Annotated in this window: 111 protein-coding genes and 1 pseudogene (1 of these 112 only partly in view); 45 read left to right on the forward strand and 67 right to left on the reverse strand. The window is 62.5% G+C overall.

Features of this window, described 5'->3' with window-relative positions:
- Positions 1-575: 575 nt before the first annotated feature.
- Positions 576-2,426, forward strand: a complete 1,851-nt coding sequence (gene mutL, locus NKJ81_RS20715) for a DNA mismatch repair endonuclease MutL (RefSeq protein ID WP_352541553.1) — start codon at positions 576-578, stop codon at positions 2,424-2,426.
- A 61-nt stretch (positions 2,427-2,487) separates the two neighbouring features.
- On the opposite strand, the gene NKJ81_RS20720 is transcribed toward mutL, so the two are convergent.
- Both NKJ81_RS20720 and NKJ81_RS20725 read right to left on the reverse strand, forming a co-directional pair.
- A complete protein-coding gene (locus tag NKJ81_RS20720; protein WP_352541554.1) occupies positions 2,488-2,832 on the reverse strand; it encodes a DUF2185 domain-containing protein in 345 nt (114 codons plus the stop codon).
- A 76-nt stretch (positions 2,833-2,908) separates the two neighbouring features.
- Positions 2,909-3,802 (reverse strand): DMT family transporter, encoded by an 894-nt coding sequence (locus NKJ81_RS20725; protein ID WP_352541555.1) that lies wholly within the window; start codon positions 3,800-3,802, stop codon positions 2,909-2,911.
- Positions 3,803-3,892: 90 nt separating this feature from the next.
- Between NKJ81_RS20725 and NKJ81_RS20730 the strand changes: the two genes are divergently transcribed.
- Positions 3,893-4,819, forward strand: coding sequence for a LysR family transcriptional regulator (locus NKJ81_RS20730; protein WP_352541556.1), 927 nt, complete (start codon positions 3,893-3,895; stop codon positions 4,817-4,819).
- A 118-nt stretch (positions 4,820-4,937) separates the two neighbouring features.
- Complete coding sequence (locus NKJ81_RS20735; RefSeq protein WP_031211156.1) at positions 4,938-5,171, forward strand: DUF2093 domain-containing protein; 234 nt, start codon at positions 4,938-4,940, stop codon at positions 5,169-5,171.
- Positions 5,172-5,417: 246 nt separating this feature from the next.
- Here NKJ81_RS20735 and lpxK read toward each other — a convergent pair whose 3' ends face one another.
- The 8 genes from lpxK to epmA form a co-directional block, all read right to left on the reverse strand.
- The gene (gene lpxK / locus NKJ81_RS20740; protein WP_352541557.1) at positions 5,418-6,446 is read right to left on the reverse strand and encodes a tetraacyldisaccharide 4'-kinase; all 1,029 of its coding nucleotides are present in this window, start codon (positions 6,444-6,446) and stop codon (positions 5,418-5,420) included.
- A gap of 1 nt (position 6,447) precedes the next feature.
- Complete coding sequence (waaA, locus tag NKJ81_RS20745; protein ID WP_352474386.1) at positions 6,448-7,764, reverse strand: lipid IV(A) 3-deoxy-D-manno-octulosonic acid transferase; 1,317 nt, start codon at positions 7,762-7,764, stop codon at positions 6,448-6,450.
- Positions 7,761-8,540 (reverse strand): lysophospholipid acyltransferase family protein, encoded by a 780-nt coding sequence (locus tag NKJ81_RS20750; protein WP_352541558.1) that lies wholly within the window; start codon positions 8,538-8,540, stop codon positions 7,761-7,763. The genes waaA and NKJ81_RS20750 overlap by 4 nt, the downstream gene beginning before the upstream one ends.
- A 5-nt stretch (positions 8,541-8,545) precedes the next feature.
- Positions 8,546-8,791 carry a DUF4170 domain-containing protein gene (locus tag NKJ81_RS20755; RefSeq protein WP_023674378.1) on the reverse strand — a complete coding sequence of 82 codons (246 nt, stop codon included), beginning with the start codon at positions 8,789-8,791 and terminating at the stop codon, positions 8,546-8,548.
- A gap of 74 nt (positions 8,792-8,865) precedes the next feature.
- Entirely contained in the window at positions 8,866-9,672 is an 807-nt protein-coding gene (locus NKJ81_RS20760) for a 3'(2'),5'-bisphosphate nucleotidase CysQ (protein WP_352541559.1), read from the reverse strand.
- A complete protein-coding gene (locus tag NKJ81_RS20765; RefSeq protein WP_352541560.1) occupies positions 9,659-11,002 on the reverse strand; it encodes a TldD/PmbA family protein in 1,344 nt (447 codons plus the stop codon). The genes NKJ81_RS20760 and NKJ81_RS20765 overlap by 14 nt, the downstream gene beginning before the upstream one ends.
- 253 nt (positions 11,003-11,255) lie before the next feature.
- Positions 11,256-11,945, reverse strand: a complete 690-nt coding sequence (locus NKJ81_RS20770) for a DUF8692 domain-containing protein (protein WP_352541561.1) — start codon at positions 11,943-11,945, stop codon at positions 11,256-11,258.
- A 349-nt stretch (positions 11,946-12,294) separates the two neighbouring features.
- On the reverse strand, positions 12,295-13,341 hold the full coding sequence (gene epmA / locus NKJ81_RS20775; RefSeq protein ID WP_352541562.1) for an EF-P lysine aminoacylase EpmA: 1,047 nt from the start codon (positions 13,339-13,341) through the stop codon (positions 12,295-12,297).
- A 114-nt stretch (positions 13,342-13,455) separates the two neighbouring features.
- Between epmA and efp the strand changes: the two genes are divergently transcribed.
- Positions 13,456-14,022 (forward strand): elongation factor P, encoded by a 567-nt coding sequence (gene efp, locus NKJ81_RS20780; protein WP_023674374.1) that lies wholly within the window; start codon positions 13,456-13,458, stop codon positions 14,020-14,022.
- 131 nt (positions 14,023-14,153) lie between these two features.
- Here efp and NKJ81_RS20785 read toward each other — a convergent pair whose 3' ends face one another.
- Positions 14,154-15,161, reverse strand: coding sequence for an AraC family transcriptional regulator (locus NKJ81_RS20785; RefSeq protein ID WP_023674373.1), 1,008 nt, complete (start codon positions 15,159-15,161; stop codon positions 14,154-14,156).
- 226 nt (positions 15,162-15,387) lie between these two features.
- Here NKJ81_RS20785 and NKJ81_RS20790 point away from each other — a divergent pair, with 226 nt between their 5' ends.
- The 5 genes from NKJ81_RS20790 to NKJ81_RS20810 all read left to right on the forward strand — a co-directional run bounded on the left by NKJ81_RS20790 (position 15,388) and on the right by NKJ81_RS20810 (position 20,595).
- Complete coding sequence (locus NKJ81_RS20790; protein WP_352541563.1) at positions 15,388-16,770, forward strand: FAD-binding oxidoreductase; 1,383 nt, start codon at positions 15,388-15,390, stop codon at positions 16,768-16,770.
- A gap of 661 nt (positions 16,771-17,431) precedes the next feature.
- On the forward strand, positions 17,432-17,584 hold the full coding sequence (locus NKJ81_RS20795; protein ID WP_352541564.1) for a hypothetical protein: 153 nt from the start codon (positions 17,432-17,434) through the stop codon (positions 17,582-17,584).
- A gap of 142 nt (positions 17,585-17,726) precedes the next feature.
- Positions 17,727-18,707, forward strand: coding sequence for a hypothetical protein (locus NKJ81_RS20800; RefSeq protein ID WP_023674370.1), 981 nt, complete (start codon positions 17,727-17,729; stop codon positions 18,705-18,707).
- A complete protein-coding gene (locus tag NKJ81_RS20805) occupies positions 18,707-19,741 on the forward strand; it encodes a hypothetical protein (RefSeq protein WP_352541565.1) in 1,035 nt (344 codons plus the stop codon). Before NKJ81_RS20800 ends, NKJ81_RS20805 begins: the two co-directional genes overlap by 1 nt.
- 113 nt (positions 19,742-19,854) lie before the next feature.
- On the forward strand, positions 19,855-20,595 hold the full coding sequence (locus tag NKJ81_RS20810) for a gamma-glutamylcyclotransferase (RefSeq protein ID WP_352541566.1): 741 nt from the start codon (positions 19,855-19,857) through the stop codon (positions 20,593-20,595).
- Between the two features lie 112 nt (positions 20,596-20,707).
- On the opposite strand, the gene NKJ81_RS20815 is transcribed toward NKJ81_RS20810, so the two are convergent.
- The 5 genes from NKJ81_RS20815 to NKJ81_RS20835 form a co-directional block, all read right to left on the reverse strand.
- Positions 20,708-21,595, reverse strand: a complete 888-nt coding sequence (locus tag NKJ81_RS20815) for a class I SAM-dependent methyltransferase (RefSeq protein WP_352474404.1) — start codon at positions 21,593-21,595, stop codon at positions 20,708-20,710.
- Positions 21,596-21,783: 188 nt separating this feature from the next.
- Positions 21,784-22,290, reverse strand: a complete 507-nt coding sequence (locus tag NKJ81_RS20820; RefSeq protein ID WP_352474406.1) for a hypothetical protein — start codon at positions 22,288-22,290, stop codon at positions 21,784-21,786.
- A 14-nt stretch (positions 22,291-22,304) separates the two neighbouring features.
- Entirely contained in the window at positions 22,305-23,354 is a 1,050-nt protein-coding gene (locus NKJ81_RS20825; RefSeq protein ID WP_352541567.1) for a methyltransferase, read from the reverse strand.
- 169 nt (positions 23,355-23,523) lie between these two features.
- The gene (locus tag NKJ81_RS20830; RefSeq protein ID WP_352541568.1) at positions 23,524-26,040 is read right to left on the reverse strand and encodes a two-component system VirA-like sensor kinase; all 2,517 of its coding nucleotides are present in this window, start codon (positions 26,038-26,040) and stop codon (positions 23,524-23,526) included.
- On the reverse strand, positions 26,037-26,951 hold the full coding sequence (locus NKJ81_RS20835) for a cytochrome-c peroxidase (protein WP_352541569.1): 915 nt from the start codon (positions 26,949-26,951) through the stop codon (positions 26,037-26,039). The genes NKJ81_RS20830 and NKJ81_RS20835 overlap by 4 nt, the downstream gene beginning before the upstream one ends.
- A gap of 234 nt (positions 26,952-27,185) precedes the next feature.
- Here NKJ81_RS20835 and NKJ81_RS20840 point away from each other — a divergent pair, with 234 nt between their 5' ends.
- On the forward strand, positions 27,186-27,965 hold the full coding sequence (locus tag NKJ81_RS20840) for a response regulator (protein ID WP_352541570.1): 780 nt from the start codon (positions 27,186-27,188) through the stop codon (positions 27,963-27,965).
- An 18-nt stretch (positions 27,966-27,983) separates the two neighbouring features.
- Here NKJ81_RS20840 and NKJ81_RS20845 read toward each other — a convergent pair whose 3' ends face one another.
- The 11 genes and pseudogenes from NKJ81_RS20845 to NKJ81_RS20895 form a co-directional block, all read right to left on the reverse strand.
- Positions 27,984-29,969, reverse strand: a complete 1,986-nt coding sequence (locus NKJ81_RS20845; protein ID WP_352541571.1) for a glycoside hydrolase family 127 protein — start codon at positions 29,967-29,969, stop codon at positions 27,984-27,986.
- Between the two features lie 27 nt (positions 29,970-29,996).
- Complete coding sequence (locus NKJ81_RS20850) at positions 29,997-30,854, reverse strand: carbohydrate ABC transporter permease (protein ID WP_023674366.1); 858 nt, start codon at positions 30,852-30,854, stop codon at positions 29,997-29,999.
- Positions 30,854-31,783: a carbohydrate ABC transporter permease gene (locus NKJ81_RS20855; RefSeq protein WP_352541572.1), complete on the reverse strand. Its 930-nt coding sequence runs from the start codon at positions 31,781-31,783 to the stop codon at positions 30,854-30,856. The genes NKJ81_RS20850 and NKJ81_RS20855 overlap by 1 nt, the downstream gene beginning before the upstream one ends.
- Positions 31,784-32,155: 372 nt before the next feature.
- Positions 32,156-33,409 carry an ABC transporter substrate-binding protein gene (locus NKJ81_RS20860; RefSeq protein WP_352541573.1) on the reverse strand — a complete coding sequence of 418 codons (1,254 nt, stop codon included), beginning with the start codon at positions 33,407-33,409 and terminating at the stop codon, positions 32,156-32,158.
- Positions 33,410-33,492: 83 nt separating this feature from the next.
- Positions 33,493-34,542 (reverse strand): LacI family DNA-binding transcriptional regulator, encoded by a 1,050-nt coding sequence (locus NKJ81_RS20865; protein WP_352541574.1) that lies wholly within the window; start codon positions 34,540-34,542, stop codon positions 33,493-33,495.
- Positions 34,543-34,791: 249 nt separating this feature from the next.
- Positions 34,792-36,201, reverse strand: coding sequence for a DUF6600 domain-containing protein (locus NKJ81_RS20870; protein WP_352541575.1), 1,410 nt, complete (start codon positions 36,199-36,201; stop codon positions 34,792-34,794).
- A 188-nt stretch (positions 36,202-36,389) separates the two neighbouring features.
- A pseudogene (locus tag NKJ81_RS20875) lies at positions 36,390-36,632 on the reverse strand (LacI family DNA-binding transcriptional regulator); the annotation flags it as partial.
- A 275-nt stretch (positions 36,633-36,907) separates the two neighbouring features.
- On the reverse strand, positions 36,908-37,684 hold the full coding sequence (locus NKJ81_RS20880) for a hypothetical protein (protein ID WP_352541576.1): 777 nt from the start codon (positions 37,682-37,684) through the stop codon (positions 36,908-36,910).
- The gene (locus NKJ81_RS20885; RefSeq protein ID WP_352541577.1) at positions 37,681-39,375 is read right to left on the reverse strand and encodes an AAA family ATPase; all 1,695 of its coding nucleotides are present in this window, start codon (positions 39,373-39,375) and stop codon (positions 37,681-37,683) included. Before NKJ81_RS20885 ends, NKJ81_RS20880 begins: the two co-directional genes overlap by 4 nt.
- A 4-nt stretch (positions 39,376-39,379) precedes the next feature.
- The gene (locus tag NKJ81_RS20890) at positions 39,380-41,011 is read right to left on the reverse strand and encodes a restriction endonuclease subunit S (RefSeq protein ID WP_352541578.1); all 1,632 of its coding nucleotides are present in this window, start codon (positions 41,009-41,011) and stop codon (positions 39,380-39,382) included.
- Between the two features lie 120 nt (positions 41,012-41,131).
- On the reverse strand, positions 41,132-42,703 hold the full coding sequence (locus NKJ81_RS20895; RefSeq protein ID WP_352541579.1) for a class I SAM-dependent DNA methyltransferase: 1,572 nt from the start codon (positions 42,701-42,703) through the stop codon (positions 41,132-41,134).
- A 318-nt stretch (positions 42,704-43,021) separates the two neighbouring features.
- Here NKJ81_RS20895 and NKJ81_RS20900 point away from each other — a divergent pair, with 318 nt between their 5' ends.
- The 3 genes from NKJ81_RS20900 to NKJ81_RS20910 all read left to right on the forward strand — a co-directional run bounded on the left by NKJ81_RS20900 (position 43,022) and on the right by NKJ81_RS20910 (position 45,862).
- Positions 43,022-43,267: a dihydrofolate reductase family protein gene (locus NKJ81_RS20900; RefSeq protein WP_352541580.1), complete on the forward strand. Its 246-nt coding sequence runs from the start codon at positions 43,022-43,024 to the stop codon at positions 43,265-43,267.
- Between the two features lie 106 nt (positions 43,268-43,373).
- Positions 43,374-45,104, forward strand: coding sequence for an adenylate/guanylate cyclase domain-containing protein (locus tag NKJ81_RS20905; RefSeq protein WP_352541659.1), 1,731 nt, complete (start codon positions 43,374-43,376; stop codon positions 45,102-45,104).
- Positions 45,105-45,325: 221 nt separating this feature from the next.
- Positions 45,326-45,862 (forward strand): dihydrofolate reductase family protein, encoded by a 537-nt coding sequence (locus NKJ81_RS20910; protein ID WP_352541581.1) that lies wholly within the window; start codon positions 45,326-45,328, stop codon positions 45,860-45,862.
- Between the two features lie 167 nt (positions 45,863-46,029).
- Here the strand turns inward: NKJ81_RS20910 and NKJ81_RS20915 are convergent, their stop codons facing one another.
- From NKJ81_RS20915 to NKJ81_RS20935, 5 genes are all read right to left on the reverse strand, one after another.
- A complete protein-coding gene (locus NKJ81_RS20915) occupies positions 46,030-46,893 on the reverse strand; it encodes a patatin-like phospholipase family protein (RefSeq protein ID WP_352541582.1) in 864 nt (287 codons plus the stop codon).
- Complete coding sequence (locus NKJ81_RS20920; RefSeq protein WP_352541660.1) at positions 46,890-48,248, reverse strand: M16 family metallopeptidase; 1,359 nt, start codon at positions 48,246-48,248, stop codon at positions 46,890-46,892. The genes NKJ81_RS20915 and NKJ81_RS20920 overlap by 4 nt, the downstream gene beginning before the upstream one ends.
- Positions 48,249-48,438: 190 nt before the next feature.
- Positions 48,439-49,803 (reverse strand): M16 family metallopeptidase, encoded by a 1,365-nt coding sequence (locus NKJ81_RS20925; protein WP_352541583.1) that lies wholly within the window; start codon positions 49,801-49,803, stop codon positions 48,439-48,441.
- Positions 49,804-49,900: 97 nt separating this feature from the next.
- Complete coding sequence (gene rsmD / locus NKJ81_RS20930) at positions 49,901-50,455, reverse strand: 16S rRNA (guanine(966)-N(2))-methyltransferase RsmD (RefSeq protein WP_352541584.1); 555 nt, start codon at positions 50,453-50,455, stop codon at positions 49,901-49,903.
- The gene (locus NKJ81_RS20935) at positions 50,436-52,364 is read right to left on the reverse strand and encodes a pseudouridine synthase (protein WP_352541585.1); all 1,929 of its coding nucleotides are present in this window, start codon (positions 52,362-52,364) and stop codon (positions 50,436-50,438) included. Before NKJ81_RS20935 ends, rsmD begins: the two co-directional genes overlap by 20 nt.
- Before the next feature lie 76 nt (positions 52,365-52,440).
- On the opposite strand from NKJ81_RS20935, the gene NKJ81_RS20940 reads away from it, so the two are divergent.
- Complete coding sequence (locus tag NKJ81_RS20940; protein ID WP_352541586.1) at positions 52,441-52,893, forward strand: nucleoside deaminase; 453 nt, start codon at positions 52,441-52,443, stop codon at positions 52,891-52,893.
- Positions 52,894-52,964: 71 nt separating this feature from the next.
- On the opposite strand, the gene NKJ81_RS20945 is transcribed toward NKJ81_RS20940, so the two are convergent.
- The gene (locus NKJ81_RS20945) at positions 52,965-53,645 is read right to left on the reverse strand and encodes a hypothetical protein (RefSeq protein WP_352541587.1); all 681 of its coding nucleotides are present in this window, start codon (positions 53,643-53,645) and stop codon (positions 52,965-52,967) included.
- A 195-nt stretch (positions 53,646-53,840) separates the two neighbouring features.
- Positions 53,841-56,831 carry an isoleucine--tRNA ligase gene (ileS, locus tag NKJ81_RS20950; protein ID WP_352541588.1) on the reverse strand — a complete coding sequence of 997 codons (2,991 nt, stop codon included), beginning with the start codon at positions 56,829-56,831 and terminating at the stop codon, positions 53,841-53,843.
- Between the two features lie 42 nt (positions 56,832-56,873).
- Between ileS and NKJ81_RS20955 the strand changes: the two genes are divergently transcribed.
- From NKJ81_RS20955 to NKJ81_RS20965, 3 genes are all read left to right on the forward strand, one after another.
- Positions 56,874-57,059: a hypothetical protein gene (locus tag NKJ81_RS20955; RefSeq protein WP_352474531.1), complete on the forward strand. Its 186-nt coding sequence runs from the start codon at positions 56,874-56,876 to the stop codon at positions 57,057-57,059.
- 85 nt (positions 57,060-57,144) lie between these two features.
- Complete coding sequence (locus tag NKJ81_RS20960; protein WP_254817430.1) at positions 57,145-57,519, forward strand: Xre family toxin-antitoxin system antitoxin; 375 nt, start codon at positions 57,145-57,147, stop codon at positions 57,517-57,519.
- A 2-nt stretch (positions 57,520-57,521) separates the two neighbouring features.
- Entirely contained in the window at positions 57,522-57,956 is a 435-nt protein-coding gene (locus NKJ81_RS20965) for an RES family NAD+ phosphorylase (RefSeq protein ID WP_352541589.1), read from the forward strand.
- A gap of 16 nt (positions 57,957-57,972) precedes the next feature.
- Here NKJ81_RS20965 and NKJ81_RS20970 read toward each other — a convergent pair whose 3' ends face one another.
- The 3 genes from NKJ81_RS20970 to NKJ81_RS20980 all read right to left on the reverse strand — a co-directional run bounded on the left by NKJ81_RS20970 (position 57,973) and on the right by NKJ81_RS20980 (position 60,128).
- Positions 57,973-58,776 carry a MipA/OmpV family protein gene (locus NKJ81_RS20970; protein ID WP_352541590.1) on the reverse strand — a complete coding sequence of 268 codons (804 nt, stop codon included), beginning with the start codon at positions 58,774-58,776 and terminating at the stop codon, positions 57,973-57,975.
- Positions 58,777-58,974: 198 nt separating this feature from the next.
- Positions 58,975-59,880 (reverse strand): alpha/beta hydrolase, encoded by a 906-nt coding sequence (locus NKJ81_RS20975; RefSeq protein ID WP_352541591.1) that lies wholly within the window; start codon positions 59,878-59,880, stop codon positions 58,975-58,977.
- Positions 59,877-60,128 (reverse strand): hypothetical protein, encoded by a 252-nt coding sequence (locus NKJ81_RS20980; protein ID WP_352541592.1) that lies wholly within the window; start codon positions 60,126-60,128, stop codon positions 59,877-59,879. The genes NKJ81_RS20975 and NKJ81_RS20980 overlap by 4 nt, the downstream gene beginning before the upstream one ends.
- Positions 60,129-60,463: 335 nt before the next feature.
- Here NKJ81_RS20980 and NKJ81_RS20985 point away from each other — a divergent pair, with 335 nt between their 5' ends.
- The gene (locus NKJ81_RS20985; protein ID WP_352541593.1) at positions 60,464-61,018 is read left to right on the forward strand and encodes an HdeD family acid-resistance protein; all 555 of its coding nucleotides are present in this window, start codon (positions 60,464-60,466) and stop codon (positions 61,016-61,018) included.
- Between the two features lie 79 nt (positions 61,019-61,097).
- Here NKJ81_RS20985 and NKJ81_RS20990 read toward each other — a convergent pair whose 3' ends face one another.
- On the reverse strand, positions 61,098-62,081 hold the full coding sequence (locus NKJ81_RS20990) for a bifunctional riboflavin kinase/FAD synthetase (protein WP_352541594.1): 984 nt from the start codon (positions 62,079-62,081) through the stop codon (positions 61,098-61,100).
- A 9-nt stretch (positions 62,082-62,090) separates the two neighbouring features.
- Positions 62,091-62,951 (reverse strand): TIGR01459 family HAD-type hydrolase, encoded by an 861-nt coding sequence (locus NKJ81_RS20995; protein ID WP_352503369.1) that lies wholly within the window; start codon positions 62,949-62,951, stop codon positions 62,091-62,093.
- 338 nt (positions 62,952-63,289) lie between these two features.
- On the opposite strand from NKJ81_RS20995, the gene NKJ81_RS21000 reads away from it, so the two are divergent.
- Together NKJ81_RS21000 and NKJ81_RS21005 are read left to right on the forward strand one after the other, a co-directional pair.
- A complete protein-coding gene (locus NKJ81_RS21000) occupies positions 63,290-65,257 on the forward strand; it encodes a pilus assembly protein TadG-related protein (RefSeq protein WP_502904307.1) in 1,968 nt (655 codons plus the stop codon).
- 120 nt (positions 65,258-65,377) lie between these two features.
- The gene (locus NKJ81_RS21005; protein ID WP_352541596.1) at positions 65,378-66,010 is read left to right on the forward strand and encodes a LysE family translocator; all 633 of its coding nucleotides are present in this window, start codon (positions 65,378-65,380) and stop codon (positions 66,008-66,010) included.
- 6 nt (positions 66,011-66,016) lie between these two features.
- On the opposite strand, the gene NKJ81_RS21010 is transcribed toward NKJ81_RS21005, so the two are convergent.
- Positions 66,017-66,841 (reverse strand): DUF2189 domain-containing protein, encoded by an 825-nt coding sequence (locus NKJ81_RS21010; RefSeq protein WP_352541597.1) that lies wholly within the window; start codon positions 66,839-66,841, stop codon positions 66,017-66,019.
- 142 nt (positions 66,842-66,983) lie between these two features.
- Entirely contained in the window at positions 66,984-67,688 is a 705-nt protein-coding gene (locus NKJ81_RS21015; RefSeq protein ID WP_352541598.1) for a glutathione S-transferase family protein, read from the reverse strand.
- Between the two features lie 108 nt (positions 67,689-67,796).
- On the opposite strand from NKJ81_RS21015, the gene NKJ81_RS21020 reads away from it, so the two are divergent.
- A complete protein-coding gene (locus tag NKJ81_RS21020; RefSeq protein WP_352541599.1) occupies positions 67,797-68,162 on the forward strand; it encodes a winged helix-turn-helix transcriptional regulator in 366 nt (121 codons plus the stop codon).
- Between the two features lie 276 nt (positions 68,163-68,438).
- Here NKJ81_RS21020 and NKJ81_RS21025 read toward each other — a convergent pair whose 3' ends face one another.
- Positions 68,439-68,888 carry an SgcJ/EcaC family oxidoreductase gene (locus tag NKJ81_RS21025; RefSeq protein ID WP_352541600.1) on the reverse strand — a complete coding sequence of 150 codons (450 nt, stop codon included), beginning with the start codon at positions 68,886-68,888 and terminating at the stop codon, positions 68,439-68,441.
- A gap of 62 nt (positions 68,889-68,950) precedes the next feature.
- On the opposite strand from NKJ81_RS21025, the gene NKJ81_RS21030 reads away from it, so the two are divergent.
- Positions 68,951-69,406 carry a MarR family winged helix-turn-helix transcriptional regulator gene (locus NKJ81_RS21030; RefSeq protein WP_352541601.1) on the forward strand — a complete coding sequence of 152 codons (456 nt, stop codon included), beginning with the start codon at positions 68,951-68,953 and terminating at the stop codon, positions 69,404-69,406.
- Positions 69,407-69,641: 235 nt separating this feature from the next.
- The gene (locus NKJ81_RS21035) at positions 69,642-70,160 is read left to right on the forward strand and encodes a CAP domain-containing protein (RefSeq protein WP_352541602.1); all 519 of its coding nucleotides are present in this window, start codon (positions 69,642-69,644) and stop codon (positions 70,158-70,160) included.
- Positions 70,161-70,203: 43 nt separating this feature from the next.
- Here the strand turns inward: NKJ81_RS21035 and NKJ81_RS21040 are convergent, their stop codons facing one another.
- The 4 genes from NKJ81_RS21040 to NKJ81_RS21055 all read right to left on the reverse strand — a co-directional run bounded on the left by NKJ81_RS21040 (position 70,204) and on the right by NKJ81_RS21055 (position 76,560).
- Complete coding sequence (locus NKJ81_RS21040) at positions 70,204-72,891, reverse strand: EAL domain-containing protein (protein WP_352541603.1); 2,688 nt, start codon at positions 72,889-72,891, stop codon at positions 70,204-70,206.
- 174 nt (positions 72,892-73,065) lie between these two features.
- Positions 73,066-74,601 (reverse strand): DHA2 family efflux MFS transporter permease subunit, encoded by a 1,536-nt coding sequence (locus NKJ81_RS21045; protein ID WP_352541604.1) that lies wholly within the window; start codon positions 74,599-74,601, stop codon positions 73,066-73,068.
- 304 nt (positions 74,602-74,905) lie between these two features.
- Positions 74,906-76,084: an HlyD family secretion protein gene (locus NKJ81_RS21050; RefSeq protein ID WP_352474507.1), complete on the reverse strand. Its 1,179-nt coding sequence runs from the start codon at positions 76,082-76,084 to the stop codon at positions 74,906-74,908.
- Positions 76,081-76,560, reverse strand: a complete 480-nt coding sequence (locus NKJ81_RS21055) for a MarR family winged helix-turn-helix transcriptional regulator (protein WP_352503401.1) — start codon at positions 76,558-76,560, stop codon at positions 76,081-76,083. Before NKJ81_RS21055 ends, NKJ81_RS21050 begins: the two co-directional genes overlap by 4 nt.
- Positions 76,561-76,695: 135 nt before the next feature.
- Between NKJ81_RS21055 and NKJ81_RS21060 the strand changes: the two genes are divergently transcribed.
- A complete protein-coding gene (locus tag NKJ81_RS21060; protein ID WP_352474506.1) occupies positions 76,696-77,127 on the forward strand; it encodes a hypothetical protein in 432 nt (143 codons plus the stop codon).
- A complete protein-coding gene (locus NKJ81_RS21065) occupies positions 77,096-77,341 on the forward strand; it encodes a BBE domain-containing protein (protein WP_352474504.1) in 246 nt (81 codons plus the stop codon). Before NKJ81_RS21060 ends, NKJ81_RS21065 begins: the two co-directional genes overlap by 32 nt.
- 40 nt (positions 77,342-77,381) lie before the next feature.
- On the opposite strand, the gene NKJ81_RS21070 is transcribed toward NKJ81_RS21065, so the two are convergent.
- On the reverse strand, positions 77,382-78,317 hold the full coding sequence (locus NKJ81_RS21070; RefSeq protein ID WP_352541605.1) for a bifunctional helix-turn-helix transcriptional regulator/GNAT family N-acetyltransferase: 936 nt from the start codon (positions 78,315-78,317) through the stop codon (positions 77,382-77,384).
- Between the two features lie 217 nt (positions 78,318-78,534).
- Here NKJ81_RS21070 and groES point away from each other — a divergent pair, with 217 nt between their 5' ends.
- Positions 78,535-78,831 carry a co-chaperone GroES gene (groES, locus tag NKJ81_RS21075; RefSeq protein ID WP_006203049.1) on the forward strand — a complete coding sequence of 99 codons (297 nt, stop codon included), beginning with the start codon at positions 78,535-78,537 and terminating at the stop codon, positions 78,829-78,831.
- A 62-nt stretch (positions 78,832-78,893) separates the two neighbouring features.
- Positions 78,894-80,549: a chaperonin GroEL gene (groL, locus tag NKJ81_RS21080; protein WP_352541606.1), complete on the forward strand. Its 1,656-nt coding sequence runs from the start codon at positions 78,894-78,896 to the stop codon at positions 80,547-80,549.
- Between the two features lie 93 nt (positions 80,550-80,642).
- Here groL and NKJ81_RS21085 read toward each other — a convergent pair whose 3' ends face one another.
- The gene (locus NKJ81_RS21085) at positions 80,643-81,242 is read right to left on the reverse strand and encodes a TetR/AcrR family transcriptional regulator (protein ID WP_352541607.1); all 600 of its coding nucleotides are present in this window, start codon (positions 81,240-81,242) and stop codon (positions 80,643-80,645) included.
- Between the two features lie 98 nt (positions 81,243-81,340).
- Between NKJ81_RS21085 and NKJ81_RS21090 the strand changes: the two genes are divergently transcribed.
- Genes NKJ81_RS21090 through NKJ81_RS21100 form a run of 3 tightly spaced genes read left to right on the forward strand, consistent with a single transcriptional unit; the run spans position 81,341 to position 83,260 of the window.
- Positions 81,341-82,351, forward strand: coding sequence for a zinc-dependent alcohol dehydrogenase family protein (locus tag NKJ81_RS21090; protein ID WP_352541608.1), 1,011 nt, complete (start codon positions 81,341-81,343; stop codon positions 82,349-82,351).
- A gap of 59 nt (positions 82,352-82,410) precedes the next feature.
- Entirely contained in the window at positions 82,411-82,857 is a 447-nt protein-coding gene (locus tag NKJ81_RS21095) for an OsmC family protein (protein WP_352541661.1), read from the forward strand.
- 16 nt (positions 82,858-82,873) lie between these two features.
- Positions 82,874-83,260 carry a nuclear transport factor 2 family protein gene (locus NKJ81_RS21100; protein ID WP_352472667.1) on the forward strand — a complete coding sequence of 129 codons (387 nt, stop codon included), beginning with the start codon at positions 82,874-82,876 and terminating at the stop codon, positions 83,258-83,260.
- 26 nt (positions 83,261-83,286) lie between these two features.
- Here NKJ81_RS21100 and NKJ81_RS21105 read toward each other — a convergent pair whose 3' ends face one another.
- Both NKJ81_RS21105 and NKJ81_RS21110 read right to left on the reverse strand, forming a co-directional pair.
- A complete protein-coding gene (locus NKJ81_RS21105) occupies positions 83,287-83,898 on the reverse strand; it encodes a LysE family translocator (RefSeq protein ID WP_352472666.1) in 612 nt (203 codons plus the stop codon).
- An 86-nt stretch (positions 83,899-83,984) separates the two neighbouring features.
- Positions 83,985-84,404 carry a nuclear transport factor 2 family protein gene (locus tag NKJ81_RS21110; protein WP_352541609.1) on the reverse strand — a complete coding sequence of 140 codons (420 nt, stop codon included), beginning with the start codon at positions 84,402-84,404 and terminating at the stop codon, positions 83,985-83,987.
- 170 nt (positions 84,405-84,574) lie between these two features.
- Between NKJ81_RS21110 and NKJ81_RS21115 the strand changes: the two genes are divergently transcribed.
- Entirely contained in the window at positions 84,575-85,495 is a 921-nt protein-coding gene (locus NKJ81_RS21115; protein WP_352541610.1) for an AraC family transcriptional regulator, read from the forward strand.
- Positions 85,496-85,529: 34 nt separating this feature from the next.
- Here the strand turns inward: NKJ81_RS21115 and NKJ81_RS21120 are convergent, their stop codons facing one another.
- The 7 genes from NKJ81_RS21120 to NKJ81_RS21150 all read right to left on the reverse strand — a co-directional run bounded on the left by NKJ81_RS21120 (position 85,530) and on the right by NKJ81_RS21150 (position 89,174).
- Positions 85,530-85,871 (reverse strand): YkgJ family cysteine cluster protein, encoded by a 342-nt coding sequence (locus NKJ81_RS21120; RefSeq protein WP_352541662.1) that lies wholly within the window; start codon positions 85,869-85,871, stop codon positions 85,530-85,532.
- Between the two features lie 50 nt (positions 85,872-85,921).
- Positions 85,922-86,086: a hypothetical protein gene (locus NKJ81_RS21125; protein WP_023722752.1), complete on the reverse strand. Its 165-nt coding sequence runs from the start codon at positions 86,084-86,086 to the stop codon at positions 85,922-85,924.
- A 1-nt stretch (position 86,087) separates the two neighbouring features.
- Positions 86,088-86,495, reverse strand: coding sequence for a hypothetical protein (locus NKJ81_RS21130; protein ID WP_352472663.1), 408 nt, complete (start codon positions 86,493-86,495; stop codon positions 86,088-86,090).
- Positions 86,495-86,722, reverse strand: a complete 228-nt coding sequence (locus NKJ81_RS21135) for a hypothetical protein (protein ID WP_023677608.1) — start codon at positions 86,720-86,722, stop codon at positions 86,495-86,497. The genes NKJ81_RS21130 and NKJ81_RS21135 overlap by 1 nt, the downstream gene beginning before the upstream one ends.
- A 490-nt stretch (positions 86,723-87,212) precedes the next feature.
- Positions 87,213-87,422: a cold-shock protein gene (locus NKJ81_RS21140; protein ID WP_010915421.1), complete on the reverse strand. Its 210-nt coding sequence runs from the start codon at positions 87,420-87,422 to the stop codon at positions 87,213-87,215.
- Positions 87,423-87,853: 431 nt separating this feature from the next.
- Positions 87,854-88,645 carry an SDR family oxidoreductase gene (locus NKJ81_RS21145; protein WP_352541611.1) on the reverse strand — a complete coding sequence of 264 codons (792 nt, stop codon included), beginning with the start codon at positions 88,643-88,645 and terminating at the stop codon, positions 87,854-87,856.
- A gap of 67 nt (positions 88,646-88,712) precedes the next feature.
- Complete coding sequence (locus NKJ81_RS21150) at positions 88,713-89,174, reverse strand: RidA family protein (protein ID WP_352541612.1); 462 nt, start codon at positions 89,172-89,174, stop codon at positions 88,713-88,715.
- Between the two features lie 97 nt (positions 89,175-89,271).
- Between NKJ81_RS21150 and NKJ81_RS21155 the strand changes: the two genes are divergently transcribed.
- On the forward strand, positions 89,272-90,123 hold the full coding sequence (locus NKJ81_RS21155; protein WP_352541613.1) for a LysR family transcriptional regulator: 852 nt from the start codon (positions 89,272-89,274) through the stop codon (positions 90,121-90,123).
- An 18-nt stretch (positions 90,124-90,141) separates the two neighbouring features.
- On the opposite strand, the gene NKJ81_RS21160 is transcribed toward NKJ81_RS21155, so the two are convergent.
- Both NKJ81_RS21160 and NKJ81_RS21165 read right to left on the reverse strand, forming a co-directional pair.
- Complete coding sequence (locus tag NKJ81_RS21160; protein WP_352541614.1) at positions 90,142-90,897, reverse strand: SDR family NAD(P)-dependent oxidoreductase; 756 nt, start codon at positions 90,895-90,897, stop codon at positions 90,142-90,144.
- 77 nt (positions 90,898-90,974) lie between these two features.
- Positions 90,975-91,643: a glutathione S-transferase family protein gene (locus NKJ81_RS21165; protein ID WP_352541615.1), complete on the reverse strand. Its 669-nt coding sequence runs from the start codon at positions 91,641-91,643 to the stop codon at positions 90,975-90,977.
- A gap of 147 nt (positions 91,644-91,790) precedes the next feature.
- Between NKJ81_RS21165 and NKJ81_RS21170 the strand changes: the two genes are divergently transcribed.
- A complete protein-coding gene (locus NKJ81_RS21170) occupies positions 91,791-91,970 on the forward strand; it encodes a CsbD family protein (RefSeq protein WP_254820647.1) in 180 nt (59 codons plus the stop codon).
- Positions 91,971-92,033: 63 nt separating this feature from the next.
- On the opposite strand, the gene NKJ81_RS21175 is transcribed toward NKJ81_RS21170, so the two are convergent.
- Positions 92,034-93,164: a metallophosphoesterase gene (locus NKJ81_RS21175; RefSeq protein WP_352541616.1), complete on the reverse strand. Its 1,131-nt coding sequence runs from the start codon at positions 93,162-93,164 to the stop codon at positions 92,034-92,036.
- 119 nt (positions 93,165-93,283) lie between these two features.
- Between NKJ81_RS21175 and NKJ81_RS21180 the strand changes: the two genes are divergently transcribed.
- Complete coding sequence (locus NKJ81_RS21180) at positions 93,284-93,877, forward strand: hypothetical protein (RefSeq protein WP_352472655.1); 594 nt, start codon at positions 93,284-93,286, stop codon at positions 93,875-93,877.
- A 59-nt stretch (positions 93,878-93,936) separates the two neighbouring features.
- Here NKJ81_RS21180 and NKJ81_RS21185 read toward each other — a convergent pair whose 3' ends face one another.
- A complete protein-coding gene (locus NKJ81_RS21185) occupies positions 93,937-94,530 on the reverse strand; it encodes a TetR/AcrR family transcriptional regulator (protein WP_352472654.1) in 594 nt (197 codons plus the stop codon).
- Between the two features lie 150 nt (positions 94,531-94,680).
- Between NKJ81_RS21185 and NKJ81_RS21190 the strand changes: the two genes are divergently transcribed.
- Positions 94,681-95,475, forward strand: coding sequence for an NIPSNAP family protein (locus NKJ81_RS21190; protein WP_352541617.1), 795 nt, complete (start codon positions 94,681-94,683; stop codon positions 95,473-95,475).
- A 46-nt stretch (positions 95,476-95,521) separates the two neighbouring features.
- Here the strand turns inward: NKJ81_RS21190 and NKJ81_RS21195 are convergent, their stop codons facing one another.
- From NKJ81_RS21195 to choX, 3 genes are read right to left on the reverse strand one after another with little or no spacing between them, the layout of a single operon-like run.
- The gene (locus tag NKJ81_RS21195) at positions 95,522-96,970 is read right to left on the reverse strand and encodes an amidase (protein ID WP_352541618.1); all 1,449 of its coding nucleotides are present in this window, start codon (positions 96,968-96,970) and stop codon (positions 95,522-95,524) included.
- An 8-nt stretch (positions 96,971-96,978) separates the two neighbouring features.
- Positions 96,979-97,839 carry an alpha/beta fold hydrolase gene (locus NKJ81_RS21200; RefSeq protein ID WP_352541619.1) on the reverse strand — a complete coding sequence of 287 codons (861 nt, stop codon included), beginning with the start codon at positions 97,837-97,839 and terminating at the stop codon, positions 96,979-96,981.
- Positions 97,836-98,771: a choline ABC transporter substrate-binding protein gene (choX, locus tag NKJ81_RS21205; RefSeq protein WP_352541620.1), complete on the reverse strand. Its 936-nt coding sequence runs from the start codon at positions 98,769-98,771 to the stop codon at positions 97,836-97,838. The genes NKJ81_RS21200 and choX overlap by 4 nt, the downstream gene beginning before the upstream one ends.
- Before the next feature lie 86 nt (positions 98,772-98,857).
- Here choX and betI point away from each other — a divergent pair, with 86 nt between their 5' ends.
- From betI to NKJ81_RS21230, 5 genes are all read left to right on the forward strand, one after another.
- On the forward strand, positions 98,858-99,496 hold the full coding sequence (betI, locus tag NKJ81_RS21210) for a choline-binding transcriptional repressor BetI (protein WP_352541621.1): 639 nt from the start codon (positions 98,858-98,860) through the stop codon (positions 99,494-99,496).
- 112 nt (positions 99,497-99,608) lie between these two features.
- Positions 99,609-100,367 carry an SDR family NAD(P)-dependent oxidoreductase gene (locus NKJ81_RS21215; protein WP_352541622.1) on the forward strand — a complete coding sequence of 253 codons (759 nt, stop codon included), beginning with the start codon at positions 99,609-99,611 and terminating at the stop codon, positions 100,365-100,367.
- Positions 100,368-100,634: 267 nt separating this feature from the next.
- A complete protein-coding gene (gene fumC / locus NKJ81_RS21220; protein ID WP_352501903.1) occupies positions 100,635-102,032 on the forward strand; it encodes a class II fumarate hydratase in 1,398 nt (465 codons plus the stop codon).
- A gap of 159 nt (positions 102,033-102,191) precedes the next feature.
- Positions 102,192-102,626: a DoxX family protein gene (locus NKJ81_RS21225; RefSeq protein WP_352501902.1), complete on the forward strand. Its 435-nt coding sequence runs from the start codon at positions 102,192-102,194 to the stop codon at positions 102,624-102,626.
- A gap of 140 nt (positions 102,627-102,766) precedes the next feature.
- Positions 102,767-103,198, forward strand: a complete 432-nt coding sequence (locus NKJ81_RS21230; RefSeq protein ID WP_352472645.1) for a DoxX family protein — start codon at positions 102,767-102,769, stop codon at positions 103,196-103,198.
- Between the two features lie 245 nt (positions 103,199-103,443).
- Here NKJ81_RS21230 and ppx read toward each other — a convergent pair whose 3' ends face one another.
- Entirely contained in the window at positions 103,444-104,976 is a 1,533-nt protein-coding gene (ppx, locus tag NKJ81_RS21235) for an exopolyphosphatase (protein ID WP_352541623.1), read from the reverse strand.
- Positions 104,976-107,177 carry an RNA degradosome polyphosphate kinase gene (locus NKJ81_RS21240; protein WP_352541624.1) on the reverse strand — a complete coding sequence of 734 codons (2,202 nt, stop codon included), beginning with the start codon at positions 107,175-107,177 and terminating at the stop codon, positions 104,976-104,978. Before NKJ81_RS21240 ends, ppx begins: the two co-directional genes overlap by 1 nt.
- A gap of 149 nt (positions 107,178-107,326) precedes the next feature.
- Here NKJ81_RS21240 and NKJ81_RS21245 point away from each other — a divergent pair, with 149 nt between their 5' ends.
- Together NKJ81_RS21245 and NKJ81_RS21250 are read left to right on the forward strand one after the other, a co-directional pair.
- The gene (locus NKJ81_RS21245) at positions 107,327-107,572 is read left to right on the forward strand and encodes a zinc-finger domain-containing protein (RefSeq protein ID WP_254820632.1); all 246 of its coding nucleotides are present in this window, start codon (positions 107,327-107,329) and stop codon (positions 107,570-107,572) included.
- Positions 107,573-107,591: 19 nt separating this feature from the next.
- Positions 107,592-108,824, forward strand: coding sequence for an FAD-dependent monooxygenase (locus NKJ81_RS21250; protein ID WP_352541625.1), 1,233 nt, complete (start codon positions 107,592-107,594; stop codon positions 108,822-108,824).
- Between the two features lie 229 nt (positions 108,825-109,053).
- On the opposite strand, the gene NKJ81_RS21255 is transcribed toward NKJ81_RS21250, so the two are convergent.
- The gene (locus NKJ81_RS21255; protein ID WP_352541626.1) at positions 109,054-109,725 is read right to left on the reverse strand and encodes a TIGR02117 family protein; all 672 of its coding nucleotides are present in this window, start codon (positions 109,723-109,725) and stop codon (positions 109,054-109,056) included.
- A gap of 104 nt (positions 109,726-109,829) precedes the next feature.
- Between NKJ81_RS21255 and NKJ81_RS21260 the strand changes: the two genes are divergently transcribed.
- The 3 genes in view from NKJ81_RS21260 to NKJ81_RS21270 are tightly spaced (at most 30 nt apart) and all read left to right on the forward strand, a layout consistent with a single transcriptional unit that may run on beyond the window.
- A complete protein-coding gene (locus tag NKJ81_RS21260; protein WP_023719742.1) occupies positions 109,830-110,093 on the forward strand; it encodes a metal-sensing transcriptional repressor in 264 nt (87 codons plus the stop codon).
- Positions 110,090-111,112 (forward strand): cation diffusion facilitator family transporter, encoded by a 1,023-nt coding sequence (locus NKJ81_RS21265; protein WP_352541627.1) that lies wholly within the window; start codon positions 110,090-110,092, stop codon positions 111,110-111,112. Before NKJ81_RS21260 ends, NKJ81_RS21265 begins: the two co-directional genes overlap by 4 nt.
- A gap of 30 nt (positions 111,113-111,142) precedes the next feature.
- Positions 111,143-111,738: the 5' portion of an urease accessory protein UreH domain-containing protein gene (locus NKJ81_RS21270; protein ID WP_352541628.1), read on the forward strand. The gene runs 118 nt beyond the window's last position; the window shows 596 of its 714 coding nt (coding positions 1-596); it begins with the start codon at positions 111,143-111,145; its stop codon lies off the right edge, out of view.

The raw sequence follows: 111,738 nt of genomic DNA on the forward strand, positions 1-111,738 counted from the left end.
GTGTTAACTTCCATTGTGGACGCTCCCTCTCTTACGGTGGCTGTCAAACACCACCATTCTGGCACATCGATGCCGTCGAGGGGGCGTCCACCCCATCACTATCGCGACAGTGCCCCCGAGATCCGCATCGAGGGTGTCCGCGATCAAGCCTGCGGCGGCACCTGCGCCGCAGTGGTAGAAACACGAAACTATATGGTCAGGTTTCGAATATACAGGAGGTAAAATAGAAAAACTGTTAGCAATATCGAAATAACCGTCCAAATAGTAAACCAAATTATTCTCGCAATACGACTCTTTCGACGCTGTATCCATCGAGCGAACTTTACCATCAAGTAATCTAGGATGACGTCCAAATGTCGCCTCCAACGGCCATTCGCTTCGGATTTTGGCCTTCGCCCGACTAATTCTAATAAGTCAGTTGGGGCCAAGCCCATTCACTCAACAATATTCCTATCTCTATATCGTGGCGGGACAGCACCCCCTCTGGCGGAGCAACGGAGCAGTCTCACTGCCTTGCAACGGTCAACGCTATTCTCCCCCTCCCGCATCGACCACGAATCCGCCTATAGTGCCCCATGCCGATCCGCCAGCTTTCCGAAACGATGATCAACCAGATCGCCGCCGGCGAAGTCATCGAACGTCCGGCAAGCGTGGTCAAGGAACTGGTCGAGAACGCGCTGGATGCAGGCGCTACCAGAGTCGAGATCGTCACCGCCGGCGGCGGGCTGAACCTGATCCGCGTCAGTGACGACGGCTCGGGCATTCCGGAAAAGGAACTGGCGCTGGCGATTGCGCGCCATTGCACCTCCAAGCTCGCCGACAACATTCACGACATCCGCTCGCTCGGCTTTCGCGGCGAGGCCTTGCCCTCGATCGGCTCGGTGGCACGGCTGTCGATCCGCTCGCGCACCGCGTCCAGTGAAAACGCCGCCGAGATCGGCATCGAGGGCGGCCGCGTCTCCGCGGTCAGGCCGGCGGCGGCCAATCGCGGAACCACGGTCGAGGTGCGCGACCTGTTCTTCGCCACGCCCGCAAGGCTCAAATTCATGAAGGGCGAGCGCGCCGAAAGCTCGGCCATCGGCGACGTGGTCAAGCGCATCGCCATCGCCTTTCCCGCCGTGCGCTTCACCCTGGCCGGCCCGGACCGCTCGACGCTGGAACTGCCGGCGACCGACGACAGCCCGGAAGGCCGGCTGCGCCGGGTGGCGCAGGTGATGGGCGCCGACTTTCCGGACAATGCGATCGCCATCGACGCGACGCGGGACGGCGTGCATCTCGCCGGCCATGTCTCGGTCCCCTCCTTCACCCGCGCCAACGCGCTGCAGCAATACGCTTATGTCAACGGCCGCCCGGTGCGTGACAAACTGATCGCCGGCGCCATTCGCGGCGCCTTCGCCGACGTGCTGCCGCGCGACCGCCATGCCGTCACCGTGCTGTTCCTGGCGCTCGATCCGGCGATCGTCGACGTCAACGTCCATCCGGCCAAGGCAGACGTGCGCTTCCGCGACCCGGGGCTGGTGCGCGGGCTGATCGTCGGCGCCATTCGCGAAGCGCTGGCCAATGCCGGCATCCGCCCCGCCACCACAGGGGCCGCCGGCATGATGGCGGCGTTCCGGCCAGGCGCCGCATCCTATGCGCATGGCGGCCCGGCCAACGGTCACCGCAGCTACGAGGCCGCCTATCGGGCATCGGGCTTTGCCGGGTTCGATCCTGCCCGTTCGCCGCAGCGGCCGCTCAATATGGGCGACGGGTTCGGCGAGGACGAGCAGGCGGCCTTCGACGCCGGGCCGCTGCACAGCGCCGATGCGCGCGCCGGGCAAAACGAAGCGGCGGAAACGCTGCTCGGCACGGCGCTGGGCGCGGCGCGCGCGCAAGTGCACGAGAATTATATCGTCGCCCAGACCAGGGATTCGCTGGTCATCGTCGACCAGCACGCGGCACATGAGCGGCTGGTCTACGAGGCCTTGAAGAACGCCCTCCACTCACGCTCGGTGCCGTCGCAGATGCTGCTGTTGCCCGAGATTGTCGATCTGTCGGAAGAGGATGCCGAGCGGCTTGCCAGGCATTCCGAGACGCTGGCCCGCTTCGGCCTCGGCATCGAGCGCTTCGGCCCCGGTGCCGTCGCGGTGCGCGAGACGCCGTCGATGCTCGGCGAGACCAACGTCCAGCAGCTGGTGCGCGATCTCGCCGACGAGATCGCCGACAACGACACGGTCGACACGCTGAAGGAGCGGCTGGACAGAATAGCCGCGACCATGGCCTGCCACGGCTCGGTACGTTCCGGCCGCCTGCTCAAACCGGAAGAGATGAACGCGCTGCTGCGGCAGATGGAGGCGACGCCGGGCTCCGGCACCTGCAACCATGGCCGCCCGACCTACATCGAGCTCAAGCTGGCGGATATCGAGAGGCTATTTGGGAGGCGGTGAGAAGGTCGCTCGCGCTGGCGCTGTCTATAACTCGCTAGCAAGGCTGGTTCCACAGGCGGCTTTAATCATCATCTGGGGGTTCGAACTTCTGACGGACAAACTTCCCCTCGATTCTCAAAAACGCACTTCCACAAGGCGCCTCTAAACAAGAGGTAATGAGCGGGTCGTAATTCGCAATTGTATTGACATCGTACAACCCGGAATTGTTGGGGTCGTTGATGTATTCGTCAGATTCATCGCCTGCAAAAAAGCACCATCCGCTATCAACCGGATGATCTGGCGTTTCGCGGTAAAGATAGCCTACTTGCGCGCCATCCACGGTGATGCGGTCGGTCGCAATACAGCTGCCGTAACCAACTGCTATTGGGCGAAACGTCGAACCATCCCTGAAAAACGTCTTAGGCATTCAAAGCTCACTGGTGGCAACCGTACTTCTAGTTAAATCAGCCGCGTACGCCACCAGCAGTCAAGCACTAAAGCTCTCATCTCTTCAAATTCACCACAATGACGCCGCCCAGCGCCAGCGCCCCGCCGATTATGCCGAGCAGCGTCGGCACCTCGCCCAGCCAGAAGAAGCCGATCAGCGTCGCCATCGGCGACACCAGATAGAGGAAGGTCGAGGCACGCGCCGCGGGCAGTCGGGAAAGTGCTGTCGCCCACGCGGCATAGGCGATCAGGCTGGGTACGATGCCGAGAAAGATGACGGCGCCGAGCCCGGCGGTGTCGGCGACCGCCGCCTGCGCCAGACCGCTCGGCAGGAACGGCGACAGGCAGAGCGCGCCAAGCACCATGTTCGAGGCCGAGATCGTCAGCGGGTGATGGCGGGCAAACAGCGGCTTCTGGACGATGGTGTTGACGGCCGAGCACAGCGCCGAGCCGAGGACAAGCAGCGCACCGCTGTTGAAATGCAGCCCTTGCCCCTCGCCCATGGCGATGATCCCGATACCGGCGAAGGACAGGAATGTGCCGGCCCAGGCCAGGCCCGAGAAGCGTTCGCCGAGCAGCGCCATGGCCATGATGGCGGTGAAGATCGGGCTGACATTGATGATGAAGCCGGCCGCACCGGCCGAAACGGTCAGCTCGCCGAAATTGAGCATCACGGTGTAGAGTGCGACGAAGACGGCACCACCGAAGACAAAGCGCCAGAGTTCATCGAGCCTGGGCAGTGCCGGCCGCTTGACCGCGAGGAAGATCGCCGCCGGAACCGCGGCGATGGCAAAACGCAGCGCGCCAAGTTCCAGCGGCCCGAAGGCGGCAAGGCCGGCGCGGATCGCCGGAAAGGCGGAGGCCCAGCCGACCACCGTCAGCGCCACCGCGATGGCAGCCGTGGCATCCATGCGCTGTGTCGTATTCAACGTGCCGGTGTAAGCGCTCATCTGGGTGTCCTCGCGATCCAATGCCATGAAGTAGAGAAACGCTATTGCGGGTCGGTTGACAAACGAACAAATCGAGGATCACCTGTGACTATGGATCACAGCTTAGACCCGATGCTGCCGCTCGAAACGCTGCGCGCCTTCGACGCCGCGGCTCGGACCGGCAGCTTTTCGGCGGCGGCCGAGAAGCTCAACATCACTCACGGCGCCGTCAGCCGGCAGATCGCCAAGCTCGAGGGTTGGCTCGGGCTGAAAGTCTTCGATCGCGGCGCGCGCGGCGTCTCGCTGACCGTCGAAGGCAACCGCCTGCATCTACGCACCACCGAAGCCTTTGCCCTGATCGCCAGCAATTCGGATCGCTGGGTCGAGCCGCGCGGCACGGCGGTGGTGCGGCTGACCTCGATCCCTTCGGTCAGCGGGCTGTGGCTGATGCCGCGCATGGCGGCGCTGGAGAACCACCCGTCCAAGCTGCGTATCGTGCTCGACGTCGACATCCGCCAGGGCGATCTTGCCGACGAGGGCATCGACCTGTCGATCCGCTGCGGGCGCGGCCGCATTCCGGGCCGGATCTCGGTGCAGCTTTTCGAAGAATATGTGTTCCCGGTCGCCTCGCCGGGACTGGCCAGGGAGATCGGCCGCGGAGATCCTGCCCGGCTGCTCGAATTTCCGGTGATCAATGATTCCGACGCTTCGGCGTGGCGCGCCTGGTTTGCGGCGCAGGAGATGGACTATCGGCCGCGGCCGCACGACCGCCGTTTCGAGGACTACAACCTCGTGCTCGACGCCGCCGCGCACGGGCTCGGTATTGCGCTGGCACGTCCGCCGTTGACGGTGGACCAATTGAAATCGGGCCGCATCGTCGCCGTAGACGAGCGCAGTGCGCTAAGCCCGATATCCTACTGGCTCGACCGGCCGCTGGGGCGCCCGCGCGCCGCCGCCGCCGAGCTTGCCCGGCGCATCGCCGTCCAGGCAGGGCTGCCAGCGGAGAAGATCGAAGCGTTCCTTGAGGTAGAGAGCTAGGAGCGACGGACAAGCGCTGATCTCCCCCCTTGTGGGAGAGATCGGCCGTCATCAACGTCAAGCTTGACCTCGCCGCAATTTGTGGCGATGACATCGTCATGAATTTCGGCACCACCCCATGATGAACCGTTTCGAAGGACCCGGCGGTAAGGAAGCCCGCATCCGCTATCTCGACGGCGACTTCCAGGTGACCAGCCCCGGCGCCTTCGTGCGCTGCGCGGTGACCGGCGAGAGCATCCCGCTCGACGAGCTCAAATATTGGAGTGTCGCCAGGCAGGAACCCTATGTGAACGCCGCTGCCTCGCTGCGCCGCGAGATCGAAGCGCATCCGGAACTGCGCCGCCGACGCTAGTCCAGCGCAAATGGAAGCCGCCCCGTTGCGATCCTGCGCCCTCTGCCGCGGCGTCAGGCCGGCAACACCGAAACCTTAGAGGCTATCTTGAAATAAAAAACCCGCCTCGAGGGCGGGTCACCGGCGAATCATCACCATACCCAAACTACTAGCATAGCTGCCGGCACAAAGCAAGAACAAAATACGTTCGACCGGCGGAAAGCTGCAAATTCCAGTCCCGCATTGCCTCGGTGCTCAAGCTTCTGGTCAGCCTTTAAGCCGGCGCTGCCGCCAGGCGTCCAGCGTCTCGTCGATGATGCGTTGCGGCACATGGTCGAGCTCGAAGACGGTGTCGATCTCCAGCACATCGAGCCCGTCGAGGAATTCCGGCGGCGCCGCGCCGTGACGCAGGCGGGCAGCGTCCTTGGCGGTGGTAATGAGACCAAGCCCGGCTTTACGCGCCGTCGCCGCCAATTCGGCAAGTTCGTCCTCCCCATAGAAATGATGGTCAGGAAACGATTTGGTCAGCGCAAGCTCGCCGCCGGCCTCGCGGACAGTGTCGAAAAACCTGTCGGGATGGCCAATGCCGGCGAACGCCAGGAAACGCCTGCCGGCCAGCGTCACCTTGCTGCTCGGGGCAGTGTGCGCCTCGAAGATCGGCCTGCCGGCGCGCGCTGCCCGGCGCACGACTGTGTCGGCCGCGGTGCCCTCGCCCATCTTCAGCAAGGCGCTGGTGAAGACCAATTGGTCGACGATCTTTGCCCGCAGCGGCCCGCCGGGGATGACGCGGCCATTGCCGATGCCATGTCGCGCGTCGACGACGACGAGCGCATAGTCGATGTGGATGCGCGCGCTCTGAAAACCGTCATCCATGATCAGGAAATCGCAGCCGAGCTTCTCCAGCAGAAGCCTGGCGCCGGCGGCCCGGTTCGGCGTCACCGCGACCGGGGCGTGTTCGGCCAGAAGCAGCGGCTCGTCGCCGACATGCTTGGCGGCATCGTGGTGCGGATCGACGATATGCGGCTGCGCGAAGGAGCCGCCATGGCCACGCGACAGGAAACCCGGATTAAGCTGCATGCGCCTGGCCTGCTCGGCCAGCGCGATCGCCACCGGCGTCTTGCCGGTGCCGCCGACGGTGAAGTTGCCGACGCAGAGCACCGGCGCCTCGACCTTTTCACGCGGCGCGTGCCGCATGCGGCGACCGGCGACAAGCGCATAGACGGCGGAGAGCGGCGACAGCGCCGTGACCCGCCAGTCCGGCTCTTCCCACCAGAAGGGCGGCGCTTCCGAGGTCACGTCAGCGCCCGTTCGCGCCCTTCAGGCGCGACTTGACGACCAGCGGCTGGATATAGGGCTCGAGCGACCTGAGCGTATGCGCCAGCGCACCGCGCATCTCGTCGACCGTCGCCGCACCCGCCGCCATCATCTCATGGCGGGCCGCCTCGTTGGTCAAAAGGAAATTAACGGCGCCGGCCAGCATATCGCGGTCGCGCACCAGCTTGGCGCCGCCGCTATCGAGCAGGCGCTGATAGGCCTCGCGAAAATTCTGGACGTTGCGGCCGGCAAGCACCGCGGTCTCCAGCATGGCTGGTTCCAGCGGGTTCTGGCCGCCCTCGGAAGTCAGCGAACGGCCGACAAAGGCAATTTCCGTCAGCCTCAGATAAAGCCCCATCTCGCCGATCGTGTCGCCGAGCAGAATATCGGTGTCGGCGGTGATCCTGTCGCCCTTGCTGCGCTGCGCCAGCTTCAGGCCCATGCCGGAAATCTGGGCGGCCAGCTGCCCGGCGCGATCGGGATGGCGCGGCACGATGATCGTTAAAAGCCCGTGGTGGCGCTTGTGCAGCATGGCGTGAACTTCGGCGGCGACCGCCTCTTCGCCGTCATGGGTCGAGATCGCCGCCCAGGTCGGGCGGCCGCCGATCTGGCGTTTCAGCGCCGCCAGTGCCCGCTCGTCGGCCGGCGGCGGCGCGGTGTCGACCTTGAGATTGCCGGATACAGTGACCGGCCTGGCGCCGAGCGAAAGGAAGCGCTCGCCATCGAGGTCCGACTGGGCAACGACATGGGCGAGATTTTCGAACAATGCTTCGGCAATGTTGGCGCGCTTCTTCCAGGACTTGAAGGAGCGGTCGGACAGCCTGCCGTTGACCAGAACCTGCGGCACGCGGCGGGCGCCGAGTTCCAGGATGGTCATCGGCCAGATCTCCGATTCGGCGATGATCGCCAGGTCCGGCTGCCAATGATCGAGGAAGCGACTGACCGCCGGCTTGAGGTCGAGCGGCACATATTGGTGGATGATGCGGTCGCCCAGCCGTTCTTCGGCGACCTGCGCCGAGGTGACCGTGCCCGTGGTCAGCACGATGTTGACGCCGTAATCGAGAATGCTCTCGACCAGCGGCACGACGGCGATGGTCTCGCCGACGCTGGCTGCATGGATCCAGATCACCGGGCCTTCGGGGCGCTCGCGTCCGGCGACGCCGTAGCGTTCGCGCCGGCGAATGCGATCCTCCTTGCCTCTGGAAGTGCGCCAGGCGACATAAGGCCCGGCCAACGGGTAGGCGGCCGCCCCCGCGAAACGATATGCGGTCAGGAAGGCGCGCGCCCAGCGCACACTCATTTCGAACCGTCCACAAGGCGATAGGCCTCGGCGGTCGCAGCATTAAGCGAGGCCGTGACCTCCTGGCGCTTGCGTTCCATTTCGGCGGCGTCGGCGTTGGCCGGCACGAAGACAGGCGTGCCGACGACGATCGAGGAGCGGCCGAAGGGCAGGTTGATCGTCGTCTTGTCCCAGCTGCCCTCGATCACCTTGCGGCGGCTGGTGGCTATCGCGGCAGGCAGGATCGGCCGGCCGGACAGCCGCGCCAGAAGGACGACGCCGAGCCCCGCATCGCGCGGCGTGCCGTGGGGAATATCAGCAATCATGGCGACATTCTTGCCGGTGGCGAGCGACTTTTTGAGGGCGATGAGCGCCTTGGCCCCGCCCTTGTCGAGATGCCTTGCGCTTTCGCGCCCGCCAGAGCCGCGCACCGCCTCGATGCCGAATTTCTCGACCATCAGCGCGTTGAGCTCGGCATCGGCGCTGCGCGATACCATGGCAACCAGCGGCCGTCCCTTGGGATAGTAGGCCGGGGTCAGCAGGTGCTGGCCGTGCCAGAGCGCGATGATGCCAGGCTCGAGCTGCGCATAGGCGCCGCCGGAAAACCTGGCCGATCCGTCGACCATGCGGTTGGTCAAGCGGACAAGGCGGACGAAATACGCAAACAGCGCGGCAAGCGCATTCTTGACGAATCGCGACTGCGCCAGCGGTTCGCGGATCTTGCGCCAGAACGTCTTCGGCTTGCGACGTCTGACCGCCGACCGCGGGGCTGATCGCTTGACCGCTTCATGGTTCATCGATGTCAACCGACAGCCTTGTTTTCGGGGTCGAGGAGGCGGTGCAGGTGAACGACGAAATAGCGCATATGGGCGTTGTCGACGCTAGCTTGCGCCTTGGCCTTCCAGACGGCGTGCGCCGATTGGTAGTCCGGATAGATGCCGACAATATCGAGCGCGTCGAGATCGCGGAATTCGGTGCCGCCCAGCTTCTTGAGTTCGCCGCCGAACACCAGGTGCAAAAGCTGTTTCTTTCCGTCTTCAGCGGCCATGTCGATCCTTCACATATCGTGAGTTTGGGACAGGTCTAGACCAAAGCCGCCGACTTTGGAACTATTGATAGTGGTCAATCGTCCAGCCCGGCGATGACGCCGGCGAGCACGGCGAGGAGTTCGCCGCTGCCGGCGGCGAGCGGTCCGTGACGGATCACTTCGCCGGCATAGAGCGGCGCGCGGCCATGCCGATCGAGCAAGGCGCCGCCTGCCTCGCGCAGGATGAGATCGGCCGCGGCGATGTCCCAGTCATGCGCGTTGGCCTTGACGAAGGTGGCATCGAGCTGGCCGCCGGCGATCATCGCCAGCCGGTAGGCGAGCGAAGGAATATAGAGCACGCGCTTCAGCCGTTTGTGCCATTTCGCCGGCATCAGGTCGATCATCGGCTTCGGTCCGGCGATTTCGGCCGTTTCCGACGGCGGACGCACGCTGATGCGCCTGCCATTCAGGAACGCGCCCTCGCCCGGCAGCGCCCAATAGATTTCGCCCTTCGCCGGGCAGTCGAGCACGCCGGCAAGCGTGCGGCCGTTCTCGACCACCGCGACGCTGACGCACCATGTGGGCAGCCCTTCGAGGAAGCCGCGCGTGCCGTCGATCGGATCGACGACAAAGGTGCGGCGCGCGACGAGCCTTACCGGGTCGTCGACGGTTTCCTCCGACAGCCAGCCATAATCCGGCCGGGCCGCCAGCAAGGTCTCGCGCAGATATTTGTCGGCGGCGTGATCGGCTTCGCTGACCGGCGAGGTGCCGCCCTTCATCCACACCTGCGGATTGTTGTTGAAGTACTGCATGGCGATGAGCCCCGCCTCGCGGGCGGCATCGCGCAACAGCTGCAGGTCTTCAGTAGCGCCGGCCGAGACGGCCGGGTCAAGCTCCGGCAAGGGTCATTCCTTCGATCAAAAGCGTAGGCGCGGCAGTGCCGAAATTGCGGTCGAGATCGCTCGCCGGAACCATGTTGAGGAACATCGTCTTCAGATTGGAGGCGATGGTCACCTCGGCGACGGGATAGGCCAGCTCGCCATTTTCGATCCAGAAGCCGGAAGCGCCGCGGCTATATTCGCCCGTCACCATGTCGACGCCCTGGCCGAACACTTCGGTGACGTAGAAGCCGGTCTTGAGCGACTTGATCAGCTCTTCCGGCGTATTTTCCCCGGGCTCGATGGCGAGATTGGTCGACGACGGCGAGACCGACGAGCCGCTGCGCGAGCCGCGCCCGTTGGTAACGAGGCCGAGTTCCCGAGCCGCCGAAGTCGACAGGAACCAGTGGTTGAGCACGCCCTTGTCGACCATGAACAGTTTTTCGCCCTCGACGCCTTCGCCGTCGAACGGGCGCGAGGCCTGTCCACGGCGCCGGAGCGGCTCGTCGGTGACGGTGATTGCGGCCGAAGCCACCTTCTTGCCCATCATGTCGCGGAGAAAGCTGGTCTTGCGCGCGACCGCGGCGCCATTGATGGCACCGGCAAGGTGGCCGGCAATGCCGCGCGCCACACGCGGATCGAACACCACGTCGACAGGCCCGGTCGCCGCCTTGCGCGCGCCAATGCGGCGGACGGCGCGCTCACCGGCCTTGCGGCCGATGTCTTCCGGCAGGTCGAGATCGGAAAAATGCTGGCGCGAGGAGAATTCGTAGTCGCGCTCCATGCCGGTGCCCTCGCCGGCGATCACGCTGGTCGAGCGTGAAAAACGCGAGGCGACGTAATGGCCGACGAAGCCGTGCGAGGTGGCGAGCACCAGGCCGCCGAGCCCGGCACTGGCGCCACTGCCGGCCGAATTGGTGACGCCCTTGACGGCAAGCGCCGCCGCTTCGGCGGCAAGCGCTGCTTCCTTCAATTGATCGGCCGACACCTCGGTGGCGTCGAACAGATCGAGGTCGCGCGGCGTCTTGACCAGCAAGGCCGGGTCAGCGAGGCCTTGATAGGGATCCTCGGGGGACACCTTGGCCATGGCGACGGCACGCTCGGCCAGCATATTGGGGTCGGATGCCGCCGTTGCCGAAACGCTCGCCACGCGTTTGCCGACGAAGACGCGCAGCGAGACGTCCTCGCTCTCGGACGCCTCTGTGCCTTCGACCTTGCCGAGCCGTACCGATACACCGGTCGAACGGCCGCGTACCGCAACCGCATCGGCCGCATCGGCGCCGGCCCGTTTGGCAGCCTCGACCAAGGCCGCGACGCGGTCGGTCAGTTTCGCTGCGTCGAGCGTATCGGTCATGCGCATAATCCCGTTATTTGCGGCCGGCTACAGGGCAGCCGCTGCTGCACCATCTATTGTCCCGATGCCGCTTCTGCAATGGGAGAAGCGGACAATCAGGAGGCATCTCGCCCCAGGTCGGCGCGACCGACCCAGAGATGGTGCGTCCTTCCAGACGCACAAAGGACGGCTTAGATCCGAGGTGGCCGTGACCGAAAGCCGCGACGGCGGCACCGCTGCCGGCGACGAGTCGAAGATGCGGCGTGTGCGACCGTCAGCCTGTAGAGTTGGGATCGGCTGGATCCACCCACGGGCGGCCCAACCGTGTCACCATCGCCGCGTACCCGACGGCACCTGCCGCCCAAAGGAAGATGCCAAGCTCTTTGACAGCGTCTTCCGCGATGTCGACCGCCGAACCCGGGCTAGGAAACAGCTCTCCCAGCTGGTCGATCGCTGCTGAAATCGCGAGTAGGAAGCCTGCGGCCACAAATACGATCGAGCCGTCGAATGTCTTCCGTCGCAGCCGAAAGAACCAGAACAACCCGGCGACGGCGTAGGCAATCATCGTAACAATCTCTGGTATCGCGACAAACGGCAGCACGTCCTCATGGATCAACAACAGGTCATCGAGGCCCATGACCAAGGTAAGGCCGCCGAGAAACGTGCAATCCCATCGGTGCGTGAGCAGACCGGCAAACAGGGTCGCCGCGCCGGTGCCGATCCACAGTGAAGCACCTAGGGACGAAATCCACCCCGTATAGAAGCCGACATCCGCGGCTGCAGATGGATCTCGATAGAAGATTGTAGCGTCCAGACCAAGAGTTTGCGCGACGAACAGCGCGGCCAAGAGCATCACAACATTAATCGCCACGGCCGCAAGTATGACCAGGCGCCAGGACATTGTCCATTCGCTGCTATGTTTTGCGTTCAGCGCGTTTTTGTCTGGCATTGTGCCGAAGGCCATTCTGAGTACGACGGCCGATAGCTCCGCGGCGCCGAGAACCCCGCCAGCACTATGCCGGCCCACCATGATCGTGGCAACACACGGAACGGTTGCAGCGTCTCGCACATGACGAGGTCGTCGCGGTGCAGTTCCTGGCCAGCGCCAACCAACGCACCATGCCGCTCGAAATGTTCATCGGCTTGCGCGAAAGCTCTCCCCGGCAATAGCGCCGCCGCCACGCTGATGATGGGGCTGTCGATAATCCTCCTGGTCGTCGCCAATCTTCTGGCTCGACGGAGCCGGCGGCGGCCTGGACCGACCATCTGATCCTGGCTTTCAAGCCGGGCGAGATCGGCTTGTCCAACCTTCCTCAGGGACCAGCCACCGGCGTCCAGATCACGTCGTCGATCCTGAGCGCGCCGGTGGCGAGCATCACCAGCCGGTCGAAGCCGAGCGCCGCGCCGCTCGCCTGCGGCATGATGGCGAGCGCGGCGAGGAAATCCTCGTCGATCGGGTAGCGTTCGCCATAGACGCGCTGCTTCTCATCCATTTCGGCGGCAAAGCGCCGGCGCTGCTCGGCCGGATCGGTCAATTCGCCAAAGGCGTTGGCGAGCTCGACGCCGCAGCAATAGAGCTCGAAGCGCTCGGCGGTGCGTGGATCGTCGGCGCTCGGCCTGGCCAGTGCCGCCTCCGAGATCGGATATCCGAAAAGAATGGTAGCGCGCCCCTGCCCCAGCGCTGGCTCGATTTTTTCGACCATCACCCGGCTGAACAGGTCGGCCCAATTGTCGTCGGGCGCGGTCCGCAATCCGGCCTGGACCAGGGCGGCATGCAACCCCGCGCGGTCGGTGCTGCCATCGGCTGCAACCGTCGCCAGCAGATCGATGCCGGCATGGCGCATGAAGGCTTCGGCGACGCTCAACCGTTCCGGCCCGGCGAACGGATCGGCCTCGCGGCCGCGGAAGCTAAAACACTTCGCTGCGGCCCGTTCGGCCGCCAGCGCTACGAGCTCGGCGCAATCGCGCATCAGGCTCTCATAGGTCTCGCCGACGCGGTACCATTCGAGCATGGTGAACTCAGGATGGTGCAAGGGGCCGCGCTCGCGGTTGCGCCAGACAGCCCCGAGGCTGAAGATGCGCTCCTCGCCGGCGGCAAGCAGCTTCTTGCAGGCGAATTCCGGCGACGTGTGGAGGTAGAGCGGCTGGCGCTGCCCGTCCGGCCCGATCGCCTCGGTGGCAAAGGCCGACAGGTGCGCTTCATTGCCGGGCGAGACCTGCAGGGCCGATGTATCCACCTCGACGAAGTCGCGGCGGGCGAACCAGTCGCGCATCCCGGTGGCAATGGCATTGCGCAGGATCAGCCGCGGCCGGCGGTCGGCGTGGACATGCGGCGTCCACCACGGCGAGGCGGCGGTCATCGGCTTCAGGGGAATTGCACAGAGGGCTGGCGATTGCGGCCAAGATGCGCTAGGCCGCACGCAACGGCCTCTCCAGCCGATTTGCGCCAACAAATTTTATCAGGATGGAAACCCGTGAAGGTCATCGCCAGCTCCTTACGCAAAGGCAACGTCGTCGAAAAGGACGGCAAGCTTTATGTGATCCTCTTTGCCGAAAACATTCATCCTGGCAAGGGTACGCCGGTCACCCAGCTCGACATGCGGCGTATCTCCGACGGGGTAAAGGTTTCCGAGCGTTACCGCACCACCGAGCAGGTCGAGCGCGCCTATGTCGAGGAGCGCGAGCACACGTTCCTCTACCGTGACGGCGAAGGCTTTCACTTCATGAATCCGGAGACTTACGACCAGGTCGCGGTGCCGGAAAGCGTGGTCGGCGACATGGCGCCCTATCTGGTGGAAGGCATGCCGGTGCAGATCTCGCAATACAACAACATCGCCATCTCGCTGGTATTGCCGCAGCGCGCCACTTTCGAGGTGGTCGAGACCGAGCCGGTGACCAAGGGCCAGACGGCGTCCTCGTCCTACAAGCCGGCAACGCTGTCCAACGGCGTGCGTACCCTGGTGCCGCCACACATCAGCGCTGGCACCCGCGTGGTGGTGATGACCGCCGATGGCGCCTATGTCGAGCGCGCGAAGGATTGAGGCGCGAGGCCTGAAACGCCTCGCCGAACGCGTCGAGGCTGCCGGTCATCGTCAACCGCTTTGTGGCAGGGGCTTTCGAGCATTGGGACGCTTTACGCGGACCGAAGCGTCAACGCCCTGCCAGTTCTTTCCTATTGCACGACGCCAGCGGGCAATCTCTGAGCCTCGAGCAACGCCGACCGTCCCTTTCGCCAGGTGCCAGGTGGAATGCCGACGAACTTTTTGAAGGCGCGATTGAAGGCGGCTTCCGACTCGTAGCCGACCTCGGCACCCGCTTGCGCGATGCTCATTTCAGGGCGTTCGAGCAAGCGTCCTGCCAGTTGTAGACGCCAGCGAGCAAGATAGTGCATGGGCGAGACCTCGACATAGTGGGTAAAGCGGCTCGCAAACGCCGTGCGCGAGAGCCCTACTTCGCGGGCGAGCCGGTCCAATGTCCATTCCTCCCTGGGGCGAGCGTGGATGAGCCGGAGCGCCTCGCCGACATGTGGATCCCGTAGGCCTGACAGCCAGCCGCGCGAATCGTCGGGCAGGGTCTCGAGATGGCGGCGGATGATCTCGACAAACATCAGCTCGCTCAGCTTGGCGAGTATCGTCTCACAGCCCGCCCGCCCACTGCCACCTTCGGCCAGCGCCAGCCGAAAAAGGTCGATAACCCAGCTGCTTCCATCGGCGGGCTTGCGGGCGCACAGGATGGCCGGCAATGCGGCCAGGAGAGGATTGAAGGGACGTGCATCGCAGCCAAGATACCCGCAAATGAACCGGGTCCGCTCGTCTCCGCCGCCACCATGGATCACCGCGAACGGCAGGCTCTCGTCAATCGGCCGATAATACATCGCCATATTGGGTTCGCCACGTGCCCCGGGCGAGGAGCTCAAGACGTTCGGAACACCACCGGGGAAGACAACGACATCACCGGCGTTCACGAGCACCGGGGGCACCGAATCGTCTCCCAGCGCGGCCCAGCACGAGCCCGACATCACGGCATGAAAAGAAATGATGTGCTCTGCCTCCGGCATGACGGCGGCGGCAATGTCGGCCGTGCCCGGCGACTCGCCGACCCAGGGAGAGCTGGCGTCGACGTCGAAATAGATCGCCCCGGTGAGGCGAACGGCTCGGAGCACATCGGAAAGGACATCCATGCACTACACCTCCGGAAACGATCGGCTACTCCCTTTGACAACGAGTTTTTCCGCCAGGCATCTCGAACTATCCGGCAATATGGCCGCCCGAGCAACTATCCATCCGGTCTAATCCTACTCTGAACGATCGGGCAACAGAAATGGACGATGTGACATTTGCGGGAACAGCGGACGGGATTAGCGTTTCATCGGCCGGCCGACAGGTCCAATAACAGGGAGGAATGTCATGAACGATGAAGACATCACCAAATTCGCAGCAAGCCTGCGAGGCGAAGTCATCCGCGCCGGCGACGCCCGCTATGACGAGGCCCGCAAGCTCTACAACGGCATGATCGACAAGCGGCCGCTGATCATCGCCCGCTGTGTCGACGTCGCCGACGTAATCACAGCGGTGAATTTCGGCCGCGACAACAATTTGCTGGTTGCGGTACGTGGCGGCGGCCATAATGGACCAGGATTGGGGAGCTGCGACGACGGTCTGGTGATCGACCTGTCGGCGATGAACGGCGTGCGCGTCGATCCGGATGCCCGCACGGCGCGGGTAGGCCCGGGCTGCACTCAGGGCGACCTCGACCATGCCACCCATGCCTTTGGCCTGGCCGTACCGGCGGGCATCATCTCGACCACCGGGGTCGCCGGACTGACGCTGAGCGGCGGCCATGGCTATCTGACGCGCAAATATGGCCTGACCATCGATAATCTGGTCGAGGCCGATGTCGTGCTTGCCGACGGAAGCTTCGTCACCGCCAGCAAGGAGCGGAACCCCAACCTGTTCTGGGCGCTTCGCGGCGGCGGCGGCAATTTCGGCATCGTCACCAGCTTTGTGTTCAGGCTCCACCGGGTCAGCATGGTCTTTGCGGGGCCGATCGCATGGGATCAGCGCCACGCCCGCACCATCATGCAGCATTATCGCGAGTTCCTGCCGAACGCGCCCGAAGAACTCGGGATCTTTCTCGGGCTCAAGACCGTCCTCTCGAGCGCACCCTTCCCGGAAGAGTTTTGGGGAAAGCGGATGTGTCTGCTGATGTGCTGCTACAACGGCCCGGAGGAAAAGGGCAGAGAGGCGCTGGCCCCGCTGCTCGATGCGCTGCCCGCGCCCTGGTTCAACTGGATGGGAACGATGCCCTATCCCGCGGTGCAGAGCATGTTCGATGGGCTCTACCCGAAGGGAATGCAGTGGTACTGGCGGGGCGATTTCGTCAAGACGCTGTCCGACGAGGCGATCGACGCCCATCTCGAGCAGGCGGCGAAGACGCCGAGCGAGCTATCGCTCATGCATCTCTATCCGATCGATGGTGCGGTCCATCGCGTCGGCAAAGACGAGACACCCTGGAATTACCGTGATGCGACCTGGTCGATGGTCATCGCCGGGATCGATCCGGACCCACAGAAAGCGGGGCCGGTGACGCGCTGGACCAAGGCCTACTGGGAGGCCGTGCATCCGTTCGATCTGGGTGGCGCCTACCTGAACTTCATGATGGATGACGAGGGCGATGCAAGGCTCAAGGCGGCTTATGGCGACAACTATGAGCGCCTGGCTACGCTGAAAAAGAAATACGACCCGAACAACCTCTTCCGGGTGAACCAAAACATTCGACCGGCTGCTTGACGGCGGCTCTCGTCAGGCCGGCAAGCGTACCGGCCGGCCCAGCTAAGGCTCGGCCGGTACGATAGCTTGCCGGTCAGGACGCTCTGATCCAGACCAGCATCTCGCCGGAATCGTGGTGTCCCGGGCGAAATACGGCACGGTGACTTTTGCTGTCTCGACCGCCGGTGATTTTTCAAACGCCTCTTTCCTGTCAACAGCCGACAGCGTGACGCCGCCGGGCACGTTCGAGAGCTGACTACATTTGAAACCAGGCCAGACGACCGCCGAGTGGCGTCCAATGAGCCATGCCGGGCTGCTTTTCAGGCTACCCCGCGCTTCTGATCGTGGTGGGCCGCGTACTGTCCATGCACAAGTCCGGACCTGTTTGGCGACACCATCATTGACTGGATCGTTCGCACATGATCGACAAAATGACCCGGAAATGACCGAGATACAAAGCTTTCCTTCAGTTGTGCATCAATAAGCCGCGACAATTTTTTAGCAATCTTTAGGCAAATTCTCAGGTTTATCGACAAACAGCAGACAATTCGGCAGCAGACAATTCGGCACAACGGTCTTTACTGGATTTATGTGGATGGCAATGCATCCCTACTTGACACCGGGACAAGCTGAAGAGCTATGCTGAACATCGGTCGCAAGTTTGCGCGGAGGGAATCTGTTCATGGATTTCATCGAGAGTTGGTTTGGTATTTCCCCTGACGGCGGCGACGGATCGACCGAAGCTCTCTACATACTTGCCGTTGTCGCAATATTGGCGCTCGCATTCCACACACACATCGTGCAGTTCGCGCGCGGTTTCTTCGCGCGGAAATAGCCCGCGTACCGTTCGAGCCCAGCTTTATTCGTCTGACCAGAGTACAAACGGCACCAGTCGTCTGACACGCCAATTCACTGTTGCCGCGCGAATCCCGTTGTTATCAGAGCGTTGCCCTGCGTTAGCTTCAGAGGGGAAGTCGATGCGAGGAATAGCGGCAATCCTGCGAGCACTGTTCTCCGCCTGGATTCCGGCACTGATCGAGATGGCTCGCCGTTTCTGTCGCCGGTGGCGGCTAGGGGGTGACCGCCGGGTCGACCAGAAAGGATCCCGGGCGCATTGCGTACCGATCGATCACCCTGCTTTCTGCCGGCCTGACCCTCTGATCTACGATCAGTATTATCTGATCGGTCTTGGTCTCGCGGTCACCTGGGATAATCCCGATATCGAGCTACGCCAGGGTGGTGTGCCCGTTCCCGCCGGCAGGTTGCAGGCGGACACCGACTACGAGGTGCGGGTTCGCGTCTGGAACGCCTCCCCGGATGCCGTCGTCGTCAAGATGCCGGTCCATCTGTCCTATCTGTCGTTTGGCATCGGAACCGTGTCGAATCCGATAGCCACAAGGCCGGTCTCGGTCGGGGTGATCGGATCCGCCAGCCAGCCTGGGTTCGTCTCCTTCGACTGGCATACGCCGCGGCAAGCAGGTCACTATTGCCTGCAAGCTTTGCTCGACCCGGCCGATGACGCCAATTTCGCCAACAATCTCGGGCAAGAAAATACCGATGTCGGACTGGCCCAGTCGCCAGCAACATTTCAATTCGAGTTGCGCAACGCTACCCGTCGGCCGCATCGGTACCGGTTCACCGTCGATGCCTACACAATTCCGCCGCTCGGCCCCTGTCGCGACGACCGGCAGCCAACGGAAGAGACCGCCAAGGCGGAGCAAAAGCGCCGGTTGGCGGCACACTTGCCGTCAGCTCATCCCCTGCCGCCGGGCTGGAAGGTCGAGATTTCGCCTGACCTGCCGTCGCTGGCGCCGGGCGAACAGGTGACGATCACGGCGGTCGCTACGCCGCCGGACGGCTGGACCGGCCGGCAGGCCCTCAATCTGAATGCGTTTGACGAGGGTGACCGCGCCAGCGGCGGCGTCACCTTGACCGTCCTCAGCAGCTTGGAGCCGTGATGGCCACCGACGACAAATCCTGGACCAAGTGCACGACCGCCGACGAGGTGATTTCGGTCAACCAGTACATCAGCGCGGCGATTACCAGCGGCATATTCGCAGCCGTGATGGTCGTGGTGGTGGTCGCGATGGGCGAGCCGTGGTGCATACCGATCGCGCTGGTGGTGACTGAGATTGTGTGGATTCTCGCTTATTGCGACTGGTGGCTCAACAAACGGCTGGTTTGCCTGGGCGAGCCGGTGAGTATCGTCGGCATGGTCATCAGCATCGAGCCGCCGTCGGAAAAGACCTGGCCAGGAAGCCTGGACTCCGACTACAGCCTCAATTTGCTGCTGCCGAACAACCCGGTGGGCGTCTCCCAGGCCGTTGCCGCCGCCAGTGCCCCGTTCGGCTATCTGATGGCCGAAAACGCAATCACCTCCTCGCACGGCTTTCTGTTCACGGGGAACCCGGCGGAGGACAAGGTGACCGGAGTAAAGTCAGAGGCGCTGCATGTGGAGTTCGAAGGGGCATCGATCCATGACCTGCAGACCGTCAACATCCTCGCCCTGATCGCCGCCCTGGCAGCGCTGGCGCTATGCATGTCGGGCGTCGGCGCGGTCGTCGCCTACGTATTGGCGCTTCTCGCCTTGCTCGCTTCGCTGCTCGGCGCGGCCTTCAGCAGTTCGGACACCGCCAGTCCGAGCGATGCCGGCCTGCCGAGCATCGAGACCAACAAGGGCGACGGAACCGGAGCGACAATCCTGGGGGTGACCGGCCGGTGGGTCTATGATGCCGGACACATCCACGACAGCTTTCATGAAGGCCACAACGAACTGCATCCGGTCCAGCAGGCCCAGATTCTGGGACGGCCATGGGACGGCGACTGGCCCGACGATATCGACGAAATCGTTCGGGGCTACCAGGACGGCTACGCGCAGTCTCAGGATCCGCTCACCAAGGCGCAACAGGCCCGGCCCGGCTCCCGGTGGTCGGTCCATCCCTATGTTGACGGCTGCAACGACACCGTCCGGCCAGATCAGCCTCCGCACTAAGCCAGTCAGGCTGTTGGACACGACAGTTCGAATCCCGATACCGCGCTGGTGTACTCGGCCCTTGAGAATCCTTCAGCCTTCGGCAACATGGCGGCGAGGCTGAGAGCATGAGGATGAGCAAGGTCATTTCCGCCGCATCACGGCGTTCGCCGCGCAAGACACCGATGGCGCTGACCGAGGCGCTGGTCGCCCGCACCTTGCGTGCGGTCGAGGATGCCGGGCCGACGCCGGGCATGGTCTACATGACCGATGCCGATTACGCGCGCATTCGCGACGAGGTGCTAGCCGGCGCGCCGGGCGGGCCGGTGAAGCTGTTCGCCTATGGCTCGCTTCTGTGGAAGCCGGCCGGCGAGTTCAGGGGTGGCGAACGGGCCGTGGCGACGGGCTGGCACCGTTCGTTCTGTTTTACGGTGCAGCGCTTCAGGGGCACCGTCGAGCAGCCCGGCCTGATGATGGCGCTCGACCGCGGCGGCCAGTGTCAGGGCATGGTGTTCGAGGTCGCCGAGCCCGTGGCGGCCAATCTCGAAACGCTGCTGCGCCGCGAGATGACCATCCTGCCGGCCGTCAACGTGCCGCGCTGGCTGCAGGTCAGGACGGGCGGCGGCACGGGCCAAGCGCTTGGTTTCGTTGTCGATCCCGCCAATCCACGCTACGCCGGCAAGCTCGAAAAGCGAGCGATAGCGGCGACCCTGGCCACGGCCGTCGGCCACTGGGGTTCGGGCGCCGAATATCTGTTCGAGACCATTCGCCATCTCGACGCCTGCGGCATCCGCGACCGCAATCTCTGGCAGTTGCAGGAACTTGTGGCCGAGGAGATCGGTCGGGCGCTGCGATCGGACTTTATTCGTCCCTGAGCCAGACCAGCATCTCGTCGGGCTCCCGGGCGAAATCGATGTTGCAGGTCGACGAGATGTCCCGCGCGCTCGCCGATGGCAGCATCGAGCATCGTGTGTCCTTCCTTCGGTTCTATGCCAGTGTGTTCGCCCATGCGCCGACAAAGGGCGGCAGCATGATGCACGTCTGCTGCTCGACAGCCTCGTTGCGCAGCCGCTCGGCGAGGGTATCGACTTCCACCTCGGCGGCGGTTGCGGTACCGACTGCCTCGGCCATCGGCAACAGGCTGCGCAGCGTGCCGGCAATGTAGTCGTAGATCGGCGAGTCGGGTCCGCTGCCGGCGAGGCCGGCGGAGTTCATCCGCGGCGCCGGCAGCCCTGCGCCGGCGAACACCATGGGCAGCCTGCCACCCATGTCGACCTCGAAACCCGCGCGCTCGATCGTGTCGATGATCCAGCCGCGGCATTTGCCGAACAGCGGCGCCTCTGGAAAACTGCGGGTGAGCGGCATCGCCATTTCCTGGACGGCGACGATGCCGCCAGGCCGCAGGAAACCGGCAAGCCTGCGCAGGGTTGCGGCCGGGTCGGGCAGATACATCAGGACAAGCCTGCCGATCACCGCATCGAAGCTCCCGTCGGGCGAGAATGTATCAAGCTCGGCCGTTGTGAAACGTGTCCAGTAACACTGGCCGGATTCAGTGGCGCGCCGCTCGGCAATGTCCACAGCCTCTGCCGAGCGATCGACACCAAGCACGCTTCCCGCCGGTCCGACCAGCCTTCCGGCCAGCAAGGAGACATCGCCTACGCCGCAGCCAATGTCGAGCACGCGCATACCGGGTCCTATGCCCGCACTGCGCAGGACATGCTCAGTAAGGTCGTGAATGAGCGCTCCCTGCAGCTCCAGGCGCTTGAATTCGCTTTGCGTATAGCCCAACGCATAGGGACGCGGATCCATGGGGCTCTGATCACGGCCGGTCTTCGGCGCATGTTCGGCAAGCAGATTGTACATGTTTGACTCCATGATCGATTTATCCGGGATTTGTGACCGCTGGGCAGCCTGATGACCGCCCGGGGCCCGACCGTCACCATCGGAGATCGGTGCTACAACGTGATTTCCGGAATCGGGAATTGCGTTACGACTGAAACAGGCGCCCGTGCCTGGCGTACCACGCAAGCGGACAACACCCTGCGCCCGGCGTTCGGACGCCACTATGATTTCGGCGCCCGCGGAACGAACACGATATGCGGCGTCTTCGGCGGACGACCGGGCGGCACATAGTCCGGAACCGGCGTATCGTCTGCCGGGAGCGAAAGCACATATCGGTGGATGGCGCGCAGGTCGGGCTCGCTCATGGCACGCAGGTTGAACCATGGCATGGGCGGGCGCGTCTCGATCGTGCGCGCGAACTGTACCCAGTCGTCCTCGTCCATGGTCCGCAAAAATTGGCGAAGATTGGTCGGGTAAGTCGTACCCCACGGCCCGTTGAAGCCGAGCGAATCGCCGATCAGCCATCGATCCTGCGGAACGTTGCCGGCCTTCTCCAGGTACCCTGGCGTGTGGCAGTCGTTGCAGCCGCCGATTTTCACCAGGTATCGACCGTGCTCGATCGAAGCGGTCGCGGACGCCGCGCCGACCTCACCCTGGTTGAGCGTTGCGGCGGTGAATGCTGCGGCCAGGCCAAGGGCGGCAATTGCGATGAGAGCTCTTCGTGTCATCAGCTTCTCCGCTGCTATTTGATGCCGACGATCATCGAGTGAGGCCCGGCGAGATGCTCGCAGCGGACCTCCGCAAAGCCCGCCTCCCGCATCCAGCCCATGCCGTCGGCGCGCGTGTAGTCGAACCCGCCATTGGTGTTGACCAGCATGTTGAGGCTCATCAGCAGACCCGCAGCGTTGTGCCGTCGCTCGTCATCGATGATCTGGTCGTAGACGATGAGCACGCCTTGCTTCGGCAGCGCGGAATGGGCCTTTGCCAGCAGCGCGCGCTTCACCTCCAGGTTCCAGTCGTGCAGGATATGACCCATCACCAGCACGTCGGCGGAAGGCAGCGGCTCGGCAAGGAAGTCGCCGGGATAAAACCGAAGCCGGTCTGCAAGTGCGTGCCGCTCCACATAGGCCTCGAACACCGGCCGCATCGGCGGCAGGTCGAAACCGCCGCCGGTGAGATGCGGATGGGCGCGGCCGACCTCGACCGGAAGCCTGCCTTCGGCTGTGCCGATATCGATGAAGGTACAATAGTCCGCCCAGGGAAAATGCCGGGCGAGCGCCTCCGCCACCTGGAGGCTGCCGCCGGTCATCGCCTGCGCGAACATCTTTACCTTGTCCGGGTCCGAAAACAGCATGTCGAACAGATCTTCGCCGTCCTGGGTGCCGTTTTGCGGTTTGCCCGTCCTGAGCGCGTCGGTGAGCGAGCCCCAGTTCGCGTAAAGCAGCTGACCGGCCCTGGCGAGCATCCCGCCAACATAGGTCGACTTGTTGCGGTCAAGGTAGCGGTCAGTCACGGGCGTGTTGCAGTAGACGTTGCCCTCGCGCTCAAGCATGCGCAGCGCAACAAGCGCGTCGAAGAAATCCTGCGCTCCCCGCTCATGCAGCCCGAGCCGGTTTCTCAGCGTTTCCCCTTCGAGGGGTCCGGCCGCCAACTCCGTGAAAAGGTCAAGTTCGACGGCGCTCAGCAACGTCTTCGATGCCCAGAAGCCGAGGCCGAGTTGCATAAGGCTTTCGGGCGACAGTTCTGCGACGTCATTCGCCTGTTTCGTTACCTCGGTGATGTTTGCGTCCATAAGATTTCTCCTTCCTCAAGAGACCCATGACCTCCCAAAAAACCGGTTCCCGGTTTTTTGGGATCATGGTCTGGGCGCGGGAGGACCATCGACTGGCCCGGCTACGGGTCGATTTCAGCCAGCTGGGATTTTGGTTACGGTTGTAACGAAGAAATCCGGCCGGCCGTGATCAGCCTGAATGCAGATGGCGGGCAAGGCATTGTGCGACGGCGGCCGACAGCAGCGGCTTCTTGATGACTTCGCTTATGCCGGCCGCCGTCAGTTGGCGCGACCGCAGCTGACGGCCGTAACCGGTCATCAGCACGACCGGAAGGTCGGGCCGGATCTTGTGCAACCGGCCGGAGAATTCGATCCCTGTGATGTCGGGCATGACCTCGTCCGTCAGCACCAGGTCGAAGCGTTCCGGATCGGCGCGGAATGCGCTGAGAGCCGCGGGGCTGCGGTCGAACCCGACCGGCTCGTAGCCGAGCGCGGCGAGCATTTCCTCCGCAAGTTGCATCAGCGGCGTGTCGTCGTCGACGACGAGGATCGTCTCGCCGTTGCCATGCTTGACCGGCACCTCGGCGGCGTCGCTCTCGTCCTCGTTCTGGGTTGCTTCGGCGGCCTCGATCTGCGGAAAATAGATCTCGAAGGTCGTGCCTTCGCCGGGCTTGCTGTTCACGTCGACCGCGCCTCTGTGCGCTATGACGATGCCGTGCACCGTCGACAGGCCGAGCCCGGTGCCTTGCCCTGCCGGCTTGGTCGTGAAGAACGGCTCGAAGATACGCTCGAGCGTCGCCTGATCCATGCCGCTGCCGGTGTCCCTGACGGCAAGGCGGAGATAGCGCCCGGCAGGCAGGTTGCCGTGCGACAGCATCCGCGCCTCGACGAATTCCGTCGAGTCGAGACCGATTTCCAATGCGCCGCGGTTGTTCATCGCCTGCGCTGCGTTGGTGCCGAGGTTCATCACCACCTGCTGAAGCTCGGTCGGATCGCCCATCATCGCCGCATCCGCGGCTGCAAGACGCGTCTGCACCGAAAGCGTGGCGGGGAACGAGGCGCGCAGCAGGTCGACCGCTTCGGCAACCACGGCTTCCGCCCGCAGCGCGTGATGCTGCCGCTCGTGACGACGGCCGAAGGCGAGGATCTGCTCGGTGACGTCCTGCGCCCGCCTGCCGGCCTGCATGATCTGCTGGACGTAGCGCCGCGCGCGCGACTCCTTCAGCAGCACCGCCAGCGCCATCTCGCTGTAGCCGAGGACGGCACCGAGGATGTTGTTGAACTCGTGCGCTATGCCGCCGGCGAGCGTCCCGATCGCTTCCAGCCGTTGCGACTGATTGAGCCGCGCCTGCAGTGCCTCACGCTCGCGTTCGTTGTGCTCGCGCACGATGGCATTGGCGAAAATCTCGGCCGCGGTGCGCAGCAGTGCAATGTCGTCGTCGGCCCAATGCTTTTCGTGCGTGACGGTATCGAGAGCCAGAAAACCCAACCGCTCGCCGGCATGCCACATCGGTATGCACAGCCACGATCGAAACTGGTGCGCCTGCAGGGATGCCTTCTCCCGCCCCTCTGGAAGCTCGCCGACGCGGGGAACGTCGATACAGCCCTGCCGCTCGTGGTCGGCCAGCGTCCAGCGTGAAGCCAGCTCGATCATGTCCTTCGACAGGCGGGCCGGCCTGCTCCCGCCCGGACGGCGATAGAAGTAGCCGCCGGAAGGATCGGCGATGTGGCTGACGAAAATCTGGGCGCCGTCGAGCCCCGCATGTTCGACCAGGCGCGCGAGGCCCTTGCTGATGCCGGCGCGGATGCGGTCACGCGGCAGATTGATGAACTGCGTGGAGATCGAGGCGATCAGGCCCTCGAATTCCAGCCGCTCGCGCAGGATCCGCGCGTTGCGGCGCAGACGGGCGAACAGGTAGGCGACATAGCCGACGAGGCCCAACGCGGCGACATAAAGCAGCGTCTGGAACAGTTCGGCCCGCGCCGCGGCCCGCCCATGTGCACCGAGATAGACGTCCTGCAGCGCGCGAGCCCGCTCGCTCGTCGGCGCGGTCTGCAGGCGGGCGACGAGATCGTCGACCGCCGGAAGCCTGGTGACGATAAGCCGGCCGTGGGAGACAAGCGAGAGTACATCGCTTGCAGGCACGGCATCGACGGAGGGCCTTGCCAGCCGGTCGAGTGCGGCGGTTACTGCTTTTGCCGCATCCGGCTGGGGATCGCTGATAAACCGCGACATTGCGACCATCAGGGCTCCTATCTCGACCGCTCGAAGGCCGTCACCCTCGCTCGTGAGACGAGCGCTCATATAGTTGAAAAAGTTCAGCGAGTTCTGCAGCAGCGCGTTATCGGACTTGAACCTCTCGACGAGCGCTTCCTCGTCGCGGATCGCGGCGATGACTTCGGCGATCCGCTTGTCGATGTCCGCCCGTGTTTCGCCGCTTGCTGCATCGCGGGCAGCCGGCAGCGTCTGCGTCGCCTCATCCAGGTTCTCGATCGACCGCACAAGCGGATCGTAGCTGCGCAGCAGTCCCGCGCGTGCCCTTAAAACATCGCGTTGGAGTGCGGCGTTATAGAGGATGACGGTCCTGAGCGCATCGAGCGTGCGCTCGTGGCGCGCCGCATCGGGAGCCGTGCCCTGCACCAGGAGGTAGGTCAGGGCGATGAGCAGGCAGGCAACGATCGGCGCCAGGATGCGTAGCGACTTCATTGCTGCAGACGATCGGCTGCGCTGGTCAACGGCCGGCCGCGATACTCGCCCGTCAGTGTCCCGAGGAATTCGACGATGAGATCGGCATCGCGCTGGTCGAGCTCCCGGCCGAGTTGGTTGCGCGCCATGATCTTCACCGCGTCTGCGAGCGATGCGGTGCGGCCATCGTGAAAATACGGCGCCGTCACCGCGACGTTGCGCAGGCTGGGAACGCGGAACACATGGCGGTCGCTCTCGGCGCCGGTAACGGCGAAGCGGCCGAGATCCGCCTTGGTCAGGGTCTTCTGGCGAGCGAAGGGATCCTGGAAGATGCCGAATTTCTGAAACAGATTGCCGCCTACGTTGGCGCCCTGGTGGCAGGCGACGCAGCCATACGCTTTGAACAGTTGATAGCCGTGCTCTTCGTCGGTCGTGATGGCGTCGCGTTCGCCCTTGAGATAGCGGTCGAAACGGGCATCGGGCGTGATCAGCGACCGTTGAAAGACAACAAGCGCGTCGAGCACGCTTGTCCGGTCGGGAATGGAGCCGTAGACCCTCGCGAACCGCTGCGAATACTCAGCATTGGAGCGCAGCTTGGTCAGCAATTCCTCCCAACTCGTATTCATCAGCCTGTCATCGAGCAGGGCTGCCTCGTTCTGCTCCTCGAACGTGCGGAAATTGCCGCGCCAGTTCAGCCGAAAATCGAGCGCCGCGTTGAAGACGGTCGGCGTGTTGAAATCGAGCGGCTTGCCATCCGCCGCCACGGAACGGGCCAGACCGTCGTCGCCGCTGAAATCGAGCCTGTGACAGGAACTGCAAGCGACGACATCGCCATGCGACAGGCGGGCATCGTTGAACAGGCTCTCGCCAAGCGCGATCTTCGCCCGGTCGGAGGGGCCGCTGGCCGTGATCGGTGCAATCGGCTCGCCCATCGGCGGGGCCGGCTGATTGCTCTGGGCCAACGCAAAAGGTGCCGCTATTGCCAGGCAAAGCGGAACAAAAAGCCCCGCCCGAACCTTACCAATCTGCTGATGTGCCATCGAGCGAGCCTGTGGCAGGGTGTGCGATCACGTAGATCATCGGCGTTCACCAATAAATCGCCGAAAATCGACGTTTAAATAAAGCAACGGCTCGGTCATGAGTTCCATGCTTGCGGACGGTGCGAGATGTCAGCCGAACAAAACATTCGCCACGAACAGCAGTCGAGAGGCAGTATCGAGCAGCCAGCGGCGCCGAAGCATATCCTTGTCGTCGACGACGACCCCGAAATTCGCGATATGCTCACCAATTACCTGGAGAGCCAAAACTTCAGGGTTAGCGCGGTCGCCGACAGCCGGGCCATGTCGCGCGTCCTCAATGAAAAGCCCGTAGACCTGATGATCCTCGACATGCGGCTTGCCGACGAGGACGGGTTCGACATCATGCGGCAACTCGGCAGTCCGCCGGAAGCGCCCATCATCATCATCACCGGCCACAGGTGCGACGAGGTGGATCGCGTCGTCGGCCTGGAACTCGGCGCCGACGACTACATCACCAAGCCCTTCGGCCTCATGGAGCTGCTGGCGCGCATTCGCGCCGTGCTGCGGCGATCGCGGTCGACGCAGCCGCATCCGCGCGGCAAGAAACCCACACGCTATCGTTTTGCCGGCTGGGAGCTCGACATGCGGATGCGGCGCCTGAGGTCGGCGGCGGGCGAGGCAACGCCGCTGACCGCCGGCGAGTTCAACCTGCTGACGGCGTTCCTGAAATCGCCGCAGCAGATCCTGAGCCGCGAGCAGCTTCTCGCTGCCAGCCGCGTGCACGACGAAGAGGTGTTCGACCGCAGCATCGACGTGCAGATATTGCGGCTGCGCCGCAAGCTCGAGGTCAATCCGAGCGAGCCGAAGCTCATTGTTACGGAGCGTGGCGCCGGCTACATATTCGCGACTGCGGTCGAGGTACTTTGAGCCGCTGCCGCGCCCAGCCTACTCCGCGCTTCTCAGCCAGACCAGCATCTCGCCGGGATCGCGGTTGTCCCAGGCAAAGTACGGCACGGCGGTGATTTTCGCGCCCTCGAGCGCCGGCGGTTCGGTGCGGTAGAGCCCCTCTTCCCAGTTTTCGAAAGCCTCCTTTTTGGCAATCGCCGAAAGTGTCACAACGCCGCCCAGAAGGTTCGGCTGCTGATGCGCCTCGATGTCGGCCGTGCGCGGCAGAGCGATGCGGTGCAGCTGGCTGGAATTGTCGGTCTCCTCGACGCAATAGATCAGCGGGCCGCGCGCCAGTGCGACGCGGCCGATATCCTGCCGCACCTGCGGGTTGGCGTAGAGGCGGTCGACGGCCATTTCGAGGTCGAGCTCGACGCGGTCGCCCTTGCGCCATTCGCGGCGGATCGCGGCATAGCCGTCGCTGCTGATGGCAGCCAGATCGACATCGGCGCCGTTGACCTTGAGCGCTGCCTTGCGGCACCAGGCCGGCAGGCGCAGGTGCAAAGTGAACGCGGTCGGAGCTTCCGGTTCGACAGAGATCGAGACCGCGCCGTCCCAGGGATAATTGCTCGTTTGGGTGAGCTCTATCTGCCGGCCCGCAATATCGAAACGAGCCGTGCCGTTTCCATAGAGATGGACGGCGAGTGCGTCGTCCGACAGGCCGTAGAAATAGCTGCCGATCGAGGCGACCATGCGCCCGACATTGGGCGGGCAGCACGGGCAGCGGTGCCATTTCCAGCGGTGGTGGGCGCCGCGGCTTTCGAGCGGATTTTCGTAGAAGAACAGCGAGCCGTCGAGCGACAGGCCCGAGATCGAGCCGTTGTAGAGCGCCCGCTCCATGATGTCGGCGTAGCGCGCATTGGGACCCATGCCGAGCATGCGGCTTGCCCAGAACACCAGGCCGACCGAAGCACAGGTCTCCGCATAGGCGGTGTCGTTGGGCAGGTCGTAATCGGCGGTAAAACCCTCATTGTGCGACGACGGCCCGAGGCCGCCGGTGACGTAGAGGTTCTTGGTCATGAGGTCGTCCCACAGCCGGTCGAGCGCCACCCGCAGCGTGTCGTCGCCATATTCGGTGGCGATGTCGGCCATGCCCGAATAGAGATACATCGCCCGCACCGCATGGCCGACGACCTTGTCCTGCTCGCGCACCGGCTTGTGCGACTGGTTGTATTCGTAAGTCTTGAAATGATAGGCCTTGGGGTCGGCGCCGCGTGCGTGCGCCTCCTCGTCGAAATAATGCGGCTGCTGGCCGCGCTGATCGATGAAATATTTGGCAAGCTCCATGTATTTGCGCTCGCCCGTCACCCGTGCCAGCTTGACCAGCGCCAGCTCGATCTCCTCATGGCCGCAATAGCCCTTCTTCTTGCCGGGCTCGGGACCGAACGTCTCGGCAATGTGATCGACATAGCGGCACATGATGTCGAGCAGCTTGCGTTTTCCCGTGGCCTGGTAGTAGGCGACGGCGCCTTCGATCAGATGGCCGGCGCAATAGAGCTCGTGGCAGTCGCGCAGATTGGTCCAGCGCAGGCCGGGCTGGATGCGCTGGTACCAGCTCGAGAGATAGCCGTCGGGCTGCTGCAGCTTGCCGTACATGTCGATGACGGCATCGATCTTCTTCTCCAGCTCGTCGTTGCGGCGGCGGTAGAGCGAATAGGCGGCGGTCTCGATGGTCTTGCCCCAATCGGAGTCCCAGAACATCTGCGTCGTCACCGTCGATCCGGTGAACTCGTTGCCGGCGGTGGCCGCCTCGTCCGGCGACGGTGAGTGGAACGGAATGACGACGCCGGGCGATGGCCGGTCCGGGTCGATCTGCTCGAGCATGCGCGCCTCGACGCAGCGGTCGTAGAGGATGCCGGCGGTCTTTGAGGCGACGGCATCGACGCGGTCGCCCCAGAAGCCGCGCACATCGACCTGCGGCACCGGCAGCGGGCGGAAGGCGAGTTTCGGCTTGGCGCCCTGACTGGCGGATTGCGATGCGGTCATCAATTTACTCCGGTTCGGTTCGATTGGTCACTTCACGGCCCCTGCCATCAGGCCGCGGATGTAGAAGCGCTGCAGCAAAAGGAAGAGCACCAGGCACGGCACCATCATGACGGTGACGCCGGCCTGCACGGCGCCCCAGTCGATGGCGCCGAAGCGGCCGGACTGCAGCGCCGTCATCATGATCGGCAGCGTGAATTTCGACTGGTCTGTCATCAGCACCAGCGCCGCCAAAAACTCGTTCCAGGCGCCAAGGAAGGCGAACAGCGCGATGGTGACGATGCCCGGCCAGACCAGCGGCAGCATCACCCTCAACAGCATGGTGACGTTGTTGGCGCCGTCCATGCGCGCGGCCTCCTCGATCTCGCGCGGCACCGCGTCGAAGGCGTTGCGCATCATGAAGATCGAGAACGGCAGCTGCAGCGTGACGTAGACGCAGACCAGCCCGGTCAGCGTGTTGTGCAGGCCGATCTTGGTCAGCACCAGGAAGATCGGCGTCAGGATCGACTGGAACGGGATCATGATCGTCGACAGGATGACGACGAACAGCAGGTTCTTCAGCGGAAAACGGAAGCGCGAGAAACCGTAGCCGGCGAGCACGCTGACGATCACCGACAGCACCACGGTCATGACCGAGACGTAGATGCTGTTTTGCGCCGGCAGCCAGAGGCCGTCGCCGAAGGTGTTGAGCGTGGCGTAGTTCTCGAGCGAGATGCCGCTGGTCGGCCACGGCGGCAGCGGCGGCTGGCGCGCCTCCTGCGCCGGCTTGAAGGCCGAAAGCACCGTCCAGGCGATCGGCGCCAGGAACAGTATGGATGCGATGATGCCGGTCGAGTGCTCGGCGATCTGCATGCCGATGCGGCGTTTGCGGGTGCGAGCCTGCGCCATCAGTCGACCCCTTCCGGATTGCGCAGCAACCGCAGCTGGATCAGGCTGAGCGCCACCAGGATGACCAGCAGGACCATCGACAGTGCCGCGCCATAGCCGAGCTTGAACGACACGAAGGACTGGTTGAAGATCCAGTAGACGGCGGTCAGCGTCTGATTGCGCGGGCCGCCGCGCAGGATGATGTAGAACTGGTCGAAGGCGAGGATCGAGCCGGCGACCGACAGGATCAGCGCCAGCGCCAGCGTGCGGCGCATCAAGGGCAAGGTAATCGCCCGGAACCGCGCGAATGGCCCTGCCCCGTCGATCATCGCCGCCTCCTGCAGGTCCGGCGGGATCGACTGCAGGCCGGTCATCAGGATGATCATGGTGAAGCCCGCCACCTTCCACACGACCATGGCGATGATCGACCAGAAGGCCGGCTGGAAGGTCGCCAGCAGGTTGAATTTCTTCTCGGTCAGGCCGAGCTCGAAAGCGGCCGGGCTGAACAGGCCGGAATCGACATTGAGCAGCCACGACCACAAAAGGCTCGCCGAGGCGAAGCCGATAACCGCCGGCATGAAGAAGGACGTCCGGTAGAAGCCGGTCAGCTGCCGCGGCCTTTCGATGAACAGCGCCAGCGGAAAGGCGACGGCGAAGATCGCGATCGTCACCACCACCGTGTAGTAGCCGGTGAACTTCAGCGCGTTCCAGAAACGGGTATCGCGCAGGATCGCCCAGTAATTGTCGAGCCCGATAAAGCTATGCGTGCCCATCAGCGGCCAGTTGTGCAGCGACATCCAGGCGGTCATGCAAAGCGGCACGATGAAGAAGACGACGACAAGGGCGACGGCCGGCGCGACATAGAGCAGGCCGATCCACTGTCGGCGGCCGGCGCCGACGAGTTTGTATGCGCGCGCTGGCGCGGCGGTGGTTGCTGTGATGGTGGTCATCGCTGGCCTTCTCCTTCTCCCCTTGTGGGAGAAGGTGGATCGGCGCGAAGCGCCGAGACGGATGAGGGGTGTTGGGAGGAATGCCGTCCGAGCCAAGCTGGAGCACCCCTCATCCGTCGCCTTCGGCGACACCTTCTCCCACAAGGGGAGAAGGGGGAGCCAACGTTGCGACGGCGTACTGTGATGGTGCTCATGCCTGTTGTTCCATTGGCGGGACGTCCCCTCCCCCTCGAGGGGAGGGTCCGGCCGAAGGCCGGGGGTGGGGTCCTCTGCGAAGTGCTCCGACATCAAAAGAGCGTCGAGCACTGCCGCGATGACCCCACCCGGACCTTCGGTCCGACCTCCCCTCAAGGGGGAGGTGGAGCCGGCGCCTTACTTCTGCGGCGCCGAATCGATGATCGACTGCATGGTCTCCTGCGCGTTGGCGATGGCGCCGTCGACGTCTTCGCCGAAGAAGACCTCGTTCATCATCTGGTTCCACGGACCGTTGGCCGAGTTGATCAGGTCGTTGAACACCACCGAATAGGGCGTGCGGCCCTTGGCCATCGCTTCGGCGGCGACCTTGTAGCGCGGGTCGAGGTCTTTCAGCGCCTCATTGGCGATGTCGCCGCGCACCGGCAGGCTGCCGTATTTCGCCAAAATGGTCTGGCCCTCGAGCGAATAGGCGAAGTCGAGGAACTCCTTCACCACCGCGACCTTGGTGGTGCCCTTGGTGACGACGAAATTGTCGCCGCCGGCAAACGACGACCAGCCGCCGTCCTTGCCGGGCAGGAAGGTGATGCCGTAGTCGATATCGGGATATTGCGTGTTGAGCGCGCCGATGGCGAAGGCGCCGGACGGCGAGATGCCGATATTGCCGGTGGCGAAGGCGGCAAAGAAGTTGGAGCCGGTGTCGGTCTGCGCTCCTGAAGGCACCAGGTCCTTCTTGACCATCGAACGGTAGAGGTCGATGGCGCCGCGCATTTGCGGCGTGTCCAGCGTCGCCTTGGAGCCGTCCTCCGTCAGGATGTCGCCGCCCGAGGCCCAGATCAGCGGCGTGAAGGTGAAGATGTTGCAGCCGCCGCAATTGCCGGAGAAGTAGAAGCCCTTGATGTCGCCGCCGAGCGCATTGACCTTTTCGGCGTCGCTCTCGATCTCGGCCCAGTTGGTCGGGCCCTTTTCCGGGTCGAGCCCGGCCTGCTTGAACAGCTTCTTGTTCCAGATCAGCACTGAAGAGTCTGCCGAGAACGGCAGCCCGTAGATGCGGCCCTTATAGGTGCCGGTCTTGACATGCGCCGGCGACAGGCTGGCGAAATAAGGCAGCGATTTCGCCCAGTCGGTGATGTCTTCGAGCTGGCCGGCGGCGGCGAAGGACGGCGTGTAGATCAGGTCGAGCGACAGCGCATCGGGCGCCGTGCCGCCAGCGGCGGCAGCGCCGTATTTCGGGATGATTTCGGCGTTGGGGATGATGTCGAGCTTGATCTGGTTCTGATGCCCCTTGTTGAAGGCATCGACGATGCGCGGCATGAAGTTCGAGCCGTCGGCGCGAACCCAAATGTTGGCGGTGTCGGCGGCGGCCGAGCCGGCCGTTGCCAGCGTGCCCAAAATGCTCGCGGCGATGGCGAGCCCGGTAATGGTGGTTCTCATGCTTCTCCTCCACATGGTTTTAATTTAGCGTTTTAATTTAGCCGCGCCCCCAAGCGGGTGACTATCGACACGGCCCGTTTCGTTCAGCCGTCCGGCGGACGGCCGCATGACTGACGCACCACCAGCCGGCACGGCAGTTTTCTGATGCCCGGCTCGGCGGGTTCGCCGCCGACGAGCGAAAGCAAGGCAAGGCCGGCCTCGCGGCCAAGTGCTGAAAGGTTCATGTCGACGGAGGTCAACGGCGGGCGGGTCGCCTCGGCGACGATCTGCCAGTTGTCGAAACCGATGACGCCGACCTCGTCCGGCACGCCGATACCGCGCTCGCGCAAGGCGTCGATGACGCCGCGCGCGATCTGGTCGTTGCCGCAGAAGACGGCATCGGGTTTTTCGCCATCGCGTCCCTTGCCGTCGAACAGCGTCTTGACCGCCTCATGGCCCCAGGCCTCCGACCACGGGCCGAGCAGCGGCTCCATGACCGGCAGGCCGTTCTCGGCCAGCACCGCGCGATAGGCCTCGGCCCGCGCATGCACCACGGCAAAGCTTGCGGGACCGCTGACATGCGCGATGCGCCGCCGTCCGAGCCGGCAAAAATGCTCGACCGCCAGCCGCGCCCCGCCGGCATCATCGGAGACGAAGGCGATGGAGCCGGGATCGGGCTCGGTGAAGGCGTAGATCGCCGGAATGCCGAGATTGGCGAGATCGACCGGCAGGTGGCGGTCGATGCGCTTGCCAGTGGCGATGATGCCGTCGACGCGCTTGTCGAGCATGGCATCGACATGCAGCTGGGCAAGGCGCGGGTCGTCCTCGACATTGCACAAAAACACCGAGACGCCGGCATCGACCAGCGCGTCGGAAACGCCGGCCATCAGCGGCAGCGAAAAGCGGCCATAGGTGTCGTTGGTCAAAAGCCCGACGGTAAAGGAGCGCCGCCGCAACAGGCTCTGCGCCAGGCTGTTCGGGCGAAAGCCAAGCCGCTGCGCCGTCTCGCGAATCCGCGTACGCGTCTCGGCCGTCATCCGCCCCTGCCCGTTCAGCGCTTTCGAGGCCGTCGCGACGCTGACGCCGGCAAGGGCCGCCACCTCGCGGAGGGTGACTGGCTGCTTGACAGGCGTTGGCTGCGCATCGGACGCCATGATTTGAATATCGATCCTCCCATTGAGAAAAGCTTTTCTCTTATGGCCCCTGCGGGCGCTGAATGGTGAGGTCAGCGGTTGCGGGGCGATTTGGGAAAAGGTTTTCTCAGGGGGAGATTAGGACGAAGGACGTGGGGATGGCAAGGGGGAATGGCCTGGTTGTTCGGGCAGGCAACTGCGAATGTCTGCCCTAGGTCCACGACGGGCACCGCGATCAAATAATCGCGGTGCCGCAGTCTACCCGCAGAGCTAGCAGTTCTCAGTCTGTGGATCGCACGCCTTGTTTTTCTGTTTCTGTGGCTTGGGCTTGACCGCCTGCTCGGGCTCGGCCTGCTGCTGCTCGGCCGCTGGCTGCTCCTTGGCCTTCCGCTTCTCAGGCTTGGCAGCCTGCTCCGGCTCAGCCTGCTGCTGCTCGGCAGCGGGCTGCTTCTTGGCCTTCCGCTTCTCAGGCTTGGCCGTCTGTTCGGGCTCGGCCTGCTGCTGCTCGGCGGCGGGCTGCTTCTTGATCTTCGGCTTCTCAGGCTTGGCCGCCTGTTCCGGCTCGGCCTGCTGCTGCTCGGCGGCGGGCTGCTTCTTGGTCTTCGGCTTCTCAGACTTGGCCGTCTGTTCGGGCTCAGCCTGCTGCTGCTCGGCGGCGGGCTGCTCCTTGGCCTTCGGCTTCTCGGGCTTGGCCGCCTTGCCGGGCTCGGCCTGCTGCTGCTCGGCGGCCGGCTGCTCCTTGGCCTTCGGCTTCTCAGGCTTGGCGGTTTCTTCGGGCTTGGCCTGCTCGGTCGTTGCAGCGCCTTCGGTCGGCTTCGATTTCCGGCTAGCCTGAACCTGCTTCACCTCTTCGATGTCTTTGAGCTTAGCTGGTTTGGCCTTAGGGTCGGCTTTCACCTCGCCCTCAAAGACAGCGACCGTATCGTTTTCCAGTTTGCCGGACTTCTCGGGCGCGTCGGTCTTGCTGACCTTGACGGCAGTCACCTTCTGGTTCGTCTCCTTTTCGATCACATCGACATCAATGACTTTGTTGATCACCAAATTGTTCTGGATCGTCACGTCGCCGGCCGGTTCGGCCGCCTCGACAATGCGCACAAACTCCGGCTCATCACGAATAACGACCACAGAAATGTCCGCGGCAAGGAATTCGCGGGTGGGGACCACAACCCAGTAATAATCCGGCGTCGTGTCGAAGGTCACCTCAATTGAAATCAAATCCGGATCGCGGCGGGGCGGCAGCGGCGCCCAAATGATGTGCTCTCTGTCACGACGCCAACTCACCCATGCTGGCGCCCAGCGAGTGCCCGGAACCCAGTACCAGCCGATATCGTCGGCATAGCCCCACCGGCCGTAATGGTACGTCGCCCAGCCGAATGGCTCGTCGGACACCCAGAGCCAGCCATACTGCTCGGTATAGACCCAGTGTCCAAGCGTATACGGACGCCAATCGTCAGGCACATCAACCGGCACGAAAACGGTCGCTCCGTGATACGAGACCCAATCACCATAGGAAGACAGGTCTTCGTAGAACGTGCTGATCGAAACGGTGGTGGCAGCCCTTGCCTCGGACACAAGCGACAATGGCGCGATTGGGTTGGGAATCTCGACGACCGTGAGCAGACAGGCGGTTATACCGCCGAGCATCAGTCGCACCGCATGTTGGGCAAGGACGCGTTTCATCGTAAGCTTCCTCCGAAACAGATCGCCCTTCATCGTACAAACCCGCCGGCTGCCGGATTGTTCCACTTTGCTGACGTTACCCGCATCCGCTTGCGCAGCGGCTTGGCATCGCACGATGATATTTGGGATCAGAGTTGCTTCATGAGGGCGGTGACCGTCACAAATGCGCGCCGAAGGCGCGGCGATAGGGTGTCGTTGGTCAAAAGGCCGACGGTAAAGCTGCGTCGCCGCAACAGGCTCTGCGCCAGGCTGTTCGGGCGAAAGCCAAGCCGCTGCGCCGTCTCGCGAATCCGCGTACGCGTCTCGGCAGTCATCCGCCCCTGCCCGTTCAGCGCTTTTGAGGCGGTGGCAACGCTGACGCCGGCGATGGCCGCCACCTCACGGAGGGTGACCGGCTGCTTGGCGGGCGTTGGACGGCATGATTTGGGTATCGATCCTCCCGGTTGGGAAAAGCTTTTCTCTTGTGGGCCTGCGAGGTGCTGATTGGTGAGATCAGCGGGTGCAGGGCGGTTTGGGAAAAGGTTTTCTCAGATGGGAGATTAGGGGAAGGCGAGACGCGAAGCAATGGGTTTGCTCACCTGTTCGTTGTTCGGCGTGGCTTTCAATTCTGCTCGTAATCCCTAGTACGTGGATACGTGCACAGACAGTATCCGAAGCCGCCTTGCCAACCGCCGTTTGCGCCAAGAGCCAACATTCGCAGTAGATTTCATAGGAGTGACTCCACCCACGGCTTATCGCGATGCGTTCCTATGGCCGATCGAAAGAAGCTTGAGTACTCCTGACCGCCGGACAAGTGCTGCTCGAGATGATCAACAACTTCGGGCCGATTTCCGCCAAGATGGATGAGATCGTCAAGCAACCGCCATGCTTTCTTTCTAATTTCAGGAGTGTTGAACGCGTTAAGGCCGAGCTGCCTAATCGTGTAGTCAGCGCGCTGGAATTCCCAAGTGCCGTCTTCCACAGCGGGCTTCACTTCTCCGTCGATACCGTGAGCCAAAAGATCGCAATCTGATTCGACACATGGGTCCAGAAAACGAGGCCTCTCTGCCGCCAATGAACCTCCAGGCGTATTGCAGCGGGTAAGTTCGTCTTCTAGCGGAAACTCACTGGCCTTTCCACGAACTGTACCGCCTTGATCGCCCTCTGGCCGGTTGCAGCGCTGACACGAGAGGCGAAAATTCAGCCAGTCATATGCCATCCAATAATAGCCAGTATCTCCCGCTAATCTCCTTCCGTCGACTGTGACACCAAGCTTAGGACGAAAATGGTCCACATCTAGGGGAGCCCGCCCGCTCTTCGCTTCACAATACCAGCATTTGTCGCTACTGGCATTGGAAAGCCAACTCTTAAGGGCCCTCCAGCTGGCGTGCTTTCTGAGAAACAATGCGCGACCCTGATAGGTAATTTGTGCAGCCAGACCAGCAACTCTCTTATTCCAGCCATTAGGCAGATGAGGCGGGCCTGCAAAGATGATGACTCTCACTTCTTACTCTCCCGGAGGTCATTGAGAAGGCTCTTAACCAATGCATCAAGAGCTCTTTGCTTGTTCTCCGGTGTTACGACAGCACTTTCGAATGTTTCCCCAGCAGTGAGATCAAACCGCGCCCGAAGATATTCCTGCTCCAAGCGGTCTCGCGCGGCAAAATTGAAGTCGAGCTTCCTCAGCTTGTCACGAAGCTCCACCATCTCATCTCGCTCTTGCGCCGTGAGGCTGGTCTTCGTCGAGAGCCGATGCAGCTCGATCAAATCATCGTTTGTTGCGTTGTCCAAGCTCGATCCAAGGCCGAACATGTCGCTAGTTACGATGCCAGAAAACCCCATACCTCTGGGGTCCATTGCCGGTCCTTCTGCCAGCACAGTTCTAGATACAGGCTCGCGATGCAAAATCTGAACCTGCTCCTTCACGAGCTCTGCAATCGCTAGTGGATTATGTGTGGTCAAGACAATGTGACTGGTCTGCTGGTCGCCCGCATTCGGATCTGCGAACTTTTGAAGATAAGTTAGATAGTCAACGCACCAACGCGGATTAAGATGGGTGTCTGGCTCATCTAGAAGAAACAGGCTTTCGCTTTCGGAAGTGAAGCGCAGAAGTCCGAGTACTGTAATCAGCTGTTGCTCCCCCTCACTCAATTCTCTAAACGTAATACTACCATCGTTCTGCTTAAGCCTAATCCTGATCCGGACTTCGTCAATAAGCTGCGAAACGTGCGTACTTTCCAGATCACGGAAAAATTGTGCCGGGGTTTGGCCACCGACTAGACGACGAAGAGCGTCAACATCCTTTACGTAGAGATATTTGAAGAGCAACGTTTTGTCGTTCCAAAGGGAAGTGTGCTCTTTTCGACTGACCTCTATCGGTGCCAGAGCAATGTCATACAAGCGATTGAGGAATTCGCTGACTACGCCACGAGCATTCCAGAATCGAGAATCTCCGTCGTGATAAGGGACGTCTTTTTTACTCCAAGGTGGTTGAATCAAAACAAACAGCACAGATTCTATTCCCTCATCGGGATCGATACCAAGATGATCAAGCAAAAAAGTCCGCACGTCTTCAGACTGCTGGATGAGGAAAGCCAGCAACACAAACTGACTATGCACCGGCAAAGCATAGAACAGGCGTTTTAGCCCAGGGTCCTTGCCACCACGCAGGTCTCTGTCATAATGTTCCAGATAGGGACGAAACACCTCTTGCATACGAGGGCTTTCACCCGAATAGTAGCTAAAAACGTATCGCGGAAAATGAATCTCATCGTCTTTCAAAAAGGCGTTGAGCGTGATTTTCTTGCCGCGTCGGGCGGAGATTTCTAATTCACCTTCGACAACGGGGATTAAGGTGCCAACACCTCGTGCCTCTGCGTCGCTAGCGATGTGGATAACGAACGCCTCTTTCGTTCTATCGGGGTCTGCGTCGATTTCGATGTGCAATGTGTTTTCGCCCCTACCCATCCGGTAGTGAACAACAAACGCGAAAGCTGGTGCCTTCTTCTGCATGATCAAATCACGAAAAATAATAGCCAGAGCCTCTAGCACATTGGACTTCCCCGTGCCGTTCCAGCCAATAAGTACGGTCACCCAATGATCTTGGTCAAAGTCGATCGTGACATCTTTGAGATTCTTGAAATGATGGCTGGGACTGTCTTTGGCACTCCCAATCTTGATTCTATCCAGTCGCATGAGATCAGACTACCTTGAGTTTCAAACGGTCATGTAACTTTCGGCCGTTTTCATCAGTCACCGCCTCGACCTCAAGTCGGCCCCCCTTGTCCAGCGCGCGCAATTCGACATAGAGCGCCTCGATTGCATCCGTCTTGGCGCCCGCTCCTATGCCGCAACGCCGGAACACCTCCTGTGCAGGCAGCCAGTCCTCCGCCTTTGCTAGAACTTCTTCCAGGTTTTGGGACATGGTGACGGGAGCCTTTCTTCTTCTCGCCTTCCGAACTTGTTTAGGCACCGGAGCCTTCTCTCGTTGGGTGCGGATGCGGGCCAGGAGAACGCTGGCAGTTTCATGACTCGGGTCCTGAGGGACAAGCTCGCCGCGGAAGGCTGTGGAGAGGATGGCGGCATCGAGCTTGGGTAGCAGCTTGCTTGCCGCAGCGTGGTCGGCAGACACACGATCTAGCCAAGCGAACGCGCTGTTGATGCGACGAACTATTTCTACTGCTTCTTCGGTGGGTGGAATCGGGACTGGTAGAGCAGCCACTCTGCGCTTGCTGATCGACGCTAGATTAGTGGTTTGTGTGCCTTGGTCAATAAAGTACTGCTGTCCTTTTTCGTTAGCGTAGTGAGATACAAACTCTGGTGGCAGTGAGTTCTTTTTCAGACGAATGCGAAAGACATGGTTTTGATGGATACATTCGGCAATCTGACCATCCCAGACCCACCCTCGACCCAGCTTGTCACGATCGCCCCCTTCATTCATCAACAGATCACCCTTTTGCGGGAGCAAGCGCTCCTTCTCAGCGGGTGTGACGGCAATAGTTTTGACTTCATCCAGGTTCAGCCAACCACGCTGAACATTTGCGACGCGGAGGTACGGGACGTCAACTAGCTCGATTGCCTCGACCCGCTTCTTCCCAACCTGTATTCCACTCTGAATTTCACCGATTACGCCAAGACTTTTTACCGCCCAGCCCTCAGGAAATCCGCTCTTGATATCGCCTTGTTTGCTGGAGGTCCCACGAAAATCTTCCGTTAACTTTCCAGAGAACGCCAAATCTAAAATGCGCGCTCTATAATTCTCTAAAAGTGCCGGAATATGGTCGAGATCGGCACGGGCGCGAGCGGCGCGGGTGGCCAACCTATCAATCTTTACGACTATGCGTTCTTGCTCAGCAAGAGGTGCGACTGGGACAGCCAGTCCTGCTACCCGAGAGCCGGACAGCTCCAGGAATGTCGTGCCGCTCGCCTTTCCTTCCGCATACTCCTTAGCGCTTAGCAAGTAATAGCGAATGAACTGAGGCGAGATATCACCCTCCAGTACAAGGCTTTTGAAGCCCTGATTAGTCGAAAGCTCTTTGTCCGCGATTACGCAGTAACCAATCGGTGCACGAGAGGAGAAGAGCACCGAACCGGGGGGCATGAGACTCGCACCGCTTGATTCATAGCCGGTCTTGGAAAGATCTCTTCGCCCACGACTGATGTAGGTGCCTGTGTATCCAGCAAGATCAGCCGGCGTGATCCAAGGAATTCCGTCCTCGGCAAAATTCTCTTCGACCCTGCTGGATGGCGTTCCACCTCCGACAATCCTGGCGATTTCCCCCGCAGCCACCCAACTCCAGCTATCTGGAATAGTCCACCTTTGTTCACTCATCACCCGCACCCTCTGCGAGCGAGCGAGGACCAACCGCCAATCGTGGTCTTGCAGCACCAGTGAAGCGCCCCATCAACAAGAAAACGATTAGCAGTGGAGGAAAGCTATCAAATGCAGTCATTACTCTGCCCTAACTGACTCAGCAATTTCATCAGCTATGGCTTCTACTTCGCTAATCGCTGAGCGAAGATGACCGAGAATTGCAGCTGCAATATCTTCTGGCTCAGTTACATTATTTTCTGTATCCTCGACGTCGTCTCGCAACCAAGAAATATCCAGATTCTCGTCGCGTGCTGCTATTTGCTCACGGGTGTAGCAGCGGTAACGACCCGTTTCACCTTGGTCCCTACGAGGTGACTTTCCGCTAGGATCGTCACCGAAGCAGCTCTCAAATTCGACGAATTGCTCCACCCTTAACGAGTTTGTCTTCCCAAAACTCGGCATCTTTGCGCGCAAATCGTAGAACCACACTGCCGCAGTGCCATCACTCTCCCGCGTGAAAAACAATACATTGGTTTTTACTCCCGCACTCGCAAAAATTCCGGTTGGGAGCCTTAGAATCGTATGAAGATTGCATTTTGCCATCAAATCCCGGCGAACAAATTTCCCAACTCCATCTTCAAAAAGTACGTTGTCGGGTAATACAACTGCAGCTCGGCCTCTATCTTTGAGATTGAGGTATATATGTTGGAGAAATGCCAGCTGCTTATTGGCGTTTGGATACGGAATGTCTGTGCGAAGCGATCGCTTGCTGCCAGCCTTACTCCCAAATGGAGGATTAGCAAGAATCAAATTGGCTGGCTCAAAATCCTTCACGTCGTCAGTTAAAGCGTCTCCATAGATAATCTCAGCATCGAGCCCATTCAAAAATGTATTCATTAGACAGATGCGGCGAGTGTTTTTCTCAATTTCAGCCCCCTGGTACTTTGGCGGATTCGATAAATAAGCACTCTTCGAATTTTGCGAACGAATAAAATGGTCAGCCGATATCAAGAAACCACCACTGCCGGTCGCTGGGTCCTGTATAATCTCCCCCAAATTGGGTTTCATAATTCTGACCATAGAATTGACCAAGGCGCGAGGTGTAAAGTATTGGCCAGCGCCAGAACGAACGTCCTGCGAACTCTTCTCAATCAACCCTTCGTAGATTCGACCAATGCGATCACCGCCTAGGTCATGCCACTCGATTTTAGCAATGCCATTAATAACGGCCTTCAGGTTCTCTGCGTGAGAAAATACTGTAGTAGGAAAAGAGTATATCGCGCGGATTGTTTCACTTTCGGCACTAGTACCTAGATGCGTAAGCATCTCTTGATAGAAACCCAGCAAATTTTCGTCGGGCTTTCGTAATAGATCTTTCCAACGAAACCCATACGGAAGGAGGCGCTCGGCGCCATTCTCTTCTGCAATCTTAAGAAAAAGCAGGTACGTCAATTCGGACACATACTGATGATAGCTTATGCCATCGCCACGCAATATATGGCATAGGTTCCATATTTTCTGGACGACATTTTCGTTTTTCATGCAAACCAAGATTCCACGGTGAAGACATATCCAGAAACGATAGTGTGTGGTCGCAACCCAGTCCAGCAGATGGTTGCGCGGGCCAATTTTCTCGTGCGCACTTCGCCCCGCTTGCCGTTTGCTGTTGGCGCCCTCCGCTTCAATCGTCGTCTCGACCTTCCGCTTCATTCTTTATATCAGCCGCCTCGTTCATCAAGGCGTCGATCTCATGCGAGCGCGGCTTTCCACCGCCTAGCGCACCAGAATGTCGCGGCGGACTCAGCTTGATGGCCGTGATCGACCGCAATTGGCGCCGAGCATAAGGTCGAAGATCGACGCTGGTCCACATCGGCTAAAAAACACAAGCGCCGCTATTTTTCACGAAGCGTGTCGCAAAAGGCCCGCGCCATCTGTCCTCTGCCAGAAAGGAACCCGCCCTGCCAAAACTCATCGTCACCGAATTCATCAGCGTCGATGGCATCGCCGCGTGTTGAGAAGCTGCCGAGCGTGACCTGCAACGATGAGATGCAAAAGTTCAAGGACGACGAGCTTGCCGACAGCGGCGCCACGCTTTTGGGGCGCACGACCTATGAGATTTTTGCCGGCTCGTGGCCCAAGGAGACCGAAGATTTTGCCGATCGGTTCAACGCGCTGCCGAAATATATCGCCTCGACGAGCTTGACGCCGTGCGCATCGGGGCGTCTTCCGCGATTGATGCGATCGAGTTCGCAGCCACCTGGCGGAAGGTTCTGATCCGCCCTTTCTTGCTGCGGCGGTGGAAGACGTCTTGATCCAGCCACAAGCCCAAATTGCTGGATTTGGCAGCCCAGGAAGGATAAGGTTGGTTTTTGGTTCAGCGATGGAACAGAGACTAGCCGCAATTCTGGCTGCCGATATGGCGGGCTACAGTCGGCTAATGGAGGCCGACGAATCCGGCACGCTCGCACGTCTTCGGACCCATCGCATAGAACTGGTCGATCCCGCCATCGCGAAGAACAAGGGCCGGATCATCAAGACCACCGGAGACGGCATGCTCGTTGAGTTCCAGAGCGTGACCGATGCCGTGAAATGCGCCGTGGAAATCCAACAGCGCATGAAACGGCGCAATTCGGATGTGCCGCAAGAACGGCGCATCGAATTCAGGATCGGCATAAATCTCGGCGACATCATTTTCGATGATGAGGATATTTTCGGCGACGGCGTCAATATTGCCTCGCGCATCGAGCAACTCGCCGACGTCGGCGGTATCTGCGTGACCGCAGCGGTGGCGACCCAAATTGCCGACCGTCTCGAAATTGCCATGGAGGACCTGGGCGAGAAGACGTTAAAGAACATCAGCCGCCCGGTTCGCCTCTATCGCGTTGGGTTTGACAGTCCTGCCCTGCCAGAAGTCGAGGCAAAGCGATCCATCTCGAAACCTTCGATAGTGGTGCTGCCATTCACCAACATGAGCGGCGACCCCGAGCAGGAATTTTTCGCGGACGGACTGACCGAGGACATCATCACCGAACTGTCCCGCCACCATGAGCTGTTCGTCATCTCGCGCAATTCCAGCTTCGTCTACAAGAACCGCGCCGTGAATGTGCGCGAGGTGGCCGAGAAACTCACCGTCCAATACCTGGTGGAGGGAAGCGTCCGCAAGATCGGCGACAGGGTGCGCGTGACGGTTCAGCTCATCGACACGGCGAACGACGCTCATATTTGGGCAGACAAATATGACCGGAAGCTGGACGACATATTCGCGATTCAGGATGAGGTGACCGCGGCGATCGCAGCCACGCTGCCCGGTCGTGTCGAGGCGGCTCAGCGGGACCAGCTCGCGCGGGCGAAACCCGCAAACATGGCCGCGTATGAATGTGTGCTTGCTGCCAAGGTGCTGCATCACCGAAGCACCATTGCGGATAATGAACGCGCGCAAACCTTGATAGAAAGGGCTGTCGCGCTCGACCCCGATTATGCCCATGCCCACGCCTGGCGGGCCTGCATTCTTGGCCAGGCCTGGGTCCATAACTGGTGCGAAGACAGGGATGCCATCTGGAACAACATCATGGCGGCGCTGGACAGAGCGCTGGCGCTGGACAACAACGATGCCGATGTCCACCGCATCCTCGCGGCCGTGAACGTGAACAACAATGAGCTGACCACAGCGCGCTACCATCAAGAGCGGGCGCTGGCGCTCAATCCCAATTACGACCTCGTGGTGGTGCAGCAAGGCGAGTTATTGACGTGGCTGGGGAGGCCGGAAGAGGGAATTGAATGGATCCGCAAGGCAATGCAATTGAACCCGCACCACCCGGAGAGATTCTGGAGCCATCTGGGAAAGGCGCATTTCGCCGCGCGCCAGTATGGCGAGGCGATCGAAGCTTTCATGCATCTGTCAACCATGGACTCGGCTCAGCACGCTTTCGCCGCTGCCTGCTACGGCTGGCTCGGCGACGAAATCGCGGCCGCGGCGCATCTAGGCAAGATCAGAACGCTCGATCCCCAATTCGACCTCGATTCATTCATCGCCACCCTGCACTATGCCCAGGAGTCTGATGTGCAGCACGTCCGCGAAGGACTGCTGAAAGCCGGTATTGCCAACCTGTAGCCAGCCCGTGACTACGACCCAGATCCAATCGGCAAAAAAGACCGGCCGCCGATGCGGACCTTGTGGCATGACCGAACGACGGGCAGGTCGGAGAAGCTTTTCCCACGGTATCGGTCTTTGGAAGCGACCAGGGAAAACCCTCCCCCTGAAAAAGCGCCGCGCTAGTTGACGGCGCATGTCGCATAAGGCCCGCACGGCCGTCCCGACAGAAGGAACCCGCCATGAGAAAACTCATCATCACCGAATTCATCAGCGTCGATGGCATTGCCGAGGTCGAGAAGCTGCCGAGCGTGGCCTGGAACGATGAGATGCAGAAATTCAAGGACGACGAGCTTGCCGACAGCGGCGCCATGCTGTTGGGGCGCACGACCTATGAGATCTTTGCCGGCTCGTGGCCCAGGGAGACCGGAGATTTCGCCGACCGCTTCAACGCGCTGCCGAAATATGTCGCCTCGACCAGCTTGCAGGCGCTGGACTGGCAGCCGGCCGAGCTGCTGCAGGGCGCGTTGCCGGACGCGGTCAGAGGGCTGAAGCAAGGCAGCGGCGGCAACATCTATGTGCATGGCAGCCTCAGCGTCGCGCAGGAATTGCTGCGCCACGGCCTGGTCGACCGCATCAGGCTGCTCAGCTATCCCGGTGCCGTCGGCCAGGGCAAGCTGCTGTTCCCGCCCGGCGCGCAATTGCCGCTCGAGCTGATCTCGGCCAGGCAATTCAGCAACGGCGTGGTGGCGCTGGAGTATGCGGCTGGGAAGTCGTGATGAGCCAATCTCCCCCCTTGGGGGGGAGATGCCCGGCAGGGCAGAGGGGGGCGGTTCGACCGGGCCCGGCTCCTCTCTTGCGGCAGTGGGGTGGTTGGCGCATTACGCGAGACGACCCCCTCTGTCGCCTTCGGCGCTCCCCCTCAAGGGGGGGATTGGCAGCGCCCCTACACCGTCCGCTGCCTGCCCTCGACCGCAGCGTCTTCCCGCGCCTTCAGCGCCTTCTCGATCTCGCGCTTCAGCTCGTCCTTGATCGCCACCGTCTCTGCCATCAGCGCCTCGACCTTCATGAAATCGAGCACCCGGTATTTCGAAACGGCCGGCCGGATCAGAATGTCGGGCCGGCTCTGGTTCAGCTTGCTGGCGATGATCGACTGCATCATCAGCTGCGTGGCGCCGAACATCAGGTCGACGGAGGTCGGGAATTTGCGGCCGGCCTCGGTCGGCGCGCCGACCACGTCGACGGCGATGATGATGTCGGCGTCGAGCTCGATCAGGTCGAACGGCACGGGATTGTAGATGCCGCCGTCGATCAGCAGCCTGCCGTCGCGCATCACCGGACGGAACACCGCCGGGATCGCCGCCGAGGCGGCCAGCGCCGAATGCAGCTCGCCTTCGTCGAACACGGCGAGCTTGTGGCCATAAAAGTCCGTTGCCGTCACCTTCAGCGGTATCTTCAATTCGGCAAAGGTCTCGGGAATGGCGTCGGGCAGGAACGCCTTGAGGATGCGCTCGACATTGAACTGGCTGACCCGCAGGCCGCCCTGCATCGCCTCGGCAAAAGTGCCGGGCCGCGCCCGCCACATGCGCGTCGCCACTTCGGCGCGGCGGCCGAGGATCGAGCGCGTATAGTCGTGGATGTCCTTGCCGGTCATGCCCGAGGCCATGCCGGCGCCCATGATGGCGCCGATCGACGAGCCGGCAATTGCCGCCGGCCTTATGCCCAGCTCGTCCAGCGCCTCGATGACATGGATATGCGCCAGCCCACGCGCGCCGCCGCCGCCAAAGGCGATGCCGAAGCTAGGGCTCATCCCTTGTTGGCCGCGCCGAGCTTCGGCCCGACCACCATGACGGCCGGCTCGGCGGAGAGCAGCTTTTTCGCCACCGCTTTCACCTGGTCCAGCGTCACCGCGTTTATCAGGGCGGCGCGGCGCTGCATGTAGTCGATGCCGAGCTTGCCGAGCTGGATCTCGACCAGCGTTGAGGCGATCGCGCCGGAGGAATTCAGATTGTTTATGGCATAGGCGCCGATCATGTATTTCTTGGTCGCGGCCAGCTCGGCTTCGGTCGGCCCCTCCTCGGCCATGCGCTTGACCACGTCGCGCACCACGGCCAGCGTCTCGGCCGCCCTGTCGGCGCGGGTCGAGGTGGTGATGGACAGCGCCTCGGAATGCTGGTGGTCGACGAGGTCGGAGCTGACGCTGTAGGCCAGACCGCGCTTCTCGCGCACCTCGTCGAACAGCCGCGAGGTGAAGGTGCCGCCGCCGAGGATCTCGTTCATCAGCACCGCGGCGAAAAAATCCGGCGCATTCCGCTTCACGCCGGGATAGGCGAGTTGCAGCGAGGCCTGCGGCTGGTCGTAAACGACCTCGAGCTGCTGGCCGAGCTTCAGCTCGATGTCGGGAACGGGCGTCAGCGCCTGCTTTTCCGGCAGGCTGCCGAACACCAGGTCGAGCTTCTGCTTCAGCGTCTCGGCGTCGATGGCGCCGACCACCGCGACATGCAGGCCGTCGCGGGCGAAATTCGCCTTGTGGAAGGCGGCGAGATCGGCCGGCGTGATCGTCGCGATGCTTTGCCTGGTGCCCTGGTCGGGCCGCGCATAGGGATGCCTGCCGTAGATCGCTTCCAGCCATTTACGTTGGGCGAGCGTGTCGGGATCACGCTCGTTGGCGATGATGCCGGACAGGATTTGCGCGCGGATGCGGTCGATCGGCACCTGGTCGAAGCGCGGCTGGTTGACCGCCACGCGCAGCAGGTCGAAGGCGCCGTCGCGCTGGTCGGCCAGCATGCGCATCGAGCCGTAGATGCCGTCGCGCTGCGCCTCGAAGCTCATCTCTGCACCGACGTCGTCGAGCTTGATCTGGAAGGCCTCGCTGTCGAGGTTGCCGGCACCTTCGTCGAACAGGCCGCTCATCAGATTGGCAAGCCCTTCCTTGCCGGGCGGGTCCTGCGTCGCGCCGCCATCGAAAACGAAGCGGATAGCGACGATCGGCACCGAATAATCCTCCACCAGCCAGGCGGTGATGCCCTTCGACGAGGTCACCTCCTGGATGTTCATGGCGGCGCGAGCGGAAAGCGCCGGCAGGAGGAGAAAGACGAGGGAGAGAATGAGGGTGGCCAGAAGAGGGCCGGCGCGCCAATTGCCAAGGTCGGCGCCGCCCCTCATCGCCCTGCCGGGCACTTCTCCCCGTATAGTGACGGGGAGAAGGGGCTGGCCGCTGTCCCGGCGCTCGCTCTGCAAACGCTGAAGATTGGCGAAACCGTCGATGACGGCGCCCCTCTCCCCGTCCGTATACGGGGAGAGGATGCCGGCAGGCAGGTGAGGGGCGGCGCCGACGCTCAAACTCATCATCAAATCAATTCCCAGCCTGGGTTTGCGGCAGAAGATAGCCGGTCGTTGCGTGGTCGAGATTGAGATAGCGGGCAGCGACTTCCTTGACCTGGTCGGCGGTGACCTTGCGGATGCGGTCCGGCCATTGCTGGACGTCCTGGACGTTGCCGCCTGTGGCGAGCGTCGAGCCGTAGATGTTGGCCATGTCCTCCTGCTTGTCGCGGGCAAAGATCATCGAGCGTACGAAACGGTCCTTGGATTTTTCCAGCTCGTCGCTGGTGACGCCGTCTTTCGCGATGCGGGCGATCTCGGCGTCGACCGCGGCCTCGATGTCGGCAAGCTTGGCATCGCCGCGCGGCGCGCCGTAGACGGTGAAATTGGTGTCGTCGAGCATGGTGCCCTGGAAGAAGGCGCCGGCCTCGGCGGCGATGCCTTGCCTGACGACAAGCTCCTGGTAGAGCCGGCTGCGGTTGCCGCCGCCGAGGATTTCGGACAGCACGTCGAGCGCTTCGGCTTCGCCGGGCTTTGCCGTGTGATAGGACGGGACCACCCATTGCGTGGTGAAGCTCGGCACGCTGACACGCCCGTCGGTCAGCGTCACCGTGCGCCTGGTGTTCTGCTCCGGCTCGACCGGGCGGATGCGCGGTGGCAGATCCGGGCCGCGCGCGATCTTGCCAAAGGTCTTTTCGGCCAGCGCCTTAACCGTTTCCGGCTCGACATCGCCGGCCACCACCAGCACGGCGTTATTGGGTGTATAATATTTGTTGTAGAAAGCCATCGCGTCGGTGCGGTTCAGCTTCTCCATCTCCTGCATCCAGCCGATGACCGGAATGCGGTACGGCTGGTTCTGCCACAGCGTGGCGTCGATTTCCTCGTCGAGCACTGCCTGCGGATTGCTATCGATGCGCGAGCGGCGCTCCTCGAGGATGACGTCGCGCTCGGTTTTGATGACGTCGTCGTTGAGGATGAGATTGCGCATGCGGTCGGCCTCGAACCTCATCATCTCACCGAGCGCCTGAGGCACCACCGTCTCGTGAAAGGCGGTGTAGTCGTAGGAGGTGAAGGCGTTGTCCGAGCCGCCGATGGCGGCGACGGCACGGTCGAGCTCGCCCGCCGCATGGTTGCTGGTCGCCTTGAACATCAGATGCTCGAAGAAATGGGCAATGCCGGACTTGCCCGGCGGCTCGTCGGCGCTGCCGATCTTGTACCAGACCATATGGGTGACGATGGGGGCGCGGTGATCGGGGATGACGACGACCTCCATGCCGTTGTCGAGCAGGAAATCGGTCACCACGCCATCGTCAGGATTATTATCCGCCAGAGCCGGCGCGGCCATCACCAGAGCCAGTCCCAAGAGCGTTCCGCGCAGCCATTCAGCCTGAAATGTCATAGATGGCTCCGGTTTGTGGTGGGACGATAGGCGGGGTTGCTGGTCGAGGCAAAGCGAATTGTTCGTCATTTTGAAGGCGCCACCGTGGAAGCCGAACTCAGGCGGCCTCGATGAACCGGATGACCGTCTCGCCATAGTTGCGCTCGTCGACAACCGAAAAGCCCGGCCCTGCCTCGAACGGCGCCGCCGCCGCTTCCTCGACGACGCAGAGCGCGCCAGGGGCGAGCCAACCACCGGCCTTGGCCGAGCGCAACGCACGTTCGCCAAGGCCTTTGCCATAGGGCGGATCGGCGAAGACAAGGCCGAATGCGGCGATGGTGCCTGCCTCGCCCAAGCCCGTCGCGTCGCGGCGGAATATCTTGGTGCGGCCGGTGAGGCCGAAGGCCTCGACATTGGTGCGGATCAGGCCGCGCCCTTCGGCGGATTCTTCGATGAAGACAGCGTAGGAGGCGCCGCGCGAAAGCGCTTCGAGGCCGAGCGCGCCGGTGCCGGCGAACAGGTCGAGCACGCGCGCGCCGTCCAGTTTTTCAGGAAAGCGATGCGCCAGCACGTTGAAGACCGCCTCACGCGTGCGGTCGGTGGTCGGGCGGATGGCAAAGGTGCCGGGCGTCGCCAGCGGACGCCCGCGAAACTCACCGCCGACGATCCGCATTGCTTCCCTTCGGGCCGCCGCGCGGCCGGTCGCCACCGCCATCCGGGCGCTCGCCGCGCGGTTTGCCGAACGGCTTTGCACCGCCGCCTTGCGGCTTGCCGCCGGGCTTGCCGTAAGACGGCTTGAACGATGCCTTGCGCGTCTTGTTTTCCGCCGCCTTGGCGGCGTCTGCCTCCGCCCTGCCCTTGCCGATCGGCCGTGCGCCCGGCGCCATCCAGACATTGGCCTTGCGCTGGCCCGGCGGCTCGATCGGCCGCTGCTCGCGTTCGGATTTTTTCCCACCGAAGCCGCCACGAGGCTTGTCGCCACGGGGTTTGTCCCCGAAGTCGCTGCGTTCAGGTCTGGGGCCACGCTCGCCAAAGCTCTTTTTTGGCCCAAAGCTCCTGTCAGGGCTTGTCGACAGCTTGCCGAGCGCTTCGTCGCGGCTGCCTTCGCGCCGCTTGCGGTTCTTGATCAGGCCGCCCTCGCCGATCGGCCGGCGTTCGCCGTCGCGGGTGAATTTCGGCCGCTCGGGCTCCTCCTCGCGCTCACGCCTGACCGGCTTGTTGGAAAACGGCTTGGCGATATCGGCATCGAAATTGGCGCCGGACTCTTCGACCAGGCGCTCGCCGAGCTGGTCGCGCAGCACGCGGCCCTTGATCTCCAGCACATGGCCTTCCGGCAAATCGTCGAGCTGGAACGGCCCGTAGGAAATGCGGATCAGCCGCGTCACGTCGAGACCGAGCGCGCCCAGGATGTTCCTGACCTCGCGGTTCTTGCCTTCGCGCAGGCCGAGTGTCAGCCAGGCGTTCGAACCCTGCTCGCGGTCGAGGGTCGCTTCGATGGCGCCGTAAAAGACACCGTCGACGGCAATGCCTTCGCGCAGGCCGGCAAGCGCGCTTTCCTCGACCTTGCCGTGAACGCGCACGCGGTAGCGTCGCAACCAGCCGGTCGCCGGCAGTTCGAGCACGCGCGACAGGCCGCCATCATTGGTGAGCAGCAGCAGGCCTTCGGTGTTGATGTCGAGCCGGCCGATGGTCATCAGCCGCGGCAGCCCGGGCGGCAGCACATCGAAGACGGTCTTGCGGCCTTCGGGATCGCGGTTTGTCGTGACCACGCCGGCCGGCTTGTGGAACAGGAACAGCCTGGTGCGCTCGATCGGCGGGATCTCCATGCCGTCGAGATGGATGATGTCGTCGGGCATGACGTTGAAGGCCGGCGAGGACAACACCTTGCCATTGACCTTGACGCGGCCGGCCGCAATCAGTTCCTCGGCGTCGCGGCGCGAGGCCAGGCCGGCACGCGCCAGCCGCTTGGCAATGCGTTCGCCGGCTTCTTCCGCTGCCTCGACACGACGCGGGCGCGGCTTGAAGCCGCCTTCCGATGCCACCTGTGCCCTTTGTGCCCCTTGCGGTCGATCGCCGCCAAAATCACGCCTGGGGCGATCACCGAAGTCACGCTTGGGACGGTCGAAGCGCCTCTCGCCGCCCTCGACTTCGGCAGCTGCCGGCCGGTCGCCGCGCGCTGCGTAAGGCTTGCGCGGACCTTCGCGCTTTTCATAGGGCTTGCCCTCCGGACGCGGCCCTTTGCTGAACGGCCTGTCGCCGCCTTTGAAGTCGCGCTTCGGCCGCTCGCCTTCGGCAGTTGCTGGCCGGTCGCCGCGCGGTGCATAAGGCTTGCGTGGACCCTCGCGCTTTTCATAAGGCTTGCCTTCCGGACGCGGCCCTTTGCTGAATGGCCGGTCGCCGCCTTTGAAGTCGCGCTTCGGCCGTTCGCCTTCGGCCGCCGCCGGCCGGTCGCTGCGCGGAGCGTAAGGTTTTTTGGCGCCGAAGGACGGCTTGCCGCCCTTGCCGGGAGCGCTATCGCGACCGCGCGGCCCCGCCGGTTTCGGGCCGGCCTTGCGCGGGAATTTCTTGTTTTTGTCGTCCATGTGGCCTTTGCTCGTTTGCGCGGGTAGTAACAGGATCGCGCTCTAGTGGCGAGGAGATAATCGGAATGGAAACCGCGTGAAGCGGCAGGATTTCATGGCGCTGGCGCTTAAAGAAGCCGAAGCCGCCGCCCTGCGTGGTGAAGTGCCGGTTGGCGCGGTCGTCGTCGGCGGCGATATGGTCGTTGCGAGTGCCGGCAACCGCACCCGCGAGTTCGCCGATCCGACCGCCCATGCCGAGATGCTGGCGATCCGCGAGGCCTGCCGCAAGCTTTCCAGCGAGCGGCTCAGCGGCCACGATCTCTATGTGACGCTGGAGCCGTGCGCCATGTGCGCCGGCGCCATCTCCTTCGCCAGGCTGCGCCGCCTCTATTTCGGCGCTGCCGACGAGAAGGGCGGCGCAGTGGTCAATGGCGTTCGCTTCTTCACGTCACCGACCTGCCACCATGTGCCCGACATCTATCCGGGCATCGCCGAGAACGCTGCAGCAGCGCTGCTGAAAAACTTTTTTCGCGAGCGACGCGGACCCTGATTTTCTGGTCCGGCAGACGGTCCAAATCCAAGTCACCGAATCCAGGCGAGAAGGTCTCTAGCGCCGTCAGTCTACCAGGGCAGCCAGTCGAACATGCCGCTGCTTTTGCTCTTGGCGGCCGCCTCCTTCTTGAGGCGTCGTTCCTTCTTGTACTCGTCCTCGCCGAGGTCGCCCTGCGGCGCGGTGGCGGCGGCAGCGCGGTATTGCACCGGCGGCTCGCTCAGATATCTGCGGGTGGTCGGGTCGCCCTGTTTGCCTTCAGCCCGGCGGCGCATGATTTCCGCGGAGCGGGCCTTGTCCGAATCGGCCGGAGACCAGGCTGGCGGGTGGCTCGAGCCCGACTGCTTCAGCGCGGCCTTGACCGACGCCGGATCCGTCTGCACGTCATCGATGACCTGCGCCTGGTAGGCCGGGTCGTCCTGATGCAGGGTGGCATCGGCGCGCAGGCGGGCACGGCGCTGCTCCGGCGATTCGGGCCATTCGGCACTCGCCGTCTCGATGCTTTCCTGCGGCGGCGGCAAGACTTCCTTCTGCCCCGGCCCCGGCTTCACCAGCGTGGGGCGCGGCTTGTAGTCGATACTATCCTTGCGCTTGGGTGCGAAGGAAAAAGCCCCGGTGAGGTCGCCGGCAAGCTGCGCGCCCGCGGTCTTGTCGGTTCCGTAAGTGGGCGAGCCCATGCAGCCGGACAAAGCGAGGCCCGATACGACAAGCGGCGCCAGCAGCGCAACGCGCGCGTAAGTTCTCTCGGTCATGCCAAAAAGTCCCACTGTAGACAGCCTCTCGATTGCCGCCGGCCAAAGAAAGGTCCGGTCCCCATCGCCTATGCTCTTCCGACGGAATTCCGGCGACAATTTGTCGTCCGGAGTTTCGCGTGTTTACCTCAACCACTCGTTAAGGGCAACGCGCGGGGGCCGATCGGCCGCCCGCCGTGGCATTTGTGCACCGCCTTAAAGACGGCTCAAAGCCTTCAGCTCATGCAGAACAGCGGCGTCACGGGCCGAAACATCCGGGAATTCCGGATCTGAGCCGACATCGGCGGTGTAGCGCCAGGAGCGCGCGCACTTCACCAGGCCACGGTCCTCCGCCTTCTCGACGACCACGGCGACGCCCTTGACGTCGTCGAGGGTAAAGCTGCCCGCCGACGCCTTGCCGTGCACGATTGCCAGATCGCTGGTGATCGCCATCTCGGCCATATCGACATCGGCGATCGCCGCTTCGAGCACGGCATCGTCGAGGGTAACGACCGGCACCGCTTCCAGCGAAGAGCCGATGACCTTCTGCGCGCGGGCAATTTCCAGCGCGCCGGTGACGACACGGCGAACCTGCCGAACCTTGCGCCACTTCTCCGCCAGCGCTTCGTTCCTCCAGTCCGCCGGGATTTCCGGGAACTGGTCGAGATGCACGGAGACCGCATCCGGATGACGGTCGAGCCAAGCCTCTTCCATGGTGAAGGGCAGCATCGGCGCCAACCATTTCACCAGGCAGTCGAAGAGATGGCGCACCACCTGCACTGAAGCCTTGCGCTTCACGCTGGAAGGCGCTTCGCAGTAAAGCGCGTCCTTGCGGATGTCGAAATAGAAGGCCGACAGCTCTACCACCATGAAGTCGAGCAGCGCGCGGGTGATGCGCTTGAATTCGAACGCGTCGTAGCCCGAGCGTACGACCTCATCGAGTTCAGCGAGCCGGTGCAGCATCAGCCGCTCCAGTTCAGGCATCTTATCCAGCGGCACCTCCTCGCCATCGTCGTGGGCGAGCGTGCCCAGCATCCAGCGGATGGTGTTGCGCAGCTTGCGGTAGGCGTCGATATTGGTCTGCAGCACGTTCTTGCCGAGCCGCTGGTCTTCCCAATAATCGGTCGTCACCACCCACAGCCGCAAGATGTCGGCGCCGGACTGCCTGATGACGTCCTGCGGTACGACGGTGTTGCCGAGCGACTTCGACATTTTCCGCCCCTCCTCATCCATGGTGAAGCCATGGGTGACGACGGTGTCGTAGGGCGCCCTGCCCCTGGTGCCGCAGCTTTCGAGCAGCGAGGAGTGGAACCAGCCGCGATGCTGATCGGAGCCTTCGAGATAGACGTCGGCCGGCCATTTCAGGTCGGGCCGGTCCTCAAGCGTGAAGGCATGCGTCGAGCCTGAATCGAACCAGACATCGAGGATGTCCATGACCTGCTGCCATTTCGAGGCATCGTGATTGCCGAGGAACCGCTCCTTGGCGCCGGCGGCGAACCAGGCGTCGGCGCCTTCTTTCTCGAAGGCGTCCATGATGCGCCGGTTGACTGCCTCGTCGCGCAGCACATTGCCGTCGGCATCGGCAAAGACGGCGATCGGCACACCCCAGGCGCGCTGGCGCGACAGCACCCAGTCGGGGCGCTCCTCGATCATGGCGCGGATGCGGTTCTGGCCGGCGGCGGGCACGAAGCGGGTATCGTCGATGGCTTTCAGGGCGCGGCTGCGCAGCGTCGTGCCGTCGCCAAGTTCCTTGTCCATATAGACGAACCATTGCGGCGTGTTGCGGAAGATGATCGGCTTCTTCGAGCGCCAGGAATGCGGATAGGAGTGCTTCAGGCGGCCGCGCGCGAACAGCGCGTTGCGCTTGATCAGCTCGTCGATGACAGCCTGGTTGGCGTTGCCCTTCTTGCCATTGTCGTCGATGACGCGCGCCGCTCCACCCTCGCGGTCCGGGCCAAAGCCCGGCGCGTCCTTTGTGAAGAAGCCGGCATCGTCGACGGTGAAGGGGATCGCGGTGTCGATGCCACGCTGGCGAAGATCAGAGGCAGCATCCATCCAGGCGTCGAAGTCTTCGCGGCCATGTCCCGGCGCGGTGTGGACGAAACCGGTGCCGGCATCGTCGGTGACGTGATCGCCGGCGAGCATCGGCACGGGGAAATCGTAGCCGCCACCCAGAGCTTTGAGGGGATGCGAAAGCGTAAGGTTTTCAAGCTCTTCGGCGCCAACGCTGCGAAGCCGATTCAGAGTGACCTTGGCCTTCGCGGCAGCGTCGTCCGCAAGCTTCTCGGCAAAGATCAGCTTTTCGCCGGGCTGAGGACCAAAGGCGTTCTCGGCCGCCGTAACCTCGTAGAGACCATAGTTGATGCGCGGCGAGTAGTTGACGGCGCGGTTGCCGGGGATCGTCCACGGCGTCGTCGTCCAGATGACGACGTTGGCATCAAGCAGATCGAGCGACGTCTGCGTCAGCTTGGGATCAAGGGCTGGCTGCCCATCCTTGATGTTGATGACCTGGCGAGCGAGGCTGACGACCGGAAACTTCGCCCAGATCGTGTCCGACTCATAGTCCTGGTATTCGACCTCCGCCTCGGCCAGCGCGGTGCGCTCGACCACACTCCACATCACCGGCTTGGAGCCGCGATAGAGCTGGCCGGACATGGCGAATTTCAGCAGCTCGCCGGCGATGCGCGCCTCGGCATGGAAAGCCATCGTCGTATAGGGATTGTCGAAGTCGCCGACGACGCCGAGCCGCTGGAATTCGGAACCCTGCACCTTGATCCAGTGCGCCGCAAACTCACGGCATTCCTGCCGGAACTCGTTGACCGGCACCTCGTCCTTGTTCTTGCCCTTGGCGCGGTACTGCTCCTCGATCTTCCATTCGATCGGCAGGCCGTGGCAATCCCAGCCTGGTACATAGTTCGAGTCATAGCCGCGCATCTGGAACGAGCGGGTGATGACGTCCTTGAGGATCTTGTTCAGTGCGTGGCCGATATGGATGTTGCCATTGGCGTAGGGCGGGCCGTCGTGCAGCACGTATTTTTCGCGGCCGACTGCGTCTTCGCGCAACTTGCGGTAAAGGTCCATGTCCTGCCAGCGCTTGACCAGCAGCGGTTCCTTTTCCGGCAACCCGGCGCGCATCGGGAAATCCGTCTGCGGCAGGTAGAGCGTTTTGGAATAATCGATCGTCTCGGCGGTCTCGGTATCAGTCATTCGTCTGCCATATGCGTTGCCGGCGGCAAAAGAGCCCGGGCGTTGAACTATCATGATCTGGAAAAAGCGCGAGAGGCCGCGCGCAAGATTCCCGGCGGCTCCGGCGGCGGTCAGGCCGCCCGGAGCACCGGGCCTGTAATTCGTATCGCAGGCGCGAGAAGGCGCGAAAAGCTCGTCATGGCTGGGCTTTTAACCGAGACAGGCGATATTGAAAAGCCCGAACTCTGATGCTTCCTTGCGGAAGGTGCCAATTGCGCATACATTTGTAGGCAAATGGCAAGCAGAATGGCCTGCAGTGCCAAGGAAACAATTCATGTCGGTCGCAGCAAGGGCAATTCGCGCAACACACGACTTTTCCGTCCCTACGGACAAGATCGATCATCTGCGCAGTCTGGGTTTCAGTAGCGAAGAACTCTATCGTATCGTTGCCCCCCGCCGCACGCTGGCGCGTCGCAAGGAACATGCCGAGCCGCTTTCGCCAGCTGAATCCGACCGCGCCCTGCGCCTTGAACGCATCGCCGAGCAGGCGGATCGGGTATTCGGTAGCCATGAGAAAGCCCAGCGTTGGCTGAGAAGCGAGATCATAGCATTGGATGGTGCAAGGCCGATCGATCTCCTTGAGACAGAGACCGGCGCCCACGTCGTTTCCGAAGAGCTTATCCGTATCGACTTTGGCATGCTTGCCTGACGATGCGCATCTGGCGCATCTCCAATTTCGCGGATCTCTCGGGTCGTGGCGGAACGCTCGTTGATGGAAGATGGAACAGGCGCGGAATGCCCATCGTCTATTGCACCGACCACCCTTCGACGGCACTGCTGGAGATACTGGTGCATGCGACGCGCGAAACCGTTCCGGAAACCTACCAGCTTATCGAAATCGACGTTCCGGACGGAATAGAAATGACCGAACCGGTTATCCATGACGGCTGGGACAAGGACATGGAATCAACACGGCGACAGGGCACGGACTTTCTCTCCGCCAATCGTTACGCGCTCATGAAAATTCCTTCGATCATAATGCACAAGGCAAACAACTATCTGCTCAACCCGACCCATGACGATGCGTCACGCATTACGATTGCGGGCCTATACCATTATCCGTTCGACAGCCGTTTGATCAAATGAGCCGACGCCCGCCCGCTCACATCGAGAAATCGAAGCGATAGGTCGTCGACATGCCGATCATGAACTGATCCCTGGAGCCGCGCTCCTTGACCAGGCTGGAATCGGCGGCCGGGCCCATCAGGTGGGAATATTCGCCGAACAGACTGGCCGTCATCGGCTCGGTCACCTTCCAGGTCACCGCGCCGCCCAGGCCCGCCGACTTCACCCCGCCGCCGGGATGATATTCGCTGAGCCCCGAGGCCAGGGACTCCTCGGCATCAACGCCGTAATTGGCGTCGAAATAGTCCGATGAGGCGAACGAAACGCGCGGTCCGGCCGAAATCCTGACGTCGGGCGTCACATCGTAAAAGGCGTCGGCGGCGATGTCGGCGACAAAACCGTTATGGGCGCGAATGCCGTGCCGCAATTCGGCGCGGGCACGCAGCCAATCCAAAGGATAGAATTCGAAGAAGCCGCCAGCCTCGCCGCCCCAGCGCACCGGGTCGAGACCCTTCAATTCGTCGGCGTCACCACCGTCGCGGGAAAACAGGAACTTGCCTGTCAGGCCGGCGCGGACGCCGCCATCGTCGATCAATGCCAATGAAATATTGTCGTTGCGCGAGGTGAAGCGCGCCGCGGGACCAGCCTTGCCGAGCGAGATGATCGGCGAGGCACTGAGCAGGTACTTCTTGCCGCCCTCGAAATTCGGGGCAACCATGCCGGTGGCGCCGACCGTCAGGTACCAGTCTCCGGACAGCCAGCCGAAGGTGCCCTCGCCGGCCTTGGCAACGCCGCAGGTGCCGAGCATGAATGCGGCCAAGATCGTCGGGACAGACCGCATCGTTACTCCATACGTCGAACGCATTGGCCGATACAACCAGCCTTGACTGAAGCCATGGCGCCAGTTCGGTAAAATTTGACTTAATATCCGCAACATTGGCCGCGTTGGCCGGCCTGTTCCGCGTTGCAGTCGATTGCTTGGCGCACCAAGATTCCAGATCAAGTGCTTGGAATACGATAGCAGTTGCCTCGGCAGGGGTTACAAACATTCGCGGACAAACATGCCTGCGCTGTGAAGAGCCCGGCGACCGGCGCTCAACCCCGCATTCCAAACCGGCCAAGCGTGAATCATATGCGGCCAAATTTCGAGACCTACTTTAACGTCAGCCGCGCCAGCGGCTTCGGCGAGCCGAGTTGCGTCCGACAACAGCGTCTCGGCCGAACCGGCTTGTATCAGCATTGGGGGAAATCCGCTCAGATCGGCGAACAAAGGCGAGATCAGCGGATCGCGCCGACCAACGCCATTGGGAACATAGGCCGTTGCCAGTTCCTCCAAATACGCCCGGTGGATGATAGGGTCGATTGCGTCCTTGGTTGATAATGTCGCGCCGGACATCGAAAGGTCCGTCCAGGGCGAAACCAGCCAAAGACATTGCGGCAACGGCTCGCCTGCCGTGCGCAATATACTGACCAGGCACAGAGTGAGGTTGCCGCCCGCACTGTCTCCGCCAACCACGATGCGGTCCGACGCGATGCCTTGCCGGCTCAGAAAGCGCCATGCGGTGAGTGCGTCTTCATGTTGCGCAGGGAAAGGATGTTCCGGTGCGCGGCGATAGTCGATCGCGAGGGTGCGTATTCCCATTGCCCGACCTGCCTCGGTAACCATTCGACGATGACTTTTAAGGGAGCCGGAGCAGTAGCCACCACCGTGGAAAAAGAGCAGAACCTTATCCCTGTCACTCCCAGGCGCCAGGGACCACTCTCCCTCAAGGCCATCGAAAACCACATCCTCGCATCGGATGTCCTCCGCGACCGGCCAGACCGAACCGACTTCGTCGAGCCGCGCCCGGCGTTCGTCCCAGCGGACCGTTCGTGGTTTTGACGTCAACAGCCTGCGGACGGCGTTGATCTCTGTCAGATCGAGGTGTTCGTCCACATCGCTCACTTTGCTTCCCCAGTCTTGCCAAGCGCCGAGAAAGGCGAACAGCCAAACGTCATCGACAAGATATCGATTGCCTGCTTGCAAATATAGCGACGAACCAGCGCCACGATCATCTTGCGATCAGTCCGATCAACATCAGCGAGAAATCGTCCGACGTCCGTGCCATATTGGCGGTGCGCTGCCGTGTGAGCCAATTTTCGATTGCTCGACGATGCAAGGTTCAAAAGAGGGGGAATTCCGATGCCGGACAATTCGTATGCCGGACGCAAGGTTGTGACATGCGGATGCGGATGCGACCGGCGTTGCGCGGCGTTTGGAGGTCTGGCTCGGTATCAAAGCTCGACGTTGCGGCCGCTTTGCGGACAGGAGCTATTCTCCAACTAAACCTCGGCGTGGCCACGGTTTGGCCTGAGGGCGCAAGCCCACGTTTCACGGAAATAAACTCGCAGCGGCTGCTCTTGCCAAAAGCAGGCGTACCGCCCGAGCCTGGGTGTGACCCTCACTGCCTGCTCGCTTTACGAGAAGGCACATCGGCGTTACCTTCAAAGCCGACAAAAAAGGCCAAGTAGTCTTGAGGGAGAGGGCGATGACACTGCACGGCGATGCCTTGAAAGATGCGATCAGCCAGACGCGGGCGAAATGGGGATGGTTCGTCGCGCTCGGGGTGCTGCTGCTTGTCTTCGGCGGCATTGCCTTCGGCAATCTGTTCATCGCAACCGTCGCCTCGGTCTTTGTCGTGGGCTGGCTGATGCTGATGGCCGGCATTGTCGAGATCATCCATGCCTTCGGTGTGAAGACATGGGGCCGCTTCTTCTATTGGCTGCTCAGCGGCCTCCTCTACGCCGTCGCCGGCGTCTTCGCGTTCGACAATCCGGTCCTCGCCTCGACGGTGCTGACCTTCCTCCTGGCGGTCGCGCTTCTTGCCTCAGGCGTGCTCAGGGCCTGGGTCGGCTACAGCCACCGGCCACAGCCCGGCTGGGGCTGGGTGGTCGCGGCCGGCGTCATCAGCGCGCTGGCGGGACTGGTCATCGCCATGGGCTGGCCGGTCAACAGCGTGTGGGTGCTGGGCCTGTTCCTGGCCGTCGACCTGATCTTCCAGGGTTGGAGCTTCATCGCTCTTGGCTTGGCGCTGAAGAGATAAATTCTGGTTGAGCATGATCTTAATCGGAAAACCGGTTCCCACTTTTTTGCTTCGCTGACCTTCGGTTCGGGACCATGCTCTAAAAAGCTATGGCCGCGTCCAGCCCGGAAAGCGGCCTGACGCCGGCGAGCAGTGCCTTCGCCTCGGCCTCGTCACGCTTCATCTGGGCGACCAGCGCGTCAAGCCCGTCGAATCTCACCTCCGAGCGCAGGTAGCCGAAGAAGGACACGGCACAAATCTCGCCGTAGAGGTCGCCGGAAAAGTCGAAGACGAAGGTCTCCAGCAATGGCGCGCCATTGTCGTCGACCGTCGGCCGGCGGCCGAAGCTGGCGACGCCATCGTGAAGCGAACCGTCGGCGCGGCGGAAGCGGACGGCATAAATCCCTTCCTTGAGGGTGGCTTCCGGCGAAAGCCTCATGTTTGCGGTCGGAAAGCCGAGTGTCCGGCCGAGCTGCTGGCCGCCGATCACCTCCGCCTCGACGGTGAAACGGTAGCCGAGCAAACCGGCGGCCTCGGCCACATTGCCCTCGCACAGCAGCGTGCGTATGCGGCTCGACGACACCACCTCGGCGCTTTCGTCGCGAAACGCATCCACCAGCGTGACGCCGAAGCCGTGGCGCTCGCCGGCAGCCATCAGATAGGCCGGGCCGCCCTGGCGGTCCTTGCCGAAATGGAAATCGAAGCCGGTGACGGCGTGGCTTATGCCGAGATTGCGCTCGAGCACGCCGGTGACGAAAGCCTCCGCCGACAAGGCGGCGAACTCGCGTGTGAACGGCTGCTCGACCAGCGCCGCAAAGCCCAGATGCGACAACAGCCGCGCCTTCATCGGCGGCGGCGTCAGCACGAACAACGGCATGTCCGGCCTGAACACCTTTCGCGGATGCGGTACGAAGGTCAGCACCAGGGCGGGTACGCCGCGACGCTCCGCTTCGGCGCGCGCGCGTTCGAGCACCGCCTGGTGGCCGCGGTGGACGCCGTCGAAATTGCCGATAGCCACCACGCCGCCGCGCAGATGGGCCGGCAGCGGTGCGGTTGCGGAAATGCGTTCGAACATGGCCGTCATGGCTTGAACCTATTGCAGCCTGGGAATCACCGCGACCGGCCTGTAGCCATATTTTTCCAGGAAGGCCGCGAGCCTGGCCGGATCCGGCTGCAGCGTCTCACCGTAATCGCGGGCATGGATGCCGCCCGATACGTAGAGCACGTCGAAGCCATTGTCGGCCGCGCCCTTGATGTCGGTCATCATGCCGTCGCCGATGGCCAGAACTTGCGAACGCTCGACCGGGCGGCCCAGAATGACGGCGATCTCCTTCATGGCGACATCATAGACCGGCGCGTAGGGTTTGCCGGCGATCAGCGTGCGTCCGCCAAGCTGTGCGTATTCGCGGGCCAAAGCGCCCGCGCACCAGATCATGCGTTCGCCGCGCTCGACGACGATGTCGGGATTGGCGCAAATGAAGGGCAGGTTCCTGGCACGCAGCCGCAGCAGAAGATCGGCATAATCCTCCGGCTTCTCCACCTCGTCATCGAACAGGCCAGTGCAGACCACGCCGGATGCTTCGAACTCCTCGACGAGTTCGACGTCGAGGCCCTCATAGAGCGTGAAATCCCGATCGGCGCCTATGTGGAAGATCTTTCGCGGCCCTTCCGCGATCAGGTCGCGGGTAACGTCGCCGGACGTCACGACACGGTCGTAGGCGGCGGGAGGAACGCCGATGGCGTTCATCTGCGCCACCACGTCGGCGCTGCGACGCGGCGAATTGGTGATCAGCACGACAGGTATTTTCGCCGCGCGAGCAGCGATCAGCGCGGCAGCCGCCGCCGGGAAATGCCATTCGCCGTTGTGCACCACGCCCCAGACGTCGCACAGGATGGCTGAATAGGCTCCCGACAAGTCTGCGAGCGAACCGATGATGTCGGGCGAATCCGCCATGCTGTTGTCCCTGTACCATGATGCTTGCGAGCGCCGCGACCGACGGTCCGCCGCGACCGGCTGGGATTAACCGAAGCGCTTCACCCTGTCACCAGCTTTCATAGCGCCGCAAGATTGTCGCACGGGGACGCCGGCGAGCACGCGATGGTGAAAGCTTTTCTTTTCCAGCGCCTTATCCCCTTTTTTAGAGGCTTTGCCGCGGGAAGCTCGGAGCAGCATTGCCGATTGCGGACGCGTGGTTAACAGGGATTGAAAACCCGTACCGGCCTTGAACGTATTTCAGCAATCGGAAATTTAAAAATGCGTGGCATCGTCCGGGAAAAATGGGGCGGGCGGGAATGCTGAAGGCAATAGTCGGAGAATTCCGACACGACAGACGTGGCAACTACTCGTTAATGACTGCAATCACCATTGTGCCGCTGATGGCCGGTCTGGCGCTCAGTGTCGACTACGGGGAGTTGCTGCGCCAAAAGCACGAAACGCTGAACGCCCTTGATGCGGCCGGCCTCGCCGCCGCCCAGCAGATCGTTGCCGGCGCCAGCGACGACGACGTCAAGGCCTACGCCAAGACATTTTTCGAAACCAATCTCGCACGTATCGACCCGGCGAATACAGCGCTGACCGTCACGCTGCCCAACAACAATGCCGGCGGCGGCACCCTGAAGCTCTGCGCCAGCCTCACCTTCCATCCCTATTTTCTACCGGCCGCCAGCCTGCTGATCGGCGGCACGGCAAGCGACACGACCTTCACCGAATGTTCGGAACTCCGCCTCAAGAACACCCTCGAAGTCGCGCTTGTGCTGGATAATTCCGGCTCGATGAGTGATCTCGGCTCCGGCACCGGCGAGAAGCGAATAAACCTGCTGAAGTCGGCCGCCAAGCAGCTTGTCGATACGCTGGCGCTTCAGGCGCAGCAGATGAAGCAGATCACCAAACCGGTGCAGTTTTCTCTCGTGCCGTTTGCGGCCTCGGTCAATGTCGGCCCTACCCACGACCAGGACGGCTGGATGGATCAGGACGGCATGTCCCCGATCCAGCACGAGGATTTCGACTGGACGACGATGAGTGCCGCCAACAATCCGGACAAATATGCCGAGAAGCTCAACGGCGTCTGGTACAAGCGCGGCACCGGCTGGGGCGAGACCAAGGACCAGCCGCTGACCCGTTTCAGCCTCTACGCCGACATGACGGTCGAATCGGGCCGCGAAGAGGTACCCAATTCGAAGCAATATGTCTGCGACACATACAAGAAGAACGGCACCTGCCAGTACGGCCATTGGAGCGCACCGGAATATATCTACACCACAAGCCGCTATGCGAGCTGGCAAGGTTGCGTCGAAGCACGGCCATATCCCTACAATGTCAGCGACACCACGCCCGATACAACCGCGCCGGCCACGCTTTTCGTGCCGATGTTCGCCCCGGATGAGGCTGGCACTCTGTGGCTCGATTTCAACCGTGACGGCATCAACGACGTCATCGGCACGTCCTACAATTACGGCAACAACTGGTGGGCCGATTGGCCCTATGTCGCCGGTCCTACCGCTTCCCAGCGCCAGTCTGACATGCGCAAATATTTCCTTGTAAAACCATACGGTTCGCAATCCGCAGCCGCAGGCGATGGGCCGAATTCCTCCTGCACCACCAACCCGATCACGCCGTTGAAGGACGTCAGCCAGGACGCAGAGAAGCAGGAGATCAAGGACGCCATCGACGCCATGGCGCCGAACGGCAACACCAACGTGCCGGAGGGGCTTGCCTGGGGCTGGCGAACTGTATCGAGCAACCCACCGTTCTCCGAGGGCCGGTCGAACAGCGAGAGGGGCAACGACAAGGTGGTCGTGGTGCTGACCGACGGAGCCAATACCTATAGCGCCGTCAGCGACAGCAGCTATGCCAACAACAGGTCGACCTACGCCGCCTACGGCTACACTGGCCTGACCTATCCGGGATCTGGAAGCGTAACCCGCCTGTTCATGAATACCAGCACCGATATTGGCAAGACCACCTATACCGGTGCCAACTACACGGCAGCACTCGACGAGCAGATGAAAACGCTCTGCGCCAATGCAAAGAATTCAAATATTCTGGTGATGACGGTGGCGCTCGACCTGTCACCCACAGATGCCGGCGACAAGAAGGCAATCGATGCGCTGAAGGCATGTTCCTCGGATTCGCGCTTCCGCAAGGATCCGGCGGACCCGAGCAAGCCGGTCAAGCTGTTCTGGAATGCGACAGGCGCGACGCTGTCCGACAATTTCAAGGAAATCGCCAACGAATTGTCGAACCTGCGCATCGTCGGCTGAAGGCGATGGGATTGGCGACTAAGGCAGGGGGGCCCGGCGCGCTGGCGCAAAGGCTCCTGCCGTCATGCCCTTGCGGGTTATGGAAGCATGTGGTGAGTGTCCCCACCCGGAGATGCGCTCTTGCCTGAACCCGCCAACCATCTTGCCTTCGCGCTGGTCTGCCTCGGTATGGTGCTGACGCCTGGCCCGAACATGATCTATCTGATCTCGCGCTCGCTGTCGCAAGGGCCGAAGGCCGGACTGATCTCGCTGGGCGGCGTGGCGCTCGGTTTTTTGTTCTACGTGCTGTCGGCGGCGTTCGGCATCACCGCGTTGCTGCTCGCCGTGCCCTTTGCCTATGATGTGCTGCGCCTTGCCGGCGCGCTCTATTTGCTGTGGCTCGCCTGGCAAGCGGTGAAGCCCGGCGGGCGCTCGCCCTTCCAGATCCGCGAACTGCCGAGAGACAGGCCGCGCAAGCTGTTCGCCATGGGCCTGATGACCAACCTGCTCAACCCGAAGGTGGCAGCGCTCTATCTGTCGCTGCTGCCGCAATTCATCAGCCCCGGCAGGGGCCACGTGCTGTCGCAGCTTCTGGTGCTCGGTGCCACACAGGTCGCGATCAGCCTGACCGTCAACGCCATCATCGCGGTGACGGCCGGCTCGATCGCCCTCTTCCTCGCCGGGCGGCCGCTATGGCTGGTGATCCAGCGCTGGATGATGGGCACGGTGCTGACCGCGCTGGCCGTCAAGATGGCAACCGACGCGCAACGCTGATCGGTCCTACATCGGCCGCCGGTCCGGCTGTGCCCGCTCCGGTTCGACCACCCTGCGGTAAAGATGCCAGGTCGCGTGGCCAAGGATGGGCATGACGACGGCAAGCCCGGCAAATAGCGGGATCGAGCCGATGACCAGCAGCACGGCGACCATCAGGCCCCACAGCGCCATCTGCAGCGGGTTTGTCAGAACTGCCCTTGCCGACGTCTCGATTGCCGAGACCGCGCCGACATCGCGGTCGAGCAGCAGCGGAAAGGCGACGACGGTCGTCGCCAGCACGATCGCGGCAAAGGCGAACCCGGCCAGGTTGCCGAGCAGGATCAGTGTCCAGCCCTTGCTGGTCGTCAGCACTTCGCGAATAAAGCCGACGATAGAGGCCGGAGGCTGATTGCCGTACAGGCTGGTGTAGATCGATTGCGCGGTGAACAGCCAGAGCAGGAACAGTACCACCAGCATGATACCGATGACTGCAATCGCGGGCAGCGCCGGCGAGTGGCGCACGTCGAGCGCATGCCACCAGGATGTATCCATGCCGAACTCGCGCCGGCGGCTGATTTCGTAAAGGCCGATTGCGGCGAACGGGCCGACCAAAGCGAAGCCGGACATCAGCGGATAGATGAGCTGGATGGCGTTCGAGCCCGAGGTCCACTGCGTCAGGATCAGGCCGACCACCGGATAGATCAGGCACAGGAACACATAATGCGACGGCTTGGCCCAGAAATCCTCTACGCCGAGACGGAGCGCATCGATCAGATCCTCGGTGCTGATGCGGCGCACCGTGGGCTGTACATGCATTCCACGTGCGTCCGCCATGACATGAAAGCCGGCCATAACCTTTCTCCCGTGTGTCGGAGCGGTCACCGCCAGGATGGCCGCCCGCAGCTGCCACTTCAACAACGCCCGTATGATAGCCGATCTCGGCGTGCTTGTCGCCACCGCCCGGCGCCGGGGCACCGGGCGCTGAACGAACAGTTTACACCGCGAAGCGATCGATCACCTCGGCCAGCGGCACGTGACCGAGGCAAGCGCCGGACCCGGCGGGCTTTTCGCCAGCCTCGACAGCGAGCGCGTATCGCACGGCCGGATCGGCTTCGATGCGGCGGCGTAGCGCCGCCAGCCTGGGATAAGCTGCGCCGTCGACCGCCTGGTGGAACTCCGCCCAGCGCGCTACGCCGATCAGCGTGGTATCGGCAAGCGTCGGCCGGTCGCCGACCAGGAAATCCGTGTCGAGGATCATCGCCTCGAGCTGGTCATGGCGGTTGGTAACGACCTTGCGGCCGAAATCACGCAAGGTCGCCAGCAGCACCGGTTCCGCCGACTCCATTTCATATGCGGCCCAGAGCGGGGTGAAAGCGGCGGTGAAACCGGTGTTCACGAAAGCCATCAGCTGATGCATCCGGTCGCCCTCCGGCGAGCGAGGATCGAAGCTGATACGGCGTTGCGTATCGCGGGCTTCGAGCCAGGCGGCAATCGCCATGGTCTCGGTGTGCACCCTGCCCTCGTCCGTGATCAACACCGGTGTTTCCTGACGACCGTTGATGCTGGCATAGGCGTCGTTCTTCATCTCAGTGAGCATATCGACGCGACACAGGCGGTAGGGTTGTCCGACGCGTTCAAATGCAGCGACAAGCCCCATCGAACTTCCCAGCGGGAAGCCGTAAAGGAGAATAGGTTCCATTTCTTTGTCTCTTCCATGATTTAGGGATTACGCTGCGCAGCGAAACTTGACCCTAAACGCTGGTCGCCCCATGTAAATTACGCACTATTCTGTAACCAGGTCCCCGCCATGAAAGATGTCGTCTCACGCTGCCCGATCGAGGAGACTATGCGTGTGCTCAGCGGTCGCTGGCCCACCTTGCTGCTCTACTACCTCAGGGACGGGACCAAGCGCTTCAGCGATTTGAGGCGTGACAACCCGACAGTTTCGCACCGCATTCTGGCGCTGGAACTGCGCAAGCTGGAGGAAGCCGGGATCGTGCGGCGAACGGCGCGTACCGGCTATCCGCTTCGCGTGGATTACGACCTCACGGAGCCCGGTCTCAAACTTGTGCCACTCATCGACGCCCTGGGCGATTGGTGGGAAGATACCGAGGACGATCGGGCCGACCGGGCTACATCGACGCCGGAAATCAAACTCGTGGCGGCGGAATAGCCGACCGGCGATCACCGCCGCAAAGAACTGTCGGCGAGAGCCCAGAGCGCTCCAAGCCGTTCATACATTAGATTCCGCAAGACCAAGGCGACCGGCTATGGGGCGCGCCATTGTGGCCAGCCAAACCGGGACAAGGCACCGCCATCCGGCACCAACTCCTGTAGCATAGCTCGCCAATCCTGATCACCTGATCCGCCGTTCGATCTCGTTGCCCGATCAGATCGGCTTGACCATGCTGGCTGGCTGTCGCTTTCGATCCTGACGTGAACGAAGAGCCTACTTATCCTCTTGAAGTTTCTCCTGAGACTTTGCCATTTGATCGTCCCCAAGTTCCATATTGTGCATCGTTGCAATCAACCATTCATCATGATCCCGCGTCGCCACTACGCTGATTAATCCGCGCCGACGCGGCCATTCGTTTCCCATCGGATCGAGCGCGCCAGTCATGGACCACCGCAGGTCGAGCGTGGCAACATCAGGGCGAACAAGCCTGTTCCGCACGCTTTCGGCGGATAGATGGCTGTACTTGAACATCTTCTCAAAAATTGGGGCATGGAACTGCTCGATCTTGTCACGTCCAGTCGCCTGCATCCCGAAGACGTTTGTAAATTCGGCATCTGCCGCGAATACGGCGGCAAAGGCGCGAGCATCGTGACGATTCCAAGCTTCGATCAGCCTGTGCGCGACACTTTCCACCCCTTCAGTTCGGACGTTGCCGGTAGCCATGCTGATCTCCTGTCATATAGTTCGGTTGCCATACTATATGGGCACCATATAAGTTTGAAAAGATGGATAATCAGCCCTACACGCAGTCTCTGCTTCTCTATGCTTATCAATCGTCGGCGAGCGCCTTGGTCCAGGTTCTCCGGGAGAGCGGCCATGCGGCAATCAAGCCCAAACACGGCGCTGTATTCGCCAACATCGACGCAGAAGGAACCCGACCCAGCGTCCTCGCAGAGCGTGCGGGCATTGGCAAAGCATCGATGGGTGAGTTGATCGATGAACTGGAGCGCCTCGGTTATGTTCGGCGTTCGCATGATCCGAACGACAGACGGGCCAAATTAATCGTTGCAACTGACGCGGCGCTTGCGGTGATCCGGACCGTCCACGATTTCAATCAGCGTCTCGAAGACCAATACCGAAGGCTGCTTGGTGCTCAGGCGTACGAATCGCTGCGGTCGTCACTGCAAGCGATATCCCCCAGCGAAAATTTGCAACCGAGGATACCTCGCCAGCGCTCGTGAAGCCGCAAAGGTAGGGCAAAAGAAACTCTCTGTCCGTGAAGGCCTGACTGGGTATCGAGCTCCTGGGAGTATCGAGCCCGAACAGCCGTCTGGGCGAATGCTGCCATCCGAGCAGGCCTGTTTCGATTGAGCGGTGAAATCAATCTGACACAGTACCATCGCGTCAAAACCATTCATCACGCATTTTCACGGCCCTGCCCGGCAAAAGCCATGATCGCGGTTATGTCAGGCGGGCATGACCGTTACGAAAATCGAAAATTACGAGGTCCAACCAAGCCTAAGCAGGCGCGTGCTGCTCAGAGCTGCCGGCCTTGGCGCCCTTGCCGGGCTCACCGCCTGCGCAACCGCCGTGCTGCCTACCGGTGAAAGCGCCGGTGTCTCTGCTTCCGCCGCCGGCACGCTGGCCGGCATCCGCGCTTCGGCGGGTCTGGGGCCGCTCGCCCCCGATGCCCGGCTCGAGCAGGCGGCGCTCCAGCAGGCCGGATATATGGCGCGCGGCGGCCGAATGAATCACACCACCGGCTGGGGCAAGGACTTTGCCTCGCGCGTCAAAGACAATGGCATTGCCGGCGCTGCCGCCGAAAATATTGCCGAAGGCCGCTTCGACCAGCAGAAGCTGTTCGATATCTGGGTGCATTCGCCAGGCCACCGCCGCAACATGCTCGACCCGCGCTTCACCCGCTTCGGCCTCGCCTATGTGCGCGACGGCCGCGACAGCACGCTTCGCTACTGGTGCCTTGTGCTCGGCAGATAACTTCCACCATTTGGACGGCGGAAGCCTGCTGGCGACCGATCCGTCAGTCTTTGCGGCCGCCGCCGAGCAATTCCTCGATGTCCTGCGCACAAACCGGCCTGCTGAAATGATAGCCCTGCATTTCGTCGCAATTGTTCCTGCGCAGGAAAGCAACCTGATCATCTGTCTCAACGCCCTCGGCGATGACCCTCAGGTTGAGATTTTGCCCCAATGAAATCACCGCGCTGGCCACAGCCTGATCGTTCTCGTCGGCGGCGAGATCCTTGATGAAGGACTTGTCGATCTTTAGCCGCGCCACGGGAAAGGTCTTGAGTGCGCTGAGGCTGGAATAGCCGGTGCCGAAATCATCGATCGAGATCTGGACACCCAGGCTTTGCAGGGCGTTCATGGTGGCGACCGCCAGCTCGATATCCTGCATGATAAGGCTCTCGGTCACCTCCAGCTCGAGATACCTGGCCTCCAGGCCGCTGTCCTTCAGCGCGCTGACGATGCGATCGATCAGGTTGCGCTCCCTGAATTGCCGCGCCGACACATTCACGCAAACGGTCAAGGGCGGCAGCCCCGCGTCTTGCCAGGCTTTGTTCTGCCGGCACGCCTCATGCAGAACCCAGTCGCCGATCGGTACGATCAGACCTGTCTCCTCGGCGGTCGGGATGAACATCGTCGGCATTACCGTGCCAAGCGTTGGGTGGTTCCAGCGTATCAGCGCCTCGACCGCAAAAACCCGACCTGACCGAAGGTCCACCTGCGGTTGGTAGAGCAGCGTGAATTCCGAACGCGCCAAGGCGTTTCGCAACTCTTCCTGAAGCACGAATTTTTCATGCGCCCTGGTGTTGAACTCCGGAGCGTAAAACTGGAAATTATCGCGGCCGAACTCCTTGGCGCGATACATGGCCGCGTCGGCATTTGCCAGCAGCGTATCGGGATCCGTCCCATCCTTGGGATAGTTGGCAATGCCGATGCTGGCCGTCGCCCGCACAAGATGCGCTCCGAGCCGAACCGGCTCGGCGAGTGCAGCCCTGAGCTTTTGCAAGGTCTCGGAAACGAGATCGACGTTCGCCGGCTGGTCGAAAAGCACGACGACGAATTCGTCGCCGCCAAGCCGCACGACGGTATCGGTCGCCCGGACGCAGTCGACCATGCGACTTGCGACGGTCTTCAGGAGCTCGTCGCCGGCATTGTGGCCGAGCGTGTCGTTGACGAATTTGAAATTGTCTAGATCAATGAACACCACTGTCACCCAGCGATCGTATCGCTGGGCGTACAAGACCGCCTGTGAAAGCCGGTCCTCCAACAAGGCGCGATTGGGAAGCCCGGTCAGCACGTCGTGATTGGCCATGAAGTGGATCCGGTCTTCGGCCTGTTTGCGTTCGATGGCGATCCCGGCGATGCGCGTGGTGAAATCGATGAGGCGGGTCTCGGCCTCGGTCGGCTCGCGCACCGTCATAGAATACATCGCAAAGACGCCGAGCACGGCGCCCTGATGCGACAGGATCGGCGTCGACCAGCATGAACGCAAACCGTGTGGGCGCGCGAGTTCGCGATAGTCCTGCCAAAGCGGATCCTGCATGATGTCAGCGACAATCACCGGCTCGCGCCGATAGACTGCGGTACCGCAAGACCCTGCCCTTGGGCCCACCGCGGCGCCGTCGACGGCGTCGGTGTAGTCTCTCGCCAGGCTCGGCGCGGCGGCGTGGCGCAAGTGGCTGCCATCCTTGTCGAGCAGCAAGACCGAACCGAATATCCCCGCCAGTTGGGACTCGACCAGACGCATGAGCCGCTCGAGCACGTCTTCGAGGGGAGCGCTCTTTGCGATCATCTCGAGGATATGCGCCTGCCCGTCGCGAAGGATTTCGGCCTGCTTGCGCGCAGTGATGTCACGGGCAATGCCGACGAGGCCGAAAATGTTGTTCTGAACGTTGCGCAACGGCAGTTTCGTAGACAGGAACCATTTGCCGGTGCCTGACGCATCGACGACGAACTCCTCCTCGTCGATCATCGGTTGTCCGTCGCGCATTAGTTGCTGCTCGATGAGGCGAAATTTCTGCGCAAGATCCGGCGCGTGAAGGTCGAAGTCGCTTAGACCGATCATGTCGCTCGTGCTGTCTCGACCGCTGTCGGACGCAATGGCTCGGTTGGCGACGACGAAGCGGCTTTCGGTGTCCTTCACCCACATGTAGTCAGGCACCAGGTCGATGAGCGTCTGCAAGGAGATACGCTCGTCGACGACCAAGCGGTTGGCGCTGAGCTCGCTGATGTCCTCATGCGTGGCCACCCAGCCGCCGTCAGGCATCGGCTGATGGCAGACCTGAATTGTCCGGCCATCGGCGAGCTCGGCTGTCCAGTTCCCCGAAGCCGTGCCCGAATTGACTGCCCGGGCCAACGCCAGATAAGCGTCCGCATTCATTGCCGAGGTTCCGACAGCGACGCGCCGCTCGACGATTTCGCGCAGCGCCGCACCCGGCTGCAATTGCTCCGGGGCAAGGCGATAGATTTCCGCGTAGCGTCGATTGCACAGGATCAGCCGTTCACCGGCATCAAAGAAACAGATGCCTTGCGAGATGTTCTCTATCGCGGTCTGGAACCGCAGTGCCTGGTCCTGAAGTGCCACAATCGTGGCGCGAAGCTCACGCTCGAGGGCCTCATATGAGGCAGTCGCCAGTTGTGCCAGCGTCGTCAAATTTGCGGATTCGGGCGCGTCGGCGGTTTGCCTGGATGACTTCGTGGCCAAACACAATTCCTCCCGCTGATGCTTGAGGCAAGCAATGGAGGCTCGCCTTCAACCCAAAAGCGACTGCATATTGGTCCGGATATACTAATGGCAGGTGAACCTGGCTCAACGCCGACGCTACCGGCACAGGCAACGGAAGCCGTGGCCGGTCGCGGTTGCCGTAAGCCCTGAGGCTTAGTCCATATGCGCGGCAGGCGCCCCACCGGCGGGCGGCGCAGCCTTTGGCTTGCGCAGCAGGAAAACAAACGGGACAGCAAGCAGCGTCATCATCATCAGCAGCTTGAAGTCATTGACGTAGGAGATCATCATCGCCTGGACATTGACCATGCGATCCATCAGCGACAGCGCCGTCGGATCGCCCCCCGCCGCTGCCGGCGATGCCGCCCAGAGGTTGGGATTGAACGGATTGATGTAGGCCGAAAGCTCGGCATGGTTGATCTGCGTGTTGCGTACCAGCAGAACCGTCACCACCGATACGCCGATCGACGAGCCAAGATTGCGCACCAGGCTGAACAGCGCCGTTGCATCGGTGCGGAAACGTGCGTCGAGCGTGGCGAAAGCCACGGTGGACAGCGGCACGAACACCATTCCCATTCCAAGGCCCTGGATGACGCCGGAACTGAGGATAAGCCAGTTGTCCATCTGCGGCGAAAAGCTCGACATCGTGTAGAGCGATTGCGCGGTCAGCAGGAAGCCGATGACGACGAGGATCCTGGCATCGATCCTGTGCATGATCCGCCCGACGAACAGCATCGCGATCATCGTGCCGACACCGCGCGGGCCCAAGACGATGCCTATGGTGAGGGTCGGATAACCGAAGATGGTCGACAGCATTGGCGGCAGCAGCGACATGCTCGCCAGGATGAGCACGCCCATGACAAAGATGAACGCGAGCCCGGTGACGAAATTGCGATCGAGGAAGATCTTCGGGTCGATAAAGGGGTGCTCCGCCGTCAACGTGTGGATGGTGAATACCCAGAAACCGGTGATGGAAAGACCAAGCTCGATCCATATCTCGATCGAGGAAAACCAGTCGACCTCGCCGCCGCGATCGAGCATCAGCTGCAGCGCGCCGACACCGAGCGAGAGCATGGTGAAGCCGAAGAAATCGAAGCTGCGCACCCGCCGGGCGACGCTGGGAAGATATGCCGCCATGCCAAGGAAGGCGATGATGCCGACCGGCAGGTTGATGAAGAACACCCAGCGCCAGTTGAAATTCTCGGTCAGCCAGCCACCCAGCGTCGGGCCAAGGATCGGTCCCAGCATGATGCCGGCGCCCCAGATGGCCATGGCCTGGCCGTGGCGTTCCCTGGGGTTGATGTCGAGCAGGAAGGTCTGCGACAGCGGCACGATGGCCGCACCGAACACGCCTTGCATGAGCCGGAACAAAACGATGGTCTCAGGGCTCCAGGCGATGCCGCACAGCATTGAAAAGACGGTGAAACCGACCACGGCCGTCAGGAACAGCTCCTTGCGACCGAAGCGGTCGGCCAGCCAACCGGTCACCGGCGTCATGATCGCCGCGGCAACGATGTAGGAGGTCAACACCCAGTTGATGTTGTCGGGGGAGGCGCCGAGATCGCCGGTCATGGTCGGCAGCGCAACGTTGGCGATCGTCGTGTCGAGCGCTTGCATGATCGTCGCAAGCATGAGCGCAACTGTGATCAGGCCGCGGTGCGGTACTTCGCGAAAGGGTTCTGGGCTGCTCATGACGTAAAACTTCCAGCAGGTAACAAAAACGTGTACATTAGGTTTCCGGACGGCGAGGCCCCGCTGTAGAGAGACCCTCATCGCGGTGGGACGCGAGCATCGATGTGGGGGTTACATCGACTGAGCGTCTCGACAAAGCGGGCGCCTGCCGCCCGGAAACCTGAGGACCGAAGATCCTGCGCGACGTTGTCTGCTCAGGCAGGCTACAGCGCAGCCCGTCTACGCATTCAACTTTTCCTGCGCCTCCCTCGGACCAATCCTGCATCCATCTCGCTGTTTGCTATGCGGCCGCTACCAGGCCTCTTTACCTGGCCTCGCCTGCCGTGGCGCGGCGGAAAATGCTCGGCAGCCCGCGGGAAACGCCGGTGTCCACCGTGACGGTCGCGCTCATGCCGGTGCGCAGCGCCGCCTTGGCGTCGGCATCGGTCAATTCCAGGCGGACCGGAATGCGCTGCGTGACCTTGACCCAGTTGCCGGTAGCGTTCTGCGCGGGCAGCAGCGAGAACTCGGCGCCGGTGCCGGCGCCGATCGCCTTGACGGTGGCTTCGAACGTCTTGCCCGGATAAGTATCGACCATGATTTCGGCCTTCTGGCCGGGTTTCATGTTGGTGAGCTGGGTTTCCTTGAAATTGGCGTCGACCCAGGTGTCGCCGGTCTCGACCAGCGAAAACAGCGGCGTGCCCGAACCGACATACTGGCCGACCTTGAACGAAGCGGCCTGGCTGATGATGCCGTCGGCGGGTGCCTTGACCGTGGTCTGGACCAGATCGTAGGCCGCCTTGTCGCGTGCGGCGAGCGCCGCCATTACCGTTGGATGCTTGTCGGTCTCGATGTCGGGATTGCCGCCAAGTGCCGCCTTGGCGCTGACGATCCCTTGCTGGGCCACGGCCAGCTGCTGCTTCGCCTTGTCGAGGTCGTTCTTGGCTTCGTCCAGAGACGACTTGGCGTTGATGCCCTTCTGGGCAAGGTCGGCGGCGCGGTCATATTGCGACTGCGCGTACTGGACCTGGCTTTCGTCGGACTTCTCCTGCGCCAGCGCCTGGCTGTAGGCCGCACGCAACTGCTCGACATTGAGCCGTGCGCCGGCCACCGCCGCGTCGGCCTGGGCCAATGCGATCCGGTAGGGCTCGGGATCGATAGCGAACAACACGTCGCCCTGCTTGACAGACTGGTTGTCGAAAATGTCGACCTGAACGATGCGGCCCGCCGTATCGGCGGCTATCGACACCTTGGCCTGCTGCAGATTGGCGTTCTCGGTCTCCTGATAGCGGCCGCCGGTCACCCAGACATAGCTGCCGCCGGCGATCAACGCAGCGGGCAGCACAAACATCAAAAGGAAGCGGCCGGCACGGCGCTTCTGCTTCGGCGCCACCGGCGCCGGAGCTATCTGCGGAGCGACCGTTACCGGAGCTGCCGCCGGCTTCGCGGGAGCTTCCATCTCCAGCTTGGCCGCATTCTCATCTAGTTTGGCTACCGCGTTCATGCTGCTGCGCCTTCCGTATTCTTCACTTTTTCCGAGGGCGGCGCCTCACCATCTGCAAGATTCTGCACCATTGTCTCCAGAGCCCTGACTAGGACGCGGCGATCTTCCGGCGAAACGCCAACGAGCGATTCCTCATAGACCTCGCCGGCAAGGCTCTTGACGTGGGTGTAGGCCGCGTTTGCCTTGGCGGTCGGGAAAATCATGCGCACTCGCCTGTCGGTTGCGTCGGGACGACGCTCTATCCAGCCGCCCTCCTCCATGCGATCGACAAGACGCGAGACGCTGATCGGCTCGATTTCGAGAAGCTCGGCAAGCCGCGCCTGCGCGACACCCGCCTCCTTGGCGACGCGGACCAGAAGCCGCCACTGCGCCGAAGAAAGGCCGAAACCACTGGCGCGCGCTTCGAAGCGCTTGCGCATCAGGCGCTGCACGTCGTGGATCAAAAAGCCCAATCTGTCGATGCCGTCGGAAACCATGAGCGACATATATAATAAGCGTGCTTATAATTCAAGGAGCCGGATTGTGCCAGAAGCCGGCGAGTGTGCATGGCAGTCGGTGCAGGGCGATCGTGGTTAGCAATTTATTACGCCGGGCGCTTGTGACGCGAAGCGATGCGGTTCTCGAGCGGCGCCCCGGATGAGCTGAGCCTGGATGCAGCACTTGTGACGGCGCCCTCGGGCGAACGCTTCTTCAGCATATCGGCGTGCTACATCGGCCCACTCGACGAAGGCCAGCAAATCATTCAACCTCTGAGAGAGTATGGCACGCCAGTTGAGCGCCGGATTGCTCCTGTCCCCTATCTTCAAATCCAATCGGCCGGGGACAGCCTCTTTCCGCGCGGGCGGCGCTACTACTGGAAGGCGCAGTTCATGCGCGAAATCACAGATCAGGCGATCGATACCATGCTTGCGGCTTACATGACTGCACCCAGCGAATCGCTTCTGGTCCTGCAGCAGGTTGGCGGCGCCATCTCGCGAGTACCGATGGACGGAACGCCCTACGCCAATCGGGATGCGCTTTACGATCTGGGACTACCCGTCTGACGACGAAACGCACATCCGATGGGCGCGCGACCTGTGGGATGCAATGAGACCGTTCTCGACCGGCGGCGTCTATGCGAATAATCTCGGCGAAGAAGGCACTGATCGGGTTCTGGCGGCTTACGGCGAGAATTATCCGAGGTTGGCCGCACTAAAGAACAAGTATGATCCCACCAATTTCTTTCGCTTGAACCAAAACATTAAGCCTGCGACCTGAGCGACCGCCCCAGGCCGATGCTCGAAATTCTGCGGCGCTGCTACAGCTCCAAATTCCAGTTCTGGCCGACCAGATCCTTGCCGAAGGAATGGTGGCGCTCCTCGTTGGTCAATTTAAAGCCCGCAGCCTCATAGATGTGGCGGGCGGCGGCGAGCACGTCGTTGGTCCACAGCGTCAGTGTCGTGTAACCCGTGGCGCGGCAAAAGCCGATACATTCCTCGACGAGCCGCTTGCCGATGCCGAGGCCGCGCGCCGACGGCTCGACATAGAGCAGGCGCAACTTCGCCACCGCGTCCGACTGGCGCACGACGAAGACCGAGCCGACGACCTCGCCTTGCCTCTCGGCGATCCAGCTGCGTTCCCATTTCGGATCGAAGGATTTGACGAATGCGCCGAGGATTTCGGCGACCAGCGCCTCATAGGTTTCGTCCCAGCCATATTCCTGCGCGTAGAGCAGGCCCTGGCGATGGATAATCCAGCCGATGTCGCCGACTTGCAGAGGCCGCAGCATATAGGGAATTTTGGGCTCGGCGCTTCCGCCCAGCAGACGCTGTACCGTCTGCATGGCCTTGACCAGCCTATCCTGTTCGGGAACTGGAAGCCGGTCGAGCAATGCCGCGACCTGGTCGTGCGAACCCTGGTTCAGCGGCGCGAAGGCCTGCCGCCCGGCCTTGGTCAGCGCGATCGTCGAACGCCGTGCATCCGCCTCGATCGTGGCGCGCTCGACCAGATCACGCTCCTCGAACTTCTTCAGCAGCCGGCTGAGATAACCGGCATCGAGGCCGAGATCGCGCCCAAGGTCGGTGGCGGTCAGGCCATCGCGATGCGCCAGCTCATAGAGCACTCGCGCCTCGGTCAGCGAGAAGGTGCTTTTCAGCAGCCCTTCGTCGAGCAGCCCGATCTGGCGGGTGTAGAAGCGGTTGAAGGCCCGCACCGCGTCGATCCGCTCCTTGCCTGGGTGATGATGAATGGTCATGGCATCCTCTTCCCGGCAAGATCAGCGATTTAGTTGACTTAGTCAAGTATCCGTTTGAAGCAATTGTCCTGATGATGCTCACCGGGCGCCTTGACTCGCGCGAGTTGCCAGCCTATTTCAGCGCCACGTTAGCACTCCCCCAAGATGAGTGCTAACCACATGTCCGGCGCCGCCGGACGGAGGAACTGTTCTCACCATTCTCATCGAGGAATAAAAAATGGCAAAGTCGAAGTTCCGCCCGCTTCATGACCGCGTGGTCGTTCGTCGGGTCGAATCCGAATCCAAGACCGCGGGCGGGATCATCATCCCCGATACGGCTAAGGAAAAGCCGCAGGAAGGCGAGATCATCGCCGTCGGTTCCGGCGCCCGCGACGAAGCCGGCAAGCTCGTCCCGCTGGACGTCAAGGCCGGCGACCGCATCCTGTTCGGCAAGTGGTCGGGCACCGAAGTCAAGCTCAATGGCGAAGACCTTCTGATCATGAAGGAATCCGACATCATGGGCATCATCGGCTGAATATCGGCCTCACCCTCATTTAAATCTTCGGGCTCAATCCAAGCCCCTGCCAGGAGCTAAAAATGGCTGCCAAAGACGTAAAATTCTCCCGCGACGCTCGTGAGCGCATGCTGCGCGGCGTCAACATCCTCGCCGACGCGGTGAAGGTCACGCTCGGCCCTAAGGGCCGCAACGTCGTCATCGACAAGTCGTTCGGCGCACCGCGCATCACCAAGGACGGCGTCACCGTCGCCAAGGAAATCGAGCTTGAGGACAAGTTCGAAAACATGGGCGCGCAGATGGTCCGCGAAGTTGCTTCGAAGACCAACGACATCGCCGGCGACGGCACCACCACCGCGACCGTTCTGGCACAGTCGATCGTCCAGGAAGGCCACAAGTCGGTTGCCGCCGGCATGAACCCGATGGACCTCAAGCGCGGCATCGACCTCGCCGTCGCCGACGTCGTCGCGACGCTGATTAAGAACGCCAAGAAGATCAAGACCTCGGAAGAGGTTGCCCAGGTCGGCACCATCGCCGGCAATGGCGACGTGTCGGTCGGCTCGATGATCGCGGAAGCGATGCAGAAGGTCGGCAATGAGGGCGTCATCACCGTCGAGGAAGCAAAGACCGCCGAGACCGAGCTTGAAGTCGTTGAAGGCATGCAGTTCGACCGCGGCTATCTCTCGCCCTACTTCGTCACCAACGCCGAGAAGATGGTTGCGGATCTGGAAGACGCCTACATTCTTCTCCACGAGAAGAAGCTCTCCAATCTGCAGGCCATGCTGCCGATCCTCGAGGCCGTCGTGCAGACCTCGAAGCCGCTGGTCATCATCTCGGAAGATGTCGAAGGCGAGGCCCTGGCCACGCTGGTCGTCAACAAGCTGCGCGGTGGCCTGAAAATCGCCGCCGTCAAGGCGCCGGGCTTTGGTGATCGCCGCAAGGCCATGCTGGAAGACATCGCCATCCTCACCGGTGGCCAGGTCATTTCCGAAGACCTCGGCATCAAGCTCGAGAATGTCGGCCTGAACATGCTCGGCCGCGCCAAGAAGGTGTCGATCTCCAAGGAGAACACCACCATCGTCGACGGCGCCGGCAAGAAGGCCGAAATCCAGGGCCGCGTCGCCCAGATCAAGCAGCAGATCGAGGAGACCACCTCGGACTACGACAAGGAGAAGCTGCAGGAACGTCTCGCCAAGCTGGCGGGCGGCGTTGCCGTCATCCGCGTCGGCGGTGCGACCGAAGTGGAAGTCAAGGAAAAGAAGGACCGCGTCGATGACGCCCTCAACGCGACCCGCGCGGCCGTCGAAGAAGGCATCGTTCCCGGCGGCGGCGTCGCACTGCTGCGCGCTTCGCTGAGCATCAAGGCAACCGGCGCCAACTCCGACCAGGCCGCCGGCATCAACATCGTGCGCCGCGCGCTGCAGGCTCCGGCCCGCCAGATCGCGGCCAACGCCGGTGCGGAAGCATCGATCGTTGCCGGCAAGATCCTTGAGAACAAGGGGGCAACCTTCGGCTACAACGCCCAGACCGGCGAATATGGCGACATGATCGCCATGGGTATCGTCGATCCGGTCAAGGTTGTGCGCACGGCTCTGCAGGACGCGGCCTCGGTCGCCGGCCTGCTGGTCACCACCGAAGCCATGATCGCGGAGGCTCCGAAGAAGGAGTCGGCTGGCGGCGGCATGCCTGGCGGCATGGGCGGCGGCGGCATGGGCGGCATGGGTGGCATGGATTTCTAATCCAGCCAATCTCGCAAGCTTTCGGAAAGGGCGGCAGCGATGCCGCCCTTTTTGTTTGCTTCATAGCGGGCTGCCCCGGCTCAAGCGGCGATATCAATGCACCGCGGCAGTGGCACTCTTGGCCGGCAAAGCGCCCTCAATCAGCGCCGCGACCTCATCGGCTACCGCCAGCACCGGGGCGCGGTCGTGGGTGGCGCGTGCGATCACCATCAGCCCTTCCAGCGATGATTCGACCAGCAGTGCCAGCGCATGCGCGCGGCGCTCGGGCACCCCTGCCCCGACGAAGGCCGCCCTGAGCAAGCCTATCCATTGCTCGAAGGCGGAGCGGCACAACTCGGCCAGTTCCGGCATGTCGATCGGCGAGTCCAACACCACGGGCGCGATCGGGCAACCGAGCGTGAACCGATTGTCTTCCAGCATGCGCGCGACCGACTGGTAGATGTGGTGGACGGCCACCGCCGGGTCCTTTTCGGCTGCAAGGGCCTCGCCCAGCCTTTTCGAGACGTCCTCGACGCTGTCGCGCGTCACCTCGATGACCAACTGGTCCTTGCCGCCCGGAAAATGAAAATAGAGCGAGCCTCTCGGCGCGCCTGAGGCGCTCAATATATCGTTGAGCGACGTGCCGTGGTAGCCGCGCTGCCTCAGCAGCAGCCCCGTCGTCTCGAGTATGCGGGTGCGGGTGTCGTTCGCCATGTCAACCTCTGTCAGGAGTAAGCATTATAGGCCTTGCCTCGAATATGACAATCGGTCTATATATAATATGTAGATCAGTCTACATATACGAGAGGCAAATGCGCAGTTATCGTCTTGAAGGAACCTGCGGGACCAAGTGCCTGGTGATGCGCGACGAGGCGCAGCCGACGCCGAAGCCGCACGAGATCGTCGTGCGTGTCCGCGCCACCGCGCTCAACCGCCGCGATACGATGATCCTCAACGGCACCTACCCGCTGGCGCCGCGCCAAGGCGTTATCCCGCTGAGCGACGGCGCCGGTGAAGTCGTTGCGGTCGGCGATGCCGTCACCCGCTTTGCCGTCGGCGACCGCGTCACCGGCAGTTATTTTGCGCGCTGGATCGATGGCCGCATCAATGCCGGTCTGATCGACCAGCTTGGCTGCACGCTGGACGGGATGCTGGCCGAATACGCCGTGCTCGACGAGCAATGGGCGGTGCGGCTTCCCGATCATCTCGACTGGCATCAAGCGGCGACACTAACCTGCGCCGGCCTGACCGCCTGGAATGCCGTGACGGCGGCCGAAATGCCGAAGCCCGGCCAATGGGTTCTTGTCATCGGTTCAGGTGGCGTCGCGCTATTTGCGCTGCAATTCGCCAAGCTGCTCGGCTGCCGTGTCGTGGCAGTCAGCTCGCGCAACGAGAAGCTGGACCGGTTGCAGGCGCTGGGCGCCGACCTCGTCGTCGCGACCGCCGACATGCCGGAATGGGGTGCTGCGGTACGAGAGCAGACCGGCGGCATCGACCTCGTCGTCGAGACCGGCGGCCCGCCGACCTTCGCGCAGTCGATGATCGCCTGCGCGCTTTACGGGCGCATCGTGCTTCTCACCATACAGGATGCGAAAGGCGGGACGGTGCAGATCCCCGGCCCGGTCTACCAGCGCAGCCTCGCCACCATCAGCCGCCTGTTCGTCGGCAATCGCACCAACCTCGAAGCCATGCTGCGCGCCATCTCGGTGCATCGGCTTAAGCCTGTCATCGACAAGGTGTTCGCCTTCGACGAGGCCAACGACGCCTATCGCTATTTCCAGCAAGGCGACGTCTTCGGGAAAGTGGTCGTCGACAGCGCCTGACTGGTCCGCCCCAAAATCTGATCGACCCCTCAAATCAAAGGAGAGACACAATGACCATTATGACCATTCGTGAAGCAGAGGCCCAATGGCAGGGATCGTTGAAGGAAGGTTCGGGCCGGCTGAAGCTCGGCAGCGGCGTCTTCGAAGGCGCCTACTCGTTCCCGTCGCGTTTCGAGAACGGTCCCGGCACCAACCCCGAGGAATTGATTGCGGCGGCGCATGCCGGCTGCTTCTCGATGGCGCTGAGCGCCGTCCTCGGCCGCGAAGGTTACACTCCCGCACGCATCCACACGATCGCGAAAGCGCATCTCGGCGCCACCGCGGCTGGACCGACGCTGACCCGTATCGAGCTGGAAACCGCGGCAAGCGTCGCCGGGCTGGCGGCGGGGGAGTTCGAGCGGCTGGCGCAGACGGCCAAGGAGAGCTGCCTCGTGTCGCGGGCGCTGGCCGGCGTCGCAGTGATCACGCTCAAGGCCCGCCTCATCGAAACCGCTACCGATCACTGAAGGGAAGGAATATCCAATGACACAGGAACTCGTCATCGACATCGCCGCCGCCAAACGCTCCGCCGAAACGGCCGAGATCATGCGGCGCTACAACGACGTCTTCCAGCGCCACGACCCGTCGGCGCTCGACGATCTGGTGGCGGAAGATTGCGTGATCGAAAACACCACGCCGGCCCCGGACGGCGCCCGCCGCATCGGCAAGGGCGCCTGCGTCGAACTGTGGTCGGCGATCGCAACCGGACCCGGCACGCGCTTCGACATTGAAGAAACTTTCGTCGCCGGCGATCGGGCGACGATCCGCTGGCGCTACTGGATGGGCGACGGCAATTCGCTGCGCGGCGTCAACCTGATGCGCGTGGCGGACGGGCAGATTGTCGAGGCCATGGGCTATGTGAAGGGATAGATTTGCGCTGCCCGCGACCTTCCTGTCTACCGGTCCGCCAGCGCCAGTTTGGCGCCGAGCATGACAAAGGCTCCGGCGAAGGTACGGCGCATCCAGGTCAGCACCTTTGGCCGCGACACGACATGGCTGCGGATTGACGCCGCGAAAACGCCGTAGCCGACAAAGACCACGAAGGTGAGCAGCATGAAGACGCTGCTGAGCTCCAGCATCTGCGACAGCGCATGCGGTTCGGTGGTGCTGACGAATTGCGGCAGGAAGGCAAAGAAGAAGATCGACAGCTTCGGATTGAGGATGTTGATGAGGATGCCCGAAGTGATCACCTTGCCGGCCGAGCGCGGCGCCACATTTTCGTCGACGCTCAGGCCGCCCTTCTCCTTCAGCGTGTTCCAGGCCATGTAGAGAAGATAGGCGACGCCGAGATACTTCAGCGTCTCGAAGGCGACGGCACTGGTATGCAGCAGAGCCGCGAGGCCGGTGATGGCGGCCGCCATGTGCGGAATGATGCCGAGCGTGCAGCCGAAAGCGGCAATGATGCTGGCGCGCGCGCCACGCGAAAGCCCGGCGCTCAGCGTATAGAGAACGCCGGTACCGGGCGAAGCCACGACAATCAGCGACGTCAACAGAAATTCGATGCTCACGGATGGTCTCCCGGTGCTGGCCCTGCCGCCGGCAGCGTAATAAGCGAAACGTGCGGGCACAAGCCAGCCTGAGAGCCTATGCGCATTCAGATCATGCTGTTGGCGTGCAGCTTGCTGTCCGCGACGGGCTGCCGAACTTCCCAGTGTTCGACCAGCTTGCTGTCCTTCAGCCTGAAAATGTCGACAATGGCCAGGCCCTCCTCCTCCGGTTCGCGTTTTGCGTGCATGTGCACGATGACGAAATCCCCTTCGGCAAAAATCCGCTTCACCTCTCCCTTCACGAGGGGAAATGACTGTTTGAGCTGCTGCAGATAGGCTTTGAAGCCGTCCGCACCATCCGCAATGTTCGGATTGTGTTGGATGTAGCGTTCGCCAAAATGCATCGAAGCAGCTTCGATGTTGCCCTGGTTTACTGCTTTGTCGATGAAGTCCAGGACGATCGTTTTGTTGGTCTCGAGCGAATTATGGATCTTGGCTGGAACTGGATTTGATGGTTCGTCACGCATGTTTTTGCTCCTTCAGGTGCCTGCTTCTGCCGGTGTGGACGGGAGCGTCCGCAGGCCGATATTGCCAACATGATCAGCCACGCTTGTGAGACGGTCGATACGCTATTCGCCTGGATTCTTATCCAATCGTCTAATATCGTCAATCTGGTTATCGGCGGAGGATGGTTCTCATGGATGCCTTGTCCGAAGTTCTTGCTTCGCTGAGATTTGGCAGCGCCATGATCGGCAGCGCGACCCTGCATCGGCCCTGGGGTATTTCGGTGGATCCGACAAGGAATGCCGCCATCCACGTCATCCAGAACGGCGAATGCTGGCTGCGGTTAGCCGGTGAAAGGGAGCCGATCCGCTTAGGCGAGGGAGATGTCATCCTTGTCGCGAGCGGTATCGGGCATACCCTTTGCAATCCGGCGGATGCACCGACGGCATCGATATCCGCCGTCCTTTCCGCGAATCGGAGCGGAGCGGAACCGAAAAGCGAAAGCGGCGCGACAACTCTTCTTTGTGCGAGATATTCACTCGACGGCGTCGGGCCATACCCGATGGTTTCGCTGCTTCCTCCGCTGATCCATTTGACCCGAAATCAGATTGGCACCAGCGAGCCGCTGCGGCTTGCCCTGGGACTTCTGCAGGTCGAAGCGAAAGGCGATCTCGGCGGCCACGACATTGTCGCCCCACGCCTTCTCGACAGCACGTTGATCTTCTTGTTGCGTGCCTGGATCGAACATCAGCCACTCGGAACAGGGGGATGGTTTGGCGCCTTGCGCGACAAAGGCATTGCGCAGGCTTTGCGCATGATCCACGAGCAGCCGGGCAATCCCTGGACTATCGCTTCCCTTGCCAGCGGCGCGGCACAGTCTCGAGCCACCTTCGCGCGTCGCTTCGCTCAACTGATAGGACAGCCGCCGCTGTCCTATGTGACCCGGTGGCGGATGAACCTTGCCGCCAAGGCTCTGCGGGAAACGAACCAGAACATTGGCGAGATCGGGCGCGCCGTCGGATATGAATCGGTGCCGTCGTTCTCGCAGGCATTCAAACGATTGACCGGACGATCGCCCGGCCTCTACCGCAGCGACTTTCGCGCATCTGATTGACGAAATTCAAACTGGGACGCCAGCCCGAGGGCCGTCATTCAAGCGTCGGCAGACCGTGAGCCCGACGCGCGATCAGGCAGTCGTCATCGCCCGGCATGCAGGCGCGGCAGACGTCGGGGCGGATGTCGTGGATGCCGCAGGCCGTTGACTTGCCGACCTCGCCGCACAGTGCCGAACAGCGCGCGCCGTCGCAGCGCATACCGGCTTCGTCGGCAGCCACGTATTTTTGCGGGATAAGGTCGAGCTGCGCGTCATCCTCGGTGGAGAAGCGCGGCCATCTGGACGAGTAGGCGCAGCAGGCGCCACAGGTCTGGCAATCGAAGGCAATCGGACCGACGCCCTCTTGTGGCGACGAAAACTCCTCTGCGACCGCCAGGGCAAGCAGCCTTGGCGCAGATTTCCGGTCGGCATTTTGCTGCAAGGACGCTATTTCTTCTTGGGCTTGCGCGGCGGTGCTTCCGCCGGCGACCTGAACAGATCGGTGCCCGCTTCGGCGGCTTCGCCGGTTTTTGGCGCGGCCGCCGGCTTGGCCGGCTTCACGGCGGCAGCAGGCGCTGCCGGCTGGCCCTTGGCGGAAAACTTGATTGCCATATCAATCCTCGTCAGAGAAACGCGATGATGGCGCATTCGGATTGCGAAGGCGGCCGATGAGCGCCGAAACGGCCGTGATGTTCATTTCTTCGGGCGACCAGTTCCTGGCTTCCTCGATGTGCCGGGGCGCCAGTTCGCGATGCGTGCTGCCGCTGTAGGCAGCATCCGGATAGGTCACGCGCTCGTGCGTCTTGGCGTTTTCCCGGACATATTCGATCAGATAATTGGGGCATTCGGCGCGGCCGCGCACGCCGAGCCGCACCTGAGCATCGCCGTGGACACGCCGGCAGCGCTCAAGCTTTTCGAGCACGCGCCGGACATATTCGACCGGCTTGTCTAGTTCACCCACGACATCGGCGATGGTCGAATCGGCGGCGATCGCCTTTTGAGGCACGCGTTTGGTGGCCATCAGCGTTTGCCTGCGCGTTTTGGCGAGGCTGCGAGCGCAACCGCCGCCGCCATGTCGTCGGCTTCCTTCTCCAGGCGCAATTCGCGCAGCCGCGCGGTCTTGGCTTCGCGGGCCTGGCTGACGGCATCCCGTTCGGAATTGATGCGGTCGAGCGACATCGACTGGGTCCGCGTCTTGCTGAAAATGGATTCGGCCTGGTCGCGGGGTTTTTTTGAAGTTGCGGTCAAGGTCTTTCTCCCGGTTCGGAGCACGCCGCCGAAAAGTGGCGAGACTGGTCTTTCGGCCAGGATCCCGCACAAAGCAATACGGCAGCCGGTTTCAAATTGCTGGAACGTCCTTAGAGACCGTTTGGAAATTCTACTCTGACGGCCATCTGATGGGGTTTTCTGCGCTTCCGGTGCTCACGGACCCAAATGTCCGCTGCGCTCCGGTTCTCGAAACCACCACCATATGACTCGCCGGAGCGAATTTCGAAACAGCCTCTTAGCACGTCCGGGCCGTCGAGCAGCGCTCTTTCGGCGGTCGAAGCGCAAAAATGAAAAAGGCCAGGCACCGCCTGACCTCCCATGAGAACGCCTGCGCATCCCGAGAGACGCGCAAGGGAACGTTCTTCTCATGCGCATGAGCGGGGACTTAACCTCCCCGCCACCATGCGCTGGAATTTGCCATTCACCGGTGCCAGTACATCCGTGGTCACCGGTGAGGCTTAATTCCGTTTTAGGCCGCCTTCAACTGGTCGGCGGACATCTTGCCCGACTTGTTGTCGCGGACCATCTCGTAGCCAAGCTTCTGGCCCTCGACGATGTCGCGCATTCCGGCGCGCTCGACGGCTGAGATGTGGACGAAAACGTCGGCAGAACCGTCGTCAGGCTGAATAAAACCAAAACCCTTGGTGGCGTTGAACCATTTAACTGTGCCTGTGCTCATAACGAACCCTTTCCATGGCAAATATTCGTTCGTCGTCATGCGGATGCACAACAACGTTTGTCTCGATTTTGATGGGGGAAGTTCGCCAAAGGCGCGCCTAAGCACGCGGATAACAAAAGTCGGTCAAACAAATATCGACAAAGTTCTTGTAGACTTCTTTGCGCCTTATGTCAATTTTTTTGATTTGTCACACTCGCCGAGGGCGCCGCGACTGCCCGTGCAGGCATATTGGAGAGCGAAAGCCGGGCGAGCCGAAGCCACTTAGCCGGGAACCATTTTGGCGCCGGAGCATTTTCTTCGGTGTCGAAAGCCGTTCTCGAAAGAGCGATCTTGAGAAAAGGCGGACGACAAACAGGACGCCCCCCGCGCAGATAAAAGGCACGAGGGGCGTTCCTGTGTGATGCGACCATTCGCGCCGCTGCCCCTGCTCCTCACAGCATGCCGCGGCTGAGCCCGCCATCCACCGGCAACGCCACGCCGGTGACATAGGCGGCGGCGGCGCTGGCCAGGAATGCGGCAACGGCGCCGAATTCAGCGGGCGTGCCGTAGCGCTTTGCCGGGATTTCGGCCTGACTCTCGGCGGCGATCACAGCAGCGTCGACACCCCTGTCGGCGGCGTCCATCGCGTCGAACTGTTTCGTCCGGTCCGTCGCAAAACGGCCCGGCAGCAACAGGTTGACCGTGACGCCGTCCGCCGCCACTTCGCCGGCCAGCGTCTTGGCCCAGCCGGCGAGCGACGCACGCAGCGCGTTCGAAGCGGTAAGCCCGGGGATCGGCTCGCGGACGGACGTGGAGGAAACGGCGATGATGCGTCCCCAGCGCCGTGCCCGCATGCCTGGCAGGAAAGAAATGGCGATGCGCATCTGGCTCAGCACCATGCTGGTGAACTGCTTTTCCCAGACGCTCGCATCGAAGACGCTGGCCGCGAAGGGCGGCGGGCCGCCGCCATTGAGCAGGACGATGTCGATCCGCTGATGCTCGTCCTCGATGGCACGGATCAGCCGGGAGACGCTGTCGTTGTCGGAAAGATCGGCGCTGAAGGTCGAGCAGACGGGGCTGGCGGACTCGATCGCGCGCCGCGCCGCATCCAGGGTCTCCTCCCCTCGTCCGACCAGGATGATCTCCGCGCCTTTCGCCGCGAGCGCTTCGGCGACGCCGAAACCCAGGCCCTTGCCTCCGCCGAGAACAAGCGCCTTCCGCCTCTCAAGATTTGTATTTATCAAGCCAAGCCTTCCCCTGGTTTCGCTGCGCACTCTCGGATCAGGCCCGAGTGCATGCTTTGGGGGTGCATCAGCGGACATGCACAATGGCGTCGGCTTCGACCGAAACATTGGCCGGCAAGCCGGCCATGCCGAGCGAGCAGCGGGCATGCTCGCCACGCTCGCCGAAAACATGGAGCAGAAATTCGGATGCTCCGTTGCCGACCTCCGAATAGGCCGCAAAGCCGGCCGCCGCGTTCACATAGACGGTCAGCTTGGCGAATCTCACGACGCGCTCGAGATTGCCGTCCAATTCCTTGTCCAGCCAATAGACGATGTTGGCCGCGCAGAGCCGGGCGGCGTTCCGCGCCGCGGCCAGATCGATCTCTGCGCCGACCTGGCCGATCGCAGCGATCTCCTGCCCGATCTCGGGGATCTGACCGGAGACATAGACGATGTCTGCGACCCGAACCGTCGGCGAGAACGGCAAAGCGGGCCGATCGAGCGACGGCCAGGCGACACCGAACTCCTCAAATCTTTGTCTGTAGGACAAGGTGGCTGCTCCTGTTTTCGTTGGTGCGAGCGGACCTTGAATTCAGATCGGGCTTTCGGGTAGCCTGATAGTGCTGACACAGCTATCAGGAATTCTTATGACTAGCGATATCGACATCAGGCTGCTGCGCGCCTTCGTCACCGTGGCCGATACGGGAACGGTGAGCCGGGCCGCCGATCGGCTTGCCCGCACCCAGGCGGCGGTGAGTATGCAGCTTCAGCGCCTCGAGGGTGAAGTCGGCGCCGAGCTGCTGCGCCGTTCGCCGCGCGGCGTGACGCTGACCGAGGCCGGCGAGATCCTGCTCGCCTTCGCCCGCAAGGCCATCGCGATCGGCGACGATGCCAGGCGCGAGATAGAAGGCCGCAGGCTGGTCGGCCGTGTCCGGCTGGGCATCGTCGAGGATTTGGCGATAACGCGGCTGCCGTTGATCATCGCCGAATTCCGCCGCCGGCATCCTTCCGTGGAGATCGAGCTGACGTCGGCCAGCAGCAGCGATCTCAGCAAGTCGCTGGGCGAAGGAAGATGCGACATCGTCATGGCCGATCCGGCGCGCTTCACAATGGCGCCGCGAGGCCATGTGTCACGACAGCTGGTCTGGGCGGCAAGCCGCATGATCGAGATCGATGACGAGGTCGAGCTTCCGCTGATCATCTTCGAAGGCGCCTGCTCCTGGCAGGACAGAATGCTGGCCTCGCTCGCCGAGGCCGGGATCGGCTGGAAGATCGGCTGCCGCGTGTCGACCTTCGCGACGCTGATCTCGGCGCTGAGGGCCGGGCTCGGCATCGGGCTTCTGCTGCAAGAAGGACTGCCGCCCGACTGCCAAAGCCTCAACGGACGCTTCAACCTGCCGCCGGCGGCGATGGCGGATTTCGGCGTCTATCTCGCGAGGGACCCGTCGCGGCTGGTCGAGGAGTGTGGCGATTTCCTGCGAGCGGGATTCGAAGCGTAGCGAAATATCTGACGCCGTTCACCGTTCCTGGTCGGTCGGGCGGATGACGATCTCGTTGACGTTGACATGTGCCGGCTGGCTCACGGCGTAGAAAATGGCCGCGGCGATGTCCTCGGCGGTCAGCGCCTCCATGGCGGCGAGCCGCTGGTCGAGCCCGGCCTTCGCCGCCGGGTTGGTGACATGGTCGCCGAGTTCGGTGCGCACAAGGCCAGGCTCGATGACGGTGACGCGAACCTTATCGGCATAGACTTCGCGGCGCAGCGATTCGGAAAAGCCGACGACGCCGAACTTGGTTGCGGCATAGCCGCTGGCGCCGGGATTGGCGACGCGTCCGGCGATCGACGAGACATTGACGATGTGACCCTTGGCGGCCCTCAGATGCGGCAGCGCCGCCTTGGTGACGCCCATCAGCGCCAGCAGGTTGAGCTCAATCATGCGGCGCCAGTCGTCGAGTTCGGCATCGGCGGCCGGCGACAGAAGCATGACACCTGCATTGTTAACGAGGATGTCGAGGCGGCCCCATTCGGTGACAACCTTGTCGACCATGGCGGTGACATCGTCGTTGCTGGTGACGTCGGCCTCGATGCGGAGCGCCGTGCCGCCGGCCTTTTCGATACGTGCGGCCAGCGCTTCGAGACGATCGGCGCGGCGTGCGGCAATCGCCACCTTGGCCCCGGCGGCTGCGAGCGCCACAGCCGTTGCCTCGCCGATGCCCGAGGAGGCGCCGGTGACGAGTGCGACCTTGCCGGCCAGTGCGGAAGAAACAGAAGTCATTGTGAAGTCTCCAAGGCCCCTGCCCGATCTTCAGATAGGCCGCGGGCCGCGAAGTGGAAGACCGGCTTTGCTCGGCTCTACTCGTCTGGGCCGGGCTCCGGCCAAGGCTCTTTCGCCGCCTCGGCATACCAGTGCCGCATCGCCGGGATCGAAAGCACGGCGTCGACATAGGCGCGGGTGTCGGGCGCCAGCGTGCCACCATAGGTGTCGAAGCGGGTGACGACCGGCGCGTACATGGCATCGGCCGCGGTGAAACGGCCAAACAGAAACGGCCCGCCTTTGCCGTATTTTTCGCGGCATTCGCGCCATAGCCCTTCGATGCGCGCCCGTTGCGCCTCACCTTCGGCGTCGAGCGGCTTGTGGCCTTTCGGCCGGCGCAAATTCATCGGCCAGCCATAGCGGACCTCGCGAAAGCCGGAATGCATCTCTGTCGCCGCCGAGCGGGCCAGCGCGCGGGCGCCGATGTCGGCCGGCCACAGCTTTTTCTCGGGAAACAGCTCAGCAAGATATTCAAGGATGGCAAGGGTTTCCCAGACGATCCGGACCTCGCCATTCGGCAGCCGATGGTTCAGCACCGGCACCTGGCCGGTCGGCGATATCCTGGCCAGATTGGCCGCGGTCTCGGGCGTGCGCAGGCGCACAAGACCTTCCTCGAACGGGATCTCCAGATGCTTCATCGCCAGCCACGGCCGCAGTGACCACGACGAAAAACACTTGTTGCCGATGAAGAGCGTGAATTCAGCCATTGTCCCTCCGGCCCTGTCTGTTCGGGCGTTCTGGTGCACCCTATCCTGTCGGCTTCGCGGCCGGAAGCTATCCCAATCGACGGGCAGAACCCGGAACCTAAGCGATTCGCGACCGTTTCTCCAGGCGAACGGTCCAGGAGATGCGAGATGGTGAACAAGGATCAGGTTGCCGGCGTTGCCAAGCAAGCCAAGGGCTCGGTCAAGCAGACCGCCGGCAAGGCCACCGGCAACAGGCGCACCGAGGCCGAAGGCGACGTCGACAAGGCCACCGGCAAGATGCAGAAGGCTTACGGCGACGTGAAGGACAAGGTGAAGAAGGCGCTTTGACGCCGGCCCTTCGTGAACCAGGAAGAGGCGGCTCGGCCGCCTTTTTTGGCCCTCTCCTGCCCGTCAGAAAGTCAGGCTTTTGCTGTATGCCTTGGTGAAGGTGACCTCGCCATGATCTCCGGCGGCTTCGCCCAGCACCACATCCATGCTGTTTCCCGTCACCCGCGCCAACGCAAAGCCGCCCATGAAGGCGGCCTTCGGCTTGAACAAGTCGACCCCGTCACGGTGGTAGATCATCGGCGTCGCGTGCTGGTGGCCATGGAAGATGCCGACGACGTTGTAACCCTTCAGCACAGCCACCAGCGCCTGCCTGTCGGCTTCGCTCCACCAGTGGGGCGGACCCTTGCCGCCGTCGTCGAAGGTTTTCTCGGCGGCGTCCCATCTTTCGATCGAAAAAGTATCCCAGCCATAATGCTGGAACAGGATGACCGGGCGGCCGTCGCCGGCATAGGTTGCCAGGTCCTGCTTCAGCCATGGCAGGCTGCTGGTGGCGCCATGGCCGGTATCGCCGGCGAAACGGTGCGTCTGGACAAGATGCAGGCCGCCCCAATCCCATGAATAGCAATCGGTCCCGACATCGTAGTCGGTCGCCGGCGCAGGCGGCTTGAAGAACACGCCGGGGCGGTGGTTGACCTCGACGTAGTCGCGCATTTCGCGGCGGTACCAGTCGACATGCGAGCGCGGGCCGTTCTGGTCGAGGTCGTGGTTGCCGAGGCCGACATAGACCGGCATGTGCACGCGGTCGGGGCCGACGCCTTGCTGGTAGCGCTGGCTGAACTGAAGCAGTTGCGTGCCCTCGCTGGGCTGGGTGATCTGGCCGCCGCCATCATCGGTGATGTCGCCGCCAACGACCAGGCCGAGCGGCGTGCCGATGTTGCCCGTCGAGCGCAGGCCGGTGGCAACGCCATCGATTTCAGCCGGCCATTGCCTGTCGCCGACGCCGTTGAGTGCGGCGACGTTGCGCAGCAAGGCAGCGTCGGTCTTGCCCTCCTGCTCGCAATGCGGGCTCAATCCGTTCGCCGTGCGGCAGGCATGGACATCGGCGATAAACAAGAAGGTGGCGTCGATCGGCGGGATGCGCTGGCCGGTCTGGCCGAAGGCCGGGTGCGAAACGGCGCCGGCCGCGGCAAGGCCCGCTGCCTGCATCAGGAACCTGCGCCGGGAAACCGGCCGGGCGGGAATGCGATGCATCATGCGCTAAAATTCAGCACGACGGGGACCGGCAGTCCAGTTGCTCGTAAAGTATGTCGACACGTTCTCCCAGGTCTGGCATTGCTTTCGGCATTCAACTTGCGCGGGCAAAGGAGGACGCCATGAAAGCTACATCCATCGGCATGACAATGGCGATTCTGGCGGTGACGAGCGCAGCGCATGGCGCCGGGTGCATCGACGCCAAATCGGCCAAGGCCGGCTTCATTCTCGAAAGGCCCGGCATCCACAGCGAATTTCGCCCGGCGGCGGGCGGAATGGTGGCGGTTGCCAACAAATACCAGTCGCAATCGCCGCAGTCGCAGTACCTGTTCGGCGGGCTGATCGAGGTGTTTCGCGACAGCAGCACGGGGCAGCTGGCGATGATCCCGTTTTCCGATCTCAGGAAGGTGTTCCCGCTGAAGGCGGGTGCCAAGAGCAAGATCGTGTTTGCCCGTCTTGCACCGAACAAGCCGCCGAAGGGCACCGAGACGCTGGAGATCAACGTCAAGGGCAAGGAGACGTTCAGCCTGGGTGACTGCAAATACTCCGTACTCGCGGTCAAGCAGACGATCAGGAGCGAGGCCGGCGAGACGCGGGACGAGTTCACCGCGCTTTACGCACCCGACCTGCAGGCAGTTGTGGCCAGGCGCTATGACGAGGGCACTAGCGCCGAAAGCGTGGTCGGCTACGAGCTGATCAAGCCGCTGCCGAATTAAGAGCTCGGCCTCCCGCCTCGGTCGCGATATCAGCGACTGCGGCCTCTGTCCTGCCAGCGTTAAAGCGCTCTGTGCAGTATCCTGCGACGTCGCCTCGTGACTCCCTGTTCCAATGCCATCAGGCAATCGCGCAGCACGCTTGCGTCCTGCGCGGTCTTGGCCATCGACATGGCGCCGGAATAGCTGGCGACAGCCAACGCTGCGAAGCGCTGCGGATCGATGCCCTGTTCCCGGCCCGCCTGCTGGTCGGCCCTGATCTTGTCGGCGATCGCCTGACGCCAGGTAGAAAAAATGCTGGCAAGGGCAATGCGGAAATCCGGATCGGCAAGCGACAGTTCATGCGCCAGGTTGTTGAGCGGGCAGCCGCGCACGAAACCCTGCTGCTCCAGCTCCGCCGCGACGGCCGCGAACACGGAGCGCACGCCCTCGCGCGCTGAGGGAGCCATCCGCACCGGCGCGATCCATGTCTCTTCTACGGCGGCGGCGACCCGCTCCTCGATCACTGCGAGCGCCAGCGCCTTCTTGGTCGCGAAATGGTGGTGCAGCGCGCCGCCGGTGACGCCCGCCGTCGCCATCAGGTCGCCCATGCTGGACGCATGATAGCCGCGTGCCTGAAACGCCTCCTCGGCGACATCGAGCACCTTTTTGCGCATGCCTTCGGGGTCGTTGGTGCGTTTTTGAGCCCGCGACCTTGGGCGAGCGGATATCTCTGCTGACATCTTCACACGATAGCAGATTGACAAAACAGGACAACCGGTCTGTTTTGTAAAACAGGATGACTGTCCTGTTTTGGAGATCGCGCAATGAACCTGCCTTTGAACGCCATACCTAATCCCGATATGCTCGCCTCGCCCGTTGTCGAACTCAGGCAATACACGCTGAAACCCGGCAGGCGCGAGACGCTGATCGGCATCTTCGACAATCACCTGATCGAGGGCCAGGAAACCGCAGGGATGACCATCATCGGCCAGTTCCGCGATCTCGACCGGCCGGATATGTTCGTCTGGCTGCGCGGCTTCGACGGTATGGAAGCGCGGAAAAACGCTCTGACCGCCTTCTATGACGGGCCGGTCTGGGCTGCCTGGCGCGACGCCGCCAACGCCACGATGATCGATTCTGACGACGTGCTGCTGCTGAAGCCGGCCTGGCCAGGCGCCGGCCTAGACCTCTCGGGATCGCTACGATTACCCCAGGCGGACCTCGAAAAACCGAGCGCAAGCAGTGATTTGCAGGCAATTGTTGTCATCAGGATTCATCATTTGCAACCGGGCCTGGAAGCCCGTTTCGCCAATGACTTCCAGACCGCGGCCCTTCCGGTGCTCGCCGCATTTGGCGCGTCGCCGCTCGCCGCCTTCGTTACCGAGCATGCCGAAAACAGCTTTCCGCGGTTGCCGGTGCGGGCCAGCGAAAACGTCTTCATCAGCATCACCGGTTTCGCCAGCGCCGATGCACATGCCCGCCGCGAGGCAGCCTTGGCCGCATCCCCGGGGTGGCAAGTGTTCGAGCAGGCCGCGCAGCGGGATTTGGCCAGGCCCGTGGAGGTTCTGCGCCTGGCGCCCACGGCGCGGTCGCTGCTCGGACAGCCAACGCCGGCGTGACCAACGCCGTTGAAAGCCACCTATGTGCACTGAACCCCTGTCTGGTTCACGCCTGAAAATGCCTGCCATGGATCACCTGGTAACGCGTGGTCCATGCGGTTGCCTGCTCCAGATCAAGGCAAACGCGCAGCAGCCGGTGATCCTCGTTCTTGCGGCCAATGAGCTGGATGCCAATCGGCAGGCCGTCTTTCGACTGGAAAAGCGGCAGGCTGGCGGCCGGTTGGCCGGTGACGTTGAAGATTTCTGTGAAAGGCGCAAAGCCGTAGGCCCGGCTCGCCCAAGCCCCGTAATCGAAGACAGCACCATCGCCATGGATGGCGCCAAGCCGGGGCGGCAGGTCGGCCGTCGTCGGCGTCATGATCAGGTCGAACCCATCGAACGCCATCGCCAGCGCCAGCGAAGCGCTGTGCACATGGTCCTGCGCCCTGAGATAATCGGCGGCCGAGGATCGCCGAAAACTGTCGAGCGCGTGACGAGTCAGGCTTTCGATTTCGCCGGCCTCCGGCATCCGCCCGATCTCGTCGGCGCGCTCGTCAACCAGCCGCGCGACCTCCGACATCCAGAAGATGCTCCAGTCCGCTTCGGCGCTGGCTTCCCGCGGGAAGCGCGCCTCTGTGACCTCGTGCCCCCTGTCCTCGAGGAGGATCATGGCTTCCTGGAATTTTGCCCCGATCTCGGACGCGACTGGCGTGCCGTCCGGCCGACGCGCCAGGCACGCGACGCGCAGACGCTCGCCGGGCGAAGACAGCCAGTCCAGGTAGGACGGCACCGATTTGGACACGGAGTAAGGCGCTCCTTGCTCTGGACCGGCAGTCATGTCCAGCATGGCGGCGCTGTCGCGAACGGTGCGGGACAGCACGTTCTCGGCGTAGAGCCCGGCGCCGACCTGACCTCGACCAGGCCCGACAGGCGTGAGCCCGCGCGACGGCTTCATGCCGAACACGCCGCAACAGGCAGCCGGCACCCGGATCGATCCGCCGATATCGGAACCGTGGGCGACCGGCACCATGCCGCTCGCCACCGCGGCAGCAGCTCCGCCGCTTGAGCCGCCCGCCGTCAGCGAAGGATCCCAGGGGTTCGAGGTGGGGCCGCGAAAGCTGGGTTCGGTGACGAAGTCGTTGGCAAATTCAGGCGTGTTTGTCTTGCCCAGCAAGATCAGACCGGCGGCCCGCCAGCGCCGGACGATCTCGCTGTCGGGCTTCGGCGCGGCATCCTTGAAGTAGAGCGACGAGTGCGTCGTCGGCCACTCCCGTACATTGACGCCGGTGTCCTTGACCAGAAAAGGAATGCCGGCGAGTGCCGCCTGCCGGTTGCAGCTTGCGGCAACGGAAAGCGCCCGGTCCGCATCGATCAGCGTCACGGCATTGAGGGCGGGATTGATGCTTTCGATCGCTTCGATAGCCGCCTCGACGACCTCGACGGCTGATAATTCGCCAGAGCGAACATGCCCGGCCAGGGCGACGGCATCCAACGCCACGTATTCGGAAAGATTCATGACTGCTCTCAGCCCGGACTACCGGTCGCTTCGGCTGTCGGCTGGGGTCCAGCTTTGGTACCGACCTTGAAATACCGGCCGATGGCTGCCGCGACCAATGCCGGATCCTCCCAGTGCGGGTTGTGTCCGCATCGCACCGCGCTTACGAACGCGGCGCTAGGGATTTCTTCGAGGAGCCGCCGTTGGTGCGTTTCGTCGAAGAGAAGGTCGCGCCCGCCAGCAATGACAAGCGCCGGCCGGCGCAGCATGCGCGCCTTGTCGGTCAGATCGACGCGCCGAACCTGCTCCAGGATTGCGCACCAAAGTGCCGCCGGCATGGCTGACGCCTCCTTTGCAGTCATGGTCAGGAATTCCGCTGGAACCTCGGCCTCGCAGGCATGCCAATAGTCATAGAACGGATCGGCCGGCGATATCGGGTCTCGAAGCGCCCGCACACCAATGGTCATCGGGTGATCCTCACCGATCTGCGGCCGCAGCGTTCCGGCCATCAGCACCAGGCCGCCGATCATCTCGGCGTAGCGCGCGGCTGCCTCGATCGCCACCATACTGCCTAGGGAATGCCCGACCAGAACCGGCCGCTCGAGCCGCAATCGCTCGATCAAACTCGCCACATCTTCCGCGAAATCCGCCGGGGCGAAGCCGCGTGTCCCGGCCGGCGAGGCGCCATGCCCGCGCAAGTCTGGAATGACAAGCCGGCGCCCGGCGAGATGCGGCGCCAGCAAGGAGAAGCTGCGGCTCGTGTCGGAGAAGCCGTGCACCAGCACCAGCGCGGGCTCCTGCCCGGCGATTTCGACGCAGGCCGTTTCAGTGCAGCCGGCACCGACCCTGCGCTTGCGGCCGTTCCAGCCCGCCTGATCGGCCGATATCACAGGCCGAGCTGCTGCTTGACTGCGTCGAGCGCGGGCTTGCCATCGAATGTGGTGACACCGGTAAGCCAGGCGCCGAGCCTATCCGGATTCTCCTTGAGGGCCTTCAGGCCGGCTTCCTCCGGCTTCATACCGTCATTGATGAGATAGCCCATGCCGAGATTTTCGAAATCGACATCGAAGGCGAGGTTCTTCAGCAACTGCCCGACATTCGGGCATTGCTGCAGATAGCCCTTGCGCACCTGCGTCGTCACCGTCGCGGCGCCGAAGTTCGGGCCGTAGAACTTGTCGCCGCCGCTCAGATATTTGAAGTCGTACATCGTGTTCATTGGATGCGGCGCCCAGCCCTGGAAGACGATGAAGCGCTTTTCCTTGATCTCGTAGCCGACCTCGGAAAGCATGCCGGCTTCACTCGATTCGACGACCTGCCAGCCATCGAGGCCGAGCGACTTATCGGCGATGGCGTCCATCATCAGCTGATTGGAGCCCGGCTCGATGCCGTACATCTTCCTGCCGAACTTGTCGGCGAACTTTTGCAGGTCGGCAAAATCCTTGACGCCGGCCTCCCAAACGTAAGTCGGCACGGCAAAGGTGTATTTGGCGCCGACGAGATTGACGCGCACATCGTCTACCGAGCCGTCCTTCTTATAGGGCTCGTAGTAGGTGATCATCGCCGGATCCCAATAGCCAAGGAACAGGTCCAAATCATTGTTCTTCAATGATTCATAGATGACGTTGATGCCCAGAAGCGAGCTTGCCGGCTTGTAGCCGAGCGCATCGAGCAAGACGCTGGTGACGCCGGTGGTGAAGGCAAGGTCGTTCCATCCAGGCTCGGCCATGCGCACGACCTTGCATTGCTCAAGTTCAGCCGCAAAGGCCGGCTGGCTAGCCAGCAGGACGCAGAGCGAGGCGCCCATTCCAAGGCTACGAAGCATTTCGGTTCTCCTCATTTCACCAACAGTGTTGACCGCCTGATTTTTATATTGTCCCACTGGTCAATTCTTGATCTCGACGGACGAAAATGTCAACGTCGGTTTTCGATGCATGGATCCGGCCCGTGAAACTCAAGCGTCTCAGCGACATACGCCGCAAGGAGCTGCGGCAAGCCGCCTTTGCCGTGCTTCAGCGCGAAGGCATAGCTGGCGCCACCATAGAAAAAGTGGCGGCACAGGCCGGCGCGTCGAAAGGCATCGTGCTGCACTATTTCAACAGCAAGCGGGAGCTGTTCGAGCATGCCATGCGCGAATCGAACCTGGTGCTGCGGCATGCGGTGGTCGAGCGGCTGAGACAGGCGCGCACGCCAATGCAACGGATAGAGGCCATCATCGAAGGCAATTTCGAGCCGCATCTCTTCCAGCCGTCCCTCTGCCACGCCTGGCTTTCGCTTTGCGCGGAGGTGCCGCGCGACGAAAAGCTTGCCCGCATCCAGAAGGTGATCCATGCGCGCATGCGCTCCAACCTGCTATCTGGCCTGCGCGGTCTGGCGCCGGCACGCGATGCTGACGAGATCGCTTTCGGCGTCACCGCCCTGATCGACGGGCTGTGGTTGCGGCTTGGCCTGCAGCCAGGCAGCGTCACGCGTGAACAGGCCATTCATCAGGTCAAGGATTTCGTCGCTACGCGGCTGGCTGTTCGGCGCGGTGCAGCCGCTGCCGAATAGACAGGCGCATCAGCCGAAAGTTCATATTGTAGGATAGGCCGGCGGCTTGACCACAATTGGCGACGGCGCTGTTCTGCTTATCAGACAAGACGGCAATGCGCGGGAGTGTTGGATGAGACTAGGCGGCAAACGGGCACTGGTCACCGGCGGCTCGGACGGGATCGGGCTGGCAATCGCCGAGGCTTTCTTGCGCGAAGGCGCGGACGTGCTGATCGTCGGCCGCGACGGCAAAAAACTCGACGCCGCCCGCAAGCAGCTCGGGGATAATGTCGACACGCTGTCGGCCGACCTGTCGGCCAGCGCCGGCATCGATGCCGTGGTCGAGCATGCCAGGCGCGGCCCACCTGTCGATATCGTCGTCAACAATGCCGGCGTAGCGTTCCTTGTGCCGTTCGAGACCGTCAGCGAGGACCAGTTCCAGCAGTCATTCGCGCTCAACGTCACGGCGGTATTCTTTCTCACCCAACGGCTGTTGCCGCATCTCGCGCCGGGTGCGGCTTCGGTGATCAACATCTCGTCCTATTTCGCGCACAAGATGATCCCGAAGCGGCCGTCCAGCCTCTATTCGCTGTCGAAGGGCGCGCTCAATTCGCTGACCAAGTCGCTCGCCTTCGAGCTCGGGCCGCGCGGCATAAGGGTCAACGCGATCGCGCCCGGCACGGTCGACACAGCGATGCGGCGCAGGTCGATCGAAAACCTGCCTGAGGCCGCGCAAGCCGAGCTCAAGGCCTATGTCGAGCGCAGCTATCCGCTCGGCCGCATCGGCCGGACCAGCGACCTTGCCGGCATCGCGGTCTATCTCGCCAGCGACGAAGCGGCATGGACCAGCGGCGGAATCTTCGCCGTGGATGGAGGATACACGGCGGGGTAAGGTTGTTGCGATCTCCCCCCTCGAGGGGGAGATGGCCGGCAGGCCAGAGGGGTCGTCTCGCGTGGAACACCAGCCTGTTCCGTCCGCTATGGGAGTTGCGTCAAGACCTGACCGCCCCCTTCTGTCGCCTTCGGCGACATCTCCCCCTCAAGTGGGGAGATTGCCAGCACCTTCAACCGATTTGCATTCCCGTCACCCGCAATCTCCGCTTGAAGGCATTTGTGCAACGCGATACGCCGTTTGCAAATTGCAAACCGGAGAGACTTCGTGAGCGCGCCAGAGACCAGAACCGAAACCGACACGTTCGGTCCCATCGAGGTCGCCGCCGACCGCTATTGGGGCGCGCAGGCGCAGCGTTCGCTTGCCAATTTCAAGATCGGCTGGGAGAAACAGCCGGCGTCGATCGTGCGGGCGCTGGGCATCGTCAAGCGGGCGGCAGCGGAGGCCAATATGGAGCTGAAGCGGCTCGATCCGGCGATCGGCAAGGCCATCATCGAGGCCTCGCAGGAGGTCATCGACGGCAAGCTGAACGAGCATTTCCCGCTGGTCGTCTGGCAGACAGGCTCAGGCACCCAGTCCAACATGAACGCCAATGAGGTGATTTCCAACCGGGCGATCGAGCTTTTGGGCGGCGTCATGGGATCGAAGAAGCCGGTGCATCCCAACGACCACGTCAACATGAGCCAGTCGTCGAACGACACCTATCCGACGGCCATGCACATCGCCTGCGCCGAGCGCATCACTCACGACCTGCTGCCGGCGCTAAGACATTTGCATAAGGCACTCGAGGCCAAGACCAGGGCTTTCGCCCACATCGTCAAGATCGGCCGCACCCACACCCAGGACGCGACGCCGCTGACGCTTGGCCAGGAATTCTCCGGCTACGCGGCGCAGGTCGCCTCGTCGGTCAAGCGCATCGAAATGACCCTGCCCGGCCTGCAGGAGCTGGCGCAGGGCGGCACCGCGGTCGGCACCGGCCTCAATGCGCCGGTCGGTTTTGCCGAAAAGGTGGCGGCGCGCATCGCCGCGATCACCGGCATCGATTTCGTCACCGCGCCGAACAAGTTCGAGGCGCTGGCCGCGCATGATTCCATGGTCTTCTCGCACGGCGCCATCAATGCCTGCGCGGCGGCGCTGTTCAAGATCGCCAACGACATCCGCCTGCTCGGCTCCGGCCCGCGTTCGGGCCTCGGCGAATTGTCGCTGCCGGAAAACGAACCGGGCTCCTCGATCATGCCGGGCAAGGTCAATCCGACCCAATGCGAGGCGATGACGCAGGTTTGCGTGCAGGTGTTCGGCAACAATGCGGCGATCAGCTTCGCCGGCAGCCAGGGCCATTTCGAGCTCAACGTATACAATCCGCTGATGGCCTATTGTTTCCTGCAATCGGTACAGCTGCTGGCCGACGCTTCCGTGTCGTTCACCGACAATTGCGTCGTCGGCATCGAGGCCCGCGAAGACAACATCAAGGCAGCACTCGACCGTTCGCTGATGCTGGTGACGGCGCTTGCGCCGACGATCGGCTACGACAACGCCGCCAAGATCGCCAAGGCGGCGCACAAGAACGGCACCACGCTGCGCCAGGAAGCGCTGGCCACCGGGCTGGTCAGCGAAGCCGATTATGAGCGGCTGGTGCGGCCGGAGGACATGACGCATCCAGGCTAGGGCGTTGATATGCCTGGATCTCAACACCCATGTTGATCGCGAAAACGTTACCTTGGTGAACAATCCGTAACCAATCTGGCATCTTTGGTGAACAGTCGGCCTGCGCTAACTAGACGGGTATCCCAAGCCGTTTGGCCAAATCCTTCTGGAGAGTTACGCATGTCCACCAACACGTCCGCCAATACTTCGTTTGCCGGTTCCGGCACCGCCGCCGGCGCCTCGGGCACGATCCTGCTCGGCCGCATCCTGCTTTCGGTCATCTTCCTGCTTTCGGGTTTCGGCAAGCTGACGGCGATTGCCGGCACCGCCGGCTATTTCGGCAGCCTTGGCCTGCCGCTGCCGATGGTGACCGCCATTGTCGTCGGCCTTATCGAACTGCTTGGCGGCCTGGCCATCCTCGTCGGCTTCCAGACCCGGATCGTCGGCTGGGTAATGGCGATTTTCACCGTCGCCACCGCCCTGGTCGCCCACACCGGCTGGGCCGATCAGATGCAGATGATCAATTTCATGAAGAACCTCGGCATTGCCGGCGGCTTCCTCGTGCTCGCCTCCTCGGGCCCAGGCGCGTATTCGATCGACGCCAAGCGCGGCTGAAGCAGTCCAGCATTTCCTGAACAAAAGGGGCGCGGAATTTTCCGCGCCCCTTTTTCGTTGTCGTTTGTGCCTGTCGGTCCGCTGACCGGAATTCTGCTAGGATCGGGCTCTTGGCCACCCGGCCGACAACGGAGGTTACCATGCCCCGCAATGCGCTGCTTTTGCTTTCCCGACTGCTGTTCGCCGCACTGTTCGTGCCGTCCGGCTTCCACGCGCTGACCGACATTGCCGGCACGACCGGCTATTTCGCCGGCCTTGGCCTGCCGCTGCCGACGCTGGCTGCCTGGGGCACCGGGCTGTTCGAACTGATCGCCGGGCTGCTCATCCTCGTCGGCTTCAAGACGCCGATCGTGGCGCTGCTGCTCGCCGCCTTTTGCGTCGCGACAGCGTTCATCGGCCACTATGGCCAGGGCGGCGGCGATCCGACGCTGACCTTCATGCATTCGCAGATGCTGATGAAGGACATCGCGATATCAGGCGGTTTTCTGGCGCTGGCGATGGCTGGCGCGGGTGCATGGTCGGCCGACGGCCGGATGGCTGCGGTGGGATCCAGAGGAATTGCTTCAGTCTAGATCCAGCTTTCTCGACCGTCCAATTGTCGAAGTCGGCGCTGCCCCTCATCGCCCTGCCGGGCACTTCTCCCCGTATAGTGACGGGGAGAAGGAAGCTGGCCGAGATCTCGGCACCGTTACTGCAACGCTGGAGGTGAGCGAAATCCTTTGCGAAGGTGCCCTTCTCCCCGTCACTATACGGGGAGAAGATGCCGGCAGGCAGATGAGGGGCGGCGCAGACCTGAAGCGATTGCCTGGCTGAGACACTACTTCACCGACATGCTAGGCCCGCCCTCGACCGCCAGCACCAGCCGGCGATTGGTGACCCTTGCCAGTTGTGCCAGCCGGCCGGCGGGCCGCTCGCCGTAAAGATCGGCCAGTGCTGCCGGCAGCACCAGCGCCAGCACGCCATTGCCGCGGTTTTCCCATTTCAGTCGCGACATGACGCCGGGCATTGCCGCCGTCAGGAGATAGACGACGCGCAGCAGCGCCGCCAGCACGCGGGCCCGTTCGAGATAGCGCGGTGTCGCCAGTCCGCGGATTTCCGGAGCGGCTTCATTGAACACGCCCTCGTGGCGAAACAGGCTGACAAGCGCCAGGAAGGCGCGGCCGGGATGATCGACGCCGATGAACGAGGCGTGGGCGATGATGTTGAGCGATTGCTTGCCGCGATATTCGGGATGGGCACGCCAGCCGATATCGGCGAGCAGGCAGGCGGCGTGGCGGTAGCGCGCCTCATCCCTGGTCTCGTCGATGCCGAAGGCGGCGAACGCCTTGCCGGTCCACTCGACAAGCTCATGCGCGTGGTCGACCGAGCGCGAGCGCAGGCGGGCAAGCTCTTCCGCCGCCGAGATCAGCGGATCGGCTTTCTGCTCGGCCTTGTCGAGCAGCGAATAGAGAAAGCCCTCGCGCACGCCCAGCGCCGAGACGATGATCTTCGACGGCTGCATCGCCGCCATGATCTCCTGCAGCACGATGGCGCCATAGGGCAGCAGCGAGCGGCGGTTCTTGGAGATGCCCTCGATGCCTTTGATCTTGTCGATCTCGGCCTTAGCAACCTGCCGGAGGAAGTTCGCGGCGCTTTCGATGCCGATCTCGTAATGGTGCATGACGCCTAGCGGGTAGTTGGTCATTTCCATGTGTAGCCGGGCGAGATTTCGCCAGGTGCCGCCGACCGTGTAGAACGCCCTGCCCTGCCCGCCCTTCAGCAATTTCGCCCGCGCCAGTTGCTCGCGCGTGATCCTTGCCGCCTGGGTCAGCGAGTTCTTCGCCATGTCCTGCAGGCGCAGGCCGCCCAACGGCAGCGTGATGCCGTCACCGATCGTCTCACCATCGATGTCGATCAGCTCGAGGCTGCCGCCGCCAAGATCGCCGGCGATGCCGTTGGCCGGATGGAAACCGGAAATGACGCCGAGCGCCGAATAATGGGCTTCCTCGCGGCCGCTCAGCACCTGGATCTCGGTCTTGAGCACATCCTCGGCGCGGTGGATGAAGTCGGGGCCGTTGACGGCCTCGCGAGCGGCGGCGGTCGCCAGCACATATATGCGCTCGGCGCCGGCCTGGTCGGAGAGTGCGCGGAAACGGCGGAACTCTTCCATCGAGCGCGTCACCGCCTCGGGATCGAGCTTTCCGGTCGAAACGATGCCGCGGCCGAGGCCGGCCAGCATCTTTTCGTTGAACAGCAAGGTCGGCGAACGCGCCAGCCCCTCATAGATGACAAGACGGATCGAGTTCGATCCGATATCGATGATGGACAGCGGTCGGCGGTCCTGAAGCCGGCCCTGGGACGCTGAAATCATCAGCCCGTCGCTGCGTTCTGTTTCTTGCGGCGCTTGAACTGCGCGATGCGCTTGGGCGCATGCGACTTCAACGCATCGCCCCGTCCGGACAGGCTCGGATTGGTCATGAAATATTCCTGCGCGTTGAACGGTTCCTCGCCCTCCTCCAGCACGACGCGCCGGGAGGTTCCGTCAGCCAATACGTCGAAACTTTGCTGGTTGTCCATGATGTTGCCGAGCATGATCTGGCCGAGCACCTGTTCATGCACAGTTGGATTGGTGATCGGCACCATGGTCTCGACGCGGCGGTCGAGATTGCGCGGCATCAGATCGGCCGAGGAGATATAGACGATCGCCCCGTCCGAGGGCAGGCCGTGGCCGTTGCCGAAGCAATAGATGCGGCTGTGCTCGAGGAAACGGCCGACGATCGACTTCACCCTAATGTTCTCCGATAGGCCGGGCACCTGCGGTCTCAGGCAGCAGATGCCGCGCACGACGAGATCGATCTCGACGCCGGCGCGGCTGGCATCGTAGAGCGCATCGATGACGATCGGGTCGACCAAGGCGTTCATCTTCATCCAGATGCGGGCCGGCCTGCCCTCCAGCGCGTGGCTGATCTCATCCGAAATGTGCTGGAGGATGCGGTCGCGCAGCGTAAACGGCGAGATGGCCAGCCGCATCTGCTCGGCCGGCTCGGCATAGCCGGTGATGAAGTTGAACAATTGGGCGACATCGCGCGCGATCGTCGGATCGGTGGTGAAGAAGGACAGGTCGGTGTAGATGCGTGCCGTGACCGGGTGGTAGTTGCCGGTGCCCAGATGCACGTAATTGCGCAGCCTGCCATCCTCGCGCCGCACCACCAGCGACATTTTCGCATGGGTCTTGAGCTCGAGGAAACCGAAGACGACCTGGACGCCGGCGCGCTCGAGGTCGCGCGCCCAGCGGATGTTGGCCTCCTCGTCGAAGCGCGCCTTGAGCTCGACCAGCGCCGTCACCGACTTGCCGGCCTCGGCGGCGTCGACCAGAGCGCGTACGATCGGGCTGTCGTTGGAGGTGCGGTAGAGCGTCTGCTTGATCGCCACCACTTCCGGGTCGGCCATTGCCTGGCGCAGGAACTGCACCACCACGTCGAAAGATTCGTAAGGATGGTGGACGATGATGTCCTTCTCGCGGATCGCGGCAAAACAATCGCCGCCATGCTCGCGGATGCGCTCGGGAAAGCGGGGATTGTAGGGGGTGAATTTCAGATCGTCGCGGGCGACGGCGACGATCTCCGAGATCTGGCTGAGCGCCAGCGGACCGGTGAGCACGCTGATGCGGCTTGCCGAGACGCCGAGCTCGCCGGCGACGAAATCGCGCAATTCGGCCGGCATCAGCCGGTCGAACTCGATGCGGATGACCGAGCCGCGGCGTCGGCGCTTCAGCGCCGTCTCGAACAGCCGCACCAGATCCTCTGATTCTTCCTCGACCTCGATATCGCTGTCGCGGATGATGCGGAACGTGCCGGAGCCCTTGACCTCATAGCCGGGGAACAGCTTGCCGATATAGAGACTGACCGCCTCTTCGAGTGGAATGAAGCGGACATGATGCTTGCGATCCGGCAAACGGATGAAGCGCCTCAGTGCCACCGGCAGGCGCAGAAGCGCGCTCATTTCCTCGCCGTTCTTGCGATGGCGCAATTGCAGCGCCATCGAGAAACCGAGATTGGGAATGAACGGAAACGGATGCGCCGGGTCGATCGACAGCGGCGTCAGGACCGGAAATACCTGCTCCTGGAAATGGTCCTCGAGCCAGGTCTTCTCGTCCTTGGTCAGGCCATCGCGGGTGATGCTTTCGATGCCTTGTTTGTCGAGCAGCAGCATCAGCGCCGAAAGGCTGTTCTGCTGGTCCTCCTGCAGGCGCTCGACCTCGCGCAGCAATTGTTCGAGCTGCTGCTCGGGAGTGCGCCCATCCGGGCTCTTCAGCACGATGCCTTCGCGCACCTGGCCGGCAAGACCAGCGACGCGGACCATGAAGAACTCGTCGAGGTTGGCGGCCGATATCGACAGGAAGCGAACGCGCTCGAGCAGCGGGTGATTGGCGTTCAGCGATTCCTCGAGCACGCGCCGGTTGAATTGCAGCCAGGAAAACTCGCGATTGACGAAGCGATCGGGATTGCCGCCTTCGGGGCTCGCCGCCTCGACGGTGATGAATTCGTTCTGCACCGGCTTCAGTTCGTTCATGGTTCCCGCTCTTCCCACACCGTTCGACGAGCACAGCCTTAACCGGCTTAACTTATCCTCTGACAGGCTTTTGCGACAGTTTCATTTCATCGATCTTGCAAAGAGACGGGTTATGATCCAGATGCAATCGACGAGATCAGGAGACGACGATGGCAGGCGGTTCCATTCCCCATTTCCAGAACGATGCGGGCTACCCGGCAATCGACATCGGCGTCAAGGAATTCATGTGCACCGGCGCCAATCCGCCTTTCGACCATCCGCATGTATTTCTCGACATGGGCGACGACAATGAAAAGGTCTGCCCCTATTGCTCGACGCTCTATCGCTATTCGCCGAAACTGAAGGCATTGGAAACGCAGCCGCCGGGCTGCCTCTATATCGACCAGGCCGCCTGATTCTTCCGCGACAAGCCTGATGCAGGAAACGCAGTCCCGGCAGGTGGTCATCGCCGGGGCGGGCGTCGCCGGGCTGACCGCGGCACTGGCCTTCGCCGAGCGCGGCTATCGGGTAAAACTGTTCGAACAGGCGCAGCACCTCGAGGCTGCCGGCGCCGGTATCCAGCTTTCGCCCAACGCGACGCGCATCCTACGGCAGCTCGGCGTACTCGATCGGCTGCTGGCGACGGCGGTGCGGCCGGAGGCAGTCGTGCTCAAGGATGCCGCCACGCTGCGCAAGCTGGCGCGCGTACCGCTTGGCCAGGCGGCCGACACGCGCTGGGGAGCGCCCTATCTCGTTGCCCACCGCGCGGATCTGCAGTCAGCGCTGATGCAGCGAGTTTCGGAGCAGCCCGGTATCGATCTGATCGCCGGCGCGCGGGTGACCGACATCGCAGCCGGATCGAAAGGTGTTACCGTCACTGCATCGGCTGATGGCGACACGGTCGAGGCTGGCTGTCTTTTGATCGGCGCCGATGGCGTCTGGTCGTCGGTGCGAGAAACGCTTGCCCGCAACGCAGCCGATTTCCGGAGAAGCCGGTTTTCGGGCGAGCTTGCCTGGCGCGCCACGGTGGCCGCCGACAGCCCCGCCGGACAAACCTTAGCAGCGATCGGTGCGCCCGATTGCGTTACTGCATTCCTCTATCCCGGCTTCCATATGGTCGCCTATCCGGTCAGCCGTGGCACTGCCTTCAACCTCGCTGCCTTCACCAAGGGCGAGCGCATCGCCGAAGGCTGGTCGGGGTATGCCGACCCCGCCAGCCTCGCCAGCGCCATGCGTGGTACCGCGCCGGCGCTGGTCCGCCTGGCGAACGAGGCGGCGCCGTGGACGGCATGGCCGATCCACATAGTCGAGCAGCGGCGGTGGACGACGCCGCAAGGCATCGCGCTGATCGGCGATGCGGCGCACGCGATGACGCCGTTTGCCGCACAGGGCGCGGCGATGGCGATCGAGGACGCGGCGACGCTTGCCGGCTTCGTTGCGGCCTCCACAGCCGATCTTGAGGGGGCGCTTGCCGCCTGGGAACAGGCGCGGCGGCCGCGCGTCGCCCAGGTCGCCCGCCGCGGCGCCGTCAATCGCCTCGCCTGGCATGCGGCTGGGCCGGTGGCGATGGCCCGCAACCTGTTCCTGGCGATGCGCTCGCCCGAAAAACTCGCCGCCGATCTCGACTGGCTCTACGGCTGGCGGGCGTTGGACGATGGCGCGCGATGATACGCACGACAGGCTGGAGGGACAGCGCCCTGGACAGCACCCCTCTCTGTCCTGCCGGACATCTCTCCCACTTGGGGGGAGATTGGCCATCACATTGGCTTTCGCCAATCTTCAAGGTTGCATGACCTAGCAAGCCGCCGAAGCCGCTAATCTCCCCCCTCGTGGGGAGATGTCCGGCAGGACAGAGGGGGGCGCGAAGGATCGCGGCGTTGATCAGCCGGAACCCTCTTCAATTGTAAAGCCGCATCGACAGGCCGAGCGATGCCGGCAGCGGGTTCCACCAGCCGGTGCGCAGCCCGGCGATGCGCAGTGCCGCCGCCGCCCAGGTGTTGCAGCCGACCAGCGCGTTGAAACGGCCATTGCCTTCGAAGAAACGATCGAAACGGGAATACGCCGCATTCTCGATCGGCATGGCCCCGCTCGGTCCCTGCCGGAAGCTTCCCGCAATGTAATCGAGCAGCGCCGTAAACCGCTCCTCGCCGATGTCGAAGCCGGCGACGTCGGGATGCGGCTCGGCGATTTCGCCTGAAATGTCGACATGCATCACCGAGGCATCGACGGTCAGCGCCTTCATCACCGGCACTGCCTTCAGTTCCGACCAGGTCGGCGTCTCGAGATAGAAGGCGCGGCCGCCCCAGCCGAAGACGATGTAGCGGACCTCCGCCACGTCTGCTGGAATGCCGGCATCGACCAGGAAATGGAAGCGCCGGCGCACATCGTCGTCGACCGGGATGGCGATGTCGGTGTGGATCGGATTTTTCAGCACCAGGATGCGGTGGCTTGAGCCGATCGGATCGGCAACTGCCGCCGGCCAGAGCGGGCGCGGCAGCAGTGTGCCCAATGCCACCGCAAGGACTGCTGCAACGACCAGCAGGCCAAGAAAACGGGCAAGCTTCTTCATGGGAAAGGCATAGAACAAGCAATGCTCAAGGTGAAGCCCCTCCGAAAGTTGCACAGCTGACTTAGAGCTTGACGCGTATCCTCCCCGGGAGGATACGCTGAGGCATGTCAGATCACCTCCACGCCTCGCATCCTTCCATCATAAAGCGCCTGAAGCGCGCGCAAGGCCACCTTGCGGCGGTGCTGGCGATGATCGAGGCGCATCGCCCTTGCGTTGACTTGGCGCAGCAGCTTCATGCCGTCGAAAGGGCCATCAGCAGCGCCAAGCGCGAGCTGATCAACGATCACATCGAGCATTGCCTGACCGACAGCGTCGAAACCGGCGGCAACTCGCTGGCGGAACTCAAGCAGCTGGCGAAATATCTATGAATGCCATCGTAGCCCGCATTCTGGACTGGCTCGGGTTCGGCTCGCACGCCGCACATCATCACGGCGATCACGGTCCGCACGGTCACAGCCATGGCGTCATCGACGCGACAATTGCCACCACCGACCGGGGCATCTGGGCAATCAAATGGTCGTTCGTGATCCTGGCCATCACCGCGGCATTGCAGATGGTCGTGGTTGCGTTGTCGGGGAGCGTGGCATTGCTGGCCGACACGATCCATAACATCGGCGACGCGACCACGGCGATCCCGCTCTGGATTGCGTTCGTTCTGGCGCGGCGCAAGCCGTCGCGGATCTTCACGTATGGCTTGGGCCGGGTCGAGGATCTGGCCGGCATCATCATCGTGCTCATCATCCTGTTCAGCGCTGTAGTCGCTGCCTACCAAGCCATCGACAGGCTGATCAATCCACAAGCGGTGACACACCTGGGCTGGCTGACTGCGGCGGGCATTGTCGGCTTCCTCGGCAACGAGGCGGTTGCCGTGTTCCGTATCCGCGTCGGCCGCGAAATCAACAGCGCGGCACTGATTGCCGACGGCTACCACGCCCGCACAGATGGACTTACCAGCCTTGCCGTGGTCATCGGAGCCATCGGCGTCTGGTTTGGCTTTTCCTTGGCCGATCCGATCGTCGGCCTGCTGATCACGATTGCGATCTTCGGTATCGTCTGGCAATCGGCCCGCTCGGTGCTGACCCGCATGCTGGATGGAATCGAACCCGGTGTGATAGACGAAATCCGACATGCCGCCGAGCATGTTCCGGGCGCGCGCATTGTCGATGCCAAGGCGCGCTGGATCGGTCATAGATTGCACGCCGACATCGCAATTGCCGCGGACGAAACCCTGCCGCTGTCGGCGGCCAACAAGATCGCCGCAGCGCTGAAGGACGAACTATCCCAGCATATGCCCGCCCTGGCTGAGGCGAATGTGCGGTTTTCAACGGAACGTGGAGAGAACGACCATCCTCACGAGCACACGCATGACCACGGCCACATGCACTGACGCTCGCCGATTTTCTGCTAGTCTTGTCCGATGTTCCAGACGCTCGTCGAATTTCAGCGCACGATCTATCTGACGCTCGGCGAACAGATCAAACTGCTTGCGGCCGGAGGCAATTGGCTGGCGTTCGTGGCCTTCCTGCCGATGGGCGTCGTGTTCGGGGCTGCCCATGCGCTGACGCCGGGGCACAGCAAGGCCGTCCTGGCGACTCATCTTGCCGGTTCGGATGCGAAGGTCTCGCGTGGTCTGCTCGTATCTATCACGCTATCGTTCACGCATGTGACGATTGCCGTTCTGATTGCGGCTCTCTCGCTGCCACTGGTCTCAATAGCATTGGGCAGCGTCGGCCGCGCTCCGCTTCTGGAGCACACCAGTCGCGGGCTGCTCGGCCTCATTGGCATCTGGACGCTCTGGCGCGCTTTGAGCCACAGCCATCACCACAGGCACGAGGGCGAGGCTGTCGGCGTCATGGCAGGCCTGATCCCATGTCCGCTTACGCTTTTCGCGATGACTTTCGCGATGTCCAGGGGTGTTCCGGCAGCGGGCGTCCTGTTTGCCATCACAATGATGGTCGGCGTGGCGCTGACGCTGTCCTGCGTCGCCGTGTTGTCGATCGTGTTTCGGGAACG

The organism is Mesorhizobium sp. M0018 (assembly GCF_040323955.1).
Classification (GTDB): domain Bacteria; phylum Pseudomonadota; class Alphaproteobacteria; order Rhizobiales; family Rhizobiaceae; genus Mesorhizobium.

Excerpts from the sequence above, each read along its gene's own strand:
- NKJ81_RS21065 (WP_352474504.1), top strand. The coding sequence starts at position 77,096 with ATGCGCTTTACGATCTGGGACTACCCGTCTGACGACGAAACGCACATC.
- NKJ81_RS20990 (WP_352541594.1), bottom strand. The coding sequence starts at position 62,081 with ATGACGGCCATGTTCGAACGCATTTCCGCAACCGCACCGCTGCCGGCC.
- NKJ81_RS20795 (WP_352541564.1), top strand. The coding sequence starts at position 17,432 with ATGGATTTCATCGAGAGTTGGTTTGGTATTTCCCCTGACGGCGGCGAC.
- NKJ81_RS21045 (WP_352541604.1), bottom strand. The coding sequence starts at position 74,601 with ATGAGCAGCCCAGAACCCTTTCGCGAAGTACCGCACCGCGGCCTGATC.
- NKJ81_RS21025 (WP_352541600.1), bottom strand. The coding sequence starts at position 68,888 with ATGGCTACCGGCAACGTCCGAACTGAAGGGGTGGAAAGTGTCGCGCAC.
- NKJ81_RS21190 (WP_352541617.1), top strand. The coding sequence starts at position 94,681 with ATGAACCTGCCTTTGAACGCCATACCTAATCCCGATATGCTCGCCTCG.
- NKJ81_RS20730 (WP_352541556.1), top strand. The coding sequence starts at position 3,893 with ATGGATCACAGCTTAGACCCGATGCTGCCGCTCGAAACGCTGCGCGCC.
- NKJ81_RS21230 (WP_352472645.1), top strand. The coding sequence starts at position 102,767 with ATGCCCCGCAATGCGCTGCTTTTGCTTTCCCGACTGCTGTTCGCCGCA.
- NKJ81_RS20915 (WP_352541582.1), bottom strand. The coding sequence starts at position 46,893 with ATGAGCCCTAGCTTCGGCATCGCCTTTGGCGGCGGCGGCGCGCGTGGG.
- NKJ81_RS20840 (WP_352541570.1), top strand. The coding sequence starts at position 27,186 with ATGTCAGCCGAACAAAACATTCGCCACGAACAGCAGTCGAGAGGCAGT.
- NKJ81_RS21240 (WP_352541624.1), bottom strand. The coding sequence starts at position 107,177 with ATGAACGAACTGAAGCCGGTGCAGAACGAATTCATCACCGTCGAGGCG.
- NKJ81_RS21055 (WP_352503401.1), bottom strand. The coding sequence starts at position 76,560 with ATGGTTTCCGACGGCATCGACAGATTGGGCTTTTTGATCCACGACGTG.
- NKJ81_RS20905 (WP_352541659.1), top strand. The coding sequence starts at position 43,374 with ATGGAACAGAGACTAGCCGCAATTCTGGCTGCCGATATGGCGGGCTAC.
- NKJ81_RS21020 (WP_352541599.1), top strand. The coding sequence starts at position 67,797 with ATGAAAGATGTCGTCTCACGCTGCCCGATCGAGGAGACTATGCGTGTG.
- NKJ81_RS21195 (WP_352541618.1), bottom strand. The coding sequence starts at position 96,970 with ATGAATCTTTCCGAATACGTGGCGTTGGATGCCGTCGCCCTGGCCGGG.
- NKJ81_RS20790 (WP_352541563.1), top strand. The coding sequence starts at position 15,388 with ATGAACGATGAAGACATCACCAAATTCGCAGCAAGCCTGCGAGGCGAA.
- NKJ81_RS21250 (WP_352541625.1), top strand. The coding sequence starts at position 107,592 with ATGCAGGAAACGCAGTCCCGGCAGGTGGTCATCGCCGGGGCGGGCGTC.
- ileS (WP_352541588.1), bottom strand. The coding sequence starts at position 56,831 with ATGACTGATACCGAGACCGCCGAGACGATCGATTATTCCAAAACGCTC.
- NKJ81_RS21185 (WP_352472654.1), bottom strand. The coding sequence starts at position 94,530 with ATGCGCAAAAAGGTGCTCGATGTCGCCGAGGAGGCGTTTCAGGCACGC.
- NKJ81_RS20755 (WP_023674378.1), bottom strand. The coding sequence starts at position 8,791 with ATGGCCGCTGAAGACGGAAAGAAACAGCTTTTGCACCTGGTGTTCGGC.
- NKJ81_RS21050 (WP_352474507.1), bottom strand. The coding sequence starts at position 76,084 with ATGAACGCGGTAGCCAAACTAGATGAGAATGCGGCCAAGCTGGAGATG.
- NKJ81_RS20885 (WP_352541577.1), bottom strand. The coding sequence starts at position 39,375 with ATGCGACTGGATAGAATCAAGATTGGGAGTGCCAAAGACAGTCCCAGC.
- betI (WP_352541621.1), top strand. The coding sequence starts at position 98,858 with ATGTCAACGTCGGTTTTCGATGCATGGATCCGGCCCGTGAAACTCAAG.
- NKJ81_RS21155 (WP_352541613.1), top strand. The coding sequence starts at position 89,272 with ATGACTAGCGATATCGACATCAGGCTGCTGCGCGCCTTCGTCACCGTG.
- NKJ81_RS20825 (WP_352541567.1), bottom strand. The coding sequence starts at position 23,354 with ATGGACGCAAACATCACCGAGGTAACGAAACAGGCGAATGACGTCGCA.
- NKJ81_RS20935 (WP_352541585.1), bottom strand. The coding sequence starts at position 52,364 with ATGGACGACAAAAACAAGAAATTCCCGCGCAAGGCCGGCCCGAAACCG.
- NKJ81_RS21125 (WP_023722752.1), bottom strand. The coding sequence starts at position 86,086 with ATGGCAATCAAGTTTTCCGCCAAGGGCCAGCCGGCAGCGCCTGCTGCC.
- epmA (WP_352541562.1), bottom strand. The coding sequence starts at position 13,341 with ATGACCGCCGCCTCGCCGTGGTGGACGCCGCATGTCCACGCCGACCGC.
- NKJ81_RS20960 (WP_254817430.1), top strand. The coding sequence starts at position 57,145 with ATGTCGGTCGCAGCAAGGGCAATTCGCGCAACACACGACTTTTCCGTC.
- NKJ81_RS20800 (WP_023674370.1), top strand. The coding sequence starts at position 17,727 with ATGCGAGGAATAGCGGCAATCCTGCGAGCACTGTTCTCCGCCTGGATT.
- NKJ81_RS21165 (WP_352541615.1), bottom strand. The coding sequence starts at position 91,643 with ATGGCTGAATTCACGCTCTTCATCGGCAACAAGTGTTTTTCGTCGTGG.
- NKJ81_RS21215 (WP_352541622.1), top strand. The coding sequence starts at position 99,609 with ATGAGACTAGGCGGCAAACGGGCACTGGTCACCGGCGGCTCGGACGGG.
- NKJ81_RS21070 (WP_352541605.1), bottom strand. The coding sequence starts at position 78,317 with ATGACCATTCATCATCACCCAGGCAAGGAGCGGATCGACGCGGTGCGG.
- NKJ81_RS20785 (WP_023674373.1), bottom strand. The coding sequence starts at position 15,161 with ATGGATGTCCTTTCCGATGTGCTCCGAGCCGTTCGCCTCACCGGGGCG.
- NKJ81_RS21115 (WP_352541610.1), top strand. The coding sequence starts at position 84,575 with ATGGATGCCTTGTCCGAAGTTCTTGCTTCGCTGAGATTTGGCAGCGCC.
- NKJ81_RS21015 (WP_352541598.1), bottom strand. The coding sequence starts at position 67,688 with ATGGAACCTATTCTCCTTTACGGCTTCCCGCTGGGAAGTTCGATGGGG.
- NKJ81_RS21030 (WP_352541601.1), top strand. The coding sequence starts at position 68,951 with ATGGATAATCAGCCCTACACGCAGTCTCTGCTTCTCTATGCTTATCAA.
- NKJ81_RS21035 (WP_352541602.1), top strand. The coding sequence starts at position 69,642 with ATGACCGTTACGAAAATCGAAAATTACGAGGTCCAACCAAGCCTAAGC.
- NKJ81_RS21085 (WP_352541607.1), bottom strand. The coding sequence starts at position 81,242 with ATGGCGAACGACACCCGCACCCGCATACTCGAGACGACGGGGCTGCTG.
- NKJ81_RS20925 (WP_352541583.1), bottom strand. The coding sequence starts at position 49,803 with ATGACATTTCAGGCTGAATGGCTGCGCGGAACGCTCTTGGGACTGGCT.
- NKJ81_RS21180 (WP_352472655.1), top strand. The coding sequence starts at position 93,284 with ATGAAAGCTACATCCATCGGCATGACAATGGCGATTCTGGCGGTGACG.
- rsmD (WP_352541584.1), bottom strand. The coding sequence starts at position 50,455 with ATGCGGATCGTCGGCGGTGAGTTTCGCGGGCGTCCGCTGGCGACGCCC.
- NKJ81_RS20805 (WP_352541565.1), top strand. The coding sequence starts at position 18,707 with ATGGCCACCGACGACAAATCCTGGACCAAGTGCACGACCGCCGACGAG.
- groL (WP_352541606.1), top strand. The coding sequence starts at position 78,894 with ATGGCTGCCAAAGACGTAAAATTCTCCCGCGACGCTCGTGAGCGCATG.
- NKJ81_RS20830 (WP_352541568.1), bottom strand. The coding sequence starts at position 26,040 with ATGAAGTCGCTACGCATCCTGGCGCCGATCGTTGCCTGCCTGCTCATC.
- NKJ81_RS20735 (WP_031211156.1), top strand. The coding sequence starts at position 4,938 with ATGATGAACCGTTTCGAAGGACCCGGCGGTAAGGAAGCCCGCATCCGC.
- NKJ81_RS20720 (WP_352541554.1), bottom strand. The coding sequence starts at position 2,832 with ATGCCTAAGACGTTTTTCAGGGATGGTTCGACGTTTCGCCCAATAGCA.
- NKJ81_RS20995 (WP_352503369.1), bottom strand. The coding sequence starts at position 62,951 with ATGGCGGATTCGCCCGACATCATCGGTTCGCTCGCAGACTTGTCGGGA.
- NKJ81_RS21090 (WP_352541608.1), top strand. The coding sequence starts at position 81,341 with ATGCGCAGTTATCGTCTTGAAGGAACCTGCGGGACCAAGTGCCTGGTG.
- NKJ81_RS20725 (WP_352541555.1), bottom strand. The coding sequence starts at position 3,802 with ATGAGCGCTTACACCGGCACGTTGAATACGACACAGCGCATGGATGCC.
- NKJ81_RS21000 (WP_502904307.1), top strand. The coding sequence starts at position 63,290 with ATGCTGAAGGCAATAGTCGGAGAATTCCGACACGACAGACGTGGCAAC.
- NKJ81_RS20820 (WP_352474406.1), bottom strand. The coding sequence starts at position 22,290 with ATGACACGAAGAGCTCTCATCGCAATTGCCGCCCTTGGCCTGGCCGCA.
- groES (WP_006203049.1), top strand. The coding sequence starts at position 78,535 with ATGGCAAAGTCGAAGTTCCGCCCGCTTCATGACCGCGTGGTCGTTCGT.
- NKJ81_RS20770 (WP_352541561.1), bottom strand. The coding sequence starts at position 11,945 with ATGGCCTTCGGCACAATGCCAGACAAAAACGCGCTGAACGCAAAACAT.
- choX (WP_352541620.1), bottom strand. The coding sequence starts at position 98,771 with ATGCTTCGTAGCCTTGGAATGGGCGCCTCGCTCTGCGTCCTGCTGGCT.
- NKJ81_RS20970 (WP_352541590.1), bottom strand. The coding sequence starts at position 58,776 with ATGCGGTCTGTCCCGACGATCTTGGCCGCATTCATGCTCGGCACCTGC.
- NKJ81_RS21225 (WP_352501902.1), top strand. The coding sequence starts at position 102,192 with ATGTCCACCAACACGTCCGCCAATACTTCGTTTGCCGGTTCCGGCACC.
- NKJ81_RS20910 (WP_352541581.1), top strand. The coding sequence starts at position 45,326 with ATGAGAAAACTCATCATCACCGAATTCATCAGCGTCGATGGCATTGCC.
- NKJ81_RS20890 (WP_352541578.1), bottom strand. The coding sequence starts at position 41,011 with ATGAGTGAACAAAGGTGGACTATTCCAGATAGCTGGAGTTGGGTGGCT.
- NKJ81_RS21095 (WP_352541661.1), top strand. The coding sequence starts at position 82,411 with ATGACCATTCGTGAAGCAGAGGCCCAATGGCAGGGATCGTTGAAGGAA.
- NKJ81_RS20765 (WP_352541560.1), bottom strand. The coding sequence starts at position 11,002 with ATGACCGATACGCTCGACGCAGCGAAACTGACCGACCGCGTCGCGGCC.
- NKJ81_RS20815 (WP_352474404.1), bottom strand. The coding sequence starts at position 21,595 with ATGGAGTCAAACATGTACAATCTGCTTGCCGAACATGCGCCGAAGACC.
- mutL (WP_352541553.1), top strand. The coding sequence starts at position 576 with ATGCCGATCCGCCAGCTTTCCGAAACGATGATCAACCAGATCGCCGCC.
- NKJ81_RS21100 (WP_352472667.1), top strand. The coding sequence starts at position 82,874 with ATGACACAGGAACTCGTCATCGACATCGCCGCCGCCAAACGCTCCGCC.
- NKJ81_RS21110 (WP_352541609.1), bottom strand. The coding sequence starts at position 84,404 with ATGCGTGACGAACCATCAAATCCAGTTCCAGCCAAGATCCATAATTCG.
- NKJ81_RS21170 (WP_254820647.1), top strand. The coding sequence starts at position 91,791 with ATGGTGAACAAGGATCAGGTTGCCGGCGTTGCCAAGCAAGCCAAGGGC.
- NKJ81_RS20845 (WP_352541571.1), bottom strand. The coding sequence starts at position 29,969 with ATGACCGCATCGCAATCCGCCAGTCAGGGCGCCAAGCCGAAACTCGCC.
- NKJ81_RS21060 (WP_352474506.1), top strand. The coding sequence starts at position 76,696 with ATGCGGTTCTCGAGCGGCGCCCCGGATGAGCTGAGCCTGGATGCAGCA.
- NKJ81_RS20860 (WP_352541573.1), bottom strand. The coding sequence starts at position 33,409 with ATGAGAACCACCATTACCGGGCTCGCCATCGCCGCGAGCATTTTGGGC.
- NKJ81_RS21265 (WP_352541627.1), top strand. The coding sequence starts at position 110,090 with ATGAATGCCATCGTAGCCCGCATTCTGGACTGGCTCGGGTTCGGCTCG.
- ppx (WP_352541623.1), bottom strand. The coding sequence starts at position 104,976 with ATGATTTCAGCGTCCCAGGGCCGGCTTCAGGACCGCCGACCGCTGTCC.
- NKJ81_RS21010 (WP_352541597.1), bottom strand. The coding sequence starts at position 66,841 with ATGGCCGGCTTTCATGTCATGGCGGACGCACGTGGAATGCATGTACAG.
- NKJ81_RS20850 (WP_023674366.1), bottom strand. The coding sequence starts at position 30,854 with ATGGCGCAGGCTCGCACCCGCAAACGCCGCATCGGCATGCAGATCGCC.
- NKJ81_RS21175 (WP_352541616.1), bottom strand. The coding sequence starts at position 93,164 with ATGATGCATCGCATTCCCGCCCGGCCGGTTTCCCGGCGCAGGTTCCTG.
- NKJ81_RS21245 (WP_254820632.1), top strand. The coding sequence starts at position 107,327 with ATGGCAGGCGGTTCCATTCCCCATTTCCAGAACGATGCGGGCTACCCG.
- NKJ81_RS20870 (WP_352541575.1), bottom strand. The coding sequence starts at position 36,201 with ATGAAACGCGTCCTTGCCCAACATGCGGTGCGACTGATGCTCGGCGGT.
- NKJ81_RS21160 (WP_352541614.1), bottom strand. The coding sequence starts at position 90,897 with ATGACTTCTGTTTCTTCCGCACTGGCCGGCAAGGTCGCACTCGTCACC.
- NKJ81_RS21140 (WP_010915421.1), bottom strand. The coding sequence starts at position 87,422 with ATGAGCACAGGCACAGTTAAATGGTTCAACGCCACCAAGGGTTTTGGT.
- NKJ81_RS20965 (WP_352541589.1), top strand. The coding sequence starts at position 57,522 with ATGCGCATCTGGCGCATCTCCAATTTCGCGGATCTCTCGGGTCGTGGC.
- NKJ81_RS20945 (WP_352541587.1), bottom strand. The coding sequence starts at position 53,645 with ATGACCGAGAGAACTTACGCGCGCGTTGCGCTGCTGGCGCCGCTTGTC.
- NKJ81_RS20985 (WP_352541593.1), top strand. The coding sequence starts at position 60,464 with ATGACACTGCACGGCGATGCCTTGAAAGATGCGATCAGCCAGACGCGG.
- NKJ81_RS20855 (WP_352541572.1), bottom strand. The coding sequence starts at position 31,783 with ATGACCACCATCACAGCAACCACCGCCGCGCCAGCGCGCGCATACAAA.
- NKJ81_RS20920 (WP_352541660.1), bottom strand. The coding sequence starts at position 48,248 with ATGAGGGGCGGCGCCGACCTTGGCAATTGGCGCGCCGGCCCTCTTCTG.
- NKJ81_RS21260 (WP_023719742.1), top strand. The coding sequence starts at position 109,830 with ATGTCAGATCACCTCCACGCCTCGCATCCTTCCATCATAAAGCGCCTG.
- NKJ81_RS20835 (WP_352541569.1), bottom strand. The coding sequence starts at position 26,951 with ATGGGCGAGCCGATTGCACCGATCACGGCCAGCGGCCCCTCCGACCGG.
- NKJ81_RS20865 (WP_352541574.1), bottom strand. The coding sequence starts at position 34,542 with ATGGCGTCCGATGCGCAGCCAACGCCTGTCAAGCAGCCAGTCACCCTC.
- waaA (WP_352474386.1), bottom strand. The coding sequence starts at position 7,764 with ATGAGTGTGCGCTGGGCGCGCGCCTTCCTGACCGCATATCGTTTCGCG.
- NKJ81_RS21255 (WP_352541626.1), bottom strand. The coding sequence starts at position 109,725 with ATGAAGAAGCTTGCCCGTTTTCTTGGCCTGCTGGTCGTTGCAGCAGTC.
- NKJ81_RS20895 (WP_352541579.1), bottom strand. The coding sequence starts at position 42,703 with ATGAAGCGGAAGGTCGAGACGACGATTGAAGCGGAGGGCGCCAACAGC.
- NKJ81_RS20750 (WP_352541558.1), bottom strand. The coding sequence starts at position 8,540 with ATGAACCATGAAGCGGTCAAGCGATCAGCCCCGCGGTCGGCGGTCAGA.
- NKJ81_RS21130 (WP_352472663.1), bottom strand. The coding sequence starts at position 86,495 with ATGGCCACCAAACGCGTGCCTCAAAAGGCGATCGCCGCCGATTCGACC.
- NKJ81_RS20810 (WP_352541566.1), top strand. The coding sequence starts at position 19,855 with ATGAGCAAGGTCATTTCCGCCGCATCACGGCGTTCGCCGCGCAAGACA.